We start from the raw sequence: 111745 nt of genomic DNA on the forward strand, positions 1-111745 counted from the left end.
GACGGCCTGCCGGTCACGGAATTGGTCTCCGGTAAAAAGGCGCACCTGTTCCACCGCCTGGTAGAGGAGCATTTCCAGGCCCGGCACAATCCGCCCGCCCCGGTTCTCCCAAACACCGGCGATGCGGCTGGGCCACGGATCGTAGGCGACATCCAGCAGTACCGTGCCGGCAAGATCCGCGGTGCCCGCGGCGACGACGTCGGCCAGGGAATCGGCGGCACGCGGCGGCAGCGTGGAAATAACGACGTCGGCGCCTGCACAGGCTTCCGCTGCTTCCTCCCAGGGATGCCGGGTAAGCGCGGTTCCGGTGCGGATTCCGGCTGCCTCCACGGCAACTGTTCCATCGGCGGATTCCGGGTAGCGGCGGGCATAGACATCCACGGAGGAGGCACCGAGCTTTCCTGCAGCAGCCACCGCCGCGCAGGCCGTGCCGCCGGAACCCAGAACAACGATCCGCGGTGCCGGGCGCGCCCCGGCATGCGTCAGCGCGCGGACGATCCCCTCGACGTCGGTGTTGTGACCCGTGAGGACCACGCCGCTGTCCGTGTACTCAAAGGTCACGGTGTTCAGTACCTGCAGGGCCTGTGCCATGGGCGTCAGCCGGTCCATGGCGGGGAGCAGGGCTGTCTTCAGCGGCATCGTCACGGACAATCCGGCCCAGCGCGGCCGGGCCGGATCCGGTTCCCGGAGGGCCGCCGCGAAGGCGGCGGCGTCCTCTTCGGGAACATCGACGGCGTCGTAAGAACAGCTAAAGCCGAGAAACCCGTAAGCGGCGCGGTGCAGGAGCGGAGATTTCGAGTGGCTGATCGGATGCCCCAGGACTGCTGCCCGTGCGGCGGAACCGTTCAACTACCCGCACCTGCCCGGCTTCTGCGTACCGCACCACTGCTGGTACTGCTCCACGAATTTGGCGTGCTCGGCCAGGGTGGAGGAGAACTCGGTCTGGCCCGTATCCAGGTTCACGGTCACCCAGTAATAGAAGGGAACGTCGGCAGGGTTCGCCGCCGCGTCAACGGCCTCGGTGCTCGGTGAGCCGATGGGTCCTACCGGCAGCCCCGGGTTCGCGTACGTGTTGTACGGGTTGGACGTGTCCGCCTTTTCTTCAGGCGTCAGCTCGTAGCTCTTGCGGCCCAGGCCGTAGGTTACCGTCGCATCGGACTGGATCAGCCCGGACGTTTCCACATTGTCGGCGCGCAGGCGGTTCTCAATGGCTCCGGCCACCTTGGCGTAGTCGGCTTCACCGGCTTCCGCCTGGATGATGCTGGCCTTGGTCAGGGTCCGGTACTGCTCATCCGGGTCCGTGATGCCTGCATCCTCCAGGGTCGTGAAGGTGCTGTTCACCATTTCCGTGACAATCGAGGTTGCGTCCTGGTCCAGCGGGAAGCGGTATTCACCCGGATGCAGGTAGCCTTCAAGGCTCACGGCTGCCGCCGGCAGGCCGAACGACTGGGGGTTCTTTGCCAGGGCTTCGAACTCGGTCAGCGGAATTCCGGTGGAAGTGCTGAGGACTTCAAACACTTCGCCCTGGCGCAGGTCGCGGGCCACGGCGGCGTAGTGAACGCCGGGATCCTCTTCACCCAGCAGTGCCTCGACCGCCGAGGAAGAGGACATCTGCTGCTTCATCTCGTAGGAGCCCGGCTGGATCTCGCGCCCGGCGGACTCCTGCTGGAACGTGTTGATGAACTCCTTGGAAGTGGCAACAATATCCGCCGCTTCCAGGTTGGTGCCGATGACCATGGGACCGTCACCCTCGGCAACGGTAAAGCTCACGCTGCCGGTCCCGGACCCTTCATAGTCCTTGACCTCATTCAGCCCCAGCAGGTCCCGCACGAACACGGTCAGGCCGAACACCACGCCGGCGAAAATCACCGCGACCACCACCATGACAATGGTGCGGCGGCGACGGCGTCGCTGCGTGGCGGGTGACGGACGGCTCTTGCGCGTCTCTGCAGCTTCCTCGAAAAGTTCGGCCACGGGGGCTGTACCGTCAGGGGCATAGTCCGCGTCGTGCTGCGGTGCCGGGTCAGAATCGGGGTCCGTTCCCATCGAAGGGTAGTCCGGATACCTGTGGCTCACAGCGCAGAACCGTTTCCGCGCTTGTTGTCCTGGGAAATGATTGGCTCCTGTGTCGGGGCCGGCAGTGCGTCGTTGGGACGCTGCTGCCGGCGCGTTGTAACCGGTTCCCCCACATCGCGTTTCTGGGAACGCTGCATGTCAATAGCGTGCTGCAGAATCGCCACAGCGGCCGCCTGATCCACCACTCTACGGTGATCTTTGCTGTTCAAGCCAGCCTCGTGCAGAGACCGGTGGGCCGACACAGTGGTCAGGCGCTCATCCACAAGCGAGACCGGAAGCGGATTTCCACTGCGTTCCAGCTCTGCCACCAGAGTGTCTGCGTAGTCGCGGGCCATTTGCGTGGATGCGGTTTCTGTGCCCCGCATGCTGCGCGGCAGACCCACAAAAACCTGTACGGCGCCCCGGGTTTCCGCCTCACGGACGACCACACGAATGTCGCTGTTCTTTTTAGCGTCCCGTTTCAAAGTCTTGACCGGCATGGCCAGCATGCCGTCGGGATCACTGACAGCCAGTCCCACACGGACCTGGCCGACATCTACCCCCAGCTTAACCCCGCGGGGGTAGACCTGCTGTTCCACATTCAGCCCCGGTTGGCTACTGCGGCTTTGACGGCAGTCAGGGCGTCGCCGAGCTTGGCGGCGTCCGAGCCGCCGCCCTGGGCGACGTCGTCCTTGCCGCCTCCGCCGCCGCCGAGGACCCCGGCAGCAACCTTGACCAGCGCGCCGGCCTTGATGCCGGCAGCGCGGGCCTCCTCATTAGTGGCAGCAATCACTACCGGGCGGGAGTTGGAGACGCCCGCAACCGCAACAACGGCTGCACCGCTTCCGAGGCGGGACCGCAGGTCCAGCGCCAGGGTGCGCAGGTCATCCGCACCGGCACCGGTCCCGGCGTCGTGCACCAGGACACGCACACCGTCAACGTCCACGGCCTTGGAAACCAGGGCTGCGGCTGAAGCAGCCAACTGCTCGCGGCGCAGGCGCTCCAGTTCCTTTTCCGTTGCCTTCAGCTTGGCCAGGGTGGCGGCCAGGCGGTCCGGCAGCTGCACGGACGGGACCTTCAGCATTTCGGACAGTTCGTTGACCAGTGCACGCTCGGCGGCAAGATGGCGGAACGCGTCCATGCCCACAAAAGCTTCCACGCGGCGGTTGCCGGATCCGACGGACTGTTCGCCCAGCAGCGTGAGGCTGCCGATGCGGGAGGTGGATTCCACGTGGGTGCCGCCGCACAGCTCGCGGGACCAGTCGCCGTTCATTTCCACGACGCGCACGGTGTCACCGTAGGCCTCGCCGAACAGCGCGGTGGCGCCCAGTGCCTTGGCGTCAGCCAGGGACATGATCTTGGTTTCCACCTGGAAGTTGCTGCGGATTGCCAGGTTGGAGACTTCTTCGATTTCGGACTTGGCGGCGTCGGAGAGACCTTCACCCCAGGAGAAGTCAAAGCGCAGGTAGCCGGCCTTGTTGAAGGAACCGCGCTGCAGGGCCTCCGGGCCCAGAATCTGGTGCAGGGCGGCGTGCACAATGTGGGTGCCGGAGTGCGCCTGCTCCGCCTCGTGGCGGCGCTGGGCGTCCACGGCAGCCAGAACACTGGCACCTTCAGCGATTTCGCCCTCGCGGACAATGGCCTTGTGCACGCTCAGTCCCTTGACCGGGCGCTGGACATCCTGAACTTCCAGGACAAAGCCGTCACCGGTGATCAGGCCGGTGTCTGCGGCCTGGCCGCCGGCTTCTGCGTAGAACGGGGTCTCGTTGAGCACCAGGGAGATTTCAGTGCCCTGGCCGGCGTACGGCACCCGGGATCCGCCGGAAATGATGCCGCGGACCGAAGACTGGCTGGTCAGCTCGTCATAGCCGGTGAAGACGGTCTGTCCGGCGGCAAGGAGCTCGTTGAACACCGAGACGTCGTCGTGGCCGTGCTTCTTGCCCCGGGCATCTGCCTGGGCGCGCTGGCGCTGTTCGAGCATGAGGGCGCGGAATCCGGCCTCATCCACCTTCAGTCCCGCTTCCTCGGCCATTTCGAGCGTGAGGTCGATCGGGAAACCGTAGGTGTCGTGCAGGGTGAAGGCGTCTTCGCCGGACAGCGGCTTGTGGGCGGCCTGGGACTCCTTCACGGCTTCTTCAAGCCGTTCGGTGCCGGAGGCGATGGTGCGCAGGAACGCCTTTTCCTCGGCGTAGGCAATGCGGCTGATGCGGGCGAAGTCGGTCTCCACCTCCGGGTAGACACCCTTCATGGCGTCGCGGGAGACGGGCAGCAGTTCCGGCAGGACGGCGGTCTCCACGCCCAGCAGGCGCATGCTGCGCACTGCACGGCGGATCAGGCGGCGCAGCACGTAGCCGCGGCCTTCGTTGGAGGGGCTCACGCCGTCGGAGATCAGCATCAGCGCGGAGCGGACGTGGTCGGCAACAACGCGCATCTTAACGTCATCGGCGTGGTGCGGATCCGAGGGGTCTTCGGCGGAGGTGTAGGTCTTGCCGGAGAGCTCGGCGGCCTTGTCCAGCACAGGACGGACCTGGTCCGTCTCGTACATGTTTTCCACGCCCTGGAGGATCATGGCCAGACGCTCCAGGCCAAGGCCGGTGTCGATGTTCTTCTGCGGCAGTTCGCCGGCCACGTCAAAGTCGGTCTTGGACCGGACCTCGGAGAGCTGGTACTGCATGAAGACCAGGTTCCAGATTTCGATGTAGCGGGTCTCATCGACGGCGGGGCCGCCTTCGAGTCCGTATGCGGGTCCGCGGTCGTAGTAGATCTCGGAGCAGGGGCCGCCGGGGCCGGCCTGTCCGGTGTTCCAGTAGTTATCTGCCTTGCCGGTGCCGATGATGCGCTCGTCCGGCATGCCGATCTTGTCGCGCCAGATGGCGCGTGCTTCGTCGTCGCGCTCGTCGCCGTCTTCGTAGACGGTGACCCAGAGACGCTCAGGGTCCAGGCCGAAGCCGCCCTTCTCGACGTCGGACGTCAGCAGCTCCCACGCGAAGGTGATGGCTTCTTCCTTGAAGTAGTCCCCAAAGGAGAAGTTTCCTGCCATCTGGAAGAAGGTTCCGTGCCGTGCGGTCTTGCCCACTTCTTCGATGTCCGCGGTGCGGATGCACTTCTGCACGCTGGTGGCCCGGCTGTACGGGGGCTTTTCGCGTGCGGTCAGGTACGGGATGAAGGGCACCATGCCGGCTACGGTGAACAGCAGCGACGGGTCATTGGTGACGAGCGACGCGGAGGGAACCACCGTGTGGCCCTTTTTGCTGAAAAAATCCAGCCAGCGGCGTGCAATCTCGTGGGACATCATGGTGCTTTTTACCCTTCCGGTAATTCAGGTGTTTGCAGCATTTGGCTGCGGGCAGGCAGTGCGCGGCGGTGCGGGCCGGTGGTTCAGCGGCGGGCGGCGGCCATGGTGCCGGCAACCGTGTCGCCGGTTTCCACACCCAGGGCGGTGCGCAGGTCGCCTTCCCGTTCGGTCATGCCTTCACGAAACGCATCGGCAAAGTTCTGCAGGGCGTCGGCGGCGGTGCCAACGGCCTTGTTGAGTCCGGCCGGACCCAGGGTGTTTTTGGCGTCCGAGAGGCGGCGGACGGCGATGACGCCGATCGTGACGCCGATGGACATCCAAAAGACTCGCTTGATCATTCTCTTCGCTCCTGTGCTGGTGGCGGGTTAGCGGCTGCTGCGGCGTCCGCGGCTCTTGCCGCGGGAGGAAATGGCCGAACGGACACCGTAGCTGAAGGCGGAGACCTTGATCAGCGGCGAACCGACGGTGGCGGCCACCAGGGAGGACAGCGCGGAGATGTTCGCCGTGGCGTCCGAGACATTGGAGGAAATGCCGTCCACCTTCTGCAGCTGCAGGTTGGTGGTGGACACGGTGGTGGTGACTTCCTCGATCAGCGGAGTCGTTTCATTGCTGATGGTGCGGATGGCACCGCGCAGCTCGTCAAACACCTTGCCCAGCTTCCAGATCGGGACGGCCAGCAGCACCACCAGCACCGCAAACACACCGGCCGCAATCAGACCGGCAATATCTCCACCCGACATGGTTCTCCTCTTTGGGTTAAAAACTAAAAACTTCCGCTATGTACCTTACCTACTTCAAGGCCAGAGCACTTACTTGCCTCCGCGGCGCGCAGTGCACCGGCAAAGGGGGCCGCTTAAGCGAACAGCCCGCGGCACGGGCCGCGGGCTGTTGCAAAAATCGAGAAGACTCGAGATTAGCGTGCGTAGTATTCCACGACGAGCTGCTCTTCGCAGGTCACGGGAATTTCCGAACGCTTCGGGCGACGCACGAGGCGTGCCTGCAGCTTGTCCAGGGAAACATCCAGGTAACCCGGAACAGCAGGCAGGACGTCGCGGTGGGCGCCGGCAGCGGCAACCTGGAACGGCGTCATGGTCTCGCTGCGCTGGTGCACATGGATGAGCTGGCCTTCGGAAACGCGGAACGACGGGCGGTCCACGCGGGCGCCGTCAACCATGATGTGACGGTGCACAACAAGCTGGCGGGCCTGGGCGATCGTGCGGGCAAAGCCGGCGCGCAGCACGAGGGCGTCAAGACGCATCTCGAGCAGCTCGATCAGGTTTTCACCGGTCAGACCGGCGGTGCGGCGGGCTTCCTCGAAGACACGGGTCATCTGTGCTTCGCGGATACCGTACTGGGCGCGCAGACGCTGCTTTTCACGCAGGCGTACCGCGTAGTCGCTGTCCTGCTTGCGACGTGCGCGGCCGTGCTCACCCGGCGGGTAAGGACGACGCTCGAAGTACTTGGCTGCCTTGGGGGTCAAAGCAATGCCGAGGGCGCGCGAAGCGCGGGCCTGACGGCGTGCACGTGTGTTGTTAGCCACGTTCACCTTTCACTGTTTTGGCGGTTTGGCCACCGCAGTCCTGGCTTTCACCGGGATACCGTGATGACTGATACGTAAGTACTGGCCTCCATTAGGGAGAGCTCGGGCCAACCGCTGCCTTCTGCTACAGAAACGGCGCCGGGCACACCTGACGCTCGTAAAAGCGAAAGGGGGGCTTGGCGTCGCACTTGCCAGTCAACCATCAATGCTAGCACGCACCGGCAGGCGCCCGGGTCCGCCGCGGGGGGCCTGCGCCGCCTGCGCTGCGCCACCTCACTAGCCACCTCACTTCGCGCAGCCTAACTTCGCGCCGGTTGACTCCCCGCCGGTCACTTCCCGCCGCTCACTTCCCGCGGACAATCCCCCGCAGCCGCTCCAGCCGCGCCGCGATGTCGCGTTCCACGCCGTTGGCGGTCGGTTCGTAATAATTGCGGCCCACCAGGTCATCCGGCGGGTACTGCTGCCGGGCGATGCCGTGGGGTGAGTCGTGGGAGTAGATGTACCCCTTCCCGTGCCCCAGCTGTTTCGCCCCGGGATAGTGCGCGTCCCGCAGGTGGGCGGGAATCCCCTGGCCCCGGCCGGCCCGCACGTCAGCAATAGCGGCATTGATGCCGTTGTACGCGGCGTTGGACTTGGGTGCGGTGGCAATGTGGACCACTGCCTCGGCCAGGATGATCCGCCCCTCCGGCATGCCGATCATCTGCACCGCCTGGGCCGCCGCGACGGCGGTCTGCAGCGCGGTGGGATCCGCCATGCCCACATCCTCGGCGGCGGAGATCATCAGGCGGCGGGAAATGAACCGCGGGTCCTCCCCCGCTTCGAGCATCTTGGCCAGGTAATGCAGGGCCGCGTCCACGTCGGAGCCGCGCAGGGATTTGATGAAGGCACTGGTGACGTCGTAGTGCTGGTCTCCGGCCCGGTCATAGCGCAGGGCCGCCACGTCCAGCGCCTTCTCGGCATCGCTGAGGGTGACCTCCGGGATATCCTCGCCCGCGGTGCGTTCGGAGTACGCGACGCCGGCCGCGGCTTCCAGTGCGGTCAGGCCGCGCCGGGCGTCCCCGGCGGCCAGGCGCACCAGGTGTTCCAGGGCTTCGTCGCTGAGGCGGACACGGCCGGCGAGGCCCCGCTCATCTTCCACGGCGCGCTTGAGCAGGGCGGCAATGTCCTCTTCGGTGAGCGGCTTCAGGGTCAGCAGCAGGGAACGCGAGAGCAGCGGGGAGACCACTGAGAAGGACGGATTCTCCGTGGTGGCGGCCACCAGGACCACCCAGCGGTTCTCCACGCCCGGCAGCAGTGCATCCTGCTGTGCCTTGTTGAAGCGGTGGATCTCGTCCAGGAACAGCACGGTGGTGATGCGGTGCAGGTCGCGGTTGGTGAGCGCCTCCTCCATTACCCGGCGGACGTCCTTGACGCCGGCGGTGATCGCGGACAGCTCCACGAATTTCCGTCCGGATCCGCGTGCCACTACATGTGCCAGGGTGGTTTTGCCGGTCCCCGGAGGCCCCCACAGCATGACCGACGAAGGCCCGGCCGGACCCCGGTCATCGGCGGACTCCGCCAGGGTGCGCAGCGGTGATCCCGGCCCGAGCAGGTGCTGCTGGCCCACTACTTCATCGAGGGTGCGCGGACGCATCCGCACCGCCAGCGGGCTGCGCGGACGTTTGGGGGCGCCGTCGTCCGCGCCTGCATCGAAATCCGCGCCGTCGTCGTACCGGTTGTCCGTGCCGGTGGCACTGTCACTGTCGTCGCTGCTGAACAAATCACTCACGTCCCAAGGCTACTCGTGCCGTAGCGTGGGAGTTGGTCCGGCAGGCGCCGGACGCTGCGACACGCTCGGTGGGCAGCATCACCAGGAGAATCGCGATATGCCCGCCACACGCCACACCTTCGTTTCCGCGCAGCGCCTGCCGGGCTGGCTGGACCGCCTGGCCGCCGGGAACGGTGCGCTGGACATCACACCCGAACACGGCGGACTGCACGTCCGCGCGGCCAACGGCACCGAAGCGGATCTGCGGGCGCCCTGGCCCGACGACGGACGCCCGGGACGCGGGACCAACGACGTCGAACGCCTGGTCTCCCTGGCCGGCCAGTCCCGCACCCTCGGGATCGTGCTGCTGCGCCGCGGCGGGTACGCCGCCGGTGTGGCCCGTGAGGGGCTGCTGCTCGCGTCCAAGGCCGGCAACCGGTACGTGCAGTCCCGGACCGCGGCCGGCGGCGGGTCGCAGCAGCGTTTTGCCCGGCGCCGGGCCAACCAGGCGGACGCGCTGGTGGAGACCGCCGCCGAGCAGGCCGCGCGGCTTTTCGCCGACCATCCGCCGGAATACCTCGTATTCGGCGGAGACCGGACGCTGACTGAACTGCTGGCCCGGCAGAAGGTTTTTGCTCGGTGGAGCAGCCTGCCGCGGCTGCAGCCCCTCGATGTCCAGGACCCCAAGCTGGCCGTGCTGGCTCAGGCGGCGAAGGATGCCTGCTCGGTTTCCATCCGGATTACGGTGCCCTGAGGCTTCCGTCCTGCAGTCTCACCCGGGGAACAACCGGCGGACGCTGGCCTGTGCGGGCTCTTCAACCGCGTGCCGGTAGCCTGTTCCCGCCCACAGGCTCACTCCCTCGGGGTCCCCGGAAGCCGCTGCTGCTGCACGGAGCGGCCCGGTGATCTGGTTCAGAAACGGATAGGCGTCCGGGGCATCCGGGTGCGCGCGCATGAAGCCGTTGGTCAGCCCGCGGGCCGGACGGCCGGAGAAGGCACGGGTAACCGAGGTGCGCGGGTCCCTGTGTCCCAGCACGGCATCGCGGAGGGCAGTCCGGTGCACCACTGAGGTGCCCGCCTCATTGGCGAGCAGCAGCAGTGTTCCCACCTGAACCGCCGAGGCCCCGGCGTCGAGGGCCGCAGCGGCACCGTGCCGGGTGGAAATTCCGCCGGCAGCCACCAGCGGCAGCGGGCAGGCATCCCTCACTGCGCTGAGGAGCTCCGGCAGCGCAGTTTGTCCGGGGACTGCGGCGCTGTCCAGGGTTCCGCGGTGCCCGCCGGCCTCCGGACCCTGCACACACAGCAGATGCGCACCCGCTGCGGCGGCGGCACGGGCCTCATGTTCGTCGGTGACCGTCACCACCGTGCAGATGTCCCGTCCGGCAAGCTCCGCGAACACGTCGGGCCCCGGCAGCCCGAAGGTGAAGGACACTACGGGAACCTGTTCCCGCAGGACCAGCTCCAGTTTGGCGTGCCAGCCGTCGTCGTCCTGCGGATCGGGAAACCCGGGTTCGGGAATTACCGTTCCGACCGGTGCTTCCCGGGCTGCGGCCAGGCTTTCGCGGTAGGCCAGCGAGGCCGCGAGCTTTCCGGCCTGCTTCTCCTCCGACGTATCGGCATACGTGTTGGCATGATCAGGCACAAAGATATTCACGCCAAAAGGCCGCCGGGTCAGTTGGCGGGTCCGGGTGATTTGACCGCGGACAGCGGCAGGGCTTTTATAGCCGGCCGCCAGGAAGCCGAGTCCGCCCGCATTGCTGACGGCCGCGGCCAGCTCGGGTGTGGAGGGACCTCCGGCCATCGGCGCGCCGAGGATCGGAAGAGACAGCGAGTCCAGCTTGAACATGGTTCCCGCTTACAGCGTGAGCGTGCCGTCAATGCAGGTGACGGTGGAGCCGCCCACCCAGATTTTGCCGTCGCGCGTGAAGACCCGCACCCGGCCGGACCGCTGGACGGCAGTTCCCTGCGTGACGACGTAGCGTTCCGGCGCAAGTGAGGCTCCGATCAGCCACTGGGCCAGGCCGGCATTGAGGCTTCCGGTCACCGGATCCTCGGCAACGCCAAGTCCCGGCACGAAGGCGCGCACTTCAAAGTCCGTTTCAGCGTCCGCCGGCTGCGCGCCGATCACGCCCACGCGCAGGTTGCCCATGATGGTGGGGTCCGGTAACAGGTCCAGGACAGTCGCGGCATCGGGCAGCAGGAGTCCGAGCCAGCCCGGTCCGTTGTCAATCCAGTTGGAAGCCAGCACCTGCCCCGGCTCCAGGTTCAGGGCCCGCCGCGCCTGGTCCAGGATTTCTTCCTCCAGCGGGCCCGAGCGCTGCAGCGGCGGGGCGGCAAACGCGGCGATGCCGGCATTGGCGTGCAGCGTCACCAGGCCTATGCCGCATTCCTGGACGACGACGTCGGGATAGCGGCGCTTGGCCCCGGTCTCCAGCCAGGCGTGGCATGTTCCCAGGGTGGGGTGTCCGGCGAACGGGAGTTCCCCGCCCGGGGTGAAGATCCGCACCCGGTAGTCGGCGCCGTCCACCGTGGGCGGCAGCACGAACGTTGTTTCGGACAGGTTGGTCCAGCGTGCGAAGGACGCCATTTCCGCGTCGGTGAGTCCCTCCGCTTCCAGCACCACCGCCAGGGGGTTGCCCAAATAAGGTTCGCTGCCGAAAACGTCCACCTGTTTAAACCACCGCTGTCTCATGGTGAAAACTGTATCCCTTTGGCTGCGGGAGTTTTATGAAGCGGAGTTTTACGAACTGTGGCGGGGGTTTGCGCGGCTGTGCTGCCGGACCTACCGTGGAACCAGAATCATGAGTTCCAGCCACAGGCCCTGGCCGGCTGGGCGGCAACCCTCTCGCCGTAGCGGGGTGCTCCAGGTGACGATTCGGCCGCCGGTTGTTCCAACCGGTCCGGCAAGTACTGCGTTTCGCTGCCGTGTTGGTCGCGGCGGCCGGACGCTTGAGGCAGAGGACATTTTCCGCATGACTCTCACAACCGACCTTCAGCCCGCAGCCCTGCGCCGGGCCTTCTCCCGGTTCCCCTCCGGCATTGCCGCTCTGTGCGCCGTGGTGGACGGCGAACCGCAGGGCATTGTTGCTTCATCCTTTACCGTGGGCGTTTCCATGGATCCGCCGCTGGTGCTGTTCGCCGTGCAGAACACCTCCCGGACCTGGCCGCTTCTGCGGGGCGCTGCCAGGATCGGAGTCTCTGTCTTGGGTTCCGGGCACGAGGGCATCTGCCGGCAAATTGCATCCAAATCCGGCGACCGTTTTGCCGGCCTTAACCTGCACACTGACGACTCCGGCTCCCTGTTCCTGGACCGGGCTGCCCTGTGGCTGGAGTGCTCCGTGGAGAACGAAATTCCCGCCGGGGACCATGCGGTGGTGCTGCTGCGGGTGCACGGCCATGCCGCCCATGACAATGCCCATGAGCCGCTGGTCTTCCACGGCTCGGCCTTCCGGCATCTGGGCGTGCCTTCCTTCGCCTGAGTTCACTGGGCAACACCGGCAGGAAATCCCGACCGGTTTGGGAAATTCCGGCCACTTTGGGAAATCCCGGCCACTGCGGACCGTCCGGGTTTTCCCAAACCGCACGAAATCGGGCAAACCCGGCGGTAAATCCCAGACAGCTTCCACGATGCTCGTGCTGCTGCGCGTCCACGGCCATGCCTCACACGACGATGCCCACGAGCCCCTGATATTCCACGGTTCAGCGTTTCCCCGTCCGGGTGTTCCCGAATTCGCCTGACCGGCAGAAATGTGTCGGCACCGGAAATAGTGGGCCGGGAATTGTTCCACGGGTTTATGACAGCGGCCGCCCGTTACCAATCCTTTACATACGGATCCGGGTCCACTATCGTTCTTCGGATTACTTCGGAAGGAAGTAGCGGAGATGACCAGAAACAGAAATGCCAATGGAACATCACGGACTAAGGCAAGGCCGGGCAGAGTGTCGGATTTGCCGTTTATGCATAAGGCCCTGCTTCCCGCAGCGGTGCTGGGCTTGGTGCTGACAGGGTGCAGCGCCCAGGAGGAGCCCGAGGCCGTTTCCTCGACACCTGCCACATCGTCGGCCACTGCTGAGGAGACCGCCACGGCGTCCCCCTCAGCCCGTTCTTCCAGCCGGAGCAGCATCGGCGTGGAACTGCCCCCCGGAAGCACGGAGCCTCCTGTCCCCATTGACCCGGCCATGACGGCACTGTTCCGGGCGGACAATCCCATCAGTCTCGAGAGTTACTTCCAGCAAAGCCCCCAGGGGCGCCCTCTCAACGCCAGCCTCGTGCTCGAGGAACCCGGCACCGGGAGGAGCACCTTCGATCTGCCCGCGATGGAACCGGGGACCAGCTTCAGCGTGTACCTCACCTGCAACCAGCCCGGGGATTACAGCATCGAGGTTCTGGACGCTGAATCAAGCCCAGTTACCGCTGCCAGCAGCAACAACTGCAATTGGCCGGTTCTCACGTCTTTCGAACACATCGTCACACCGGACCAAACCCCGGCATCCATTACAGTGGACGGGCCGGACGGAGATTACTGGCTTGTTGTCTATAATCTGCCGGTCCCCACTATGGCGCCCGAAACTTCCATGGGGCCCGCAACTGCGGCACCCGCACCGGGCTAAAAAAGGCTGTCGGAATAAATCACCGAGAATTACCGGTGCGTCGAAATATGAAGTCGAAATATGAAAGTGCCCGGCCGCATCAGCGGCCGGGCACTTTCATCATTCTGGAATCCTGCGAAAGACCTAGTCCTTCTTGGCGTCGTCCTGCTTGGCCTCAGCCTTCTTCTCCGGCTTGAAGTCCACGCCGGCTTCCTTGCGCTGCTGAGCAGTGATCGGAGCCGGTGCCTGGGTCAGCGGGTCATAGCCGCCGCCGGACTTCGGGAAGGCAATGACGTCGCGGATGGACTCGCTGCCGGACAGCAGGGCAACCACGCGGTCCCAGCCGAAGGCGATGCCTCCGTGGGGCGGTGCGCCGTACTTGAAGCCCTCAAGCAGGAAGCCAAACTTCTCCTGTGCGTCCTCCTGCGAAAGGCCCATGACCTTGAAGACGCGTTCCTGCACGTCGCGCTGGTGGATACGGATGGAGCCTCCGCCGATTTCGTTGCCGTTGCAGACAATGTCGTAGGCGTAGGCCAGCGCCGACGCGGGATCCGTGTCGAAGGTGTCCATGAACTCAGGCTTCGGGGAGGTGAAGGCGTGGTGCACGGCCGTCCAGGCTCCTCCGCCCACTGCCACGTCACCGGCGGCGACGGCGGCGGAAGCCGGCTCGAACATGGGGGCGTCAACAACCCAGACAAAGGCCCAGTCGTTGGGGTTGATCAGGCCGGTGCGGTGGCCGATTTCCACGCGTGCCGCGCCGAGCAGGGCACGGGCTTCGGTTGTCTCGCCGGCACCGAAGAAAATGCAGTCGCCGGGCTTGGCGCCAACCTTTTCCGCGAGGTTTTCGCGCTCAAAGTCGGTGAGGTTCTTGGCGACGGGTCCGGTCAGCGTGCCGTCTTCCTGGATCAGCACGTAGGCGAGTCCCTTGGCGCCGCGCTGCTTGGCCCATTCCTGCCAGGCATCCAGCGTGCGGCGGGGCTGCGAGGCACCGCCGGGCATAACGACGGCGCCCACGTAGGGAGCCTGGAACACGCGGAAGGTCGTGTCCTTGAAGAATTCCGTCAGGTCCGTCAGCTCCAGGCCGAAGCGCAGGTCCGGCTTGTCGGAACCGTAGCGGGCCATGGCGTCCGCGTACGTCATGCGCGGGATCGGAGTGGTGATGTCGACGTCGATCAGCTTCCACAGCGCCTTCACCACGGACTCGCCGAGGGCGATGATGTCATCTTCCTCGACAAAGCTGGCTTCGATGTCCAGCTGGGTGAACTCCGGCTGGCGGTCAGCACGGAAGTCTTCATCGCGGTAGCAGCGGGCAATCTGGTAGTACTTCTCGAACCCGCCCACCTGAAGCAGCTGCTTGAAGAGCTGCGGGGACTGGGGCAGGGCGTACCAGGATCCCGGTGCCAGGCGTGCGGGAACCACGAAGTCGCGGGCACCCTCAGGGGTGGAGCGCGTCAGCGTGGGAGTCTCGATTTCCACGAAGCCTTCGTCGTGCAGCAGGTTGCGGGCCACCCGGTTGGCTTCGGAGCGCAGGCGCATGTTGCGTGCGGGAGTGGGACGGCGCAGGTCCAGGTAACGGTGTTTCAGGCGGGCCTCTTCGCCGACTTCCACGTGCTCGTCAATCTGGAACGGCAGCGGGTCGGACGTATTCAGGACCACAACTTCGTCCGCAATGACTTCCACTTCACCGGAGGCCAGCGAGGGGTTTTCATTTCCCTCAGGGCGCTTCTGCACTGTGCCGGTGATCTGCAGTACATATTCGTTGCGCAGTCCGTGGAAGACGTCTTCTTCCCGAACCACTACCTGGGCGATCCCGGAAGCGTCGCGGAGGTCGAGGAAGGCAACGCCGCCGTGGTCCCGGCGTCGGGCCACCCAGCCAGCGAGAGTGACGGTCTGTCCAATATGCTCGGCCCTCAGGGAACCAAGGGCATGAGTGCGCAGCACAGCAGTCCTTTCAAGATTGCTTGCGGAAAACACTGTTCCCGCTCATTGTGAATACAAGGTCTCTTTAGAAGTTTACCGGTGTTCACTTCCTTTCCCAGCCAAGGACTCCAGCGCGCAGCCGTTGCGGCCGCACTGCCGGCCGGGCCCGACTGATCGGAGGGACGCGTGTCCGGAAGCTCCGACGCGATACTTCCGCTGGGCGGCTTCGACGCCACCACGGTGGGCATCGGCTGCATGGTGGGCGGAGGGATTTTTGTGGTCCTGCCCCCGGTTGCGGAAGCTGCCGGTTTCGCGATGGCCGCGTCCCTCACCCTGGCAGCCCTGGTGGCGTACTGCTCGGCAGCATCGACTTTCCTGCTCGGCGCCGGGCTTCGCGCCAGCGGCCACTCGAATGCCGGGGGCACAACGCGCTCCGCGGCCCGGGTCATTTTTGGTACCCATGCGGGTTTTTTCACCGGCTGGACCATGGTGTGTGCCCTGGTGACGTCCGCCGCCGTCCTCTCCCTGGCTTTTGGCCTGTACGTGCTGCCCGGCCAGGCGCGTCCTGCGGCGGTTGGAGCCGCGGTGGCGGCAACCGCACTGAATCTGTTCGGCCTGCAGCGCAGCACCTGGGTGATCCGTTTTGTGCTGGCGTTCGTGATTGGCGTGCTGGGCTTCGGGGTCGTGGTTGCCTTCAACGAGGCCGGAGGACCTCCTCCGCAGCCGGGCGTTCTGGAGGACACGGAGTCCACCGCCGGCTTGCTGCAGGGAGCGGGTTTCGCGTTCTTTGCCTTCGCGGGGTACGCCCGCCTGGCGTCGGGCGGCTTCCGGGTCCGCGCACCGGACCGGAACCTTCCGCGTGCCATCCCGGCTTCCATCCTGGTGGCCCTCGGGCTGTATCTGTTGGTGAACCAATCCCTGCTGGCCTGGTTCCACGGGCCGGCGGGCCTGGCGGCGTCGCTGGCTCCGCTGCGTGAGCCGGTGGCGGAGGTGGGCCTGGGCATCGGCACCGGGGCCGTGGCCATCGCCGCCGGTGCGGCCAGCCTGTCCGGCGTGTGGCTGCTGACGGAGGGAAGCGCGCACACGGCGGCTGCCATGGCCGACGACGGCGACCTCCCCCGGGTTTTCGCCCGCACGGGCCGCAACCGGCGGGTACCGTGGCCGGCAGCCGCTGCGGCAGGCGCCGTCGTCGTCGTGCTGGTACTGACCGCCAGCCTGGGAACACTCCTGGCCCTGGCCTGCTTTGCGCTGCTGCTGCACGCAGCCATCACCAATCTGTGCGGCTATGCGCTGGAGCAGCGGCGCTGGTACACGCCGCGGGCCGTAAACCTGGCCGGCCTGGCCGGGGCCCTGCTGACGGCGCTGAGCCTGCCGCTGGCGGCGGTCCTGATGATGCTGATCGTGCTGGTGTTCGGGCTGGTGGTGCGGCTGACATTCCACCGGTCCGGCAGCCCGCCGTCGGGTGCAAAGCCACCCGCCCCGCCGCAAAAGTCCTAGCTCAAAGTCCTAGTTCAAAGCCCTGGCTCTAAGTCCTGGTCCGGACTTCAGTCTTGAATCGACCGCCAGGAACGAATCAGCTCCAGCAGCTCGGCCTTCCGGTCCGGCTGCGCAAAGGAGGCCTCCACCGAGTTGGCCGCCAGTTTTGCGAGCTGGTCAGGGGTCAGATCGAAGGTCTGCCGCAGCTGCGCGAAGATGTCGTCCACGTAACCGCCAAAGTAGGCCGGGTCGTCGGAGTTCACCGACACGTTCAATCCGCGGGCCAGCATCTGCGGCAGCGGGTGGTCCGCCAGTGTGTCCACCGAACGCAGCCGAACATTGGAGAACGGGCAGAGGGTCAACGGCACCTGTTCCCGGACGAGGCGTTCCACCAGTTCGGAATCATCCAGGCACCGCAGGCCGTGGTCAATCCGGTCCACCAGCAGCAGGTCCAGCGCCTGCTCGATGTAGTGCGAGGGACCCTCTTCCCCGGCATGCGCAACGCATTTGAGGCCGGCTTCGCGGGCCATGCGGTACAGCTGGATAAATCCTTCCGGCGGGTAGCCCACCTCCGCGGAGTCCAGACCGACGGCGGCGATCGGCGCCTTGGACTCGATCAGCTGGGCCAGGACCTCCTCAGCTTCGGCGGCCGGACGGTCCCGCAGGAACGCGGCGATGAGTTCGGTGGAGATGCCGAACTCCTCAAGGCTGGTGGCCAGCACTCCGGCCACCCCGTTGATGCAGTCCGCCACCGGAACACCGCGGAGCAGGTGTGCCTGGGGATCAACCATCATTTCCACGTGGCGGATCCCGGCCGCTGCGGCCCGGCGCAGATAAGCCCGGGTCATATCGGCGAAGTCCGCCTCGGTACGCAGCACGTCCATGTTGGCGTAGTAGAGGTCAAGGAAGGACTGCAGATCGGTGAACTCGTACCGGCTGCGCAGCTCGTCAAGATCCGCGTAGGGAAGTGAGATTCCGTTCCGGGCCGCCAGTTCAAAAATCAGCTCCGGCTCGAGGGTTCCTTCAATGTGCAGATGGAGTTCAGCGGAGGGCAGCAGGGGTTCGATGGGTGCAGTCGACATCCTTTAAGCCTAGGCGATGCCGGAAGCGCCTTCAGCTCCGGACAGTTGGCCCGGGCTGGGCCGCCGGAGCCTGTCCCGGCCGTTCAAACATCCCGTACACCGGACCGGCAACCAGCCAGATGCCTGCCACCACGCCGGCCCGTTTCACCCAGTCCCACAGTTCGCCCGTCTCGCCGGGGGCAGCCAGGAACGCGATCATGATCAGCAGCACTGCAACCGCAATGGCCATGGCGATCAGGACCCGCCCGTATTCGACCCACAGCGAATGCCGGTAAGCGGCGGTGCCCTTCGCCGGTTTGACCGGGGCCGGGCCGCCGGCGAAGCGGTGCGCAAACCGGACATCGGCCCAGCGGATCAGGGTGTGGCCAAACGCCACGCTAAAGCCCAGATAGAAGGCAGCCAGTCCGTGCACCATTTCCGCGGTGCCGCCCCGTGCGAGGTCCGTTCCGGCGGCTGCCAGCAGCACCGCGTCCAGCAGCGGAACACAGGCCAGCAGCACCAGCCCCAGGCGCTTTTGGTGCAGCAGATAACGGGTGCACAGTCCCGCCGCGAGCAGTACCCAGAAGCCGATTTCGCAGCCGATGATGAGATATACCAAAACATCCATGGCAACAGCTAAGCCCTCCCACGCCGGCGCCGTCGTCGGTACTTGGTGCCATCTCCCGTGTCCGCCGTCATCCCTTTGGAGGACCAAGGACCGGGCGTCCTTCCACAGCCCGCTCCGATGGCTACGCTGTAGGCATGTCCGCCTCTAAAAGCCGCTATTCCCTGGACGGAGTCTGGGAGTCCGGCATCGCCTCCGCCGTGGGATACCTGCTGGCCGGCAGCATCCTGATGCTTGCCGGAGTGAACGGGGCCGATCTGGTGCCGCCGTTGCTGGGGGCGCCGGACTGGGCCTGGCTGCCGCTGCTGCTGCTCGGGTGCGCCGGCCTGGTATTCCGACGGCGGAGCGTGCCGGTGATGCTCGCGGTGACAGGTGCCGCCGTTGGAGGCAGCGTGCTGCTTGGCGGCGGCATCATCACCTATCTGCTGGTGTTCGAACTCTTCTACTCCGGCATCCTTTACGGCTCGGAGCGCCTCAGCCGGGCCGTCCAGAACGCCGCGGTTGCCGGCACCGTGATCCTTCCGCTGGCTGTGGGGCTGAGCTACGGGGGTTGGCCGGCAGCTCTTCTCGGCCTGTTTCAGGCTGTCCTGATCTGCCTCATGCCGCTCTGGTGGGCGAGCTCCGTCCGGCACCAAAGCGACCGCGCGGAACAGGAGCGGCAGCGTGCAGAGACCGAGCGGCTCCGCGCCGAACGCACCGAAGAACTGGCCGAATTGAATCTGCGGATGGCCGTGACCGCTGAGCGCGGCGCCATGGCCCGCGAACTTCACGACGCCATTGCCGGCCACCTTTCGGCCGTGGCGCTGCAGTCGGCAGCCGCCCTGGCCGCCGAAAACCCGGACCTGGACCGACGGGTACTGGCGCAGGTGCGCACTGAGAGCGTGCAGGCCCTGCAGGAAATGCGGTCATTGATCGGCCTGCTTGAAGCCGACGGCGGGCCCGACACAGCGCCTGCGGACACCGCAGCCGGCGGACTGCAGCAGCTGGAAGCGCTGGCAGCATCCGCGAGGCTGGCCGGCAACCCGGTGGAGCTGGAAATGGAGCCCGGCATCGAAGTCCCCGCCCTGGTGGGCAGCAGCGCCTATCGGATTGTGCAGGAATCCCTGACCAATGCAGTGCGGCATGCGCCCGGCAGCCGCATCGCTGTCACAGTCCGGCAGCGTGAAGGCTCCGTGGATCTGAGGATCAGCAACGAGGTGCCCGAGGCAACCGGAGAGGTCTCCGGCGGAAAGACTACCGGCGGGAACGGCACCGGGGGCAACGGCACCGGGCTGCGGAACATGTTCCTGCGGGTCGGACAGCTGCAGGGCAGCTTCAGCGCGGGGATCACCGAACCGGACGGCCGGGCCGCGCGCCACTGGGTGGTGCAGGCGCTCCTGCCGGCAGGACAACCCGGGCCGGCAGTACCCCGGCCGCAGCCTTCGATCCAGGCCCAGGAGATGCAGTGACCACAGGAACAGCAGAAACAACCCTCAGCATCCTGCTTGCGGATGATCACTCAGCCATCCGCGCCGGACTGCGGATGATCCTGGAGTCCGTGGGCGGTTTCACGGTGGTGGGCGAGGCGGCCGACGGGGCCACGGCGGTGCGCATGGCACGCGCCCTGCGCCCCGACGTCGTCCTCATGGATTTGCGCATGCCGGGCATGGACGGCATCGCCGCTACGGCCGAAATCACCGGGGAGAAGCTCTCCGCCGTATTGGTGCTGACCACGTTCGACATCGACGACTACGTCTACGCCGCCCTGCGCGCCGGGGCTGCCGGGTTCCTCCTGAAGTCCGTGGAGCCGGCGGAGCTGGTGCGCGCAGTCTCCAGCGTGGCCGACGGCGACAGCGTCCTCTCCCCCGAAGTCACCGGCACGCTGATCTCGGCATTCGTGCAGGGACAGCACGGCGCAGGGAGCCCCGGCAAGGCCCTGCCGGGGCCCGGCCCGGACAACGGTCCCGCGCTGCCTGCCGGCCTCGCCGATCCGCTGACCGCGGACCCGCTGACTGCCCGGGAAGAAGCGGTCCTGGCCTGTCTCGGCGAAGGGCTGTCCAACCAGCAGATTTGCCGCCGGCTGGGCATCGCCGAAACCACGGTGAAGACCCATGTGTCCCGGGTGCTGGCAAAGCTCGGGGTTGCCTCCCGGGTGCAGGCTGCGCTCGCCTACCGGGCACGCGGGCACCGGGAACAGCCCGGCAGCCGGGCCTGAGTTTTCAGCGCCCGGGTGCGCGGCAGCCGGACCCGGGAGTTACTGCTGGGCGGGGGTCACCTGGACAAACAGGTCCTCGGCCGGCGGCGTCCAGGTCTGCGGATCGGCAGGCACCTGCTCGCCGGAGCGGATGTCCTTAACCTCGTGTGTGCCGTCTTCGGAGGTGAACCAGACAAACGGAATCCCGCGGCGGTCCGCGTACTTGATCTGCTTGCCGAACTTCTCCGCCTTCGCGGCCACTTCCACTGAGATGCCGCGGGAACGCAGGTCCGCGGCGATGTCCTGGGCAGCGGACCAGGAGTCGTCGCTGGTGAGGGCCACCAGAACGGCGGTGGGAACGCTGCGGTTGGCTGCAGCGAACTCCTGGCTCAGGATGCGCATCACCAGCCGGGTCACGCCGATGGAGAGACCGACGCCGGGGAACTTGCGGTTGCCCTTGGAAGCCAGGGAATCGTAGCGGCCGCCGGAGCAGATTGACCCCAGGGACTCGTGTCCCACCAGCACGGTTTCGTACACAGTGCCCGTGTAGTAATCCAGTCCGCGGGCGATGCTCAGGTCCGCAACCACGCGGCCGGGGGCACGCCGAACGGCTTCGGCGATGACCTGGGAGAGCTCGTCCAGTCCTTCTTCGAGCAGTTCGTTGGACACGCCCAGGGCGCGGACCTGATCCACGAAGGACATGTCCTCGGTGCGGATGGAGGCCAGCTTCAGGGCAGCGTCGGCCTGTTCAGCAGTGGCGCCGAGTTCTTCCTGCAGCAGCTCAGCCACCCGTGCGGCACCGATCTTTTCCAGCTTGTCGATGCTGCGCAGCACGCCGGCGGTGTCTTCCAGGCCGATGCCCCGGTAGAAGCCCTCGGCCAGTTTGCGGTTGTTGACCCGGATCTTGAAGTCGGGAATGGGCAGGGCGCCCAGCGCCTCGGCGATAACCAGCGCCAGCTCAACGTCGTACCGGAACGGGAGTTCGCCGTCGCCCACCACGTCAATGTCCGCCTGCGTGAATTCGCGGGCGCGGCCTTCCTGCGGGCGCTCGCCGCGCCAAACCTTCTGGATCTGGTAGCGGCGGAACGGGAACGCCAGGTGTCCGGCGTTCTCCACCACATACCGGGCAAAGGGAACGGTGAGGTCAAAGTGCAAGGCCAGGGCGTTGGGATCCGTCTTGCCGGCGGCTTCGCCTTCTTCAGCCTGCAGCCGGCTCAGCGCGTAGACTTCCTTGTCAATTTCGCCCTTGCGCAGCAGCTGGCCCACGGTTTCCACCGCGCGCGTTTCAATGTTCGTGAAGCCGTGCAGTTCAAAGGTGCGCCGCAGAACGTCCAGGACATGCAGTTCAACCAGGCGTTCCTGCGGCAGCCATTCGGGGAAACCGGACAGTGAGGCCTTGCGTGCCATGAGGGCGAGCTCCTTCTGGGGATTGAGGCGGACTGCTGCAGGGAAATCGCCTGGCGGCATGCCTAAACTAAGTGCGGCACTCATTTTAGGTCGTCCGCGCACGCCAAGGCGAACCGGAAGGACCAGCACTGCTGCGGCCGGTGCTCCCCGCCCGGCCGGCGATGTCCATCCGCTGCATCAGGAGAACCCGTGGCCGCTCCCCGCCAAGACCGCGAAACACGACGGCGCATTGCCCGCATCCAGGCGAAGCGCGCCCTGCAGCAAAGCCAGGCCAAACGCAGGAAACGGGACAATGTTTTCGCCGGTGCGGCTGCCGCCCTGGCACTCGCGCTGGCGCTGGCCCTGCAGGTGGCCTGGTTCTCCTCCAATCCCACCCCCGAAGAATCCCGGCTCATCGAGCAGCAGGCCGCAGCCGCCGAACCCTCGGATCCAGCCACTGCCCCGGCGGTCCCGGACCCGTCGATTGCCGAAGGCAGGGTCTTCACCGGAACACTCGCCACCAGCGCCGGGGATTTGGGCGTGGAGCTGGACGGAAATGCAGCACCGCAGGCAGTGGCCGTGTTCACCTCGCTGGCTGAATCGGGCTTCTTCGAGGGGAAGACCTGCCACCGGCTCACCACGGCGGAGACCATGGGCGTGCTGCAATGCGGTTCCCTCAACGGAGACGGAGCCGCAGATCCGGGCTACCAGTGGGGTCCCGTGGAGAACACGCCCGCCGACGGAAAGTACCCGGCGGGTTCGATTGCCGTGGCCCGCGGCGATACCACGGACAGCAACGGAACGCAGTTCTTCATTGTGTACAAAGACTCCGTTATTCCGCAGGATACGGGCGGCTACTCGATCATGGGTAAGCTAACGTCAGGGCTGGACGTTTTGGAATCCGTCGCTGCACAGGGAGCCGTGAAAGACGGCGCCGCTGTCCAGGACGGCACACCGAAAACGCCGGTGACGATAGACTCGTTTACCCTGAAGTAAATGGCAGCGCGGGCTTCGCGCACTGCCAAACCTCGAGTGAAAGACTTTTAGCGGTGACAGACAGTCAGAAATCCGACGAAACAGTTTCCGGCCCCGGCTCGGAGACTTCCGAAACCCCGCGGCCCGCAGCGCCCACCCCGGCAGCCTTCGCTGCACGGCGTCCGGCGCCCGCAGCAGCTGATGCAGAAGGTTCAGCTCCTGCCGCCGCGCCCAAGCCTGTCATCAGTGCACCCCCGGTGCACTCCACCTCCCTTGAGGACGCAGCCCGCTTTGCGCGTGTTGAGGAGGACGGCCATGTCTTCCTGATCGTGAACGGCGAAGAATTCCCGGTGGGCCAGTACCCCGATGCCAGCCGTGACGAAGCGCTGGCCTACTTTGTCCGCAAGTACGACGACGTCGCCAGCCAGCTTGCGCTGCTGGAGGCCCGGGTGCAGGCCAAGGCTCCCACCACGGACATGCTCAAGACCCTGAAGCACCTCGGCGAGCAGGTTGCCGAACGCAAGATGGTCGGTGATGTGCTGGCTCTTGACGCACAGATCGAAGCCCTGCGCAGCAGCATCAAGGAAGCTGAAGCAGCCGAACGTGCCGAAGCCGAGGCCGTCAAGGCACGCGAGCTTGCCGCCCGTGAAGCCATTGTGGCCGAGGCCGAAGAGATTGCCGCCAAGGATCCCGCCACCATCCAGTGGAAGACCAGCAGCAACCGGATGAATGAGCTCTTCGAGGCCTGGAAGGCGGCCCAGAAGAACGGACCGCGGCTTGGCCGCAGCAATGAGGACAGCCTGTGGAAGCGGTTCCGTTCCGCCCGCACTGTCTTTGACCGCCACCGCCGCGCCTACTTCTCTCAGCTGGACAGCGAAAACACCGCTGCCAAGCAGGCCAAGGAAGCGCTGATTGCCCGCGCCGAGGAACTGGCTACGTCCACGGACTGGGGCAACACTGCTGCAGAGTACCGCCGGCTCATGGACGAGTGGAAAGCGTCCAAGCGCGCCAGCCGCAAGGATGACGACGCCCTGTGGGGACGTTTCCGTGCCGCGCAGGACACCTTCTTTGCCGCCCGCCAGGCAGCCAATGAGGTTATTGACGAAGAGTTTGCCGCCAACCTCGTGGTCAAGGAAGAGCTGTTGAAGGAAGCCCAGGCCATCCTTCCGGTCCGCGACCTCACGGCAGCCCGCAAGGCGCTGAACTCCATCCGGGACCGCTGGGAAGAGGCCGGCAAGGTTCCGCGCGCGGACATGGGCCGGATGGAAGCCGGCATCCGCAAGATCGAGGAGGCCGTCAAGGCTGCCGAGGATGAGCACTGGCAGAAGAGCAACCCGGAAACCAAGGCGCGCACCAACAGCGCCCTGAGCCAGCTCGAGGCCACCATCGCTTCCCTCGAGGAAGATCTGGCCACGGCTGAAAAGGACGGCAACGCGAAGAAGATCGCCGACGCCCGTGAAGCCCTTGAAGCCCGCCAGCAGTGGCTGGCCATGCTGCAGAAGTCTGCGCAGGACTTCTCCTAACGTCCAAAGGCCCGGCATCTTCCCTGTCCACAGGAAAGATGCCGGGCCTTTTGCTTTTTCCGGAAGTGGGTCAGGGTTGGCTCATGCCGGCAACACTGTTTCCTTATCCGGGTGTGCTGCCGGAGTTCACCTCCACCGGCGGGGCGCTGTTTTATGCCGGCGGTGACTTTTCCGGTCCTGAACTGCAGGCAATGGAAGCTGACGGGCTGCTGCGCTGGGTCTATGCGGGGACCTATGTGCGCTGGGACGTCGAGCCTGACCCGGTCTGCCGTGCGCTGGCCGCCCTGCATACGCTTCCGCAGCGGCTGCGTGCAAAGGCCATGCTCGGACGGTTGACGGCGGCCTGGGTGTACGGCTGTGCGCCTCCGCCCCGTCGCCTGCAGCTGCTGGTTGACCACCGCAGCCGGACCACGGCCCTGCCGCCCTTCAGCCCCGCGGTCCTCCACGAGGTCCGGCTGGCGCCCGGGGACGGCATGGACATTGCCGGCATGAAGGTTAGCACTCCCCTGCGCACGGCGGTGGATTTGGCCCTGCACGGTCCGGAGGAAGAATCACGGCAGGCGCTGCTGGCCATCGCCGCCAACCCGGTGCTGGACTGTCCCCTCACACGGGTCCGCAGCGCAGTGGACGCGGGAGCCCGGCAACCGGGACGGTCCGCCGCCCTGCGGCGGCTGGACCTTGCGCTCCGGCAGTCCCAACAGGACCGCCGGAGCGTTTAGGGCACCCGGGCCCTCCTTCGGCAGGCGGCCCGGCATCTGATCAGACGCGCCGCTGGGAACCCGTGGTCCGGTAGACGTCAAACACGCCGTCGATCCGGCGAACGGCGCCCAGGATGTGGTCGAGATACTTGGGATCGCCCATCTCAAACACAAACTTGGACATCGCCACCCGGTCGCTTGAGGTATTCACACTGGCGGAGAGGATGTTGACATGATTCTCCGAGAGCACCCGGGTGACGTCGGAGAGCAGGCTCTTGCGGTCCAGTGCTTCCACCTGGATTTCCACCAGGAAGACCGAAGACTGAGTGGGGGCCCATTCCACCGGCACAATCCGGTCCGGCTGGTCCCGAAGCTCGGAAACGTTGCGGCAGTCGCTGCGGTGCACCGACACCCCCGAACCGCGGGTGACAAAACCGATGATCGGATCCGGCGGCACCGGGGTGCAGCACCGGGCCAGCTTGACCCATACGTCACCCACTCCGCGGACCGTCACTCCCGAATCGGAGAACTTGGGCCGGCGGGCCGCCGTCGAGACCGGTGTTTCGGCCAGATCCTCTTCGGCGCCCTGGTGTCCGCCCATCAGCGAGACCAGATGCTCGATGACATTCTGGGCCGAGGTGTGCCCGTCCCCCACCGCCGCATACAGCGCCGAGATGTCCTGGTGGTGCAGCTCCTGGGCGACGGTTACCAGGGCGTCGTGGGTCATCAGGCGCTGCAGCGGAAGGTTCTGCTTGCGCATCCCCCGCGTCAGCAGTTCCTTGCCCTTGTCGATCGCCTCTTCACGGCGTTCCTTGGTGAACCACTGGCGGATCTTGTTCCGGGCGCGGGGGCTCTTGACGAACCCCTGCCAGTCCTGGCTCGGGCCGGCGCCCTCAGCCTTGGACGTGAAGATCTCCACCCAGTCACCGTGCTGGAGTTCGCTGTTCAGCGGCACCAGTTTTCCGTTGACGCGGGCGCCGATGGTCCGGTGTCCCACCTCGGTGTGAACCGCGTAGGCGAAGTCCACCGGGGTGGACCCGGCGGGCAGCGCCATGACCTCGCCCTTGGGGGTGAAAACAAAGACCTCGCGGGCATTGATTTCAAAGCGCAGCGAATCCAGGAACTCGTCCGGATCCGACGTCTCCTGCTGCCAGTCCACCAGGGACCTCAGCCAGCCCATGTCATTGTTTTCCGGCCCCACGGGAGTGCTGGAGCCGTCCTTGTACTTCCAGTGGGCCGCCACGCCGTACTCGGCACGGCGGTGCATGTCATGGGTGCGGATCTGGATTTCCACCGGCTTGCCGCCGGGGCCGATCACCGTGGTGTGCAGCGACTGGTACATGTTGAACTTCGGCATGGCGATGTAGTCCTTGAACCGCCCCGGCAGCGGGTTCCACCGAGCATGCAAGGCTCCAAGGGTGGCGTAACAGTCGCGCACCGAGTCCACCAGGACGCGCACGCCCATCAGGTCATGGATGTCGTCGAAGTCTTTGCCCCGGACAATCATCTTCTGGTAGATCGAGTAATAGTGCTTGGGCCGGCCGGTGATGGTCGCCTTGATCTTCACCGCATGCAGGTCATCGGCAATCTGGGTGCGCACGGTGGAGAGGTACTTTTCGCGCTCCGGGGTCCGGTCTCCGACCATCCGCACAATCTCGTCATACACCTTCGGATGCAGGGCGGCGAAGGACAGGTCCTCCAGCTCCCATTTGATGGTGTTCATACCCAGCCGGTGGGCCAGCGGAGCGAAAATCTCCAGGGTCTCGCGCGCCTTGCGGGCGGAGGATTCCTGGGACACGAAACGCCAGGTGCGGGCGTTGTGCAGCCGGTCGGCGAGCTTGATGACCAAGACCCGGATGTCCTTGGCCATGGCGACGACCATTTTACGCACCGTCTCCGACTGAGCGGCGTCGCCGAAGGTCACCTTGTCCAGCTTGGTGACGCCGTCCACGAGCATGGCAACTTCGGGGCCGAACTCCCGGCGGAGCTCGTCCAGCGTGTAGCTGGTGTCTTCCACCGTGTCGTGCAGGAGTGCGGCAGCCAGCGTGGTACCGGTCATGCCCAGCTCGGCAAGAATGGTTGCCACGGCAACCGGATGCGTGATGTAGGGATCGCCGCTCTTGCGCTTCTGTCCCTCGTGGCTGCGTTCAGCCACCAGATAGGCCCGCTGGATCAGGTCCAGGTCCTCTTTGGGATTGTTGGCCCGGACGGTGCGCAGCAGCGGCTCAAGCATGGGCGAATAGCCGGTGGAGCCGCGTCCGGCAAGCCGTGCCAGGCGCGCCCTGGTGGAGGTACGGCGGACGGGCGCCGGGCGGACCGGCGCAGCACCGCCCGCGCCTGCCGGCACGGTTGATGCTTTTCCGTCCGAATCGGGCAAAGCCTGCGGCGCACGCGCAGGCTTGCCCGCAGCAGCAGCCTCCGGAGCCTGCACCGGCACGGGAGCCTTGGCGGTTTTCCGGGAATCGGCCAGCTGGGACGCAGCGGAAACCGGAGCTCCCGGATCTGCGGTCGCGGGTGTTCCGGAAGCCCTTTCTGCGCCTGCCTTATCGGCCGGTGTCGCGCTCTCTCCCACTGCTGCCCTCTCTGAGACGTATCCGACCTTTTCCACCTTAGGCGCTGCCATTCCCCCAAGTCACGGAAGCACCCAACGTACCGGTCTTTACTTCAAGTCTATGCCTATGCATCTCTTGCCCTAAACCGCGCAATCCCCGCTCCGTTCCGTTACGCCGAAGAGCTGCGGATTACGCAGAAGGCCTCCGGACGGGGTGTTCGGCAAACGCGAACAACCCCGTCCGGAGGCCTTTTTCAGCCAGGTGCCTGTCCGGATATTCTCCGGGTCAGGTTCCGCGCAGCTAGCTGCCGGATGAGACCGCCGTGGCACCCGCAGGCGATGCCGCGGCTGCTTCCTTGGCTTCCTGCGCCCGGCGGTCCATCACGCGCTTGGCCTGCTTCACAATGTCCGGCTCGTTGCGGCGGAGCACGGCGTACAGCGGTGCGGCAATGAACACGGTGGCCACCGTGCCCAGGATGATGCCGATGAACAGTGCCAGCGACAGGTCCTTCAGCGTGCCGGCCCCGAGCAGGAAAGCGCCAATGAACAGCACTGAGGCCACGGGAAGCACTGCCACCACGGAGGTGTTGATGGACCGGACCAGGGTTTGGTTCACGGCCAGGTTCACCTGCTCCATGAACGTGCGTTTGGTGCTCTTGTCCAGGTTCTTGGTGTTTTCCCGAACCTTGTCAAAGACCACCACCGTGTCATACAGGGAGTAGCTGAGCACGGTCAGGAAGCCAATGATGGCCGACGGCGTGACCTCGAACCCGCTGAGCGAGTACAGTCCGGCGGTGGTCACCATAACCACCAGCAGGGCGGTAATGGCAGCCAGGGACATCTTCCAGGTGCGGAAGTACAGGGCCATCAGCACCGCCGCCAGCGCCACGAACACCACCAGGCCGATCAGGGCCTGCCGGCTGACGTCCTGTCCCCAGGTGGGGCCGATGTACGTGGACGTGATCTGGTCCTCGTTGACCCCATAGGCCTCTGCCAGGTTGGCTTTGACCTCCAGCGTCTGGTCATCGCTGAGCTGCTCGGTCTGCACCCGGATGGTCCCCGGAGCAATGTTGGTCACGCGGGACTCGCTCGCGACGTCGCCCACGGCTTCCTCGCCCGGGCCGACCTGGCTGTTCTCGGTTCCGGAGACGGTGAATTCGGATCCGCCGCGGAAGTCGATGCCCAGGTTGAATCCGCCCTTGGCCACCGGAATGAGGATGGAGATGAGGACGGCGACGGCTGCGATGATGAACCAGAGCTTGGCCTTGGGCACAAACGGGTAGGAACGCTTGCCGGTGTAAAGCTCGTTGCCGAACGTGGCAAACTTTGGGAGCTTACTCATTCCTAGCCCTCCTTTTCAGTGCTGCGGCCGGATCCGGCCAGTGAATCCTGCTTCTCGGCGAGGCGGCGCTCGGCGATGGTCATCCGGCGTTCGGCTTCCTTCGAAGCTGCCTTGTTCTTGACCCGCACCGGAGCCGTCCCGGGTTCGCGGATACGTCCGGCACCGCGGTACAGCGGCACGGCGCCCAGGCGGGTGGTGTCCAGGCCGGACCATTTGTGGCCCTCGCCGAAGAACTTGGTGCGGGCCAGCAGCACCATGGTCGGGTGGGTGAACATGAACACCACAATGAGGTCGGCAACCGCGGTCAGGCCCAGCGTGAAGGCGAAGCCGCGCACGTTACCCACAGCCACGAAGTAGAGCACGACGGCGGCGAGGATGTTCACTGCCTTGGACGCCAGCACCGTGCGCTTGGCACGCTTCCAGCCGTTGTCCACGGCAGCCGCCAGTCCGCGCCCGTCGCGCAGTTCATCACGTATTCGTTCGAAGTAGACGATGAAGGAGTCGGCCGTCTGGCCGATCGCCACAATCAGGCCCGCCACCCCGGCGAGTGAGAGCCGGTAGTTCTGCCCCCAGCCAAGCAGGCAGATGGCGAGGTAGGTCAGCAGACCGGCCACCACCAGCGAGATGATGGTGACGAAGCCCAGGGCGCGGTACTGGAACAGTGAGTAGACAGCTACCAGTGCCAGGCCGATGACACCCGCAATCAGGCCCATCTTGAGCTGGTCTGCGCCGAGGGTTGCCGAGATCTGCTGTTCGCTCTGGATATCAAAGCTGATGGGCAGTGCGCCGTACTTCAACTGCTCGGACATCGCCTTTGCCGATTCCTGCGTGAAGTTGCCCGTGATGCGGGGCTGGCCGTCGGTGATGACGCCCTGAACAGTGGGGGCGGAGATGACCTGGCCGTCCAGCACAATGGCGAACTGGTTGTGCGGGTCTCCCTGCTGGAAGGCGAAGAGACGTTCCGTCACATTCTTGAAGACGTCGGTGCCTTCACCGTTGAACTTAATGTTTACGCCCCACTCGTTGATCGAGGCGCCCTGGCTGCTGGTGGACATGCCAAAGGTGGCATCTTCAATGTCCGAGCCGGGAACCTCGACAGGGCCGAGGATGTACTTGGCGCCGGTGCCGGGTTCGCAGGCGATCATGGGCTTGTCTGCCGGTGACGGCTCCACCGAAGCCTCCAGGGTGGCCGGATCCGTGCAGTCAGTGCTTTCGAATTCGCGGTACAGCTCCGGAGTGATCCAGTTGTCATCGGAGGCGTTGGCCGGCTCAGCGGCCGGCTTCGGCAGCTGGTCATCCGGAACCGGCTCGGCGGCTGGTGCCGCAGCACCAACGGAAAGGACCGGACGGAATTCCATCGCGGCCGATGCCTGGATCAGTTCACGGGTTTCAGCCGACGGAACGCCCGGCAGTGAGACCACTACGTTGCGGCCGGACTGCGTGGTGATTTCCGCTTCGGAAACACCGCTGCCGTCCACGCGCTGGCGGATGATTTCCACGGCTTGGTCCAGCTGTTCCTGCGTTATTTCGGTACCGCCCTGCACCTGCGGCGCAAGGATCATTTCGGTGCCGCCCTCCAGGTCAAGGGCAAGTTTCGGGGTCCAGCTGGCGTTGCTCCACATGGAACCGCCGCCGAGTAAAAGGGCCAAAGCAGCAAAAATGACGCCCAACCAGAGGAGCGTCTTTTTTGCGGCCGAGCCGGGGCCGGTACGAGGCATAGGGGATATTCCTTTTAGCGTGAGACACCGGAGGCCAGGTGACCCCGGGCAGCCTGCGGAGAATCTGGCTCCGCAGGCCCGTGGAGAGTCTAGTTCTCTTTATTGTTTTCGCGGTTCAGGCGCTCGAGTGTTTCCTCGGCCGTCTCACCGGCGCGGGCAGCGGAGTCATCCTGCTGCACGTGATCGGCCGTGCGGGCAGCGTCGCTGCGCTGATCGCCGGCAGTGATCGAGGAGGCATCATCCGGAACCACCGGGGTGTCTTCAGCGGCTGCGGGCTCGGTGGTGACAACCTTCGTCAGCGCCTGCAGGTGCACGGTGGCGGTGTTGCCGGGAGAGAGTTCCAGGACAGCTTTGTTTTCCTCGGAGTTAATCGAGAGGATGGTTCCGAACAGACCGAACTGGGTCATTACCTCAGTGCCGGGAACCATCTGGGTCCGCTGTTCCTGCACCGTCTTCTGCGTCTTCTTCTGCTTGCGGAACATCATGAAGATGAACAGTGCCAGCAGGATTGGCAGCAGCAGGCTGCTGAAGCTGAAACCTCCAGCGGACTGATCGGCGGTGTTTTGGGCCAAGACGTTTAAGAACACAGAGTGGTTCCGTTTCTGTTGTGGAGATGGTGTGCAGGTATGGGGACAGGCGATCCGGCGGGGCCGGCGATGTCCGCAGTCGCTTGCGCTTCAGTCTTTTGTGCGCCACGACACAAGGGTGCGGCACAACAAATGACCAGTCTAAAGGTAAAACGTCCGCAACGGCAGAAAAGTTTCTCCCTGCACTGCATTTTCTCTCCTGCGGCCGGTATCCTCAAGCCGCTCCGAAAGGAGAATCGGGGTGCCGGTTTAGTGGAACCCGGACCCATCCTCGGCGGACGTGTTGGTGCCGGGGCCGGAGAACATGTTCTCCGGCAGACCCGCCGCCACGTTGTCCGGCATGTCCAGGCCGAGGTGTTCCCAGGCGGCCCGGGTGGCAACGCGTCCGCGCGGTGTGCGGCCCAGGAGTCCTTCGCGCACCAGGTAGGGCTCGGCCACCGTTTCCACAGTTTCCGGTTCTTCTCCGACGGCGATGGCCAGGGTGGACAGGCCCACCGGTCCCCCGTTGAATTTGGTGATGAGTGCGCGGAGCACCGAGCGGTCCAGCCGGTCCAGCCCGCGGGCGTCCACTTCATACATGTCCAGGGCGGCTCCGGCGGTGCGGGCGTCAATCTGGTCCACGCCGTGAACCAGCGCCCAGTCGCGCACCCGGCGCAGGAGCCGGTTGGCGATGCGCGGGGTGCCCCGCGAGCGGCCGGCCACCTCGGCGAAACCGGCGGAGTTGACCTTCATGTCCATCAGCATGGCGGAACGGCGCAGCACCAGCTCCAGTTCGGCGGTGGAGTAGAACTCCAGGTGTCCGGTGAATCCGAAACGGTCGCGGAGCGGCCCCGGCAGCAGTCCGGCACGGGTGGTGGCGCCCACGAGGGTGAAGGGCGGCAGGTCCAGCGGAATGGCGGTGGCTCCGGCCCCCTTGCCCACAATGATGTCCACGCGGAAGTCTTCCATGGCCATGTAGAGCATTTCCTCGGCGGGGCGGGACATGCGGTGGATCTCATCAAGGAACAGCACCTCGCCCTCGGTGAGCGAGGACAGGATGGCCGCCAGATCTCCTGCGTGCTGGATGGCGGGGCCGGAGGAAATACGCAGCGGCGCGTTCATTTCAGCCGCGATGATCATGGACAGGGTGGTCTTGCCCAGGCCGGGAGGCCCGGACAGCAGCACGTGGTCCGCGCTGCGGCCGCGGAGCCGGGAGGCTTCCAGGACCAGCGAGAGCTGCTCGCGAACACGCTTCTGGCCGACAAAGTCATCCAGGTTCTTGGGCCGGAGAGCCGCCTCAATCGCCTTGTCATCCGGGTCGCCGGCAGCGGCAACCAGTCCGTCGCCGGGAAGGACCGACACCTCAGCTCACCTGCTGGCGGGGAGCGCGGGCACGGGCGCCGTCGGTGCCCAGCCGGCGGAGCGTCAGTTTCAGGATTTCGCCCACGTTGCCGCCGGCGGCAATCTCGGGAGCTTCGGCAACGGCGGCATCAATGGCGGCGTTGGCGTCCTTCTCGGACCAGCCCAGGCCGGTCATGGCGGCCAGGACCTGGTCCTGCCAGCGCGCTGCAGCGGGGTTGTCCGCGGTGCCCAGCGGCACCAGCTTGTCCGCCAGCTCCAGCACAATCCGCCGGGCACCCTTGGGACCGATGCCGGAGACCTTGCTGAATGCCTTGTCATCGCCGGAAGAAGCGGCAACGCGGATGGCTTCGGGGGTGTGGACGGCCAGGACGGCCAGGGCAATGCGCGGGCCCACTCCGCTGACGCTCAGCAGCGTTTCAAAGACTTCACGCTGATCCGCGTCGGTGAAGCCGAAGAGGGTCATGGAGTCCTCGCGGACAATCAGGGCCGTCTGCACCACGGCCTCGCGGCCCGCGTGCAGGGAGCTCAGTGTCTGCGGCGTGGCCTGGATGAGCATGCCCATGCCGTTGACGTCGATCACCGCCGAGTGCAGGCCAACGTGCGTTACGGTCCCGCGCAGGGATGCGATCATGACAAAACTCCAGGGGCTGTGTAGAACATATCTACGAATACCCTACTGTGTGCCGGCCCGAATCCGCGGTTCCGGCACGCTGCGGTCAACGCCGGGCCCGGGCTTCCGCCTCGGCCCACAGCCGCTGGGCCGGCGTCAGCCCGTTGCTGGGCGGGCGAACTGCCGCCCGCGCTCCGGAAGCCGATCCCGCCGTCGTCTGCCCCGGGCCGGCCACGCCGCGCCGCCAGGCGTGGGTGATGGCCAGCGCCAGGGCGTCGGCGGCGTCCGCGGGCTTGGGCATTTCATCCAGCCGCAGGATCTTGGTGACCATTTTGCCCACCGCGTCTTTGTTGGCCGAGCCGGAACCCGTCACCGCCGCCTTGACCTCGGTGGGCGTGTGCAGGGCCACGGGAATGCCGCGGCGCGCCGCCGCGGCAATGACGACGCCGGACGCCTGGGCGGTGCCCATCACCGTGCTGACGTTGAGCTGGCTGAAGACGCGTTCAACGGCCAGGACATCCGGTTTGTGGGTGTCCAGCCACAGGTCGATGGCGTTGGAGATCACCAGCAGCCTGGCGTCCAGGGCGGTTCCGGCCTCCGTGCCCACCACGCCGACGGCCACCAGGGTGGCACGGCGGTTGCGTTCAACTTCAACGACTCCCAGCCCGCAGCGGGTAAGACCCGGATCAACGCCCAGGACGCGCAGGCTCACCGGCTGCTCAGTCCTCTTCGAGCTGGGCGAAGACCTCGGCGGGGATGTCAGCGTTGGAGTACACGTTCTGGACGTCGTCCAGGTCCTCCACAGCGTCCATGAGCTTCAGGAACTTCCGGGCGTTGTCCGCGTCCAGCTCCACGTGCATGGAGGGCAGGAACTCGGCCTCATCGGTCTCGTACTCAATGCCGGCTTCTTCGAGGGCGGCAACCACGGCGCGCAGGTCCGCAGCTTCCGAAATGATCTCGAAGTTATCACCGGATTCCTTCACCTCGTCGGCGCCTGCATCCAGCACGGCCATCAGCAGGTCATCCTCGGTGAGGTCCTTCTTGGGCAGGGTGACTACGCCCTTGCGGGTGAACATGTAAGCCACGGACCCGGGGTCTCCCATGTTGCCGCCGTTGCGGGTTACCGCAAGGCGAACCTCGGAGGCGGCACGGTTCTTATTGTCCGTGAGGCACTCGATCAGCAGAGCGGTGCCCTGGGGGCCGTAGCCCTCATACATGATGGTCTGATAGTCAACGGCCTCGCCCAGGAGCCCGGCGCCGCGCTTGACGGCGCGGTTGATGTTGTCAATGGGAACAGAGGTCTTCTTGGCCTTGGCGACGGCCAGTTCAAGACCGGGGTTGCCGGCCATGTCGGCGCCGCCTGCGCGGGCCGCAACTTCAATGTTCTTGATCAGCTTGGCGAACGACTTTGCACGCTTGGCGTCAATGACTGCCTTCTTGTGCTTAGTGGTTGCCCATTTAGAGTGGCCCGACATGCTCTACGCTTCTCCTCTGATCATCTGGATAAAAAGTTCGTGGACCCGGCTCTCCCCCGTTACCTCCGGATGAAACGAGGTGGCCAGCAGGTTTCCCGAACGCACTGCCACAATTCTAGCGACCAAATCCTCAGCAGACGCATGACCGCCCCTCTGCGGCGGGACCTCGGCGAGGACCTGGACCGAACTACCCGTCTTTTCCACCCAGGGTGCACGGATAAAAACCGCGTGTACGGGGGCAGTGACTGCGCCGGATTCCCGGGCCGACGGAAGATTTTCGAGGCCCTTGAAATCCAGCAGTGTTTCGAAGGATTCCCGCTGGCGGCCAAAGGCGTTGCGGCGGACCACCATGTCCAACCCGCCCAGGGTCTGCTGCGGCTCTCCGGAGGCGTTGTGCGCCGGATCCGCGATGCGGTCCGCCAGCAGGATCATTCCGGCACAGGAACCGTAGACCGGAAGGCCGTCCCGGATCCGCCCCTGCAGGGGTTCATATACGCCGAAGGTGCGCATCAGCTTGTCAATGGTGGTGGACTCGCCTCCCGGCAGCACCAGGCCGTCCAGCCCGTCGAGTTCTCCCGGCCGCCGAACCGGAACTGCCGTGGCACCTGTGGCCTCCAGCGCTGCTGCGTGTTCGCGGACCCCGCCCTGCAGTGCCAGCACGCCCACCCGCAATTTCCGCTCCTGTGTCATCGGGCCAGTCTACGGACCCGGGAGGAGCAACGCCTGCCGCCGCCCCCGCTGTCCGGTGCCGCCGTCGGGGCCGGAATCAGCCCGGCGGAGCTGCTTGCGATATATTCATACACCATGAGTTCTTTCTCCGTCCTGACAGGCAAGCTGGTCCGCAGTGCCTCCAAACTGCGCGGCGGCGGCTCCGCACTGCCCGGTCTGGTGGTGGAGAAAATTGATCCCGATTTCATCCGCCGCACGCTGGCCGATCTCCCCCTTGGCGTTGCCGTGGTTTCCGGCACCAACGGCAAAACCACCACCACCAAAATGGTGGTCGAGCTCCTCGAAAGCCAGGGCCTGAAGGTCTTCACCAACCGCACGGGCAGCAACTTCACCCGCGGCGTCGCTGCCGCACTGCTCGGCGAGGTGGACTGGCGCGGGCGGCTGGATGCCGACGTCGCCGTCCTGGAGCTGGACGAAGCGCACGCAACGCACTTCGTGAAACTCATCCAGCCGCGTTATTCGCTGCTGCTGAATGTGCTTCGCGACCAGCTGGACCGTTTCGGAGAAATCGACAAGACCACCAGGCTGCTGGAAACCATTGCGAAGGCCACCACCGGCACCGTGGTCCTGAACCGCGAAGACCCCCGCGTGGCCGGCATTGCCGCCTCCCTGGACAAGCAGGACGTGCGCTACTTCGGCCTCGACGCGTCGCTGCGCAGCACCTTCCCGAACGACGACGAGATGCGCGGCTCCTCGGCCGAAGCCGCCGCAGCCGTGCTGCCCGCCGACGTCGTGCTGGAACGCGTTACCGAAACCGACGCCGATTTCCGCGTGGATGAGACCGTGGTGAACACCTCGCTCAAGCTGCGCGGCGTCTACAACATCTTCAACGCCGCCGCCGCGCTCACCCTGGCACGCGTCATCGCCGGGCCGCAGGCCAACGCGGAGGCACTGTTCACGGCGCTGTCCAACGTGGAGCCCGCCTTTGGCCGCGGCGAATCGCTGGTGGTCAACGGGCAGCCGCTGGAGCTGGTGCTGGTGAAGAACCCCAGCGGTTTCCGGCTGGGACTGAAGTCCTTTGCCGCCCACGGCTACGCCACCATGATCGCCATCAACGACAACTACGCCGACGGCCGGGACATGTCCTGGCTGTGGGACGTGGACTTTGAAACCCTCGCCGAAAACGGCGTGAACATGGTCACGGGCGTGCGCGCCTATGACATGGCGCTGCGGCTGAAGTACGACGACGTACCGGTCGCGGATATCGACCCGGACATCACCGACGCGCTGAAGAAGTTCATCGCATCCGCCGGGTCCTCCCCCATGCGCATCTTCTGCACGTACACGGCCATGCTCGCCGTGCGGCGGGAACTTTCCAAGATCACGACAGTAGAGGTGGTCTCATGAGCGAGCCGCTCAACCCGCAGGCCGGCGAAGACCGGACCATCAACATCCTGCAGCTGTATCCGCGGGAAATGAACATTTACGGCGACTGGGGCAACGTCCTGGTCCTGAAGCAGCGCCTGAAATGGCACGGCTACACCGCCAACGTCCTGGAATACAACCCGGGAGACGAGTTCCCGGCGGATGTGGACCTGCTGGTGGGCGGCGGCGGTCAGGACAGCGGCCAGGTGGTCATTCAGGACGATCTGCAGGCAATTGCGCCGACCCTGCGCGCGATGGCCGAAGACGACCTGCCGATGCTGGCCATCTGCGGGCTGTACCAGCTGTTCGGCAACTTCTTCAAGACGCACACCGGGACCGTGATTCCGGGCATCGGACTGCTGGACCTGGAAACCCACGGCGGCACCGAACGGCTGATCGGCAACGTGCTTTCCGTCAGCGAGGAATTCGGCGAAATCCACGGCTACGAGAACCACTCGGGCCAGACGTTCCTCGGCTCGGGTGTTAAGCCGCTCGCCGAGGTGCGCAAGGGTGAGGGCAACAACTCCAAGGACAACTACGAGGGAGCCCGCTACCGCAATGTGGTGGCCAGCTACCTGCACGGATCCCTGCTGCCCAAGAACCCGGCTATTGCGGACTTCCTGCTCCAGCAGGCCGTGATCCGCAAGTTCGGCAGCTTTGAACCGCGGCCGGAATCAGCGAAGGATCTGGCGGAGCTGGCCAAGCTCTCCGAGCTGGCACGGCAGCACGCCTCGCAGCGCCCCCGCTAGGACGTCGCTGCTCTGCCGAATTGCGCTCTGCCGAATTGCGCTCCGGAGCTGATCCTTCGTGCAGATAACGGGCTTTGCTTAAGTCCTTCGTGCAGATCAAGGGCTCAATACAGCCGAATCCGCCTCTTTGGGCCCGTTATGTCCACGAGGGAATCCGGGAGACCGGATTTGGCCCCGTTATCTGCACGAAGGAACCTGGGACAGCACTCTTAGCCCCGTTATCTGCACGAAGGAATCCGGGAGACCGCCTTTAGCCCCGTTATCTGCACGAAGGAACCTGGTCCAGCCCAGCACTTCCGGAATCGGAGTCAGCGCAACGGGTCCTTCGTCACGAGCCATTCATGCGCTCCGGCATCCGCTGCACCCATGGATTCGACCACGCCGATGGTCCGTGCCCGCACTGCCGCCTGCTGTTCGGGCGGCGCACACTGGCCCTGCGGCAGGTCCGCCGCTACTGAGCACCAGCGGTAGGGGTCCCGGACGATGACGGACGGGGCCCAGGCCAGGTCCGTGACGGCCCAGCCGCCGTCGTCGTCCTGGCCAAACTGGGCGCGCAGGATCAGTCCCTCGTTGTTCACGTCGTACCAGGGGGACAGCTCGGTGACAGAGTTGCCCAGACCGTAGGCGATCCAGGTTCCGTTGTAGTGCTCAATCGGCAGCACCGAGTGACTGTGATGGCCGTAAATGAAGTCGAATTCCCCGCTGTCCGCCAGGGCATGTGCCGTTTCCACCTGCTGCGAGTTGGGAACCGAGGCGTATTCCTCACCGGCGTGGACCGCGCCCACGACGACGTCGGCGCCGGCAGCCCGGGCGGCCTTCGCCTTGGCGATCATCACTGCGGGATCGAGCAGGTCCACCTGCCAGCCGAACTCGGCGCTCATCCCGTTCAGCCCGTAGGTCGCCTCGATCACCGACACCTTCGCGGCCGGTGTGGACAGGATCAGGGGCTTCGCGGCGTCGGCCTCGGTGGCGTAGGACCCGGTGTGGGGCAGTCCCAGGGCGTCCAGTACGGCCAGGGTCCGGTTCAGTCCTTCAGTTCCGGCGTCCACGGTGTGGTTGCTGGCCGTGGTGCAGGCGTCGTAGCCCACGTCCTTCGCCGCGGTCAGGATCTGCGGCGGAACGTTGAACATCGGATAGCCCGTGTAGGGACCCTCGGCCTCCGCAACCGGCGTTTCCATGTGGCAGACGCCCAGGTCCGCGGAATCGAGGTAGGCCCGCTTGCCCTCAAGCAGCGGTTCGAAGTCCAGCGGCATCTTTCCGCTCACCGCGGCGTCGGCTCCGGCCTGGGTCCACAGCTGCGGATGCACCAGAAGGTCTCCTGCAACCATCATCGAGAAGCACCGCTCAGCGGCGCATTCCGCTCCCACGCCGGGGGTCGCGGTGGGAGCCGGAGCCGGAGATGCCTGCGGTGCAGTCCCGCTGCTTCCGGAATCGGGAGCGGAGGCGGAACCGGAGGAGGCCGAGGCGGAACCGGAGGAGGCCGACGGCGTTGCCTGCGGATCCGGGTCCGATGCCGGCGCGCATCCCGCCACGGCCAGCAGCAGCACAGCAGCGGCTGCCTTCGCCGTCGAACCCGTCCCGGGCAGAAATCCGAACCTGCGTCTGGTCATTGGCGCTCCCGCTCGTCATATTCGGCACAAAGGAGGCCCCTCGCAGCCCCCGGCCAGCCTACGACGGCGTTTCTGTTGTTCGGCTCAACAGCCGTGTGCGAGTCTTGACAATTATGAGTAACCCTTTCGGAAGTATCAGCTCCCTGCCCTATCAGCTCCCGCCCTTTGAGCACATCACCCCGGATGATTTCCGCCCCGCCTTCAAAGCCGGCTTCGAGGAGCACCTCGCAGAAATCGATGCGATTACCGGCAATTCGGCGGCACCTGATTTTGAGAACACGATCGCCGCGATGGAGCGGGCAGGCCAGATGCTCGAACGCACGGCCCTGGTGTTCTTCACGCTTACGGCAGCGGATGCAACTGACGAGGTTCAGGCCATTCAGCAGGAAGTGGGCCCGCAGCTGGCCGCCCACGAAGACGCCATCTACCTCAACAAGGACCTCTTCGAGCGGGTTAATGCCGTCTCCACCGAGGGTTTGGATGAGGAATCCGCGCGGCTGGTCTCGGAATACCGCCGCAGCTTCATCCGGGCCGGGGCCCAGCTGGATGAAGACGGCCAGACACGCATGCGGAAACTGAACTCGCGCCTGTCCGTGCTGGGCACCGAATACGCCCAGAAGCTCCTCAAGGACACCAATGAGTCGGCGCTGCTGGTCACCGATGCTGCTGAACTGGACGGCCTTTCCGACGACGACGTCGCCTCGGCAGCCGCCGCTGCCGCCGAGGCAGGCAAGGAGGGCTATCTGCTGTCCCTGGTCCTGCCCACTTCGCAGCCTGCGCTGGCCTCGCTGACCAACCGGGAAACCCGCCGCCGCCTCCTCGAAGCCTCACTGAACCGCGGTTTCCGGGACAACCAGGAAAACACCCTGGGCCTCGCCGCGGAAATGGCCGCGCTGCGAGCCGACCGGGCTGCCCTGCTGGGCTTCGCCAATCATGCGGAGTTCGCCACGGACAACCAGACCGCTCCGTCGCTGGAAGCCATCCATTCCATGCTCGGCAAGCTCGCGCCGCCCGCTGTCCGCAACGCGCAGGCCGAAGCCGAGCTGCTGCGCGAAGCCGCCGCCCGGGACGGGATCGAGGAACTGCAGGCCTGGGACTGGTCCTACTACTCGGAGCAGGTGCGCCGCGAAAAGTTCAGCGTGGACCGGGCGGCCCTGCGGCCCTACTTCGAGTTGGAGCGGGTTCTGCATGACGGCGTTTTCTACGCCGCCAACCGGCTGTACGGATTGACCTTCACCGAACGCCCGGATCTGGCCGGTTACCACCCGGATGTCCGGATCTGGGAAGTGAAGAATGAGGACGGCTCCGGGCTGGGGCTGTTCCTGGGCGACTACTACACCCGCGACACCAAGGCCGGCGGTGCCTGGATGAACTCGCTGGTGCACCAGTCCACTCTGCTGGGCACGCAGTCGGTGGTCATCAACAACCTCAACATCCCCAAGCCGCCCGAGTCAGAGCCCACCCTGCTGTCCTTCGATGAAGTGGTCACGGCCTTCCACGAGTTCGGACACGCACTTCACGGCCTGTTCTCCTCGGTCACCTACCCCCAGTTTTCCGGTACGGCCGTTCCGCGTGACTTTGTCGAGTACCCCTCTCAGGTCAACGAGATGTGGATGCTGTGGCCGGAGGTTGTTGCCAACTTCGCCAAGCACCACGTCACCGGAGAGCCGCTCCCCCAGGATGTGATCGACAAGATCGAAGCCGCCTCCACCTGGGGCGAGGGCTTCGGCACCACGGAATACCTCGGTGCCACCCTGCTGGACCTGGCCTGGCACGAACTGGCTCCCGGAGAAACCGTGCAGGACCCGGAGGCCTTCGAGGCTGAGGCCCTGCAGCGCGCCGGCGTGGCACTTGATCTGGTGCCGCCGCGCTACCGTTCGGGCTATTTCAAGCACATCTTCGCCGGCGGATACGCAGCCGCTTACTACGCCTACATCTGGAGCGAGGTCCTGGATGCTGACACCGTGGAGTGGTTCAGGGAGAACGGCGGCCTGACCAGGGAGAACGGAGACCGGTTCCGCCGCGAACTGCTCGCCCGGGGCAACAGCATTGACCCGCTGCAGGCATTCCGTAACTTCCGGGACCGTGATGCAGCCATTGAACCGTTGCTGCACCGCCGCGGATTAGACTAATTTAAATGGTTACCATCGCAGCTTGTCAGGACCTTCACCGGAATTGGTTGACGAAACTCGCCGGAGTCACTGGCGGCAATACCTTTTCCACCCATGAGTCGGAGTGGTTGTGGCTGCCAGCGCGGCGTCAGCTGGTCCTGCTGTACCCGCAGCGGATTGCGCCCGCCGGCATCCGGCCCGGCCTGACCGAAGCCACCCGGCTCGGCGCGCAGAGCGTGTCCGTCTGGATGAACAACGCAGTGAACTACGCGCCGCTGGAGGCCTTCGGGTTCCGCCGCGGCCCGCAGCCGCAGTGGATGAGCGCTCCCGTGAGCGTGCCGGAGCGTTACGACGCCGGGACCGCCGGCGTCGATCCGGAGCCCGCTGAGGTTACCGGGCCCGACGCCGATGAACTCGCCGCCGGGCGCAGCCACCCGCGCACCGCCTGGCACCTCACCACCCGGGGCGACGGAAAGCTGACGGGCCGGGCGTGGGTTTATGTCCCCGCCGCCGTCGATCAGCAGCCCCCGCCCATGGATCCGATCACCGGCAAGCCGCAGGTTCCCGACGAGCCGTCACGCAAACCCCGCAAGGGGTCGCTCGCCGGGGTTTTCGGGCTGGCGGTTGGTCCTTCCAGCAGGCGCAAAGGGTACGGAACGGCGCTGCTGAGCCGCGCGGCGACGGTGGCGGAAGCCGCCGGTGCGGACCGCCTGGCGGTCAACGCTGCTCCTGCCGGCGCCGAATTCCTGGCGGCACGGGGCTTCGAGCTCATCGGCCGCGGGCAGTACCTCAGCTTGGACCTGCGCTAACGCAAAGTCCGTCCCGGGCGAGCTAGACCCGGGACGGACTGCACGGCGCGCTGCAGAGGCCGGCAGCACCGGCCCCCCGCAGGGACGCCCGGTGTTACCAGCCGCGCTCGGCCAGCCGGTGCGGCTGCGGAATTTCATCCACGTTGATGCCCACCATGGCCTCGCCCAGGCCGCGTGAGGCCTTGGCAACTTCATCGGCGTCATCAAAGAAGGTGGTGGCCTTCACGATGGCTGCCGCGCGCTGGGCGGGGTTGCCGGACTTAAAGATGCCCGAACCCACAAACACGCCGTCCGCGCCCAGCTGCATCATCATGGCTGCGTCCGCGGGTGTGGCGATACCGCCGGCGGTGAACAGCACCACGGGAAGCTTCCCGGCGGCAGCCACCTCCTTCACGAGTTCGTAAGGGGCCTGCAGTTCCTTCGCCGCCACGTACAGCTCATCCTCGGGCAGTGAGGACAGCCGGGCCACCTCGGAGCGGATGGCGCGCATGTGCATGGTGGCGTTGGAGACGTCTCCCGTGCCGGCTTCACCCTTGGAACGGATCATGGCGGCGCCCTCATTGATGCGGCGCAGGGCCTCGCCCAGGTTGGTGGCCCCGCAGACAAAGGGGACGGTGAACTTCCACTTGTCGATGTGGTTCGTGTAATCGGCCGGGGTCAGGACTTCGGATTCGTCAATGTAGTCCACCCCGAGCGACTGCAGGACCTGGGCCTCCACAAAGTGGCCGATCCGGGCCTTGGCCATAACCGGGATGGAGACCGAATTGATAATGCTGTCGATCATGTCGGGGTCGCTCATGCGCGAAACTCCGCCCTGAGCGCGGATGTCGGCCGGAACGCGCTCCAGCGCCATGACGGCCACGGCCCCGGCGTCTTCGGCAATGCGGGCCTGCTCGGCGGTGACCACGTCCATGATCACCCCGCCCTTGAGCATCTCGGCAATACCGCGCTTGACCCGGCTGCTGCCGGTGACCGGAGAGAGGGATCCGGACGCGGAAACGGGCGCAGCCGCGCCCGGGAACTGTGGGTTGTGCATGGAACTCACCTTCATGGGAAACCGAATCAGCAAATGCTGCTGGACCCAGCCTAGGGCTTCCCTCCGCTTTAAAGAGCGATGCGCGTCACCGGGTTGCTTCCGGTGACGCGCAGCTGTGAGTTGTCCTTCAGTTATTGGCCGCCTGGGCCTAGATGGCCTGCCGGCGCACCGCGAGCATCCGTTGCCCGATGGTCACGCAGCTGGCTGCGCACAGCACCAGCAGGACCACCAGGAGCAGCACCTCGGGGACGCTCAGTCCCACCAGGCCGGTAGCCACCAGCAGTGAGACCAGACGCTCGGCACGCTCGGCAATGCCAACGTTGGCGTTAAAGCCCAGGGACTCGGCCTTGGCCCTGATGTAGGACACCAGCATTCCCAGCACCAGCGCGATGATGGCGGCGATGCCAATGGCGTCATTGTGTCCGCCGGTGAAATACCAGATGCTCACCCCGGCAAACAGGGCGCCGTCGGCGAAGCGGTCCAGGGTGGAATCCAGGAAACCGCCCCATTTTCCGGTGCGTTCCTGCTGGCGGGCCATGATTCCGTCAATGACGTCGGAGAAGATGAACGCCGTGATGAACAGCGTGCCCCAGAACAGGTGGCCCAGCGGATAGAACACCAGGCCGCCCACCATGACGCCCAGGGTCCCCAGGATGGTCACGGCGTCCGGTGAGACACCGCGCTTCAGCAGCCAGGCCGCCAGCGGCGTAAAGACGCTGGTGAAAAAGCCTCTTGCATATTTGTTCAGCACTGCTCAGTCCTCGCTGGCCTGGGGCCACGCGTCTGCCACTTGTTGGCGGACATCCCCCAGGGTTTGGGTAATTGCCTTGGTCTGGGCGATGATCGGCAGGAAATTTCCGTCCCCGCCCCAGCGCGGCACAATGTGCTGGTGCAGGTGCGCGGCGATTCCCGCTCCCCCGGTCACGCCCTGGTTCATGCCCAGGTTGAAGCCGCTGGGATTGGAGACCTTCCGCAGCACGCGCATGGCGGTCTGCGTCAGGGAAGCTATCTCCGCTGTCTCCTGCTCGTCAATGTCCGTATAGTCCGGCACATGCCGGTACGGGCAGACCAGCAGGTGTCCCGCGTTGTACGGAAACAGATTCAGGATGACAAAGGCATGCTTGCCGCGGTGGACAATCAGCGACTCTTCGTCGCTGCGGCCCGGGGCGGCGCAGAACGGGCAGTTGTGCTCCGAAGAGACCTGTTCCTGCCCGCCCTTGATGTATGCCAGGCGGTGCGGTGTCCACAGGCGTGCAAAGGAATCCGGCACGCCGGGGAGTTCAAATGAGTCGGTGACTTCAGCGTCCCCGGGGTAGGGACTGCCGCTGCCGTCCCGGCCGCCGTTTTCCATCTGCATTCCTGCCTCCGCCGCCGTCTACTTGTCCCGGTTGCGGACGGCTTCGACGATCCGCTTGACGGCCTCTTCAACGGGCACGCCGTTGTCCTGGCTGCCGTCGCGGAAGCGGAAGGAAACGGCCCCTGCATCGGCGTCGTCGCCGCCGGCAATCAGGACAAACGGGATCTTGTCCTTGGAGGCGGTGCGGATCTTCTTCGGGAAGCGGTCGGTGCCGGTGTCCACCTGGGCGCGGATGCCCTGGGCCTTGAGCTTGTCCACGACGTCGAACATGTAGTCGTTGAAGGCTTCGGCCACGGGGATGCCCACCACCTGCACCGGTGCCAGCCAGGCCGGGAACGCACCCGCGTAGTGCTCGGTGAGCACGGCCATGAAGCGTTCCACGGAGCCGAACAGTGCGCGGTGGATCATGACCGGGCGCTGGCGGGTGCCGTCGGCGGCCTGGTATTCGAGCTCAAAGCGCTCGGGCAGGTTGAAGTCCAGCTGGATGGTGGACATCTGCCAGGTGCGCCCGATGGCGTCACGGGCCTGGACGGAGATCTTCGGGCCGTAGAAGGCAGCTCCGCCCGGATCCGGTACCAGGTCCAGTCCGGATGCTTCGGCAACCTCGGCCAGGGTGCGGGTGGCTTCTTCCCACACGTCGTCGGAGCCGACGTACTTTTCCGGGTCCTTGGTGGACAGTTCCAGGTAGAAGTCATCCAGGCCGTAGTCCTTGAGCAGGTCCAGCACAAACTGCAGCGTGGTGGTCAGCTCGTCCTTCATCTGCTCGCGGGTGCAGTAGATGTGGGCGTCGTCCTGGGTCATGCCGCGCACGCGCGTCAGGCCGTGGATCACGCCGGACTTCTCATACCGGTACACGGAACCGAATTCGAAGAGCCGCAGCGGCAGTTCACGGTAGGACCGTCCGCGGGAGCGGAAGATCAGGTTGTGCATGGGGCAGTTCATCGGCTTCAGGTAGTAGTCCTGGCCGGGCTTGGTGATCTCGCCGGTCTCCGGATCGGTGACCTCGTCCACGTGCATGGGAGGGAACATGCCGTCGCGGTACCAGTCCAGGTGGCCGGAGACCTCGTACAGGTGCCCCTTGGTGATGTGCGGGGTGTAAACGAACTCGTAGCCGGCCTCGGTGTGGCGCTGGCGGGAGTAGTCCTCCATGGCCTTGCGGATGATGCCGCCCTTGGGGTGGAACACCGGCAGGCCCGAACCCAGCTCATCGGGGAAGGAGAACAGGTCCAGTTCGGTGCCCAGCTTGCGGTGGTCGCGGCGCTCGGCCTCGGCCAGGCGTTCCTGATAGGCCTTCAGGGCATCCTTGGTGGGCCAGGCGGTGCCGTAGATGCGCTGCAGCTGCTGGTTCTTCTGATTGCCGAGCCAGTAGGCGGCGGCGGAGCGGGTCAGCGCGAAGGCGTTGGAGATCAGCTTGGTGTTGGGCAGGTGCGGGCCGCGGCACAGATCGCACCAGATGACGTCGCCGGACTTGCGGTCCACGTTGTCGTAAATGGTGATTTCACCGGCGCCGACCTCGATGTTCGCGCCCTCGCCGGCTTCGTCCGCGCCGTCCTTCTTGCCGAGCAGCTCCAGCTTGTACGGCTCGTTGGCCATGGCTTCGCGGGCTTCTTCTTCGGTGACCACGCGGCGGGCAAATTTCTGGTTCGAGTTGATGATCTTCTGCATCATCTTCTCAAGGGTCTTCAGGTCCTCGGGCGTGAAGGGCTCGGCCACGTCAAAGTCGAAGTAGAAGCCGTCCTTGATGTACGGGCCGATGCCCAGCTTGGCGTCCGGGCGCAGCTGCTGAACGGCCTGGGCCATGACGTGGGCGGTGGAGTGGCGCAGGACGTTGAGTCCGTCTTCGGAGTCAATGGTCACGGCTTCGACGGCGGAGCCGGGGGCCAGTTCGGTGTCCAGGTCCTTCAGGACGCCGTCCACGCGCATGACGACGACGTCGCGGCGGTCGAAGAAGAGCTGCGCACCTGTGGTGCCAGTATCCACCGTGGTCTCTTCGCCGTCGACGATGAGGGTGAACTTCTCTGGCACTGACACGGTTGTCTCCTAGATTTCGTTGTACGGCGTTTTTTGGGCCGGCCAGGACGTGGCCGGCTGCTTCTGCGCCCCTTCGATGTTATCCGCTGGAGTTCGGCCCCACCAACCTGCCGCGCTGGGGACGGGGCAGGGAGGCGGTGTCGCTCAGGTCCCAGGCCTCCAGCGCCTGCATGCTGATGCCGCGCGGACCGGTGCGGCGGGTGAGTCCGCGGATGAGCATCAGCTCGGTGCCAAAGAGCAGGGGCCCGGTTTTTTCCTGGGCCTCGGTGAAGAATGTGCAGTCCACGCAGCCGGTCCCGTCGTCGAGGCTGATGAACACCACGCGCCGCCCGCCGCGCATGGGCGGAGTTTGGGTGGCCACGCGGATGCCGGCCACCCAGACCTCGGAATTGTTGCGCAGTCCAATCAGGTCCCGGGCCTTGGTGACGCCGAATTCCGCCAGCAGCGGGGCGTAGCTGTCGATCAGGTGGGCGCTGACATCCACGGCCAGCAGGTCCAGTTCCGTGCGCACCTTCTCCCGCAAAGTGGGTTCGGGCAGTTCGGGGTGCAGGTTTTCCAGTTCGGTGTCTCCCAGCGGCAGGGCAAGCTGCCCGGGAATGGGATCGTATTTCCGCGGCGCCGGGCGGGGCGGTGCCGCGTCCAGGTGGCGCAAAAGATCAGCGCGGGAAGCGGCTGTTCCGGTGTCCCGGGCCAGCGAATCGAAGGCACCCAGCGAGGCCAGCCGCATCAGGGTGGCCCGCCCCACCTTGGCCCGGGCCCGCAGGTCGGCCAGGGAATCGTAGGGCTGGCCGGCGGTGATGCGCCGCAGTTCCGCTGCCGAGAGACCGTAGATCCCGGCCAGGCTCAACCGGATGCCCAGCTTTTCCGGACGCGCCGGGTGCCCGGGCGAGGCCGGAACCGCCGGCACCGGCTCCACCCGGTACTGCGCGCCGCTGCGGTTGATGTCCAGGGGCAGGATGGGAATGCCCATCCGCCGGGCCTCGGCCACCAGCAGCCGGCGCGGATACATGCCCGGATCGTGTTCAAAGATCCCGGCCAGGAAAGCTTCGGGATGGTGTGTTTTCAGCCAGGCGGACTGATAAGTGGGTACGGCAAATGCAGCGCCGTGCGCCTTGCAGAATCCGAAGCTGCCGAACGCCTTCAGCGTGCCCCAGACCTTATCGATGACGTCTGCGGTGTAGCCGCGCTTGGCCGCCTCGGTGCGGAAGAAATCCTCCACGGATTTTTCGGCGTCTTCATTGCCCAGCAGCCGGCGCAGTTCATCGGCCTTGGCCAGCCCGCAGCCGGTGAAGACGTCAAAGGTGCGCAGGACCTGTTCGTGGAACACGGTCACCCCGTGCGTTTCCGCCAGGACCGGCCGCAGGGCCTCGTGCGGATACACCTCCGGAGCCCAGCCGTGCCGGTGTTCCAGGAACGGACGGACCATGTCGGATTTCATGGGTCCGGGCCGGAACAGGGAAATGTCGATGATCAGGTCATTGAACTCCCGGGGCTCCATCTTGCCGATCAGCTCGCGCTGTCCCGGGGATTCAATCTGGAAGCAGCCCAGCGTGTAGGTGCTGCAGATCAGGTCATAGGTGGGCGCGTCATCCAGCGGCACTGCGTCAAGGTTGATGGAACCGTCCGCCAGCACATAGTCCGGACCGTTCCCGTCGGGACCGGCCGGATGCGCTCCGGCACGCACCGTGTCCGCTTTGGTGGGATGCAGCCGCCGCACTTCCTTCAGGGCGTAGGCCATGGCACTTTGCATCCGCACGCCCAGCACATCGAGCTTGAGCATGCCCATGGGATCCATGTCGTGCTTGTCGAACTGGGACATGGGAAGCCCCAGACCGGAGGGCTGCACCGGGGTGCGGTCCAGCAGGGAGGTGTCCCCCAGAATCACGCCGCACGGGTGCATGGAGATATGCCGGGGCAGCCGGTCCAGGCGCTCGGTCAGGTCCACCAGCAAATCCAGCTGCCGGTTTCCCTCCACCCGTCCGGCAATGTCCCGCAGCTCCGGTTTTTCCGCGAGCGCCTCACGGAACTTCCGGGCGGAGAAACGCCACAGCTGTTTGGCCACTGCCCCGATGTCTTCTTCGGCCAGGCCCAGGGCCATGCCGGCGTCGCGCACCGCACCGCGGGCACGGTAACCGTTCTGCATGCTCATCAGAGTGACGCGTTCGGCCCCGAAGCGTTCAAAAATACGGTGATAGACGTTGTGCCGTTGTGCACTTTCCACATCTATGTCGATGTCCGGCAGGGTGGAGCGGTCACGGGAGAGGAAGCGCTCAAAGATCAGGTCATGGGCCAGCGGATTGACGTGGCTGATGCCCAGCAGATAGTTCACCAGGGAGGACGCCCCTGATCCGCGGGCCGCCGCACGCACCCCCATGTCGGTGATCATCGCGGAGACTTCCGCCACGGTCAGGAAGTAGGAGGCGAACCCCAGCCGTTCAATGATGCCCAGTTCATGGGACAGCCGGTTGCGCAGGCGCGCCTCACCGCCCGCGTCCAATGCCGGAAACCTGCGGCCGATGCCCGCTTCGCAGCGGCTCACCAGCTCGGCCATGGGTTCGGCGGCAATACCGATCACCGAGGCTTCCGGAACCACCGGCTGCTTCCAGCCCATGTCCCGGACCGGATCCATCCGGCAGGCGTCGGCGAGCGCTTCGGTGTCGCGGAGCATCCGGGAGGCGCCCGCCGCTCCGTAGCCCGCCTCGGTGCTGATCTCCCGGGCCAGTGACTTCATCTGCGCGGCGCTCTTGAGCCACCCCTGCCCGTTGGGCTGCAGGTCGGGCAGCCGTGCCAGGGAGGTCAGCGCCCGGGCGGCATCCAAAACATCGGCGGTGGCGGCGCCGTCGGCATCCACGTAGCGCACCGCATTGGTGAGGATGGCCGGCAGCCGCATTTCATCGGCCAGCCGGAACATGCGTACGGCGTGGGCCAGGCTGAGGTTGGTTCCGGGGGCGCTGAGGTGGGCCACCACCTCCACGGCGAGCGCTTTCCGCGGAAGGACTGCCTGCCAGCGGGCAAAAAGCGTGCGGGCGACGGCGTAGCTGCGGCTGCGCATGGCCTGCCCGACGTCGGACCAGGGGCCCACCAGTACGGTCAGCACCGGTTCATCACCGGGGCCGGATGCAGCCCGCGAGGCCAGCTGCGCCGCCGTCACTCCCACCGGTTTGCTGCCCTTGCGCGCCGCCGACGCCGAGGTGCCGGCGTGGGCGTCGGAGATCAGCCGGCACAGCGCCCGGTAGCCCGCGCCCCTGTTTCCGCCGCGGGCCAGAACCACCACGCGGCCGGTAACGGGCGGGGCACCGCCGGCATCCGGCTCGCCCAGCACTGCAAGGTCCACTCCCACGATTGGATCAATTCCGGCGTCCATACAGGCACGCAGGTGCTTCACCGTTCCGTACAGTCCGTCCCGGTCGGTGCAGGCCAGTGCGCCGGCGCCGTCTGCTGCGGCGGCCTGCGCCATTTCCTCCGGCCAGGACACCCCGTAGTGGGCACTGAAGGCGGTGGCGGCATGCAGATGGGTGAAGCTCATGGCAGGCGGTTCCTAAGCACTTTCCCGCAGGGCGTCATGAATGCGGATCAGCCGCCAGCGGCCGGAACGGATGTCATGGGAGATGTCCAAGGTCCGCAGCGGCGAGCGCGGGGTTCGCCGGGCCTGGACCCGCCAGATCTCAGAGTCCACCAGCCCGGGGCCGCGTCCGCGTTCTGCCCGGGATTCTTCCTCCCACCAGTTCCGGCGCTCGTACCAGCGCACCGGATCCGCTGCCACCTTGTAGGTATGGCCGCTCCAGACGAGCCGGAGGGGCTGGCCCGCGGGCGAGCACACCACCTCTATTGCCTCGCTGAAGACACCCATTTCCGATTCCTTCCCGCCGGCAGGCGTGCACCCGCGGTTACGCCGGCCCCGCGCTTGGACTGATCACCAGAACGGCAATCCATTAGAACGTATGTTCGAACAGAATCCAGTGTACGGCCAGCAGCTGACAATCGGCACCTCCCCCGGGCACCTGTCTTTCTAGACCTCCTCCTTCGCCTCAGTGCGCACTGAAGTGGAGAGCGGAGTCTCCTTGATGAACAGGCACAGCACCAAGCCCGCCGCCACGATGGGCACGCTCAGCAGGAAGATCGGCGGCAGCGCGTGGCCGAAGGCCGCGGCAACAAAATCCTGCACCGGAGCGGGCAACCCGCGCAGCATGGCAGGACTCAGGGAATTGATGTTGCCGCCAAGGGCCGCCCCTGCCCCTGGCGCACCGGTCGGAGCGGAAGAAATTTCGTTGCCCAGCCGGTGGATGAAAATTGAGCCAAACAATGCGATGCCAAAAGAGGCCCCGATCTGCCGGAAATAGTTGGCCGCGGAAATCGCCGCCCCCATCGACCGGCCCGGCACGCTGTTCTGCACAATCAGCACCAGGTTCTGCATCAGCATCCCGATCCCCAGGCCCATCACCAGCATGCCGGCGGCAGTGAAGCTGTACGGCGTCGTATCCGAAATCCGCGACAGCAGCACCAGCCCGGCCATGATCACGGCGCAACCCAGGATCGGATAGATCTTGTACTTCCCGGTCCGGGAGATCAGCTGCCCGGTGCCGATCGAGGTCAGCAGCAGCCCGCCCATCATCGGCAGCATCATCAGCCCCGACTGGGTGGCGGTGGCCCGGTTGACCATCTGCAGGAAGGTTGGCAGGTAGGAAATCGTGGAGAACATGGCTATGCCCACAGAGATGCCCACCAGCACCGGCAGCAGGAAGTTCCGGTTGCGGAATAAATCCAGCGGCATGATCGGCTCCTCAGCCCGTTTCTCCACCCGGACAAACACCGTACCGGCAACCAGTGTCACCACGGCCAAACCGAGGATCTGCGGACTTGACCAGCCGTAGGTGGTGCCGCCCCAGCTGGTCAGCATGATCAGGGCGGCGCTCGCGACAGCCAGGAGCGCGGCGCCGGCGTAGTCCAGCTTGGGGCGGATCCCCTGCGGCTTGGCCAGGTGCAGGGACGTAATGACGACGGCGAGCGCCACTGCCCCGATGGGCAGGTTGATGTAGAACACCCACCGCCAGGACCAGGCGTCCGTGATCCAGCCGCCCAGCAGCGGTCCGCCCACGGAGGCCAGCCCAAAAGCTGCTCCGATCAGGCCCATGTACTTCCCGCGCTCCCGGGGAGAGACGAGGTCCCCGAGGATGGCCTGGGCACCGATCATCAGACCGCCGCCGCCAAGGCCCTGCAGGGCGCGGAAGCCGATCAGCTCCCCCATGTTCTGTGCCAGTCCGGAGAGGACGGACCCCAGCAGGAACACCGCGATGGCAAAGACAAAAATGCTCTTGCGGCCAAAAAGGTCACCGAGCTTCCCGTAAACCGGCAACCCGATGGTGGCTGCCAGAATGTAGGCGGTCACCACCCAGGACAGATGCTCCAGTCCGTTAAGGTCCCCCACAATGGTGGGCAGTGCAGTGGCAACAATGGTTTGGTCCAGGGCGGCCAGCAGCACCGAGAGCACCAGTCCGGTGAAGACCAGCGGCAGGTTTCGTTTCGGCGCTTCCGCCTGGAGGTCCTCCCAGCGGTGTCTGGGCAGTGCGGGCACGGAACGGCGCGGGGCTGCCGCAATGCGCGGGGTAAAAGCTTTGTGGGACATGGGAATTACTTCTCCTCGCTGGAGTGCGTTCTACTCTGTCGCCGCCTCCACTCGGGAGGTTTTGGACAGCGGTTGCTGCACGATGAAGAGCGTGAGAACGAACGCCACAGCCAGGATGGGCACTCCCAGCAGGAAGATGGGCGGCAGTGCCTCACCGAAAGCAGACTTAATGAAGTCCTGCGCGCCGGGCGGCAGGGATTTGATCATTTCGGGACTGATCGAGTTGGCCCCGCCGGACGCAGGGTCTCCTGCTCCGGCGGGCGCCGAGTCCAACCGGTCATTGAGCCGGTGGATGAACAGCGAACCAAACACGGCAATACCCAGCGAGGCGCCAAGCTGCCGGAAATAGTTGGCTGTCGACACCCCGGTACCCATGTCATTGGGCGGGACGCTGTTCTGCACGATCAACACCACGTTCTGCAGCAGCGCCCCAATGCCCAGTCCCAGCACGAGCATGCCAAGGGCAGTGAATGAATACGGGGTCGTACTGGAAATCCGCGATAGCAGGATCAGCCCAAGAATCATGACTGCCGAGCCCAGGATGGGATAGATCTTGTATTTGCCGGTGCGGGAGATCAGCTGGCCGGTTCCTATGGAGCTGATCAGCATGCCGGCCACCATGGGCAGCATCATCAGCCCGGACATGGTGGGAGACGCCCCGTTGACAATCTGCAGGAAGGTGGGCAGATAGCCGATGGAGCCGAACATTGCCAGTCCTACGGCCAGGCCCACCAACGTGCAGATCAGGAAATTCCGGATGGAAAACAACCGCAGCGGCAGCAGCGGTTCCTTTGCCCGCAGTTCCACGGGGATGAACACCGCAATGGCTGCGACTGCCACGGCAGCCAGCGTCAGGATGGTCGGAGATGTCCAGGCGTAGTTGTTGCCGCCCCAGCTTGTCAGCAGCACCAGGGCGGCGGTGCCGATGGCGAGCAGTCCGGCCCCGGCATAGTCCAGCCGGACACCCGTTGCGCTGTTCCGAGGCAGGTGGAGGGCTCCGATGATGAGAGCCAGGGCAATGATGCCGATGGGCAGGTTGATGTAGAACACCCACCGCCAGGACCATGTATCCGTGAGGTACCCGCCGAGCAGCGGGCCGCCGACCGAGGCGATGCCGTAGGCAGCTCCGATCAGGCCCATGTATTTACCGCGGTCCCGGGCGGAAACTATGTCACCGATGATGGCCTGCGCGCCGATCATGAGCCCGCCGCCGCCAACCCCCTGGATGGCCCGATAGGTGATCAGTTCGGCCATGCTGTGCGACTGACCGGAGAGTGCGGAACCGGCAAGGAACACCACAATGGCGAAGATAAAGAAATTCTTGCGTCCAAACAGGTCACCGAGCTTGCCGTACATGGGCAGCCCGATGGTGGAGGTCAGCAGATATGCGGTGATCACCCAGGACAGGTGATCCAGCCCGTGCAGGTCCCCCACGATGGTGGGCAGGGCGGTGGAAACGATGGTCTGGTCCAGGGCTGCAACGAGCACCGAGAGTATGAGGCCGGTGAAAATGACGGCGACGCGCCGGTTGGAATGTTCCGGTGCCGGCTGCCGGCCCGAGGGGAGGTCCGGAGCGGAGGCAACCGTTGCCGCTGCACCCGGCTGCACCGGAGCCGCACTGGATCGGGCCGCCAGCGACACGGTGTTGACAGGGGCACCCATGGCCCCTGCCATGGCGGCTGCAGGATGGGTTGCATGTGTTCCTCGGGCGGTGAACTTGGCGGCCATTGACGCTCCTTGGGAGCTCGTCTTGAATAGTGCCGGACCAGACAGCACTTTCCATTCGACGCCCCGCCCGCGGCCGAGTCAACGGCCCGCGGTCACCTCCGGGCTGCCCAACAGGTTCTGCTCAGGCAGGGAAGCTCCTCCTGCCCGCCGTCTGCGGGCCTCCGGCATTGTTCCCCGGGTGAGACGGGCACAAACTGGGCACTAAACGCGGACCGACTCTGATGTCGAAGCCGCACGGGATCCACGACGTCTCTCGGGGTGGGCCATGAACCAGACAATCAGTGTCATTTTTCGCGCCATACCGCTGTTGATGGGAGCTGTCTGCCTGTCGTACGGCCTCTACATCCTGGCCGGGCCGGACGATGCCAATCATTTTGTGGCCGGACACGTCAACGTTGGGCTGACCGCCATCTGTTATGCCCTGTTCACTACGGCGGCCACCATCATCAGGCAGCTCATCAGCCGCTACGGGCGCGTGTGGGGGATCATCCTGCCGCTCTCCGGCTACGCGGCTGCTGCAGCCGCCATCATCTGGGGCATCGTCCTGGCCAACCGGGACAACACCGCGGAGAACCTCACGGCAGGTTTCGTTGTGATCGGCGTCGGCCTCGTCGCCGCGTGTGTCAGCACCGTCGCGGCCGCGTCCACAAAATTCACGCTGATCCAGTCAGCCCAGCTGCTCGAGCCCCTGGGCGGCCCGCCGGAAGGTGCCCACTCCCGCACCGCCGGGCTCATGCTGGTCGCAGTTCCGGTGATGGCCGCCGTCGTCGGCTTCTCCCTCGCGGCCGGGCTGTTGATGCGTTCAGACACTCCCGGATTCATTGCCGGCCATGTCATGACCGGCCTGTCGGTGATCTGCACGGCCCTGATCGCTCTGGTCGCGAGCATCGTTCGCCAGATACGCAACGCATTCAGCGACAGCGAGCGTTTCGCCTGGGCGTGGCTCGTCGCTGCCGCGGGCACCGTCAACCTGGTGCTGGGACTATTCGTGCTGTTCAGCTCAGACGAGTCCTATCGGCTAGCCCCCGGATGTGTGCTGATCGGCCTCGGACTGATCTGCTTCAGCATCCTGTCGAAAGTGCTGTTGCTCGCCCTCGTGTGGCGCCGGACGTTTGCCCTGGCCAACCGCATCCCGCTCATGCCCATCGGAACAGCGCTCACTTGTCTGTTCTTCGCCGCGTTCCTCTTTGAAGCCGCAGGCACGGAGCCGGCGTTCTTCGTCGGCGCTCACGTGCTGGTTGGACTCGGGGCCATCTGCTTTACGCTCTTTTCAATCGTGTCGATCCTCGAAGAGGGAACGTCGTAGCTACGCGAATTCCATTCCGTCCGCAGGACGCGGAGACGTCAGCCAGTACCGGGACCCATCGGTGCTGCGGGCTACGATTCCTTCATCCACCAGATAGCGCCGAACGGCTGCCGGGTCCGTGGAATAGCTGCCGAGGCGGCCGGTAATCTCGCGCTCGGTCAGCACCGGCACCTCTCCGGCAGGTGCCGGGACCGTTTCAAAAACGTGCCCGGCTACGTAGTGGAGCAGTTCCAGGCGGTCGGCGGAGCGCCGGGGGTAGGCCGAGATTTTCCCGTTGACCAGGAACCTCTGTGCCGACGTATCCGGCGGCTGCTTACCGCTGGCCAGCAGGCGGGCAAAAACACCGCTGACCGGCTGGACATCGCATACCCCCGAGGAGACCAGTCCGGCCTTTTGCAGGGCAGCCAGCGATTTGCGTTCCTTGGGCTCCATGTTCTGCCCGTCCAGGGGCGTTCCGCGCTCCGCCGCCGTGATGATGCGGGCGTAGAGCCGCAGCCTGCGCTCATCTGCGAGCGCAGCAGCGACGGCCCGCCACTGCTCCGATGCCGCTTGTTCCGATGCCGCTTGTTCCGGCGCAGTCATATCAGGTGCCGGCTGCTCCTGGTCCATTCCTGCCTCTTCCCCCTGAGTGCGTACTGTTCCGGTGCGCGCACCGCTGACGTGTGAGTACCGTACCCCACGCCCGCGGCCTTCCACCCGATAGCCGCGAAATTGCCCGGGGAACCGGAGATGGTCCGCTAGCTGCGCGAAAAGGCGTCCAGCTTGGCCTGGGCCTCGGCCTCATGCCGCACCTTCAGCTCATAGTCGATGAAGGCGTCAATCATCGCGCGGTACGTTGCTTCCACCACGGTGGGGTCCCCGTCCTGGGCCTCTGCAGTGGCGCGGACATGTTCAAGGACCTCCTCGACACGCGCGGGAGCCTTCACCTCGGCGTCGTTGTCCTTCAGCGGACCGGCGAGGCGGACCAGCCGCTCCCGGCGCCAGATCAGCGCCACGATCTCTTCATCGATTTCGTCAATGGCGGTGCGGACATCGTCCAGCTGACAGGAGATGGATCGGTGATGATCAGAGGTTTCCATGACTTTAGACTAGCCGTCCGCAGATCCCGCGTTGCTCCGCGAGAGCTTCGAAGGCCACCAGATCCTGCGGCCGATGTCATAAGACAGGGCCGGCACCAGCAGCGAGCGCACCACCAAGGTGTCCAGGAGGACGCCGAAGGCAACAATAAAGGCCAGCTGCGCCAGGAAGAGCACCGGGATGACACCCAGGGCGGCGAAGGTTGCCGCCAGCACAATGCCGGCGCTGGTAATGACGCTGCCGGTGATCATCAGCCCGCGGACCACTCCCTCGCGGGTGCCGTGCCGGATGCTTTCCTCCCGGACGCGGGTCATCAGGAAGATGTTGTAGTCCACGCCCAGGGCCACCAGGAAGATAAAACCGAACAGCGGAACGGCCGGGTCCGCGCCCGGGAAGCGGAAAACATGGTTGAAGACCAGGGCGGAAACGCCCATGGTGGCCCCGAAGGACAGCAGCACCGTCAGGATCAGCAGGAACGGGGCCAGCAGCGCGCGCAGCAGCAGCATCAGCAGGAACAGGATCACCACCAGAACCACCGGAATGATCAGGTCCCGGTCGTGGGCGGCCGCAGCGTTGGTGTCGATGGTCGTGGCCGTTACCCCGCCGATCAGCACATCCCCGATCCCGGCCACCTTCTCCCGCATGGTGGAGACCGTCTGCTCCGCGGCGTCGGACTCCGCAGCCTCCTTGAGCGTGGCTTCCAGCAGGACCTTTCCGTCCACTACCTTCGGCGCGCCTGAGGTCCCGGGGACAGGAGAGGACTGCACGCCGTCGGCCGTCACCGGCAGCTCCCCGGCCGGTGTGCCGGTGGCGTCCACGGCCAGGGCATCCACGCCGGGCACGGCCAGCACTGCGCGGGCGACGGCGTCGATCTCGCCTTCCGGGGCGACAATCAGTGCCGGGCTGCCGGAACCGGAGGGGAAATGCTCGCCCAGGACCTGCTGGCCTTCCTTGGTGGCGGTCTGCCCCAGCACAAAGTCGCTCTGCGGCACTCCGGAGGCCCGCAGCTGCAGCAGGCCTGTTGCCGCAACCAGGAGCACCAGTGTGGGAATCACCCAGGTGCGGCGCGGATGCGCCTTGACGGTCCGGGCCACGCGGGGCCAGAACCCCTTGGGGGAGTTCCCGTCCCGGTCCGGATGCTCGGACCCGAACGCCGGCCGGCGCGGCCAGAAGGCCGCCCTCCCGAAGAGGAAGAGCAGCGCCGGGAGCAGGGTCATTGCGGCCAGAAAAGCGAATCCGATGCCGATCGCCGCCACCGGACCCAGGGCCTTATTGGAATTGAGGTCGCTGAGCAGCAGGCAGAGCAGCCCGGCGGTCACCGTGGCAGCCGAAGCCAGGACCGGTTCAAAGGTTCCCTTCAGCGCCGCCCAGGTGGCATCCCACCGTCCCTCGTGGTCCCGCAGCGACTCCCGGTACCGGGAAACATAGAGCAGCGAGTAGTCCGTTGCAGCGCCGATGCCCAGGATGAACAGGATGCCCTGGACCTGGCCGTTCAGGGTCAGCGTTCCGGTCTTGGCCAGGTAGTAAACCACCAGAATGGCGGCGGACAGGGCGAAGATCGAGGTCAGCAGGACCAGGAACGGCAGCAGGGGTGACCGGTAGACCACCACCAGGATCACCAGCACCGCCAGTGCCGCCACCAGGACCAGCGAGGTGTCGATGCCGCCGAACGCTTCGGTGATGTCCGCCAGCTGCCCGGCCGGTCCGGTGACGTAGCTGTCCAGCCCCTGGGGGATCCCGTCCCGCACCTCGTTGCCCAGATCTTCCACGGTGGCCGTGGCGCTGTCATTGTCCTGCACCGGCACAAAGATCTCCGCGGCCTTGCCGTCGGTGGAGAACTGAGGCGGGGAAACCTCGCCCGCAACGCCGCTGACCTTCGACAACTCGGACGCCCGGCCGGTGACGAAGGTCCGGTCCGCCTCGGTCAGGCCGTCATTGTTCACGTAGACGACGACGGCGGGGATCGCGTCGCTGTCCGTGAATTTTTGCTGCAGGTCGGCCACCTGTGTGGACGCCGAGCTGGCGGGAAGATACGAGGTCTGGTTGTTGTCCGCCACTTCACTGATCTTGCCGAAGTACGGTCCGCCAATGCCGCCCACACCGAACCAGACGATGATCAGCACCACCGGAATCAGGAAGCGGGCCCAGCCGCTGCGCCCGCCGGGCCTGCCGGCGGCGGGGCTCTGCCCTGATTCGGTGCTGGCGGCCCGGTGACTTCCGTCCGGGTTACGGGGTGCTGGAACATTCCGGGGCATAGGTCTATGACAGCCCCGCCCGGGAGCACGGTCAACGGTCCAGCCGCGTCCATGCTGTTTCGCCGGCGAGTTCAACCGCATCAGAACGCGTCGAAGAGGGGTTTACCCGCCCCGCAGTGGCAGGATCATGACTGTGAAACCTTCTCTATCCGTAATCACCGCAGGCGTGCGGGATCTCGAGGTAACTTACGCGTTCTATTCCTCCCGGCTTGGCTGGGAAGCCGTTCAGCACGTCCCGGAAGAAGTGATCTTCTACCAGGTGGGTCCGGGCCTGCTGCTGGCCTTCTTCCGGCGCGATCATCTGGCGGCCGAAGCCGGCGCCATGGGTGAGGCCGCAGCTGCTCCCATAACCCTGGGCCACAACGTGGGCTCAGCGGCTGAAGTGGAGGCCGTGCTGGCGGAAGCAGCCTCAGCGGGAGGGTCAGTTACGGCGCCGGGAACCCAGATGAGCTGGGGCGGCTACTCCGGGTACTTCACCGATCCGGACGGTTACCGCTGGGAGGTCTGCCACAACCCGGGACTGTCCATGGACGCGAACGGCAACGTCACCCTTGAGGTCATTGAGCCCATCGCATCTGACCCGGCCCAGGCCGCACTCACCGAGCTGTCCTCCCGGAACAGCGGCTAAAACAGCGGGCAAAAACAGTGCACTGGAACAGGACGCAAAAACAGTGCGCTAAAACAGTGCGGGCTCAGAATCCGGTTCAGCGGCGGGGGCTGCCAGCAGTTCCGGACCGTCGTTGCGGACATTGCCCACGGCAGGATCCACTGCCGCAAGAGTCCACTGAGCCGCTGCGGTGCGGGCTTCGCCGACCGCCCGGTGCACCAGCTCCCCGGCGTTGCGTGCTGCGGGGTCCAGCCACGCGTCCATCCCCTGGCGTGTGAGCGGCACCGGCATCCGGTGGTGCAGCTCCCCCAGTTCCGCCAGCACCTCCGGCTGTCCGGCATTGCGGATTTCCTCCGGGTCCGGCGCTGCCGCGGTCAGGATCGACGTCGAGAGCAGCCAGCTGCCCGGCTCCCCCGGCGCTTTCGCCGGGTCCCGCCACCACTCATAGAGGCCGGCGAAAAACGTCAGGGCCCCGTCGGCGCGGTGGACATAGAAGGGCTGCTTGGTTTTTCCCGGCCCGGATTTCCACTCGTAGTATCCCTGCACCGGCACTGCGCAGCGCCGGGAGAACACTGCGTCGCGGAAGGTCGGCTTCTCCAGCACCGTTTCGCTGCGCGCGTTGAAGGCCCGGACCCCCACCGACTCATCTGCTGCCCATCCCGGCACAAGTCCCCAGCGGGCCACATGAATTTCCCGCACCGGACCCCGGCCTGCCGCAGGCCCGCCGACGTAGCGTTCCAGCACCACCGGCACGTCCGACGTCGGCGCCACGTTCCAGGACTGCCGCAGCTCGAGATTAGCGTCTGCTTCCGCCTCGGCCTCCGCGACCAGGTCCGCCGTCGTCCTGGCCATCACGTAACGTCCGCACATGCTTCCAGTTTGCCAGTCCGCCGACCGGGGAATTGAACCGGCAGCCCGGCGGTTGTACCCGGCAGTCCCTGTTTCCCGTACGCAGAAGGAGCCTTCCATGGCCGCCACAGCAGAAACTTTCACCCCCGACGCCGGTTCCATCACCATGTTCTCCACCTCCTGGTGCGGCTACTGCCGCCGCCTGAAGTCCCAGCTGGAGGCCGCCGGCATCGGCTACAACGAGGTCAACATCGAAAACGTGGAGGGCACCGCAGAGCTGGTGGCCGAGATCAACGGCGGAAACCAGACCGTGCCCACCGTCATTTTCCCGGACGGCTCGTCGGCCACGAACCCGTCCGCAGCCGAGGTCAAGGCCCGCCTGGGCCTCTAGCCGCCCGGGCCTTGCCGCTTCCCGATCATGGGCAAACCCCCTGGGCCTCCAGGCTCAGCCCACGTCAACTTCGCGCGAATCCGTCCCGCTTCATAGGATGGAAGGCGGGATGCCGGATATCGGTGTCCCGCCCGGACACCCCCGAGAGGCAGCACAACGCATATGGTTCACAAGGTTCAGGCAGTAGTCGTCAAGGAAAAGAACGCCCCGGTCTCGCTGGAGACCATCCTGGTTCCGGATCCCGGTCCCGGAGAAGCACTGGTGGACATCCTTACCTGCGGTGTCTGCCACACGGACCTGCACTACAAGCAGGGTGCCATCAATGATGACTATCCCTTCCTGCTCGGCCACGAAGCGACCGGCGTGGTTTCCGCCGTCGGCCCCGACGTCACCGAAGTTGCCCCCGGCGACCGCGTGGTCCTGAACTGGCGCGCCGTCTGCGGCGAGTGCCGTGCGTGCCGCAAGGGCCAGCCGCAGTACTGCTTCAACACTGCCAACGCCACGCAGAAGATGACCCTGGAGGACGGCACCGAGCTGACCGCAGCCCTGGGCATCGGAGCTTTCGCTGAGAAGACCCTCGTGGCCGCCGGCCAGTGCACCAAGGTGGACGACGACGTCGACGCCGCCGCAGTGGGCCTGCTCGGCTGCGGCGTGATGGCCGGCATCGGTGCCGCCATCAACACCGGCGAGGTCCAGCGCGGCGAATCCGTAGCCGTCATCGGCTGCGGCGGCGTGGGCATTGCCGCTGTTGCCGGCGCGCAGCTGGCCGGAGCCACCACCATCATCGCCGTGGACATTGACGCGAAGAAGCTGGAACTGGCGAAGGCACAGGGCGCCACCCACGTCATCAACTCCAAGGAAGAAGATCCGGTCGAGGCCATCCGTGCCCTCACCGAAGGCAACGGCGCAGACGTGGTGATTGACGCCGTCGGCCGCCCCGAAACCTACAAGCAGGCCTTCTACGCGCGTGACCTTGCCGGCCGCGTGGTCCTGGTGGGCGTGCCCAACCCGGAGATGAAGATCGAACTGCCGCTGGCCGATGTCTTTGGCCGCGGCGGCTCGCTGAAATCCTCCTGGTACGGCGACTGCCTGCCGTCGCGTGACTTCCCGATGCTGGTGGAACAGTACAAGCTGGGCCGCCTGGACCTGGATGCCTTCGTGTCCGAGCGCATCGGCCTGGGCGACATTGAAGAAGCCTTCACCAAAATGCATGACGGTTTAGTCCTGCGCTCCGTGGTGGTCCTCTAAATGGCCGTGAACATCGACAACGTCATCACCTCCGGCACGTTCTCCCTGGACGGCGGCACCTGGGAGGTGGACAACAACGTGTGGATCGTCGGTGACGACTCGCAGGTGATCATTATTGATCCCGCGCACGACGTCGACTCCGTGGCTGCCGCTGTCGGTGACCGGGAAGTCATGGCCATCCTGCTCACGCACGGCCACGACGACCACATCCGCGCCGTGGGCGAAGCCCGGGAACGCTTCAGCGCCCCGGTGTTCCTGCACGCCGCGGACCGGATGCTCTGGGATGCGGTGTTCCCGGAGGAAACGCCCGACGACGAAATCCAGGACGGCGACATCTACGAGGTGGCCGGGATTACGCTGCAGGCCCTGCACACCCCCGGCCACTCCCCCGGATCAGTGTCCTTCCTGCTGGCCGCCGGCGCGCCCGGCGACGGTTCCCCGGTGGTCTTCAGCGGGGACACGCTCTTTCACGGCGGTCCCGGCGCCACCGGCCGGTCCTACAGTGACTTCCCCACCATCATCAAGTCCATCCGGGAACGGCTGCTGACGCTGCCGTCGGAGACCAGGGTGCTGACCGGCCACGGTGACGCCACCACAGTCGGTGCCGAGGCGCCGCAGCTGGAGGAATGGATCGCCCGGGGCCACTGATCCGCTGCCCTGCGCTGCCGGTTCCTACAGGAGCAGGTACTGGCCGCTGTGGGCGGGCGAGCCTGGCACCAGCAGAAATGAAAGCAGTGCCGAGGCGGATCAGGGCGCGGGAGGTGAATCCCGCATGCGCGGAGACGGGCTGGGAGTACCCGAGGACTGTGGAACTCATGCGGGCTCCTGTAGGTCGATGACTGGAAATGCATTGAAGTGCACCTGAACGGGGCGTGCCCCGGGTGTTCCCGGATCCTTCCGGTAGGTCTCGAGTTTCTCGCGCAGGACCGCTTCCATCTCGAGGGTGAGCGCCTTGAGCTGGTCAGCGGTGAAGTAGGCATTGAGCGTGCTGATCGTCGCAGCCTGGGACCACTCCTCCGGCAGCGCCGTTGCGCCGCTCGCCATGAAGGCAGCCAGTGACTCCGCGCGTCCGCGCTCAAAGTAGCTGCTAACCTGCCGGGCCGCTTCCCGCACAGCTGGGTCCTGTTCCGCGCCGGGCGTGCTGATACTCAGTGCGCCCGGCGTGCGTTCCCACCACCGCTCGCGTACCGAACCGCGGTCCGGAACTTCACGGACAAGACCGTGCCGGGCCAACTGCCGCAGGTGGTAGCTCGTTGCGCCGCTGGATTCCCCGAGCCGTTTGCCGATGCTGCTTCGGCCTTAGCTGTGAGATGCTCAGTTCCATGACCGCGCCAACACGCCTTCGGCCCGCCGACGTAACTGATTTGCCCTTCATCTTCCGCAAGGAGCTCGAGTACATGGAGACCGTCGAGCCGGATGCGCACCAGGGGTGGCTGGCGGCCCTGGACCTGAACCTTGAGTTCTGGATAGATTCCCTTCCCCGGACGCTGTTCTGTGTCGACGACGACGGGCGGCAGCTCGGGTATGCAATGTGGACTCTCGAGGGTGACAGCGCAACCCTGGCCTCGATCCATATCCTTGACAGCCATCGCCGCCGGGGACTCGGGCAGCTTCTGCTGGAGGCATTCGAGCAAAGTGTCCGCCCAACCGGAGCACGCGTTGCGAAGCTCGGTGTTCATCGGAACAATCAAGCCCGCCTGCTCTACGAGGCCGCGGGCTACGAAACCACGGGCCAGGACGGCGACTACGTGCTGTTCAGCAAGGCGCTTGGAGAATGGAGCGGACTGCGCAACTAGCCGCGAGCCCAGTGACAGATGCCGGGAGCTTCATTCGGAGCACCAGAGTACCCCCGGCCGCCTGGCGCGTTTTCGCATAGCTCCTCCGCCATTGCCTTGCCGAAGCTGTAAGCAGGTGGAAAGGCCGCGACGAGGAGCAGCGCAACCGTACACACGGACATCGCCCACGCCCTCCGGTTCGTCTCAGCTCGCCTTAGCAGAACGCCGGTCACAACCGCGGCGAGAACTGCTGCCAGGAAAGGCAACGACGTCATTACTTGGTCCCCGGTGGCACCAGTGCCCCTCGCAAAAGAACCAATGGTGGCCAATGAGAGCACTACCAGGAGCAGTATGGGGAGGAAGGTAAAAAACAGTGTCACCAATACCAGGAAGCCCGGGCCGCCTGACCTGACCGGCTTGTAAAGGTTCGCAGCGCTCCGTTCGGTATTCAACGCAGCTCGTCAATAGCGGCGTTCTGCTGAGTTGCCCGGCACAGCTGCTCATGGCGTTCTTCCGGACGAGCGGGCATCCTTATTTCACCTCAGTGAAACGGGTGCCGAGCGGCTCGGAAAGGGCTGAGAGGTCCATGGGTTCAGGATCTGCGGCACCGATCCCCACCTCGGAGTAATCAACGACAAACCAGTTTTTACCCTCTGCAAAATAGACGGATCCAGCACTGCCCGCAGCGTCAGCCATCACCGTGTAGGCCGCGTCCCGTGCGCCTGATGAGTCAAAGTAAAAGATCTCCACGGTTTGAGTGCACTTCACCGATTCTGCCGGTATTTGTCCGTCCGCGGCCATTACAGCAGTGGGCGAGGGCGGGTCTGCCTGGCAGTCGAGCTGACCGGACACAGCCTGCCGGGCCTCTTCCAAGGAGCTGACGGAGGGCAAACCGTCAGGGGAAGCCTCCCCGACGCTGCAGGCCGAACATGTTCCCATCACCAGCATGAGAAAAGCGGCGGTTACAGCACCTCGTTTCTTTAGCGTCATTGCATTCCCCGTTTGTTTTTGCTGGTCATCATGGCATACCCGGTATCAGCTGAGAAGGACCCAGTCCCCGGGGCTCAGAAGCGGCAGTACGCTCCTGTCATGACAACTCCGGATTGGGGACACCCGCCGACCGTACGCATGTTCCCGGACTACGTCGGGACCGTGCTCTGGTTCGACGGCCCCGTCAGATATGAAGACTCGGGACTGACACAGAAACTCATCAATGCTCTCCGGTCATGGGAAGAGTCCTATTACCATTCCATGATTCATGACGTGGAGTGGGTGTCCGCTGAAGCAGCCCGCCGGTTTACGGTTGAGGGCAACCGGTTGGCCGAGTGGCTGGCGGACGAGCTGGGCCATAGGTACGAGATTGCGTTCCAGTCATACGAAGGGGATGTGCCCCTCCGAGTATTCCGCTCATCCGCGCCTGCCCGGAATGCCAATGCCGTTGCCGCGTTCGACGTCTTAACCGTCGCGCTGCAAAGAGAAGTGGACGATGGCGACCGCGCCCGCACCGCGCTGCTGCGCGGAAAAGAACCAGGATGGTACGCACGCGCTCCGCTGTCAGGCAGCACTTTCAAACCGGAAGGCGGCTGAAGCCCCTCGGGTGAGACCTATGGGCGCCGGTATCGTGTTGCCAGAACATCCTGCATGAGGGCGTCGAACATCCCGGTCATAGAGACAGCGATACCCGCATATTCCGCAATGAGGTCAGCACCGGCTCCAAGTGCGGCTCGAACCGGATGCAAAGCCGGCGTGGTTGCGTCGGCGGCGGCAGCACGCAACAAGTCCAGTCGCTCCAGACCGGAGGTATAGCCAAGTTCAAACAAGGTCCAGTGGAACAGGTGCATCAAGCCCGAATCACGGTCGAAGCCGTCATGGGTGGGCATGGATGCTGCTTCCTCCGCAGTGAGGTCGAACTCGCGGTGGAGGGCCAATCCGAAGTCAGTGAAGAGCAGTCTGCCATCCCGGACGAGGATATTACCCGGGTGAACGTCAAAGTGCTGGAACCCCTGACTGTTCATCCAGGCTGTAGCTTTCAGGAGCTGGTCGACAACTTCAGGAAAGACAGTTGCCCCGGTGCCCTCGGCCAGACTCCTCCGAATCCAGGCCCCCAGTGTCTCGGGCACGTACTCAAGGAATAACACCATGCTTTTGGGGGCGTTCTTCATCGCGGTGAGCTTGCTTTCGACCTGAAGCCAATGGAGTCCCCATCGGCGGGGAACAGCATCGCCGTCGAATTCGCTAAGGTCAGCCTCGCATTTTGAGTCAATGACTCGCCAGCCGAGCAGGAGCGGAAAGAAATCCACGACGCCGAACCGAACCCACTCGGACGTCACCTGATGTGCTGCCAGCTCCCGCCCAACCGCATGGGCAGGGCTTCCTATCCCGTAGTGGGACACGAAGGGAAGCTGGAGCCGGCTCATGGTGGCTGTCGGATCCGCTTCTTCAATGCCTGTCAGTGGCAGCTGCTTCACGAAGACGGTGGTTTCACCAATGCGCAATGTCTTGGTTGTTCCGCCAATGCCGATGCCTGCCTTCCCAGCATTATCAATCAGCATCCGCACACTGGCCTCGTCCAACCCGTCGAGGATGGAAGAGCTTGCTCGAGCTTCATCTACACGGACCGTCATGGCTACACCCTAAGGCTCTCGATATTCGTCTTCTGCCGGCGGGAACGCTGGAACTGCAGGACACACGAGGCAGTCAGCACAAGGTTGGTCTGCTCGGGCAGCATGCGAGCGAGGAACTGCCCATGGGCCTTTGCTGTCCGGCTGGACGTCTCTGGGCCGCTAAGTACGCGGCCATTCCCGAAGCATCGAAACCGATAGAGTGCCCTATATGCCATTGGGGGATGCCGGGCCCGCCGGGAAGCTTCCGCCGCTGCGTCAGGCCGTGGCATTCCTGCTTCCCTGCGCACTGCTCCTGGTCCTGGCACTACTGGATCTGGGCCTATGGGCCGGCGGCTGGCTTCTCGGGCTCCCGGCCTGGGGTCTGCTGGTCTGATTGCATTCTGTGCCCGGGGAATTCACAGGCGTTCCCGGCACCTGCAGCTAAATGACGGGGCCCTCAGCCAGTCCTGGCCGGGTTCGGTGACGGGCTTCCGCCCTCAGCCCCAAATACGTGCCGGCGATGATGAGCGCTGCCCCGATCAAGCCCAGCAGCGCAAGGGACTCCCGGCCAATGGTGATGCCGATGAGGACGGCCCAGATGGGTTCGGTTCCCATGAGGAGGCTGGCCCTGGATCCCGATGTTTGCTGGATGGCCCACGTCTGGACCAGGAACGCGAAGACACTGCACGCCAGCCCGAGGTAGAGCACGCCCATCCATTCACGTGAGTCGAAGCCCTGCACTGCCCGAAGCACACCTTGATAATCGGCAACGGTATAGACGAAGGCACAGACCGCACTTTGAGCTACGGTCAGATTCAGCGCACTGTAACTGCGCCCCCGGGTGAGAGCTGAGACTGCGGTGACGTGGATGGAGCGCACGACAGCTGCAGCGAGTACGAGCACGTCCCCAAGACCGGGTGCAGCGAACCCGCTGCCGGAGACGAGTAGGCAGACCCCTACCACCGCGATAACGCCGGCAACGAAGACCGTGCGCGGCACCTTCACCCGAAAGGCAATGCTTTCGGTAACGGGAGTGAAAACGATGACGAGGCTGATGATCAGTCCGGCGTTGGTAGCGCTGGTGCCCGCAATCCCGTGAGTTTCGAGGATGAGCACTGCCGCCTGGGTAAAGCCAAAAACGACGCCGACTGCAGCTTCGCGGCGCGTCATCCGGCGGCGGTTCCAGATCAGCCAGATCACCACCAGTGCCAGGGTGGTGATCAGGAAACGCAGCGAGAGGAGGACAGTCACGCCAACCGTGTCGGTGAGGGTTTTTGCCGCCAAATAGCTGCTGCCCCACACGATAGCGACCAGGAGCAGCAACAGGTCTACTTTGCGCGCAGCAAAAAGGGAGAATATCCGGCGTCGTCGTTCACCGCGTACGCTCGCTGCTGGATTCAGTATGAAAGAAGGCACCACTCGAGTCTCATATCAGTAGATTCGTAAGACTAGAGGGCACATTCTGAAATATTGGTTTAGCTTTACCTTATGGATCTACATCAGCTGCGATTACTGAGGGAGTTGGGTGAGCGAGGCAGTCTCGCCGCCGTCGCCCGCGCGTTCCAAGTCTCTGCGTCGGCTGTATCCCAGCAGCTCACAGCGTTGCAGCGTCGGGTCGAGGTTCCCCTGACCGAACGGCGGGGACGGAATCTGGTCCTCACGGAGGCCGGTCAGGCCTTGGCTCGGGCGGCGGTGGAAATCAGCGTTGCCATGAGCTCCGCCGAGCAGGCCGTAGCCCGTTATCTGCAGGACCCCCGTGCAACCGTCAGCATCTCCGCGTTCAACAGCGCGGGTCTCACCTACTTCCGCCCCCTGCTTCAGGCCTTGTCCGAAGAAGGAAATCCGCGGCTGATCTGCTATGACCGCGACGTGGGGCAGGAGGGCTTCCCCGCCCTGGCTGCCGACTACGACCTGGTCATCGCGCACCGCCTTCAGCACAGCGAACCCTGGCCCGAATCAATCAGCGTCCTCCCGCTGCTGCGGGAGCCCCTGGACGTCGCCATGTCGGACCGGCACCGGCTCGCCGGGGCACCGAGCGTCAGTGTCGCTGACCTTGTCGATGAAGACTGGGTGTCAGTCCAGGACGGATTTCCGCTCATGCCGGCTTTGGAGGCTATTGCCGTTCACGCGGGGCAGCCCCTCAACATCACGCACCGGATCAATGAATTCTTCATCGCAGCCGCGATCGTCGCCGCCGGCCCTGCCATCGCGCTGATGCCCCGCCGGACCGCAGCCCCACCTCCGGGCAGCGGCGTGCTTCTCAAGCCGATCCACGATCTGCCGCTCGCCAGACACGTAGACCTCCTCTGTCGCCCGGAAGCCCTCCACAGGACTGCGGTCCAGCAGGTTGTCACCGCTCTGCGGCAAATTGTGACCTCCACCTGAGCCTGCGTACCAGAGGCGCACAGTTCTGTGAGAAGACGAAAAACGCCTGATCCCGGCGAGCACCTCAGGGCTGCCCGCCGCTTTGGGGCCCGATGGCATCAGCAGGAACACCCTGGCCTACCAGCTCTCCACGGCCATTCCGGCCTGCTGGGTTGAACACCACTGAATCACTCCCGCAATCGAACATTCGCCAGGCGCGGCGGCGGATTCTTGAAACCGGAATGGCGGGAAGCTCCGCCGATCCACAAACCTTAACTTGTGTGGGATATATGGGAAAGTCCGTGTCGCTCAAGGACAGTATGACGTCACGAATCCGGAAACAGTGTGACAAGAATGGCCCAGAATGACAGACTCTCGGCTAGCCGCTCGCTGAAAATGCGGACATCTGAGCAGTTGCTCGATGAATACCAGGAGTAAAACATGTCACCTACACCGAGCGATGCAGCGCTTGAAGAAATCACCAAAATGATCAACTTTGAAACAGTCAGCCGCGACAGCAATCTCCCGCTGATCGACTACGTGGGTGAACGCCTCAATGCGCTGGGCATCGAGTCAAAGCTCATCCACGATGCAACCGGGCAGAAGGCAAATCTGCTGGCCACCATTCCCGCGGGCGATGGCACGCGGACCGGCGGCATTGTGCTCTCCGGACACACTGATGTTGTTCCGGTCGACGGACAGGACTGGAGCTCCGATCCGTTCACCCCTCAGATCCGTGACGGCAAGCTTTATGCCCGGGGCGCCTGTGACATGAAAGCCTTTATTGGCGTGGTGATGACCAGGCTCGACTCCATGGTCGCGGCCAAACTCAGTGAACCCATCCACCTGGCCTTCTCCTACGATGAGGAAGTCGGCTGCATTGGAGCGGTTGATTTGGTAGCGGCCATCACCGCCGATGGCCTGAAGCCGCGCGGTGCCATCGTCGGAGAGCCCACATCCATGCGTGTGGTCCGGGGGCACAAATCAGTCAATGTCATCAAGGTGGATTTCCACGGTATTGCAGCACATTCCTCACTGACCACTCAGGGCGTCAACGCGATTTCCGCCGCCGCCGACTTTGCGGCATTTGTTGATGCCAAGGCCAAGGAATTCGCCAGCGCCGGTGCCTCTGATGAAGCCTTCATCGTCCCTTACACCACCACCACGGTAAACCAGATTCAGGGCGGTATCGCGGTAAACACGATCCCGGCATTATGCACACTTCACTTTGAATTCCGTTCCATCGGTGCCGATGACCCGGTAGCGCTCATTGAAAACTTCCGTGCCGAAGCACTGCGCATTGAAGCGCTCATGAAGGCCCAGAACCCCGAAGCTCGCGTTGAATTCGCAGTGCTGGCCCAGACCCCCGGGCTCGATACCCCCGCCGAGGCCGCGATTGTCTCGATGGCGGCCGAACTTGGAGGAACGCCGAGCCCGGACAAGGCAACGTACGGCACCGAGGCGGGACTGTTCTTCAACGCGGGCATTCCCACGGTTGTCTGCGGCCCCGGCGACATTGCCCAGGCACATGCACCTAATGAATTTATCGATCTGGAACAGATCGCCGCGTGCGAATCATTCATCGACAACCTTGTGGCATCACTCACCGCCTAGTCTGCAGCCCTTACGCCCGCCAGGAGCACCTTATGAGCGCAACAGCAACGATTACCCCGAAGCAATTTCAAGACGCGAAGAAGGCGGTGATCAGCAGCTCGATTGGTGCCGCCCTTGAGTGGTTCGACATCATCGTTTACGCAACCTTCGCAACCGTCATTGCCAAAAATTTCTACCCGGATTCGGACCCCGCGTTCGCACTGATCCTCACCTTTGCCACCTTTGCCATTTCCTACCTCGTCCGCCCGCTGGGCGGCATGGTGCTGGGCAGCTACGCGGACCGCAAGGGACGCAAGAGCGCGCTGACACTGACCTTGATGCTGATGATGGTCGGCACGCTGATCATGGCCGTGGCACCCACCTACGCAATGGTTGGCATGTGGGGCGGGGTCATTATCCTGCTCTCACGCCTCATCCAGGGCTTCTCCGCCGGTGGCGAATTTGGCACGGCAACTGCATTTCTGATTGAGACGGCACCGCATAAGAAAGCGTTTTATTCCTCCTGGCAGGTGGCAAGCCAGGGCGCCTCGATGGTGCTGGCCTCAGGCTTTGGCTTCGCGCTGACCGAAGGGCTCTCCGAAGAGGCGCTGAACAGCTGGGGCTGGCGTGTGCCGTTCTTCGTCGGCCTGCTCATTGGCCCGGTGGGACTCTACATCCGCGCCAGGCTCTCGGAAACCGAGGATTTCATACACAGTGAAAAGGTTTCCTCTCCGGTGAAGACACTGATCGTCGATCATTATGGGCGCCTGCTTGCCGGTGCTGCGGTCATCGGTGTTGCGACGATTTCCGTTTACATGATTCTCTACATGCCGACGTTTGCCGTGACGAACTTGGAAATCCCCGCAACCGCGGCATTCCTCGGCGGCGTGGTTGCCGGTCTTGTCACCCTCGTGGGCGTGCCCTTTGTCGGCCATCTGGCGGACCGGGTGGGACCCGCAAAGGTGATGACCTATGCGGCCGTCGGTGCGCTGCTCCTTGCTTGGCCGCTGTTCCAGCTCCTGGTCACCAACCCAACAGTTCCAACACTCGTGATCGTCATCGGCCTGCTTGGCGTGATTATGGCGTTCTACTTTGGACCGCTTCCTGCTTTGCTCTCCTCGCTGTTCCCGGCAGCAATCCGAGGAACCGGGCTGGCAATCACCTACAACGTTGGAGTGACGCTGCTGGGTGGTATTGCGCCGCTGGTGCTGACCTGGCTGTTGAATGTCACCGGGTCCCTGAGCGCACCGGGTTTGTACTATATGGCCATCGCCGTGATTTCCCTGGTTGGCTTGTTCTTTGTGCGAACGCGTTACCACCAGCCCTAAGGACCGAGCATCAACGATTGGTTCACATCCAATCCCACGAAGGCCCCGCTTCGCTGTCAATTCGCAGCGAAGCGGGGCATTCGCCGTTGCGGGGCCAGCTCAGTGAGGAACAATGGTCGCAATTCCCACCAGGAGGCAGAAGTTGCAAAGATTCTATGTTGCGTCGAGTTTCAGGAATATCGTCAACGTCCGGTACATCGCGCAAACCCTGGAAAGCAAGGGCTACGTCAACACGTACGACTGGACCCAGAACGCGTCCGCGCTCGATGGGAGTACCGTCACCCTCGATGATCTGCGCTCCATCGGTCAGCATGAGCGGGATGCAGTGATTGGCGCCGACGTCGTCGTGGTCCTCCTTCCGGGCGGAAAGGGCACGCATGTCGAGCTTGGCATCGCGATCGCTCAAGGCAGAAGGATAATCCTGCATTCCCCGGCCGAAGTCATCGACAATCCCGGGGCCACCAGCACGTTTTACCACCTCCCTGAAGTGGAAAAGTGCCACGGAACATTAGAGGATCTGATCACCATGATCCTCGGCCGAGAAGTGAGCATAACCGCCAATTAACGCGGTTCGTGTCACGGGAGGTTTCCTCAACCGCACCAGGGTTTTCACCCGCTTGTTGTTTCCGGCGGACGATAAGAGTCAGCTTCGGTTTATTCGTGGTCCGCCTCGGCGGCGGTGATGGCTTTGTCCGTGAGGAGCGGCATCATCACCAACAGCGCGAGGGTGAGTAGTCCCATGATGCCGAACATGGCATGAAGGCCAAACCATTGGAACAGCACTCCCCCGGCTGCCGCTCCAAGAGGCATGGTTCCCCAAGCTAAAAGACGGTAAGCACTGTTGACTCTGCCGAGTAGTCGGTTTGGGGTGATACGTTGACGCAGCGAGACTGTGATGACGTTCCACAGCACAACCATTATGCCGCCCACAAAGAGAATGGGCCCCAAGACATAGGGGTGACTGGTTAGTGCCGGCGCTCCGACGAACAGTGCGCAACCAAGGATACTGAGCGCTAAAGATTTGGATCGGCCCAGTTTCGCTTCCACTGATTCCGCGAGGAACGAACCCGCGAAGGCACCGGCAGCTGACGTGGTCAGAAGTGCGCCGAATCCAACTTCGGACAGCCCCATTTCTGAACCGGGTCCCACGGCGAACAGAACGAGGACGGCGAAGGCCGCGCTGGACGCAAAGTTGAGGACACCGGTCATCACTGCCAACGTGCGCAGAACTTTCTGATTCCAGAGAAACCGCAGACCCTCCCTGATGTCGAACCGCAGCGTCGTCTTTTGCTCCCGGTCTACCCGGAAGCTGCCTGGCAGCAGGAGCAAACCGCCCACCGCTGCAAGCCACAGCGCTGCCGGAACGGCGAAGCCCGCCGCCACACCAATGCCCACCAGCAGCCCGCCCAATGGGGGTCCAATGAACTGATTAGCGGTGAGTTCGACGGCGTAAAGCCGTCCGTTGGCGCGTGAAAGCTGACCTTTGTGCACCACTTGGGGCAGGATCGACTGCGCCGAGGTGTCGTACAAGGTTTCCGCCACCCCCACCATCAATGCGATGACGTACAGAGCCCAGATGGATCCGAGGTCAAGAAGGATCACCGCTATCAGCAAAGCGGGCAGGACAGCGCGGCTAAAGTTGGCCCACAGCATCAGCTTCCGCCGGTCCAACCGGTCTGCCAGTGCTCCGGCGGTCAACGCGAAGAGAAGCCACGGAAGCGTCGCGGCGACAGTGAGTCCAGCGATCAGGGTCGGAGACTGCGTGAGCTGAATCGCCATCAGCGGCAGAGCGATTTTGAAGACCCCGTCCGCCAGGTTGGACAGCCCCGATGAGGTCCATAGCTTCCAAAAGGAAGCACCGAGGGGCACCTCATCCATGGTTCTCGCCTGCTGGGCGCTATTCGTCATGTGCTGAACGATGGCACAGTGATTTAGAAAGTTCAAGGGGGTTGATTTTAGTAAACAACACCTAGGATGAACTTATGACCGACTCGAAACGGCCGGACTCGAAACTAGAGAATCCCACTGCCAACGCTCAGGAAGTCAAGGCGCTGGCCCATCCGCTGCGCCTGAGGATACTTCGCCTGTGCGGGCTCCACGAGCTAACGAACAAACAGCTTGCCGACCGCTTGGGACACGATCCGGGCACCGTTCTTTATCACGTACGGCAACTGCTCGCCGCGGGATTCCTTGAACCCGCCGAGGTCCGTACAGGCGTCAGCGGTGCACTGGAGAAGCCATACCGCTCGACAGGGCGATCATGGAACCTGGATACTGCGCTGCATGATGCCGGCCCGGAAGGACCCTTCACCCCGTTGGACGCGCTGCGAGAGGAATTGACCGAAGCCGGTCCGGGCGCACTCGCGAGCCTTTCACGCTTCGTGCTGCACCTCTCCCCGCAAGACGCCGAGGAACTCGTCACCCGGGTCTACGCGGTGCTCAGCGAATACACGGACACCGACCAGCAGCGTTCCGATCAGCCCTCTTACGGAGGCCTGTTCATTCTTCACAAAACAGCGGATCGGGTTGACGGCCAAGGCGAAGCAGGGCCCAAACCGGTGCACTGAGTTTCTGCACCTACGAGTGACGGGATGACGCCGGGTCGGCTGGAGCGTTGGTCACGCGTCTGGTCCTTTTGCGGAGGCGGCGGGTGGATCTGGTTCAGACGATCCGGATGCCGCTGCCCGGAGCCGCGCCCAGTGGGCCAGCCGTTCAGCAATGGCCCGTTCGTATCCGCGCGCGGTGGGCTGATAGAAGGTTTCCCTGGACATGCCGTCGGGGAAATAATTCGCGCCGGAGAATCCGGTGTCGGTGTCGGGGTCATACTGGTAGCCGTCGCCGTAGCCGAGGTCTTTCATCAGCCGGGTCGGGGCATTCAGGATGTGCGCCGGCGGCATCAGTGACCCGGTTCGTTTCGCTGCGGCACGCGCCTTGTTGAATGCGCGGTGCACCCCAATGGACTTCGGCGCGGTTGCGAGGTAGACGACGGCCTGCGCGACGGCGAGTTCACCTTCGGGCGAGCCGAGGCGTTCGTACACGTCCCAGGCCGCGAGGGCCTGTTGCACGGCCTGGGGGTCGGCCATGCCGATATCTTCGTTTGCGAACCGGGTGATGCGGCGGGCGATGAACAGGGGATCCTCCCCGCCGTCGAGCATCCGCGCCAGCCAGTACAGTGCCGCGTCCGGGTCCGAGCCACGCATGGCCTTGTGCAGCGCGGAGATCAGGTTGTAGTGACCTTCCTGCCCCTTGTCATATAGCGGTGCCCGTTTCTGCACCGCCGCAGCAAGCGCTGCAGCGTCCACAGGCGCCGGAAGGGCATGGACCTGCTCGATCATGTTCAGCAGATACCGGCCGTCACCGTCCGCCATCGCAACCAGTGCCTGCCGTGCATCATCTGTCAGCGGCAGCCGCGCGCCGAGGAGGTCCTCGGCGCGGGCGATGAGGGTCTCCAGCGCGCCGTCGTCGAGGCGTTTCAGCACGAAGACCTGGGTTCGGGAAAGGAGCGCCCCGTTGAGCTCAAAGCTCGGGTTCTCCGTCGTCGCGCCGACGAGGATAATGGTGCCGTCCTCGACGTAAGGCAGGAACGAGTCCTGCTGGGCGCGGTTGAACCGGTGGATCTCATCAACGAACAGCATCGTGCCCTGACCGACCTCACGGCGGCGCTGCGCCGCGGAGAACACCTTCCGGAGGTCAGCAACACCGGAGAAGGTAGCGGAGAGCGGTTCGAACGCGAGATCGGTCTGCTCTGCGAGGAGCCTGGCGATCGTGGTCTTCCCACACCCCGGCGGACCCCACAACACCATCGATGCCAACCGGTGCGCCTCCACCATCCGGCCAATCGGTGCATCCGGTGCGAGCAGATGGTCCTGCCCGACGACGTCGCGCAGAGTGCGGGGCCGAAGCCGGTCGGCCAGGGGCCGTGAGACGTCATCAACGTCGAACAGGGATGGCGTGTCGTTCACGAGTGCCTCGGGTTACGGCCGCCGGCGATGATGAGGAAGACCCTGTCCCGCACTTTCCACACGTCCAGATGCGGGGTGAACGGACGTCCGTGGCTCACATCGTCTAGCGAGGCCGCTGTTTGGCGGGCAATCTGCTGCAGCCGTACCCCGGAGAGCGTCATCGCTTGTCCTGCACGTTGAAGACCTCCTTGTCAGGCCTGACCGGCTGCTGCGGACTGGCACCGGGAAGCTACCCTGGTACGTACGAGTCTACGCAGTGTCCGACATCGGTAAAGCCCGGGTTGACGGCAGGATTTGGTGCTGAATTCGCCCACGAGGCGTTCAGGCTGCACTAGGGTTCGCTCCATGATCATTTGGCTCAACGGCACCCACGGAGCGGGAAAGACAACAACGAGCGTGTTCCTGCAGCAAATGCTGCCTCACTCCCGTGTCCTCGACGCTGAGAAGGTCGGTGAGGTGCTTATGGACATCAAACCGGGACTTCCTGCCACGGACAACTTCCAGCACTGGGATCCGTGGCGGGCCCTCGTCGTCGAAACCGCTCGGCGCGTGCTCGACTACACCGGAGGAACGCTTGTGATGCCGATGACCGTCCTGGTCGAACGCTACTGGCGGGAGATCAGCGGTGGCCTGGCTGAGCACGGCATACCGATCCGGCACTTTGTGCTCCACGCCGACCAGGCAACGCTCCGCGACCGCATACAGAATGACAAAGTCCTCGGCCCCTCGACATTCCGTTTCGCGTACGTAGAGCCATACGCCGAGGCGGCTAGTACCTGGCTGCACGATGCAGCCGAGGTCATCGACAACACGCACATCACAGCGAACCAAGCCGCACGGCAGATCGCGGATTCCGTCCTGGCCGCTGAGACCGCTGCTCGTCACGGATGAAGGATTCCAGAGTTTCCATCCATTGACCGAAACCATCAGGATGAGCGCTATGCGGCGCCATGCCGCGTTGGGAGATCCATCGCCGGACAAGCAGATATCCCCAGCAGTCGCTTCTATGCGTGAGAACATCACTGAGTGACCGACGACACTTTGCTTGAATTGCCGCCCCTGTATGAGTCCCTGACCTGGCTCACCCCGCTTTCCGAGGAACGTGCCGCTCACCTTGTGGCGTTCTTGTCCGACCCGGCGCCGGCGGAGGTTCTGGACATGGGGTGTGGATGGGGCGAACTGCTGCTTCGGGTATTGACCTCGGCCCCGCAGGCACGCGGACGCGGAGTGGACAATGCTTCCGCGTCCATCGACCGGGCAAGGCAACAGGCATTGGCTCGTGGGTTGCTCAGCAGAGTGACGTTTGATTCGACGCCTGGGACAGAAGCCCAAAATCGCCCCGCAGACGCTGTCATCTGCATCGGCGCGAGCCAGATCTGGGGGCCGCCGGTAGAGGACGCGCAGCCGCTCGACTACGCCGCAGCTCTGCGCGCCCTTCGAGCTCTGGTGCTCCCCGGCGGCCGACTCGTCTACGGCGAGGCAATCTGGTCAGCAACACCTCATCCGGCTGCTACCGCCCCTCTGGCTGGACGTGATGACGAGTACCTGACAGCAAATGCACTACGCGAGCAGATCCGCGCCGCTGGATTCGAGGTGGTGGAGGACGACCTTGCAAGCATTCAGGAGTGGGACGTCTTCGAGGCCGGATATCGCGACAGGTTTACCCGTTGGCTGGAAGCACATGATGCCGACCATCCCGACGCAGGGCAGGTCCGCCGGCAATATGAGGAACAGCGCGCTGCATATGAAGAAGGCTACCGAGGCGTACTCGGCATGGCGTATTTCTGCCTAAGGGGGTAAGAGTCCACAGCTACTCACCTTCACTTGGCGCGCATACATTGTCGTATTTGTAGGGGTGCTGACCACTGCCCGATCCGTCAGCATGACGGCGCTCGTAATCATGCCAATGGAAGCAAGATTGGATGGGCTGCAACACTAGGGAGATGGCTGTCTATTTCGAGTGCACCACTCAAGCATGCATATCCCAGTTAGAGCTGTTTGACCGTGCCCGAAGTATCGATACGCACGTAAGTTCCATGGCCCAATCACGGGAAAAAGCTGTTGCGGGTGCCACTACAGGCCTGATTTCCCTGGGAGAGCAGGTGACGAAAGCGAGCGTGGCACTTCGGCATCCCCCTGCGCATGACAAGCCAAATCACCGAGATGGAAGCGCCGAACTACTTCGTGGATCAGCAAATCAAGGGTCCGTTTCGGCGATTTCGGCACGTTCACGAATTCAGTCAGGTCGGCGGAATCGCAACGATGACCGACCGGATCGAGTTCGAGGCACCTTTGGGTGCGCTGGGCCGAGTCGTTGAGAAGCTTGTGCTCGCCCGATATCTGAAAAAGCTCATCGAAACGAGGAACCGGTACCTCGTGGAAGACCATGCTCATCAGTAATTTCCGTCCCGGCAGCAATATGCCCCTACCCCGCCCTCGAGATCGGGGATGAGGACCTCCGAAACGTCTCCCTGACCGATCTCCGAGAATGGCACAATGACGCGATGAGCATCGACGACGAGTGGTGGGACATCTTAGACACCGAGGGAACGCGAACCGGCGAGATCTTTCGCAGGGGTGCTGAGGGGTGGCCGTCCGGATACTTTCACCTGGTTGTCGCGGTCTGTGTACAGCGTGAGGACGGGGCAGTTCTGCTGACCCAGCGTGCAGCCAATAAGGAGTTCCCATTTAGTTGGGAGTTCCCGGGCGGAAGTGCTCTGGCTGGTGAATCGGGTGCGGACGCAGCGAGCCGGGAACTGCGGGAGGAATCGGGTCTGCATGTGGAGCCATCCGCGCTGACACCAATTGGTCGGTTCGCCGAGACATCAGCTCTTCTCGACTTCTACGTCGCGCGTGTGAGGTCGAATCCGCGGCTGGCTCTGCAGCGCAGCGAAGTCACAGCCGCCGAGTGGGTGATACCGGAGGTGGTCGAACGACGGCTGGCTGCGGGCCTAATGGCAGATCCCTGGATTGCCAGGCTGGACACGCTTTGGCCTTCCATCAAGCGCGCGCTGCGCGTTTCGCTCTGAGGGATCGGCTTACCTATGCATCGAAGACCTAGACCGCCCCGGTTTCATTAAACTGTCGGTTCATGTTCGTGGTGCCGCCAATTCTCTAAGGATCAAAAACGTAGCCCAAAACACCACTCGTGATGAGAAAGAGCATAACGAGGAACAGGGCAGCAACTCCCCCACAAAGGAACCACATAAACCGCTTTTCCGGAGGCGTCATGTTCAGCATGATGCCACGACTCGACGACATCCGAACTCGTCGACGCAGCCCGAGAAAGACTCCTCATGGGGCATCCGGCAAGCCGGTCCTCGTGCGGACGCGTTGTCGGATCCCTCAACGTTCGGATCCCTTGGCTGAGAGCCTGCACGCTGCTTCTGACTATTCCCTCTACGTCCGTGGTCTCCTTCTCCTTAGCCGCAGAGTCAGGCTGACGAAAGACGCAGCGGCGAACGCTAAGACGAGCAGGGTTAGGAACGCCACCGCCGGGTTTATCCAGAACGGAATTAGGTCGTAGTCAGCGTTGCATTTATTGTGCAATGGAAAATACCGTCCCGCATCCTCCCAGTTCGAACGCCTATATTCTCTGTCCCACGTTTGGCCACGGGCCGTACATGTCTCCGCATTGTTCAACCCACCAGAAAAGGCCCCGTACAGCCAGAAAGCTGCGGCAAAGACAAGTGCAACGATCATGTTGGCGAACCAAAACAATGGGTTAATTCCCCTCAATTCGCGCACAGCCCCCCCCTCAGTCGATTCCCATGCTAGCCAATGCCCACTCAAGAACCCTCTTGCAGGTGCCGCCAGCTGCTCCTTGTTCCCGTCGTCGACACAACTTAGTGCTGCAGTGCTTGAAGGAACGTCCTCGGCCGGTGCCCGCAAGCCGGTGGGTCATCGGAAACTGGGTCTGTCAGCAAAGGGATCTGTTAGTAAGAGTAGAACTGTGATGATTGCGGATATGAGCAGAATCGTGATCCGTCCCTTCAACCCAGGTGATCCACCCAGACTGCATGCAGCGTTCACGGCTGTTGGCTGGGGAAAGCCGATCACGTTGTTCGAGCGGTACCTCCAGGAACATGTTTCACAGACCCGTTACGCCGTGCTCGCAGAGGTGAGTGGTGACGTTGCCGGTTATGTGACCCTCGCGTGGCAGTCGGAGTATCCACCGTTTACCGAGCAGTGCATACCAGAGGTCTCCGATCTCAACGTGCTCCCGCGCTACCGCAGGTTAGGGATCGCGACGAACTTACTCGATTTTCTCGAGCGCATAGCGGCGCGACGCTCGCCCACGGTCGGCCTCGGCGTCGGGCTGTATGCGGACTACGGAGCGGCCCAGCGAATCTATGTACGCCGCGGCTACCTGCCGGACGGGCGAGGTGTGATGCATGCAAACCAGCCGGTCTCAGCCGGTCAAACCGTGGCTCTGGACGACAACACGACCCTGATGTTCACCAAACAGCTCGATTTTGATCGGCAATGAAGAGCTGCCCCTCGGTGTCTTGGGTCGAATGAGGATCCGCTTATAAGAAGGATCGAAGAATGGTGCGGGGCCTATGTCAGCGCTCAGGTGTGCTCGGCGACGTCGAACTCGTTGCCTTGAGGGTCAGCGAGCGTGACCCAGCGAAAGTCCTTCTCGCCCCGGCGCTCGACGAGGGTCGCCCCCGCGGTGAGCAAGCGATCAACCTCGGCGTCGAGGTCGGGAGCAGCCAGATCGAGATGGATACTGTTCTTTGCGACGGACTGGTCGTCAACCTTCTGGAAAGCCAGCGTGACTGGCAGCCCACCGCCCTCGAGGACCACGAACCAACCCCCGTTGGTCTGGGTGATCTCCGCATTGGTCTGCTCAGCCCACCAGCGAGCGAGCGGTTCGGCGTCTGTGGTGTTGATCGTGACCATGCCTAATGTGAGTGTCATGGTGTCACCCTATTGGCGCCAGAGTTCAAAGGGAACGAGACCGCGTGAGTGCAAGAGCGTCTCCAAGCATTCCAATAGATCTCCACCCCGACACGGAGCGGGTTCGTCCGCACGTTATGGATTGGGACAACTGGTCGACGCACAGCCCCTCGGGTAGGATTTCGAAGCATCGACCACCCCGAAGCGCGCGTGCTTGTCGACACTGGCCTGAATCAGCTTCATCCGCGGCGGTCGCCGACATGGATCCCCGCCTTTACCCGTTGGACCAGCAGCAGGACTTCGACATCCAGAGTGTGGACATAGTCATTAACACCCACCTTCATTTCGATCACTGTGGAGGTAACTACCTCTTCGCGGCAAGCCCATCTACGTCCAGCGCCAGGAACTCGACGACGCCCGCAATGAAAACGAGTACACCATCACGGAATGGGTGGATCCCCCGGGAGCGCACTACGTTCCCGTCGACAACGGACTCGAACTGCTTCCCGGGCTTCGACTCCTTCCCGCACCAGGTCACACGCGCCGGTCACAGATCGTTGTCATTGATGGCCACGCCAGATCCGGCAAGGAGGAAGGCTCCGACCCGGCGTTGTCTGTTCCCCAGGCCCTGGCCGCAGCAGCATCACCTGGTTCCACGATCCTCCTTCATAATTGTTCGTAGATTCCCGGCTCAAGTGGGACAGAGGCGCCAGGGACGGACACATAATTTTGGCCAGCTTAGGCCGAACTGACATTCAGATAACGCACGATCGAAGAGCGGCTTACGAGACGAGTTGGCCACAAAGCGCTGCAAAGCTGCGCCATTTACCGCTGCGTTTGGCAAGTTATCCGTGTCTGGTTGCGACGGGAGTGACAGATCCAAATCGGTCGCTGTCAGCGATCGCTGGTCGTGCATTCTTACCCCAGTCGGCGGAGCCTCCTGAGCGGCCTGATTAGACTGCACTTCACAGCCCCAACAACAAGGAGACGTCATCAGTAGCAACGAGCTGAGCCCGATCCGGCGGTGGCAGATCTTTATGGTTCGCAGGTCAGTGAAGATCTGGATGTTCTCTCTCTGTTTTCTGGCCTATGTAACTTTGCCGCAAGTGTTCCCAGACATCTGGTGGGTAGGTGCCATTCCCGCTGGTGTTGCTCTGAGCTACTTTGCGATCAGTAATCTGATTGAAGCCCGTGAGGTTCGCCGTGAGATCTTCGCTCGCATGGAGAACCAAGAATCGACCGACCCTCCTGAAGCAGGCAAGGCCGAGAGGCAGTAACCGAGGTCGGTCCGTAGTATTCCGGCAAGGGACCGACTTACGGGCAAGACCCCGCGAAGGAATTCAGCAGTGGACACCCTCGCCCTCCTCGAAGTCTGCACTGGCGTATTCTGTGGACATGGCCACGGGGGCAGGCAAGAGCGACAACAGATACGAGTGGCAGTCATGGCCACAGGATTCCCTAGTGGGCATGCCGCCCAAGCAGAGGCGCTTGGCTGGCTGGGCAATTTTTTGGTTCATTATCCTGGGATCGCTGCTGGCGTCGGCCCTTGAGGCATTCGGCGTTCGGGAACCGTGGCGCTCCACGCTTGTCGCCGCCGTTTTGGCTGCCGTGTTTATTTCCTTGATCCGGGCAGCAGCTTCGGAGGCCCGACAGCTCCGCGCCGAAGGGATTGAACTGCCTTCCTACCCGGTTACCCGCAAGTCATTGATCTCTGTAGGCGTTCTCACTGGTGTTCTTTGGATCGCCTTTGCCGTAGTTGCGTTTAGCGGGAGGCCCGTCTTCCCGCTAGTACCAATTGCCGGCACCGCATGGTTAGTCTTTCAGGGCCGGCGGTGGAAGAATCCATCAGCTGACGAAACGCCAACTGATGGATTCCATCCACCTGAATCGCCGAGCTGACTACCAAACGGCTACCGGTGAAGGATGCCTCAACGGACGGGAACTCTGCGGTGTTACAGCGTGGTGTGGTGGCGTGCTGTTTGGGCGTTGAAGAGGGCTGCTGCTGTTGTGGCGTCGGTGGTGGTGACGGTCAGGCTGTAGCTCTTCGGCCCGTGAACGCGGAGGGCTTCTCCGTTCCGGAATATCAGACCGATCGAGCTGGATCCTCCTACTCGGATACCCCAGCCGAGGAACTCGGACAGTCCCCGGACAGTGACTACTTCGGCAGTCGCTCCCGGTGTGGCCGGTGCTGTGAAACGGCCAAGGCCCAGGAGGGTAGTGCAGGTTAGGCCCCTGCAATCGACGGTGACGGTCCACCGGCCGGTGACGATGCCAAGTGCCAGCAGAATCCCGCCGGCTATGGCAAGGCCCCAGAGCGGCGTCGTAATGCCGAGGATGATGAGGACCAGCCCTGCTACACCTCCGCCGAGCAGACAGACCCAGGCGGTGGTGGTGGTCGTCCAGACAGCAAGTTCGTTCGGCCCCAGTTCAAGGGGCGGAGTCGGCGTAGCCTCTGCGGTCGGCGTGGCAAGGGGACGTGCGCCGGCGATGAGCGCTGCGAGAATGCCGTAGGCGAGGCTAAGGGCTGCGACGACGCCCATCATGGTCCGCGGGTCAGGGGCAAGAAGCGGATCCGTGAGCCCAACTTGACCGCTGAGCATGACGGGCAGCGACGAGGAGGTGAAAACGGCGATGCCCGTGAGCGCGGCGATGGACAGGCGGCGTCCCCATCCGGTGAGTTTTCCAGACCACTTCAGGAACGCCAGGAAGATCAGTGCCGCAGCAGAAGGACCGGCGAGGGAGAGAATCCCCGTCCAGAGTGGTGCGATGGTGATGACTTCCTGCGTAGACCAGTCCCACTTTTGGGCGACGGAGGACGGCAGTTGGCGGCTCCATCCGAGGGAAAGAGCGAAGGAACCGAAGAGAACTCCGGCTGTCGGGAGGAACGCTCCGAGCCAGAAACGGGGGTCGGGTTCGGTCGCCGGACTGCGTAGGGTGTCCATCGTCATCAGGCTCTTCCTTTATCCAGTCGTTGGCGAAATAGCGCGAGTGTCGTCTCGCTCGACAGCCCCAGCTCTGCGAGTTGTCGGGCTGCCTCGTCGAGGATCCGGGTGGCTTGCTCACGGGTAGCCGTTTCCGGCGCGATTACAACGGCTCCGCGTCCCCGGCGTAACTCGACCAAGCCTTGGTCACGCAAGACCTGGTAGGCATGCAGGACAGTATGCAGGCTCACGCCCAACGATTCACCGAGCGCTTTCGCTGCCGGCAGCCGCTCCCCGTCAACGAGAGAGCCCTCGATTATTCCCTGACGGATCGCGTCGGCAATTTGCGCGTGGAGGGGAGACGCTTTGTCGGGCGTCAGGCGGATCAGCATGAGTCAGTTGTATTATTATGTTTGAACTATAACAATAGCTATAAACTCAGTTTAACTGCCCTCATCCGCTGCCCGTGCCCCCTGCGCGGCACTCTTTGAGTGAATGCTCGTGCGATCTTAGGGCTGCGAGTTCCATCAAGCCGACAGTGCAGGCCCGTGCCATCATCACCCATTAGACGAGGCCATCGGTTTCTTCATGGAACCTCTCTCCAGTATTGAGCACGAGGACGAGGATGCCTGGTGGCCGGCTCACTAGTTCCCCGGCCCCCTAGCGGGTACCCCGCAAGAAGCCCTCCATGGCGTAGCCACCATTTTGCTCCAGTACATCTCCAGCAATCCCGGCCAGCTTCTGGGGGTCATAGTCCGTCGAAGCCGCCCAAGCCAATAGACCCAATGCGGCCTCATCGTTGGGCAACTGTTCCAGGCGCCGAACCACCCATTTGCCGTTGCCCAACCATTTGTGGTGCCGGAGCAACAGCAGTTCGGCGGATTGGAGGAACACATTCGAGGCGATGGCGAACGTTTCAGCGGGAGAACTGGAACCCAGCAGGTCATCCATTGAACAGCTAAGGTCGTACCTGCGGAGGTCGCGTTCGGCATCAGTTAATGGCTTGGGGCCCTGCCGCATGTAAAGTCGCGCCTCATCCTGCCATTGCCTGCCGGGCCCGTGGTCGGTTAGCAAGAGTCCACGGGCACATATGTCTCCGAGGATGGCACAGCGCATTGACCTTTCCTTCTCGTACCAGAAGGCCAGGCTCTCGGGGGTATGAATGAAGGCTTCTACGATCCATCCCCGATACCGGACGGTCTCCGCGTAGTTCGCGCCACCAGCTCGATAGAGGATAGCTATGTCAAGATCCGATGTCGGAGTCGAACAACCCAATGCTGCGCTGCCACCCAGGATTGATGCTTCCGCTCCGGCATGCATTTCCTCGACATAACAGCGTGCAATCGTGATCGGATCCATTAGCCCATGATGCCCTACGACTACAGACCTTCTTCGGCACGGTGTGGGGACACAGGCTCCGAAGGCGATCGGCTTGCGGACGCACGCGGGTTGCTTCTCTGTGGTGGGTCTGGATTAGCTATGTTCGCCAATACGGCTGCGCGGGAGTGAAACGCGACGGGTCAAGCGAGTACGTCGACCTTGAGGTCGCCTCCGCTGTTGCCGCCTTGTGTGTTGACAGCTGCAAGCCCGGTAAAAAAACCGTGGTGTCCATAAGCTGATCATTACCTCGAAGTAAAAGAATATTCGTGATTGTCCTAGTAACAGGCAAGCGGTTGAGGTTCCGGCGGTGAGATATTTGAGGTTGCACCTTACGCGTAGCTTTATGTGGTCCTATGGACTCACGCCCGTTAGGAAGGCCCGCCCATGCATCCGTCCCTTACTCCGCCGCGTCAGGTCAAAGTCGGTGACGCGGCATCCTTCGTAGGCACCACAGTGCAGGCGATTCGTCAGTACCACGAGACTGGCCTGCTGCCAGAGCTCGAACGGGGTGGTGACGACCGCCGCCGGTACGGCTACGAAGACATGATCCGGCTGCTGTGGATCCAGAAGATGTCCGACGCCCGGATCACCCTGGACGACATCCAGGACGCCTTCGCTGACACGGCTCCTGCCGGTTCCTCCAGCGGCCACGACGACGCGATCGTGCAGCGCATGCGCACCCCGGATGGCAGGATGAGTCTACTCTCCGACTTCGTCACCGGCCGCTTCAAGGGCCTGCCCGAGGGCTCGCTGCGCCAGGCGGACCTGGACAACCTGCTGGTCATGGAGCGGATCTTCGGACCGCTCGGTGCGGCCGTCAATGCCGGCCGTTACATCGCCTTGGCCACACACCCGGGTCTGCGGGAGGAATCCGACCGCGTTGATGCCGCCGAACAGGCACTCGATGACACGGTCGCCGTCGATGATCCCCGCGTGGCACAGGTGGCTGCCAAACGGCATGCCTTCGAACTGCTGCTGGACGCCGTCGTTGAGGACTCCGGCCTGGCGCAGAGCGACGAAGCGCTCTTCGACTCTTGGGAGGCATTACACCCCGTTACCGCTGATGAAGGTGAGGACGGGGCGGGCCAGAACGCTGGCAGAGGAGAAAAGCGCGTGAGTCTCATCGAGGCCGTTGGAATGATGCCCTACGACTACTCCCCGGCCCGCCTGCGGTGCATGGAATTGGTCCAAGAACTCGCCGCCCACGAGCCACCCGCGCCCTAAGTAAGGTCTGTGTCCTGAGCCAGGAAGCCGTTGGCCGGCGAGTCCTTCGAGGATCGGTTAGCGGGACGGCGGTTCGAGCCCGTTGAGGTATCGGTCGATGAGGCGCTGAGCCCGCTCGGATGTCATTCGGTCTGTCTCGGTTACCCTGGCGATGGCTAGGCCATCGAGCAGTGCCATGAGCATGGCGGCATCGTCCCGGCCGAGGTCCGGGTTCCATCGCCGGAGCAAAGTTGTCAGGCCTTCTTCCATAAGGCGCCAAGATGCCTGATGGGCGCTGGCAACTGCACTGCTGGTTGTCGCCTTCGAGGCGTAGGACAACCAAATGACCGAAGCGGTGCGGGATTCGTCGTCCACCCCTCCGAGGATCCTGCACACCGCGCCCAGATTCTGCCGCGCTGATGCCTCCGGATGCACTGCGGAGCCCACCCGCTCGATGAAATTCCTGGAGACCTCGTTCATGGCCGCCATGATCAAATCGTCTTTCGTCTTATGGTGATGCTGGACGGCACCTATCGAGAGACCGGCAGCTGCAGCAACGTTGCGGATCGTCACATCCTCAAGGCCCCGCTCCACCAGAATGTCCTGCACAGCCGTAAGAATGCGCTGCGCGCCCAACGAGGTCATGATTCGAGATTACTCCGAACAAAACCATACGTTCGTATTGTATGCTCAGGGCATGACACGACTGCGCTTGGGTGCCGCACTATGGACTCTGTGCCTGCTGACCTTTCCGGCTCAGGTAATTGCGGCCGCGCAGTGGCCAAACCCGTACTCCTGGTCCTCAAATTTCATCAGCGATCTCGGCGTGACCACCTGCAGGACATTCGACGCCGGCACGCGCGTTGAGCGTTACATCTGCTCCCCCGGCCATCTGCTGGCCAACGGTTCCACGATTGCCAACGGGGCCCTTGTGGCTGTCGGAGCCGCCCTTCTGTGGTCGGCTTGGCCTCGGCAGCGGACAGGGAAAACCGCGATGTCATTCCTTGCAGCAGGCGGTGTACTTGTGATGCTGGTCGGCTTCCTAGCCTGGGATGTTTACCCGGGGGCTCATGACGCTGTGGCCCTTGCCCAGGCCCTGATGCAGTGGATCGGAATGGCCTTCCTCGCCTACGCACTCAAAGGCAGCACGGCAGCACGATGGGCGTCAGCCCTGACCTTGACGAGCCTCGCACTCTCAATCGCCGGCTTTGCTCTCTTCATCGATGCGATCAGCGGTGGGCCATCGATTTCACTGGGCCTCGGCATTACCGAGCGCCTCGCCTTCGATACCCTCACCGTATGGGGTGCCGCGCTGGGCGTGATCCTACTGATGACGGCACTCGGCAACCGGAGCACCACCTCAGACCAAGAAGCGATTCTTGGTTCCGCGCCGACGACGTCCCAGGTGCGTAGGCCGGTGATGAACCGTCCCCGATGACGATCGCTTAAGGCGTGGGTCTGCGTGGATTTCTGGGATCACATTCCCAACAAGTCTTCAGCCGGAGCACCGGTTCGTTATTCGGGATCCACACCTTGACTGCGTCGAAGATCTGCATTGGGTTCGACATGGGATGTTGTGGCGGTTGGCCCGCTGGAGTGTTCAACCATTGAGCCTCCCGGGGTGAAGCCGAAGGTTCTTGATTGAACGGACGCCGAACTGATAATTGGAGCGGCAATCCTAGAACGCCAAGAACGGATACCGGTTAGTACGCGAATCAGGACAAGTACCCCAAGGGCTGCTGCGAGCGACCTGATCCACCGCCCCAGCTCCGACTCAGTCGCTTGATCCAGTATCGAGATCAGCAGCAGTGCCCCCAGTAGAACGACTGTGGCGGCCGTCAAAACGCGCGAGAGTCCTGTTGTCATCAACTCACCCTACTCAGAAGTTGGTACCTTTCCACCCACCCACGTCCATACGGTGAGGGGCCGTAGCGTGTCGCTTTTGCCATAGAGATAGAGACTCCGGGATTAGCTGCGAGTGTCTGGTAACCGATCCTACAAAGAAAGTTCTGGACGTGTGGTTGGAACGCCAACAGCACTGCCTCCGCACGGGAAAACTAGCGCGGCCTAGGCTAAGCCAGCTGAACGCAGCTGCACCGGATTGGCCGACGTCCGACGTTGCTAGGGGAAGACCGGGTTCCCCGTACCCAGTAGGAGTCCTAGTACAGCGCCCAGTTTGCGAAAGCCAGCACTCCACCCATTCCGATTGCAACAAAAGCCGACCAGCCAGGTTCTCTTTTTATCAACGCAAAGATTCCCACCACAACACATGACACGCAGAGCGCATTCGCCGCAACAACTGATAAGGCCGATGCCAGCATCAATCCCTCAAGTTCCCGGCAATAAGCTGTGTCGCCGTAGGACGGGGGGCACTTAATCCAGAAGTTAGAGGCCAGATAGCCTACCGTTCCAATCGCTAAAGAACACAAGCTGCCCCACATCGCAGTAGTCCCGTATTTCGTCTGACCAACGCTCTCTCGGTTCTTCCCCACTGAAGGAACCTACCTTTAGAACGCGGCACATCGCGTCATGGCGGTAGGGGTGATCAGTCGATTCAGCCGGTCCGTCCCTCCCACAGGCTGTACTGCTACCGATGACTCAGAGGATTTCATGGCCAGTTCATGAACGAAAACGATGGAAGTAGGGACACCGGGGACTGAGATGGGACACGCCAAGAGAACCTGTCTCGTTATCCGTGTCCGATTGCCAAGGGAAGTTCGGAAGGCGTCGCGTTCAGGCTCCTTCAGCGGACAGTGGCTGTTACCGCAGCATGGGCGCGCTTCCCTGCGTCTTGGCGCGTCTCAACGTCTAAGACGTCGAAACCAGCGTTGCCTAGCAGATGCCCCATCTCTTTAACGGACCAGTAATACGCGGTTGTGACGGCGTGTTGGAAGGGTGTACCCGGCGAACCTTCGAAGAATCCGATGAGCAGTCGCCCTCCTGGGACAAGAACTCGGGCGAATTCCCTCAAAGCCTGGGGAACTTCATCTGGAGGAATGTGGATCAGTGAATACCACGCCAGCACGCCCTGCAAGGTCTTATCTGAGAAGTCCATCTGCCTGAAGGATGCCACTCGAAAGGGAACGTCCGGGAAGCGCGCACGAGCGTTATCGATGAATTCAGGGACAAGGTCGATGCCTTCTATCGCTGCACCTCCTTCGTGCAGATAATTTGTCCAATGGCCCGGACCACACCCGGCGTCGATTATTTGCCCGTCAATGCTTGAACCCCAACGTCCGATGCACTGGCGGTCAAGCTCGTGCATGTCGTCGACAGAACCAAGAAGGCGCGTGTACTCGGCAGCGCGGGATCGGTACGCGGCCCGAGTACTTTCATTCGTCATGTCGACGAGCGTATCTCCACGTGCTCTTCGTGGGCCTGCCCCCCCAAGGACCAATAACCGAACGCATGAGCAACCGATGCAGCAAAGGTTTTGGAAAGGCACCACCCGGCTCGCACAGCGGCAGCCGGATAGTGTTGTCGGCATCAGTGCGGTTGTGCGGTCACCCGGGGAAAATAGAGCCGAACCTTCCTGGCTAATAGCGCTTCTCGTGCAAAGATGCAGCACATGGGACCGGATCACAAATTCGTCAGGTATCAGGCAGTTGACCCAAATCACCGCGGAGCCAAGATAGGAATATTCGGCTTAGCCAACGGCCTAGCAAGGGAGGGCGCGCTTACAAAGCAGGACTATCAGTGGTGGACCAGGGCTAACGCCTGGTACGACGATGCCTATCCCGACCCGAGCACAATCGATCCCTCTGTGTACGACCGTGGGGTAAATCCTCAGGCTCAGGCCTGGTTCAAAACTACCGCCGGTCATCTGCTGGACAGAGTCCCCCAGTATCTCGCTATCCTTGATCGATACGGGGTCAACTGGGAGGAATCCCGCTCGAGCGACCCGGGCATAATTCTCTACGAAGACGACGTTCAAGTGGTGGTCAATCCTTACCAATGAATAGCGTCTGGTACGTCGTTTTCGTTGTGCCGACGGCATAAACCAGTGCTTTCCCGTTCCAGAACTGTGATTGTCGTCGCATGAGAATTCTTGTACTGGGTGGAACAGCTTGGCTCGGTTTCGCCGTCGCAAAGGTCGCGCTGGCCATGGGTCACGAGGTTACGTGTGTGGCTCGCGGGGACAGCGTACCGCCAGGCGTCCGTCTCGTTCGTGCGGATCGTGAAGACGCCCATGCTCTGCAGGAACTGGCGAAGACCCGATGGCATGCGGTAATCGATGTAGCCCGGCAGCCGGTATTTGTGCGACGGTCTGTCCGGGATCTTGAGAAGGCCACTGACCGATACATTTTTGTGTCCACGGGAAATGTCTACGCATCACAAAAGGAGGTAGGCGCGGACGAAGATTCCCTCCTTCTGTCTCCCCTCCAATCCGACAGAATAGCCACACCTGATGACTATGGGCCCGCCAAAGTGGCTTGCGAGAATGAAGTGCTAGCAGCATTTGGCCCGGACCGGAGTGTAATTGCCCGGGTAGGACTGATTGGCGGCCCGGGCGATCCCACAGGGCGCACAACTTACTGGGTCCGCAGATTCGCCAGCCCCTCGAACGAGGCCAGTGCCGTCCTTGTACCAGATTTGCCGGAGCTGCCCACGGCGATGATCGACGTCCGCGACCTGGCCGCATGGCTGGTACGTATGGCAACAAACCGCGCCGGAGGCATCTTTAATGCCGTCGGCAACCCTCTGCCGTTCCACGAACACACGAAAATCGCCCGTTCTGTTGCCGGGCATCTGGGGCCGGTCGTCGCAGCCCCGGAACAATGGCTCCTGCAACAAGGCGTGAATGAATGGTCAGGCGAAGGGTCGTTGCCCCTCTGGCTCGTCGATCCCGAGTGGCATGGCATGAATGCGAGATCAAACAAGCGTGCAATCGATGCCGGACTTGAACTGCGTCCGCTGCAGGACACGCTTAGCGACATTCTGGCTGAAGAACCGGCCCTGGGACCTGACGAGACTCCCCGATCGGGACTCGCCAATACGAAAGAAACCCAGTTGCTGAACGCCCTGACCAAAGCTGGGCTAGTCCGCTAAAGCAGCAACTCCAACGCTCAGCCCTTTCCCGCCCCCCCTTTGGTGGGGCCCCCGCCGCGACGTCTAAATGCCACTCCTCGGCTCCATCGGCGACGGATGGCTACCCATCGAGGTCCCGACGGCGAAAACCAGTGAACCCGATCAACAGGAACGCAGCGGTGACGGCGGTGATTCCCGCCAACCCGGCCCACCCGGCGTCGTCGGCGGAAACGTTGGGAACGTGCCAGAACGGACTGATCGCCAGTACCCAGTCCCAGAGCCTGAACGTGGGGCCCAGCAACGTGAGCACGAAGGAAATAAACACACCGGCCCAGGACGCGATTACCACCTGCGGCCGCGCACCGACGACCGCCACCGAGACGGCCGTGGCCGTCCATACGGCCGGAACCGTCACGACGGCCTGCAGCAGAACCTTACCGGCGTCGATGCCAAGGTCCCCGGAGGCCAGCGCCGTGATGATGGCTCCAGCGAGAAGCAGGTAGATGGTTGGTGCGGCCAATGCGAGCATGACGTTTGCCGTGAAGTATCGGGAGCGCGAAACGGCGGCGGCCAGAACGGGCTCCAGCCGGTCCGCCAGCTCCTCGGTCCGCACCTTCTGCAGGATCTGCACGCCGGGAACGGCCGCAATGATCCCGGCCAGGCTCAGAATCGTCACCAGGAAGGCCGGCGCGAGGCCATCGGGTGTAGCTGCACCGGATGCGAGAACCGAGGCGGCTGCACTGTCACCGCTCAGGATGTCCTTAAAGGAGCGGGCAAAAAACCCGAAGACCACCCCAATTATCACGAATGCAACGGTCCACGTCAGGAGCGGGGCGCGGTTCAGCCGGACCGCCAGACTCCACGGAGTTCCAACCCTGCCCCGGGCGGGGCCGGGTCCGGGGACGATTGCCCCCTGCCCGAAGTCGCGACGCGACTGCAGCAGGAAGGCTATACCGAGCAGGACCAGGGTGAGGGCCATTGCGGGGAGCAGCGGCCACCAGTGGTTGCCGCTGGCCGGCCGGGTTTCCGTCATCCAACTCAACGGATTTGCCCAGGACGTCCAGTCCGGTGCCTCCACCGAATACAGGAAGCCGCGCAGCAGGAACAGCGCGCCGAAGGTACCCACAGCCAGCGAGTTCGCCGTCCGCGCATCGGATCCCAGCTGCGCGGTCACGGCGGCGACCGCAGCGAACATCCAACCGGTGGCAGTGAACGTTGCTCCCAGCAGCAGGGAGGCATTCCAGCCGCCGCCGCACCAGGCGGTGACGACTCCGGCGACGGCTCCCAGAACCACCGAGCCGGTCAGTGCCAGGCTCACTCCCGCCAGCAGGCGGCTGCCCCGGCCCAGCACACCGGAGGCCAGCAGCTCGGCCTGTCCGGAGTCCTCCTGGCCCCGGCTGGACCGGGTGACGGTGAAAATCGATCCGAGTGCGGCGAGGAAACCGCCCAGGGCGAGGCTGCGCCAGGCGTTGAAACCGTCGTCGGTGCTCAGATCGTAGGCCGGCCCGAAGATCAGGCCCAGTGCCGGGTTGGAGCCAATGGCAAGGGCTAGTCCGAGGCGGTCCTGCTGAGTGGGAAAGACCCAGGGGTAGACGAGCACGGAGGACGCAGAGAGTGCCGTCGCGATCAGGATCCACGGCACAAAGCTACGTCCGTCGAACCGGAAAACAGCCCTCAGCAGGGGCCCGGTACCCGTCAGAGCGTTACTCACGGGCGCCCCCAGCGGAGGGGGCGTCGTCGTACAGCCGCAGAAAGAGGCTCTCCAGCGAGGGCGGTTCAACGGTCAGCGACGTGATGCCGAACGGGATGAGTGCTGCCATTGCCTCACCCACCCGTGCGCTCTCCACCACAGCCGTGAGTTTGCCGCCGTCCAGGTGCACGTCCCCGAATGCGGTCAGCTGGCCGGGCTGCGGGTCACGTTCCAGAGTGGCGTGGACGGCGGCGGTGGTATGGCCGCGAAGCTGGGCCAGCGTGCCTTCCTCCACGATCCGTCCGTCCCGGATAATGCTCACCCGGTCCGCAAGGGTTTCGACTTCGGCGAGGATATGGCTGCTGAGCAGCACCGTGGTGCCGCGTTGCTTCGCCTCACCGATCACTTCCTGGAAGACGTTCTCCATCAGCGGGTCCAGACCGCTGGTTGGCTCGTCGAGGATCAGGAGCTCGACGTCGGAGGCCAGGGCGGCGACGATGGCTACCTTTTGCCGGTTGCCCTTGGAGTACTGGCGGCCCCGCTTCGCGGGATCCAGCTCAAACCGCTGGATCAGTTCCGCCCGCCGGCCCTCGTCCAGCCCGCCGCGGAGTGATCCCAGCAGGTCGATCGCCTCGCCGCCGGTCATGCCCGGCCACAACGCGACATCGCCCGGCACATAGGCAAGGCGCCGATGCAGCGGCACGGCCTCCCGCCACGGATCCTTTCCCAGGACATGCAGGTCTCCGTCGTCGGCCTTCAACAACCCCAAGAGCACGCGGATAGTTGTTGACTTCCCTGCACCGTTTGGCCCCAGAAAACCGTGCACCTGCCCGCGCTGAACCTGTAGGTCCAGCCCGTTCAGAGCCTGGAATCTTCCGAAAGTCTTCTCCAGCCCCTGAACACTGATGACCAACTCCGCGCTCATAGCCTCCCCGTTCTCTAGGCATCCCTACAGCTAGTGTGCTGGCAAATCCACCATGGTGGCGACGGCAGCAAGTCGTTCCAGAGGATCAATGCCGGGATCACGGCGGAATATTCTTGACCAGGTCGAGGGATACGCCCAACCGGGGCGGCGTGCAATCGACCATGAACGGGTACTGCTGCCGCGGGACCACAGCGATGCGGACTCCCCATACCCGTTCAGCCAAGCCGAGCAGCAACTATTCCTCGCCCGAAGATGCAAATAGTGGACCTCAGCGTTTCCTCAGATCTGGACGAAGACGGGTAATGAACCTCGGACGAGCGGACGCGGCCCCTAGGACAGGGCTGACGAGCTGCTCCAAATCATGGGGAAAGCAGCCTGCGAGTAGTGCCGGACCGATACGGTCGGTCCGCTCCCTCCTCACGCCCCACCTCTATGCGGACCAGGACGGTATCAGGTCCCGGTCGATGTAGCGAGTCGGAGTTGCAATCCAGTGGGCATCACGCCCACGAGGCGGCGCATCATCCGGTTCGGGGCACCGGAAACGATGCTGACCGGTACGCGTCGCCGGTCAAGAGCCGACATCGCCTCGGCTACCACCTGTGCTGGGGTCTGGAAGCGGACGCCCGTGGTACTTGTACCGCTGCGCGCGAAGAACTCCGAGCTGGTCGGCCCTGGCGATACGACCATCACCCGCAACGACGAGTCGCGGAGCTCGTGCGAGAGCGCTTCGGTAAAGCGGATAACGAACGACTTCGCGGCTGCGTAAACGGCCATCATCGGCACGGGCGTGTACCCGGTCAGGCTCCCCACGTTGACAAGCGCACCACGACCCGAGGCGACAAGGCGTGGGAGGAAAGCCTGCGATATCTCGACCACGGCTCCAATATCAAGCTGTATTTGCATGGTGAGTTCTTCCGACGTCGTCTCAATGAACGACTTCGTCAGCCCCGCCCCCGCGCAATTGACGAGTGTGTCCACAGTCCACCCTGCGGCGTCGATCTCAGCCACAAGGCGAGCCGCAGCGCCCGGACGTGAGAGATCAAGTGTGATCGGCAAAGTGTTCCGGCCGGTTTCGGCCGTGATCTTCTTCCCGAGATCTTTGAGCACACCAGCTCGGCGCCCCACGAGGACGACGTCCGCTCCCCGTTGGCTCAAGTGCCGCGCGAACTCAGCGCCGATCCCGGAACTGGCACCCGTCACGACAGCGACTGTCCCCATGTAATCCATCTGCTTACCCTTCGTCCAATGTAAAAGGCTCTTACATTGGATGACAGTACAGCATGTGTGAGAGCCACTAACATAGGGTGGTGAGCGAACGGAACGAGTACCACCACGGCAACCTGCGGAACGCCCTCCTGCAAGCGACCAAGGATCTCATCCGCGAACGCGGCGCCCGGGGGTTCTCCGTCTCCGAAGCAGCCCGCCGCGCGGGAGTATCAGTGAGTGCGCCGTACCGACACTTCGCTGATCGTGATGCGATGCTCGCCGCGGTCGCTGCCTCGTCGTTCGCATCGCTGCAGGCAGCGTTCGCCAACATGCGGCTCGGTTCGAACCTTGAAGAGCGTGCCATTCAGGTGGTCGTGGCGTACAGGGAGTTCGCCAGAGCCGACCCCGCGAGATTCGAAGCCATGTTCGCCAACGGAGTGGACAAAAACGCGCACCCAGAACTGCTCCGCGAGGCCGCACGGGTCCAGGGGCAACTCGAGGAAGCACTCGCGCCCTTCCTCCCAGTGAACTGTGTAACCTCACGTGCTGCCGAGCTTTGGACACTTGCGCACGGGATTGCCGCGCTCTCTTCGTCAGGGAACCTCGGTCACGTCGTCGCAGTCGATCAGCAGCCCGCTCTCGCCTCGTCGGCAGCACGCGCTTGGGCGATCGGTGTCCTCTCGATAGAGAGGTGACGGGGAGCTCCCGAAATCGCCGCCAGCCGTCTCTTAACCCTCGAGATTCGAGACCTCTCACTCGGTCATGCTCGTATCTCGCTGCTCGACCCGGAGGTTCGAATTCCAAGATGCAAGACAACAGAATGAGACAGCAGGGGGCTGCTGTCATTTTCACAGCGGTTAGTGGCCGATTAGGAGTGCTTCGCGGGCGGCGTCGACAGCTTCGGGGATGACGTTGCTGAGGTTGTTGAGGCCCGGGACGCGTGCTATCTGGGTGAGGAGCCGGCCAACCGGACGGAAGTTGCCGCCGGCAATGCGAACGATGGTGGCTACGGCGTCGCGTGAGCAGTGCCGCCGTCGGTCGAGTCCGCCGCTGTGGCAAAGCTATCGGGGCAGGGGTATGAGGACGCCGTCGTGCACCAGCGAGCTAAACGGCCATCAGGAGTATGTCAGCACTGGTCGAATAAGGAGCCAGACCCGTCTGACCCTGTCAGCTTCGCACCGTCAGTGTGGCCTCGAGAGGGCGGTGGCGGTACCGGTCAGGTGCCGGGTGAGCAAGTCGGCTGCCTTCTCCGCCTCCCGCGCCAGTGCTGCCTCTTCGAGCGCGCGGTGTTCGCCGGCCGCGTCGCGGTGCGGTTCGATTGCGGCTGACCAGCGTCGGGCGAGCTCAGTGGCGGTCCACATACGATCGAATGTCTCGATTAACGCCTCGTTGCCGCAGGCGTCCAGCAGCGTGCGGTGGAAATCATGGTGAACAGCCGCCCAGGCATCCGAGAAATAAGCATCGCTCTCGTGCTCGTACGGAGGCGTTCCCGAGAGTCGATGATGTGCCGCCCGCACCCGGGCCTCCCAATCCAGATCGCCTCGCTCGATAGACATGCGAAGCATCGTGGGCTCGAAGATCGCCCTGGCCTGCGCCAGTTGCTGCCACCGGTCATCGGCGACGGTGGGGACCGCGAAACCGCGATTCGGCAGCCGCTCGGCTAGACCCTCGCCAACAAGCCGCAATAGCGACTCCCGAGCGACGGCGAGGCTCACGCCGTGCTGGTCTGCCAATTCCTGGGGGCGGAGTGGCTGCCCAGGCCGAACGGCTCCGTGCAGCACCGCTGCCCGTAAGAGCGAGTAGACGCGTTCTGAGGGCGCTTGGCGCCCGGCGCTGACAGTAGGGGTCATTCGTCCATCATAGGGCCACTTGTAAATAATCGATTATTAACGCAATAATCGATAAATTAGCTCGCCCACCACGGACAGGAACACCATGACCGAAAACAACCCATTCTCCCGACTGCCGGAAGTTCCAACCTTCACACTTACCAGCGAGAACCTCAGCGACGGGCGGCCTCTGGCTCTCTCACAGTGGTCGGGCATGTCCGGAGTACCAGGGGGCCTTGATGCATCTCCGCAACTTTCTTGGTCGGGGGCACCTGCAGAAACCAGGAGCTACGCGGTCACTGTCTATGACCCGGACGCGCCCACTGGGTCCGGCTTCTGGCACTGGGCAGTGGCTAACATCCCTGCCAATTCCACAAGCATCCCGGAAGGAGCCGGCGACGACGACGGATCGCGCCTGCCTGAAGTCGCCGTGCAGCTTCCCAATGATGCGCGCGCAGCTCGGTTCATCGGGGCCGCACCGCCCGCCGGCCACGGGCGGCACCGCTACTTCATCACCGTAACGGCCCTCGACATCGACGAAATCGAGGTCTCAGCCGAAGCCACCCCGGCAACCTTGGGCTTCATGATGGCCGAACACACGATCGGCCGCGCCTGGCTTGTGGGAACCGCCGAGACGCCGGCGGTCTGATCGCGATGCCGATAAACGGAGTACACCTGCCTACGAATGATCGGGGAGGTACGCCCACAATCCTTATCACTGGCGCCACAGACGGACTCGGCAAGGCGCTGGTATTCGAACTCTCCGGCCACAGCGGGATTCGATTGGTCCTTCACGGTCGAAGCCAGGAGCGGCTGGAAAAGCTCGAAAAGGAGCTGGCCGGCGGTCCGGCGGACATCATCACGGTGCAGGCCGATTTCGCGGAGCTGGCACAGGTGGCTCGGCTCGCCGAAAGGATCCGCGGCCTGACCGATGACATATCCGTTTTAGTAAACAATGCCGGCGTGAGCTCCGGCCACGCCCGCCAGCTCAGCGCGGACGGCCACGAACTGTGTTTCGCGGTCAACCACCTCGCACCCTTCCTGCTGACAAAGCGCCTGCTGCCCCTATTGCGGGCGGGTGCGCCGGCCCGGGTGGTCAACGTGGCGTCTCTCAGCCAGACCTCTATTGACTTCGATGACCTGGCGATGGCTCACGGATACACCCGCCAGCGCGCGTACTCAGTGTCGAAACTGGCCCTGGTTATGGCGGGAATGGAACTGGGGGAACGTTTTGACCCCGGAGTCCTCACCGTTAACAGCCTCCATCCCGGCACCTACATGCCGACGAAGATGCTCGACTCCCCGGAACTGAGTATCGACAGCCTGGACACGGGTGTGCGATCCACACTGCGGCTGGCCTTTGACTCCGAGCTCGCATACATGACAGGACGGTTTTTTGACCGCGGAACCGAAACGCACGCCCACCCCGACGCGTACCGATCAGAGCTCCGCACAGAGCTATGGGAAATCAGCAACCAATTTACGGCAGACTCTTGACCTTTCTCGCGGCGAGGATGGAGCGCCGTGGGAAGTACAGCTTTCGATACATTGACTCGTTTTATAGTGACGGTCCACCTCGGTGCGTGACAGGAGTCCACCACAGCGCCGGCAGTAACGGCGGGCCGTTGGATGCGCGTGAGCGGTTGCCGGTCGCGGACCTAAGCACGCCGCTCTTTTCTCCTCCGGTCGTTAGACCAGATGCTCGGCGGTGGTGATAGCCAGGTAACGGCCGGTTAGGCGGGCGGAACCAGCAACACGGTTCACCAGCCACTGGTCAATCTGCTTTTATCACCGAGGGCAACCGGTGAATCTGCATCGGCCAGAAGGGTCGTGAGCCCGCAGTTGATCGTCCAGGAAGGACTCAACTCCTTTCACCTCGGTTGCTCCAACCCAGTAAGGGTTGAAGTCCGACAGTCCGGCGTTGAGCGTCACGGTGAAAAAGAGTTGCGGAGATGAGGGGGTCCATGACAACGACTACGGGTCCTGTTCCTCGGAAATCTTCATCCCCTACCTGGACAGTCTGCCTAACGCCGTCGTGAACAAAGTCGATCTTTTGAAGCAGATGATCCGGGAGCTGGTCATCGGTTATGCCCGTTCTTAGCTTGTTATAGAAGTCCTCAGCCTGGGTAGGGCTCAGTCGGCTGCCGGGGAGCAGCACGATACCGCCATTCGGAGCCATCCTTCTGTGGTCGGCTTGGCCTCGGCTGCGGCCAGGGAAAGCCGCGATGTCATTCCTCGCCTCCGCGCTTAAAGGCAGCACGGCAGCACGATGGGCGTTAGTCCTGACCTTGGCGAGCATCGCACTCTCGATCGTCGGCTTTGTTCTCTTCATCGATGCGATCAGCGGTGGGCCATCGATTTCACTGGGCCTCGGCATTACCGAGCGCCTCGCCTTCGATACCCTCACCGTATGGGGTGCCGCGCTGGGCGTGATCCTGCTGATGACGGCACTCGGCCATCGGCATCTCAAACCCAAAAGCGATTCTTGGTTTGAGGTGCCGACGACGTCCCCGTTTGGTACGCCGGCGATAAATCCTCCCCTATGACGATCCCTGGCCGGACACGTCACCTGTCCGCCTCGGCACTCCCCGCCTTCCATGGCCCGGCCTTATGCTCGCCGGTCTTCGCGCCACCATGCGTAGATGAGCCACACCGCCAGACCCCAAAGGACTCCCGCCAAGATGATGGTGGACGGCGACGCTCCAAAACTGCATTCACCCCCGACGGCAACATAGCCCGTCCAGCTTCCCGCCCGCATCCGGCAAAAGAATATGACCAGCAATTGCGACACACGGACCCTGCAGCCCGCGGTACAGAGACGCCGGTCAGCAGTTGATCTCGTGCAAAGCCGGCCAGACTGGATCACCGTTGCTGTGAAGGATGAGCGAACCGCCGTCGTCGTACCACTTAAGCTCATAATTTCCACTGCTAAACGGCTCGTACCCGTCATCAGCTGTCCAGGAACTGACTTCCCGGCCGACGCCGGCTGCGCCGACGACGTAAACGGTACCCCTGCCGGCAAACAGGAACGAAAACTCGCGCACAGCTACGCGACAACCATCGCTGTTGGCCGGTGGCAGGACGTAGTATGCGCCGGAAAGATCATCCAGAGCACTCAGGCCACTGAAGGCAACCGAGACAACGGCCAGCAGAGTCACGAACCAGGGCCGCGGACTGCGCCGGGTTCGATCGGTAAAGGTGATGGATCGCTGCCTGAACGCATCCACCTTCAGCAACACCATAGAGACCACGAACAGAACACCGCCGATGGCCCACCCGGGGACGGCGTGCTGACCGACAACGAACAAAACCCCGCTCCAGCCCAAGACACTACATAGTGGGGCGAGCACCAGCAGAATAACTGAGGCCCGGAAGAGCCTGGAGGAAGGCTCCGACCCGGAGCTGTCTGTTCCTGAAGCCCTGGCCGCAGCGGCATCAACTGGGTCCACGATCCTCCTTCATCATTGTTCACAGATTCCCGGCTCAAGTGTGACAGAGACGCCAGCAACGGACACTCAATTTGGGCCAACTTAAACACAACTGGCGTATGGCTAGCGCACGTTCGAAGACCGGCTTACGGACACCATCATGAGATGGTCGTGCCGGTAGCTGCGACCTAAGCTGTTCTACAACATGACAGATAACGAGGAGCGGCCCATACAGAGCCCGTCCAGCGCCTGCCGTTCGACATTTCCAGCCTTTCGGTCACCGGCCTGGTCATCATCTGCGAACTTGATGATCCGACTCCAGGAAACTCCAGACCATCAATGAACATGAAAATGACCCAGTATCTGCGCCTATCGGACGAATCGATGATTCGTCTAGATATGGATCGTGGAGTATCCACGTTCAAGCTTGGGCGGATCGAGGCCGTCTCCTGGAAACGCTCCGCAGCTGACGTGATCTCAGAAGTTCTCACGCTGGTGCAAGCGGATGCGAGCGAGCCCGGTTCATTTCCGTGGGGACACTACGCGCAGGCCGCACGACTGCGAGGAATTTCAATTGACGCCGAGGCACTGCGCGATCTCCCGAACACGGTGCTGCTGTCGGATGACCTGGCCATAATCTATGAATTCTGATCGACCTGCGCCTCACGACTTTCCAGCTCGGCTTGGTCTTCAACTGGTCATCCTTGAGTGGACAACTCAGAGCGCCCGCTGAGGGATCCCTCAGGGGGCCAGTTCCTACTGGTGTCAGGTGGGCTCCGGCCCAGCGCCCTTTCCTGGAACGGCTTGACCGCCCTGTCACGTTCGGACATGGCGACCCTCGACGGCACCAGATATGTTCGGATTGCAGGCCGGTCCGGACTATTGGACCGGCACGGCGAAGTAGGTCGGCAGGTCCTCGTATTTGAACATCCCGAGACCCTGATCCGTGACAGCCGTCGGCAGGCCTTGCTCCAGCTCGCCTAATTGCGGTTCCATCTGCTCCGGGAATTTCAGGTATCCAGTCGCATCGCCGGCGGAGTTCCGGCCATAGACGTCCCCTCGCTGCGTTGCGCAGCGACGCGGCCGCGAACCTGGGTTTCGCTGGCACCGGCTCCGCCGCCACACCGGAAAGGGTCTCCAACGCAGATGGGACGAGCACCACAGCCCGCCGTGACGCACGAGCCTTTCCCCACTGTGACCAAGAAAATAAAATTAAGTTGCAGCGAGACGAGGAAGGAGACCCTGGCTATGTCACCAGCACCAAACAAGCCACTGCATCACCACCCATCATTCGGCGAAACGACGGAGACACCGAAGAAGAAGCGCAAAAAGTGGCCGTGGATTGTCGGCATCGCCGTGGTGCTCGCCGGAGCTGCAGGACTCAACGACGCAGAAGACACCAACACCGCCCAGCCGCCGACTGCTGACACAAAGATCGAGTCCTCTACCGAGGTCGGAGAAATCCAGACCCCCGATCTGGATCAGGAGAACTCCGCTGGAGGACAGCAGACAGAAGCCCAGCCAGCGCCGGCTGACTCGAAGCCGTCGGCTGCGGCTGAAAGCAGTGTTCCTACGGAGTACAGGTCCGCACTCCGCCAGGCGGACAGCTACGCGAACAAATTGCACATGTCCAAAAAGGGACTGTATGACCAGCTCGTGTCCGAGTACGGGGGCCAGTTCTCACCCGAAGCCGCCCAGTACGCAGTGGACAATGTCGAGACTGATTGGAACCAGAACGCATTGGCGAAAGCAAAGGATTACCAGGACACAATGTCCCTCTCGCCAAACCAAATCTATGACCAGCTCGTGTCCGAGTACGGAGAACAGTTCACTCCCGCCGAGGCTGATTACGCCATCCAGCACCTGAACTCCGCTGGAGGACAGCAGGCAGAAGCCGAGCCAGCGCCGGCTGACTCGAAGCCGTCGGCTGCGGCTGAAAGCAGTGTTCCTACGGAGTACAGGTCCGCACTCCGCCAGGCGGACAGCTACGCGAACAAATTGCACATGTCCAAAAAGGGACTGTATGACCAGCTCGTGTCCGAGTACGGGGGCCAGTTCTCACCCGAAGCCGCCCAGTACGCAGTGGACAATGTCGAGACTGATTGGAACCAGAACGCATTGGCGAAAGCAAAGGATTACCAGGACACAATGTCCCTCTCGCCAAACCAAATCTATGACCAGCTCGTGTCCGAGTACGGAGAACAGTTCACTCCCGCCGAGGCTGACTACGCCATCCAGCACCTGAACTAGTTTTCTAGCTCCACGAAAACTGAGCGAGCCGGATTGCTGCCGACAGGCGTGCCTGCCGGCAGCGCGCTTCCACTAAAAAGATGGCGCATCATTCGCCAAGGAAATCAGAACCCCGAGGTTGCCAGTAGTCCAGGCAAAGGAATCCCCTGGCTCAGCGCGTTTTGGTGCGTCGTGCGTCGTCGTACCAGGCGTTAGCCTTGGTCCCCCACTGATAGTCCTGCCATGTGAGCGCGCTCTCCCTTGCTAGGCCGTTGGCCAACCCGAATATTCCTATCTTGGCTCCGCGGTGATTTGGCTCAACTGCCTGATACCGGACGAATCTGTGAACTGGTCCCATGTGCTGCATCTTTGCACGAGAAGAGCTATCAGCCAGGAAGGATCGGCTCTATCTTTCACCGGGGTGAACGCACAACCGCACTGATGCCGGCAGTGATTTCCGGCTGCGGCTGTACGAGATTGGTGGTGCCTTTCCAAAACCTTTGTTGCATCGGTTGCTCATGCGTTCGGTTATTGCTCCTTAGACGGGTAGGACCCCCAAGAGGACGTGGAGCGGAGTGTCCGGCTGAAGTGTCCTTAACCGTTCATCTGGAGACTAGACGTTCAGGAGCAAAGTCGTTTGGGTTCCAGCATGCGTGAATCCCGCGCGGAGGGCCGTGCGGATGGAAGCGGTGTTGTCCGTCCTGGCACGCGACTGCGGGACGAGGCCCAATTCCATGGCATGAACCAGGGCAATCGAAACGGCCGTGGCAGCATGTCCCTGCCGCCGCTGACCATGTGCGGTGAGAACACCCATATGCGCCAAGCTGGCTCCCCAGGTGTCGTATCCACATCCTGCCAAAGGACGTGGTGTCGGCCCATCATCGTCCAACAGGACGAACGTATTCTTCATCTCGCTCAGGCCAACTTCTGCCGCGTCGTCCTGCGAGCAGGCGCGCTCCAAAGCAAAAGCATGCTCTGGATCGCTGCTCACGGTCGGCCCGGGGTCTGGGACGGATGGCACAGTGTCACAAAAATATAGTCCTGCCTCGCGCAGCGGCTGTCCGCCATGCGGAACGCTGATTTCCAGAAGTTTTGCATGACTTGCGAGTTCTTGGTCGGGAAGGTCTCGAGCTACCTCAATGGCCCACTTGGCTCCAAATACAACGCCTACCCCGAACAACGAAACAAACATGAGAACAGAATTATCGCTTTTCTCGCGGTAGATCCTCGTGCCATTCTCTGCCAAGGATTCCTCGGGTAGACCGAGGATCCGCGCCCAAGTTGCTTGAATCCTCAGGACGGTTCCGGGACTCAGTTGCATGCACCGAATCTATCGGAGTCAGCCGGCGCCGTCGGGTAGCCTCCCCGCGGTGGATTTTAGGGAGGATCGCAGTCTTATGCGATGTGCGGCCCGCCCGTAAGCCGATCGGCTTACGGAGACTTGGATGACGCATGAGCATGTGAAACTTCACCAGGTACCGCTGCGATTCGTACGCTAGGGTCACAGCAAGAACGGGGGTTTCCGCACACGTGCCCGTGGGGATCAGTCCTACTAGAGCAGTGGAGAGAGTGGAAAACGGTGAAATCAAACGGAATTGACATGAAGCTGCGGTTTTCTTTCATGTTGCCGGCGCTGGTGATTGTTGTTGCCCTTGGTATTACTGGTCTGATTTTTCCCGACCTCATACATGTGGTTACGGGGCTCATGCCCGTCGTAGTTTTTGCTGCGCTCATCAGCATGGTGCTGACGGAGCGGAAGCGGGGACCTCGTAACCGGGACGGCTGAGGCCGCGCCTGCAACCTACGGTTACCAACTACTTGAGCGGTACCGGGGAGTGTTGCGTTTCGCGATTGGCTTACGGGTCGATCGAGACCCCCGATTGGTAAAGGGGTCACGTGATGATGCGGCGCCGGTCCAGACAGCCGAGGCCGAGAAAGGGGAAGTCACCAACTTTTGGGCCGGTGGGACGAAGCTGTGGGCTACGAGGTGGCAGCATTATTTGATGTCAGAGCAGGGTTAGGAGGGTGCATCAAAGTGCATGATGGGTCAGATGAAGCTGAGGGAACTGTCCGTCTCTTTGTGGGGTATGGTGATTCCCCTATCTGGGTCCCAGGGGGGCCAATGGAGTATCCAGATACAAATCTGAGTGTGGAACTCAAGTCAGATTTGGCTGCTTGGGAGGCAGACTATTACGCAGGCAGAGCCAGCGAGAAGAGCGATCGCCCTGCCAGCCATACCGGCAGAGGACGCGAGCTGGCCGAAAGACTGTCAGCGGAGCTGGGGTGGCGCTTTTCTGTCTCAGTCGACAGCGGAGATCAGGGGGAACAGGTCCTTATCCGCAGCAGCAGGCCTGCAGCGAACCCGAAAGCTGAACAGGCCTTTGCAGCGAGATTCTCTGAGGAGGCGGCAGAAGCTGAGCGGCTACGCCACGAGGATCTGGAGGCCTATGCGCCGAACTCCAAGCAGGTGCTTGCCAGACGAGGCAGGAATAAAGGCCTCTAGGTGTACTCAGACAACACGTTAGTTACACCGGCTGTTGGGTGCTTTGCCTCCGAGGCTGCCGTGGGGCCGGTGGTTGTTGTAGAAGTCTAACCACGGTTCCAAGGCATCTGTGCGGGCCTGGTTGGAAGTGAAGACGTGCCGGTAGGCCCAGCCTTCCTGCAGGGTCCGGTTGAACCGTTCGGCTTTGCCGTTCTGCCACGGATGGGTCCAAAGGTGTTCTGCTGACCGGGATCGTCGGCCCGAGCAGAGTCACGGGAGGGCCGCTGTCGCGGTTGGGTATCCCTTGGGAAACTCGAGATCAGCGCTAGGTTGGAGATGGCGTCCGTATCACGCGGGCCCAAACAAAGGGGGACTGTAGTGCTGGTATGGGCAGCAGCTGAAGGTGCAAATCCGATCGTGCCCACTCAGTGGGAGTTCACCGTTGTAGGGATTGGGGTGCTTGCACTGCTCCTCTTTGTAGCGGCTGTCATCGGTATTGCGCGCTCTCACCATTTCACCGGCACCGCACGGGCGCTCTGGGTTCTCGTGGTGTTTGCCTTCCCCGTGATCGGTTCGCTTCTTTGGTTCCTCATCGGTCGCCGGGCTAATACCTCCCCAAGCCGCGACGCCGGTCGCAACCCGGCGAAAAGTGCCAGGTAAGGTCTTGCTACCCCCGCTTTTCCAAGGGATCGGCGGTGGGCACCTAGGTCTGCCCGAACTGCATCATGTCACTTGGTAGCCTGCATGTATGACTTCCCTCTCGGCCGCCCACATAAGAATTGCACGCCCGACCACGGATATGGATGCCGCAATACGCTTCTGGGTAGAAGGATTCGGCATGACCCTGGAAGGGCGGAAGCCTAGCGAAACTGGCACGCTGGAAGAGATAGCTTTTATTGGCTGGCCGGGCGGCAATTGGCATCTCGAGTTAGTTCTGGACCGGCAGATTGTGCCCGCGCCGAGTGAGGAGGACCTTCTTGTTTTATATCTTGAAGGTCCAGTTGAGGACAATCTTCTGGAAAGCATTCAGAATGCAGGCGGACGACGGGTGAGCGCACGTAATCCGTACTGGGACGAGCATGGGGTCACCATCACTGATCCCGACGGCTATTTCGTTGTCCTGTCCACACGTTCCTGGAGCTGAAGCCCAGCCGATGGCTCCGACTTTTGTCGTATTCGCAGGGGCGCTGACCGTCGCCTGCTCAGCCAACTGACTTTTGAACCAGCAAAGTACGTGTTCTTGTTGGCGGATCCGGCACCCACCATGGATGCAAGCAAGAATCCCATCCCAGCAAACTTCCGCGCAGTTTCCTGATCGCGACGTATGGTTCGTCCGGTTGCGCTGGGGGACCGGCTTATACGGGCGGAAAGATCGGGTCCCGAAGGGCCTAACCCGTCTCACCTTCCTCCTCATGGGCTTCCTCGGCCGTATCTCAGCACTGCACCTTGTTGCTTGAGTGCGGGCAGTCCTATGCGGATGTGACAGCACACCTACGATTGACCTAACCGATTGGCGGAATGATTGACGTGCTGCCGCCGATCCTTATTTTTAGGGGAAACTCATCAAAACGATTCGGATGATCAAGCGGTTTGGAAGAGAGATGCCGCAACCCGTACGAGCCCTTGGGTGGGCCATACCGCCAATATTTCTTCTGGGTATCCTCCTTGTCTCGCTGACCGGCGCAGCGTGGACTCTACGCAGTGCTCTTGCGGCGGCGGGAGTCATGGTTGTCATTCTCGGCGTTTGTGTCTTTCGAGATATCAACGACGCCGCTACAACATGGTCTCGCCTATATAAAGAAGGCCGTGGAATCTCTCCTGAAAACTTTACCTTCGCAGATGTCGGCACCATCAAAGGCATGGGTTTCTTCTACATCATCGTAGGTATTTTCTGGATTGGCCTCGCTCTCTTTGGACAGTGAAAGCTGGTTGTACTCCCACCAGGTCCCCAGAGTGATCCTTATGCGCGCATCGCCGGGTGAGCTGCACCGCGTACGCATGACCACCGGCTTACGAACACGATCAATTCTGGGTTCGCTGAAAGGAAAGAGGACGTGGAACGGGTTGGTACCTTTGAGCGATGGTTGCCATCCGTTACCCCAAGCCGCTTCAGAGCGGAGATCGAATTGAGATACCCGCCCCATCCATGGGTGTCCCAAAGGAGTTGCACGAGCGGTTGTACTCCGCTACCAACGCGCTGAAGCGCGATGGCTTCGACCCTCATTTGCGTCCCCACGCCACTGTCGGCGGCCTTATGCCTGCTACGGCACAGGAGCGGGCGGAAGATCTAGCAGCAGCTTTCGTAGGAGCTGGTGCAGTGCTACCGCCGTGGGGTGGAGAACTCGCAATCGAGCTCGTGGAACACCTCGATTGGGATGCAATCGCCGAGGAAGGAACCTGGTTTGTCGGCTGGTCGGACATCTCAACCCTGCTGATGCCGCTCACCATCCTCACCGGAGTAGCCACGCTTCACGGGGCGAACTTGATGGATGAGCCCTGGGAGTTACCAACGGAGTTCCAACGCTGGACGGAAGTCGCCGGTCTGACGGAGGGCGATTCATTCATACAGCATTCGGCTCCCCACCGCCGCTCACGCCCTTGGGTTGACTGGAACGATGAACCTCTTGATCGCGACTCCGCCTACGAAACCCCAACTCAGTGACGATCTCTGGATGATGGGCCAGTTAGCATGCGAGGGCGACTCATCGGTGGCTGTCTGGAGACTGTCTCCCTCCTAGCCGGCTCGCGGTTTGGAGACGTTCCCGGATTCGCTCAGCGCCACGCACCGGAGGGCGTGATTGTTTATCTTGAGTCGGCTGGCTCCGATGCACCATCCGTACTCCGGATGCTTTGGTCCTTACGTCTGGCAGGCTGGTTCCGTCATGCGTCCGGCATTCTCATCGGTCGCAGTAGCGCGGCCGAAACCGGTGGCTTGAACCACGCACAAGCCTTGGGCCGCGCACTCGGAGACCTCGAGATACCGGTCATTTTTGACTTCGACATAGGACACCAACCCCCACAGATGCCGCTGATTAATGGTGCTCTTGCGGACATCAAGCTTAGCGACGGCCACGGCATCATCGTCCAGCACCTAGCAAGCTAACTCAGCCCCATTAGTCGATTCATTACTGGGCACTAATCCGTCAGGTGGTGCGTGTACCGGCAGACCGACATCGCTGCGAAACACTCCGTTGCGACACATTTTTTTCTCGATGATCGAGCTAATCGTGTTCCGGCCGGTGTCGTAGTGCAATGTCGGACGCAAGCTCAAAGAAACGCCGGCGCGCATCCGGTGGCGAGACAATCTCAATATGGTTTGCGAACTGCAGCAGCTGCCGCACCGATTCGATATCGGGATACCTGATCTCGGCAGAACACCACCCCTCACTTATGGGTCGGATGCTTACGAGACGTGACCCTAGGATTCGGGCTGCCAGATCGCGCCGGTCTTCTCGTAAACGTGTGTAAATGATGACTGATCCGAGGTTCTCTGTCCTTTGCTTTAGGACAGCCCACACTCCGTGCAGGTTCTGGCCCGCACGGGTTTCTGCGGCGTCGGGCAATATCTCGTAACCTTCGAGTCGATCAAGGTTGAACAGACTGGGTTCCTGTTCATGGTCGGCCACCAGGTACCAACGGCCTGCTTTGGACGCCAGTCCGTACGGGTCCACTATCATCGCGGTAGCCTGCGGCGTTGCGCTATGTCGGTAACGAACCCGAAGGCGGTTCCGGCCCCGCAAGTCAAGGGCCAGGGATGCTACATCGGTGGACTGCCCAGCGGCTGTTAGCCAGCTTGCGTTCTCGACAATGACGAGATCCGCCAGCCCAGGATTTGGGGCGGCGACTGAAGCCCTTCGAGCAGCTATCTTGGCAATTGCCATTTTATGGGCCGCTGCCATGCCGAGCTGTTCTCGGTGCATCCTGTCGAGACCCGCAATTGATAGGGCCTCCATCTCGGCGGGCTCCAGGTGGGAGGCATTCAATCGGCTGCCGGGGAGCAGCACGATACCCCCATTCCGGCCGCGCTCTGCGTAGACGGGAACTCCAGCGGCTGACAGCGCTTCCACGTCGCGCAACACCGTTCGTCGGGACACTTCCAGCCGGTGGGCCAACTCGCCGGTTGTCATGCGTTCGCGAGTCTGCAGAACGAGAAGCAGGGCAAGTAGTCGGGAGGCTCTCATAGTTCACCATCATGGCGTACAAACATGACACCTTCTGGCGCGATTAACTGGTTGAGTCGCTCCTGACCGTATACACGCCGACTTAGGAGACTCCATGCCTGCCCCTAACTTGTTCCTGATTTATGTTCGTGAAGCTGAAGCGGCGACGCAGTTCTATCGTTCCCTGTTCGACATTGAGCCTGTTTTCACCAGTCCCCGCTACGTCGCTTTCGAAGTCGCACCAGGGGTGCTCTTTGCTTTGTGGACAGGACGCAACGACCACGCGAGGGCCGGAACGCCACGAACCTCTGAAGTCGGACTGATGGTTCCAGGATCTGCAGCGGCGGTAGATGAGCTCTTCGCGCAGTGGAAAGCCAAGGGAGTTACAGTCCTGGAACCACCTTCCGATGATGTTTTCGGGCGTACTTTTGTGGTCGCAGATCCTGACGGCAATCTCATTCGGGTTTCGCCTGTGGACTGATGCCAAGGACTTATCCAACCCTGCGGTCAAGGCAGGCCAGCACGAACCAGATCGTATCCGTGCTGGCCAGGACCATAGATAGACTGTGGACCACAGACTTTCCCGACAAATCAGCCTGGCGAGAGTGTTCCGGTGAGGGATCGGCTTACAGGCAGTCCGATCAACACCGGAAGGCCGGCATTAGGATGCCCGCTTGGGGCTAGTATTTGGTCATGCCAGACGACCCCGCCCGTCGAGTCATCCGCCTGTTTCCTGACTACGGGCACCGGTGGCCATTTTGGGAGAACAGTACCCCCGGCCACCCGAGCAAATACACAATGGAGCCGGCAGACTTCGGGCTGTCAGAAACCCTAACTGACCGACTTCGCGCTTGGTACGACGCCTGGGATGCCGAGAACCTTTATGAAAACGGTTGGAGTTCACGCGCCAAGGAACGGGCATGGAAGGCTGAGGGTGCCAGTATCGCCGAGCAACTTCGATCAGAGGTCAAAGCCTTCGCTGACGTGGAATACGACGAGTAGCGGCCCCGACACCACAGATATCCCGCAGAAGGATCCTCCAGCGAGGCATCGTCTCTTGCTCGTCGGTTCTATCCTCTAGTGATAAAAGGGCAGTTTTTGATTCGTCTCGACCGGAACGACGTCGAGACTTGGTTCGGTCAGTAGGTGGTCGATCAGCGCCTGCTCAGCTCCGATGCCGGCCCAATGAGGATCAACATCTTTGGTGATGCACCAGGCCCGATCGGAGGGCCACATGAATGATCGACGGAGTTGATCAGTATCTGATGGGACGTCGCTCTGGCCTGCAATCTCGTTACCTGCCACAGGGATCTTGCGGTTGGTCAAGACCTAGCACCTGGCGCCGACGGGTTTCCCAGTGGTCACTCGCTCCTGCTCTTCGTCAAGAATGTTGCACCTTTATGCTGCAGGAGCTGGAGTCTGAAGTGGCCACACTGCTCGCATTCGCCGGCAATAGTTAGAGTGTGACGTCGCTCCGAATGTCCATCGTTAGTCAGGGATACAGTCAGTCGGCTTTTGTCGTCCTCACCTTCTGCCAAGGCAGTGAGCTTTTGGCCAGCAGCATTTTCCAGCCACACCTCATCGAAGTGCAAACCTGAGCTGCTGTCTCCGCAGTAGGGACATCTCACACCCATCTGATCCTGGGGTCCGTGGTGTTCGGTATCAACTGATAGCACTACTGAGTCCTCCCGGACGTAGCGAACGCCATCTACCTCAATGTGGTCCTGCATGGTATTTTCTCCTCCGAGAACGGGTGCTGTCCTTGCCTGCATGTAGTCAACCACTTTCGAGGAGCCCGCGGGAGTAACGAGTGACCGAAATCGGTCCTTTCCGTGCGCGCACGCTGGACTGGGCTGTGAGCATGCCCCGTGAGCCGCGGCGGTAAGTGGCCTGATTTTACAGCAGATTGTGGCCGTTCTCTGAGGCAATAATCCAGCCGACGATGCTGCCATGATGAGCATCGAGTAACTGCAGGCTGCATTGCGTTCCATGACGGCCCCGACATCAGACATCAGCCCCTTCCCCTCCATCGATTCCCCAGGCGGCAATCCCCCGACCTTCGGCTCTAATGCGGGAAGTGCCGGCTGAGACCTCTTGGGGCGGATTGAGCTGCCGATCTCACGTTTGGCTCGGCATTCGGCTGGTGCCTGCTCGGGATCTCGAACTAGTTTCTTCTTGGTCGTGAAACCACCTGTACAGCGCGGTCTCCCCTTTTGACAAACGAACCCTCTGGGTCGAGTTCATTGACCACAAAGGACTCGTCACTACGAAGCGTCTGATAACGCTCAGAGTCGGGGGTTCCAGTGTCTCCGAAAATACTGTCACTCAGAGACGCAAAGGGAGACGCTGCCCCCAAGCGCTTGGGTCTTCCCGGCACTACGATCTTCTTGAATGTCCTACAAACAGACAGGTTGTCCTGCACGGACACCACCTCAACCTCAACCTTCGAGATGTCGACTGTCCCCAGCAACTCATCTGTGTCCGGGTCGCGAACCTCTGATGGTTCCGAACTGAGTATCTTGAACCGCATCCCGACCTGTACTCCAGCCGAGCTTCCTCGGTTGATGGCAATATCACGCTCCGATATAACCTGAGCGACCTTGCCCTCAATCGGTTCCATTTATACTCTCCTCGTCAAATACTTCGATTTGCCCGCGCTGTTGGCGAGCGTTCTGGTTTAGCTCGTTCGCCTTCCGCTCAGCGGCGCTGTTGAACGAGGTCCAATCCTCAACGCTGGCAAGAGTATCCTCAGCGATGTAATTGAGCCTCGCGCTCAGGTCCATCAGGCTGCTCCGCATCGTCGCTGTGTCCATGCTCTTTGCTTCCTGGGCACTCACGCTCAGGGCTTGGGTCCGATAGGTCAAGTTGACTAGCCGTCTTACAGAGGCCTCCGCGTGAGTATCGTCCGGCCTGCCGCTGCGTGAAAAGAGGGCAATGCTTCCGAGCTGAAAGGCGACAGCCAGCAGTACGAGAAGAACACTCAACTCGCTTGAGGGTGGATCTACTCTAGATGCAGTGGCCGCAGTAAAGACTGTCGTTCCAAGGGCAAGCAGGAAGAGAAGAGCACCGCCGACGCGTTGAGCCCAGCGTCTCCATAAGCTTCGAGCCTTTTGAACCATCCCACGAATCTACCGTCTTTTAATTCGTAGTCTCGACAGGAGGTTCGGG

The 111745-nt window shown here is 63.3% G+C and carries 113 protein-coding genes, 1 pseudogene and 1 riboswitch (1 of these 115 cut by a window edge); of the genes and pseudogenes, 53 read left to right on the forward strand and 61 right to left on the reverse strand.

All coding sequences use genetic code 11. The features are described from left to right. The 8 genes from AC4D2W_RS04440 to AC4D2W_RS04475 form a co-directional block, all read right to left on the reverse strand. Positions 1 to 849, reverse strand: partial view of a shikimate dehydrogenase family protein gene (locus tag AC4D2W_RS04440; RefSeq protein WP_490925679.1) — the 5' portion only. 42 nt of this gene lie to the left of the window's left edge; 849 of the gene's 891 nt are visible here — the first part of the coding sequence; the start codon lies at positions 847 to 849; its stop codon lies off the left edge, out of view. After that, positions 850 to 2046, reverse strand: a complete 1197-nt coding sequence (gene mltG, locus AC4D2W_RS04445) for an endolytic transglycosylase MltG (RefSeq protein WP_490925680.1) — start codon at positions 2044 to 2046, stop codon at positions 850 to 852. 26 nt (positions 2047 to 2072) lie between these two features. Continuing rightward, a complete protein-coding gene (gene ruvX / locus AC4D2W_RS04450; protein WP_490925681.1) occupies positions 2073 to 2654 on the reverse strand; it encodes a Holliday junction resolvase RuvX in 582 nt (193 codons plus the stop codon). 2 nt (positions 2655 to 2656) lie between these two features. Further along, complete coding sequence (gene alaS, locus AC4D2W_RS04455; RefSeq protein WP_490925682.1) at positions 2657 to 5350, reverse strand: alanine--tRNA ligase; 2694 nt, start codon at positions 5348 to 5350, stop codon at positions 2657 to 2659. An 83-nt stretch (positions 5351 to 5433) separates the two neighbouring features. Continuing rightward, positions 5434 to 5688: a hypothetical protein gene (locus tag AC4D2W_RS04460; RefSeq protein WP_400928589.1), complete on the reverse strand. Its 255-nt coding sequence runs from the start codon at positions 5686 to 5688 to the stop codon at positions 5434 to 5436. 27 nt (positions 5689 to 5715) lie between these two features. Continuing rightward, entirely contained in the window at positions 5716 to 6090 is a 375-nt protein-coding gene (locus AC4D2W_RS04465; protein WP_490925683.1) for a DUF948 domain-containing protein, read from the reverse strand. A 173-nt stretch (positions 6091 to 6263) separates the two neighbouring features. Then, positions 6264 to 6890 (reverse strand): 30S ribosomal protein S4, encoded by a 627-nt coding sequence (gene rpsD / locus AC4D2W_RS04470; protein WP_152227785.1) that lies wholly within the window; start codon positions 6888 to 6890, stop codon positions 6264 to 6266. A 343-nt stretch (positions 6891 to 7233) separates the two neighbouring features. Next, positions 7234 to 8658, reverse strand: a complete 1425-nt coding sequence (locus tag AC4D2W_RS04475) for a replication-associated recombination protein A (RefSeq protein WP_490925684.1) — start codon at positions 8656 to 8658, stop codon at positions 7234 to 7236. 97 nt (positions 8659 to 8755) lie between these two features. On the opposite strand from AC4D2W_RS04475, the gene AC4D2W_RS04480 reads away from it, so the two are divergent. Further along, positions 8756 to 9391, forward strand: coding sequence for an acVLRF1 family peptidyl-tRNA hydrolase (locus AC4D2W_RS04480; RefSeq protein WP_490925685.1), 636 nt, complete (start codon positions 8756 to 8758; stop codon positions 9389 to 9391). A gap of 18 nt (positions 9392 to 9409) precedes the next feature. On the opposite strand, the gene AC4D2W_RS04485 is transcribed toward AC4D2W_RS04480, so the two are convergent. Further along, positions 9410 to 10483, reverse strand: a complete 1074-nt coding sequence (locus AC4D2W_RS04485; RefSeq protein ID WP_490925686.1) for a nitronate monooxygenase — start codon at positions 10481 to 10483, stop codon at positions 9410 to 9412. A gap of 9 nt (positions 10484 to 10492) precedes the next feature. Then, positions 10493 to 11329, reverse strand: a complete 837-nt coding sequence (locus AC4D2W_RS04490; RefSeq protein ID WP_490925687.1) for a PhzF family phenazine biosynthesis protein — start codon at positions 11327 to 11329, stop codon at positions 10493 to 10495. A gap of 105 nt (positions 11330 to 11434) precedes the next feature. Further along, positions 11435 to 11553: riboswitch (SAM riboswitch) on the forward strand. 56 nt (positions 11554 to 11609) lie between these two features. Between AC4D2W_RS04490 and AC4D2W_RS04495 the strand changes: the two genes are divergently transcribed. Further along, on the forward strand, positions 11610 to 12116 hold the full coding sequence (locus AC4D2W_RS04495) for a flavin reductase family protein (RefSeq protein ID WP_490925688.1): 507 nt from the start codon (positions 11610 to 11612) through the stop codon (positions 12114 to 12116). A 478-nt stretch (positions 12117 to 12594) separates the two neighbouring features. Further along, positions 12595 to 13248 carry a hypothetical protein gene (locus tag AC4D2W_RS04500; protein ID WP_490925689.1) on the forward strand — a complete coding sequence of 218 codons (654 nt, stop codon included), beginning with the start codon at positions 12595 to 12597 and terminating at the stop codon, positions 13246 to 13248. Positions 13249 to 13371: 123 nt separating this feature from the next. Here the strand turns inward: AC4D2W_RS04500 and aspS are convergent, their stop codons facing one another. Beyond that, positions 13372 to 15168: an aspartate--tRNA ligase gene (gene aspS / locus AC4D2W_RS04505; protein ID WP_490925690.1), complete on the reverse strand. Its 1797-nt coding sequence runs from the start codon at positions 15166 to 15168 to the stop codon at positions 13372 to 13374. Between the two features lie 165 nt (positions 15169 to 15333). Here aspS and AC4D2W_RS04510 point away from each other — a divergent pair, with 165 nt between their 5' ends. Then, positions 15334 to 16644 carry an APC family permease gene (locus tag AC4D2W_RS04510; RefSeq protein ID WP_490925691.1) on the forward strand — a complete coding sequence of 437 codons (1311 nt, stop codon included), beginning with the start codon at positions 15334 to 15336 and terminating at the stop codon, positions 16642 to 16644. Positions 16645 to 16691: 47 nt separating this feature from the next. Here AC4D2W_RS04510 and AC4D2W_RS04515 read toward each other — a convergent pair whose 3' ends face one another. Both AC4D2W_RS04515 and AC4D2W_RS04520 read right to left on the reverse strand, forming a co-directional pair. After that, positions 16692 to 17705, reverse strand: coding sequence for an adenosine deaminase (locus tag AC4D2W_RS04515; RefSeq protein ID WP_490925692.1), 1014 nt, complete (start codon positions 17703 to 17705; stop codon positions 16692 to 16694). 31 nt (positions 17706 to 17736) lie between these two features. Beyond that, positions 17737 to 18312, reverse strand: coding sequence for a hypothetical protein (locus AC4D2W_RS04520; RefSeq protein ID WP_490925693.1), 576 nt, complete (start codon positions 18310 to 18312; stop codon positions 17737 to 17739). Between the two features lie 134 nt (positions 18313 to 18446). On the opposite strand from AC4D2W_RS04520, the gene AC4D2W_RS04525 reads away from it, so the two are divergent. Together AC4D2W_RS04525 and AC4D2W_RS04530 are read left to right on the forward strand one after the other, a co-directional pair. Next, positions 18447 to 19757 carry a sensor histidine kinase gene (locus AC4D2W_RS04525; RefSeq protein WP_490925694.1) on the forward strand — a complete coding sequence of 437 codons (1311 nt, stop codon included), beginning with the start codon at positions 18447 to 18449 and terminating at the stop codon, positions 19755 to 19757. Next, positions 19754 to 20503 carry a response regulator gene (locus AC4D2W_RS04530; protein ID WP_490925695.1) on the forward strand — a complete coding sequence of 250 codons (750 nt, stop codon included), beginning with the start codon at positions 19754 to 19756 and terminating at the stop codon, positions 20501 to 20503. The genes AC4D2W_RS04525 and AC4D2W_RS04530 overlap by 4 nt, the downstream gene beginning before the upstream one ends. Before the next feature lie 39 nt (positions 20504 to 20542). Here the strand turns inward: AC4D2W_RS04530 and hisS are convergent, their stop codons facing one another. Then, positions 20543 to 21889, reverse strand: a complete 1347-nt coding sequence (gene hisS, locus AC4D2W_RS04535) for a histidine--tRNA ligase (protein WP_490925696.1) — start codon at positions 21887 to 21889, stop codon at positions 20543 to 20545. Between the two features lie 189 nt (positions 21890 to 22078). Between hisS and AC4D2W_RS04540 the strand changes: the two genes are divergently transcribed. The 3 genes from AC4D2W_RS04540 to AC4D2W_RS04550 all read left to right on the forward strand — a co-directional run bounded on the left by AC4D2W_RS04540 (position 22079) and on the right by AC4D2W_RS04550 (position 25085). Next, positions 22079 to 22864 (forward strand): peptidylprolyl isomerase, encoded by a 786-nt coding sequence (locus AC4D2W_RS04540; protein ID WP_490925697.1) that lies wholly within the window; start codon positions 22079 to 22081, stop codon positions 22862 to 22864. 53 nt (positions 22865 to 22917) lie between these two features. Further along, positions 22918 to 24366, forward strand: coding sequence for a DUF349 domain-containing protein (locus AC4D2W_RS04545; protein ID WP_490925698.1), 1449 nt, complete (start codon positions 22918 to 22920; stop codon positions 24364 to 24366). An 83-nt stretch (positions 24367 to 24449) separates the two neighbouring features. Continuing rightward, a complete protein-coding gene (locus tag AC4D2W_RS04550; RefSeq protein ID WP_490925699.1) occupies positions 24450 to 25085 on the forward strand; it encodes a hypothetical protein in 636 nt (211 codons plus the stop codon). Positions 25086 to 25125: 40 nt separating this feature from the next. Here AC4D2W_RS04550 and AC4D2W_RS04555 read toward each other — a convergent pair whose 3' ends face one another. The 9 genes from AC4D2W_RS04555 to pdxT form a co-directional block, all read right to left on the reverse strand. Continuing rightward, positions 25126 to 27687 (reverse strand): RelA/SpoT family protein, encoded by a 2562-nt coding sequence (locus AC4D2W_RS04555; protein WP_490925700.1) that lies wholly within the window; start codon positions 27685 to 27687, stop codon positions 25126 to 25128. A 229-nt stretch (positions 27688 to 27916) separates the two neighbouring features. Continuing rightward, positions 27917 to 28957, reverse strand: a complete 1041-nt coding sequence (gene secF, locus AC4D2W_RS04560) for a protein translocase subunit SecF (protein ID WP_490925701.1) — start codon at positions 28955 to 28957, stop codon at positions 27917 to 27919. Between the two features lie 2 nt (positions 28958 to 28959). Then, the gene (gene secD, locus AC4D2W_RS04565; RefSeq protein ID WP_490925702.1) at positions 28960 to 30675 is read right to left on the reverse strand and encodes a protein translocase subunit SecD; all 1716 of its coding nucleotides are present in this window, start codon (positions 30673 to 30675) and stop codon (positions 28960 to 28962) included. Between the two features lie 89 nt (positions 30676 to 30764). Next, positions 30765 to 31262, reverse strand: coding sequence for a preprotein translocase subunit YajC (yajC, locus tag AC4D2W_RS04570; RefSeq protein WP_490925703.1), 498 nt, complete (start codon positions 31260 to 31262; stop codon positions 30765 to 30767). Positions 31263 to 31511: 249 nt separating this feature from the next. Next, the gene (gene ruvB, locus AC4D2W_RS04575) at positions 31512 to 32603 is read right to left on the reverse strand and encodes a Holliday junction branch migration DNA helicase RuvB (RefSeq protein ID WP_490925704.1); all 1092 of its coding nucleotides are present in this window, start codon (positions 32601 to 32603) and stop codon (positions 31512 to 31514) included. A gap of 1 nt (position 32604) precedes the next feature. Beyond that, on the reverse strand, positions 32605 to 33234 hold the full coding sequence (gene ruvA / locus AC4D2W_RS04580; protein WP_490925705.1) for a Holliday junction branch migration protein RuvA: 630 nt from the start codon (positions 33232 to 33234) through the stop codon (positions 32605 to 32607). Between the two features lie 85 nt (positions 33235 to 33319). Continuing rightward, positions 33320 to 33925, reverse strand: a complete 606-nt coding sequence (gene ruvC / locus AC4D2W_RS04585) for a crossover junction endodeoxyribonuclease RuvC (RefSeq protein WP_490925707.1) — start codon at positions 33923 to 33925, stop codon at positions 33320 to 33322. Between the two features lie 7 nt (positions 33926 to 33932). Continuing rightward, the gene (locus tag AC4D2W_RS04590; RefSeq protein WP_490925708.1) at positions 33933 to 34688 is read right to left on the reverse strand and encodes a YebC/PmpR family DNA-binding transcriptional regulator; all 756 of its coding nucleotides are present in this window, start codon (positions 34686 to 34688) and stop codon (positions 33933 to 33935) included. A gap of 3 nt (positions 34689 to 34691) precedes the next feature. Beyond that, entirely contained in the window at positions 34692 to 35378 is a 687-nt protein-coding gene (gene pdxT, locus AC4D2W_RS04595) for a pyridoxal 5'-phosphate synthase glutaminase subunit PdxT (RefSeq protein ID WP_490925709.1), read from the reverse strand. 114 nt (positions 35379 to 35492) lie between these two features. Between pdxT and AC4D2W_RS04600 the strand changes: the two genes are divergently transcribed. Next, positions 35493 to 36764: a MurT ligase domain-containing protein gene (locus AC4D2W_RS04600; RefSeq protein WP_490925710.1), complete on the forward strand. Its 1272-nt coding sequence runs from the start codon at positions 35493 to 35495 to the stop codon at positions 36762 to 36764. After that, positions 36761 to 37531 carry a type 1 glutamine amidotransferase gene (locus tag AC4D2W_RS04605; RefSeq protein ID WP_490925711.1) on the forward strand — a complete coding sequence of 257 codons (771 nt, stop codon included), beginning with the start codon at positions 36761 to 36763 and terminating at the stop codon, positions 37529 to 37531. Before AC4D2W_RS04600 ends, AC4D2W_RS04605 begins: the two co-directional genes overlap by 4 nt. A 308-nt stretch (positions 37532 to 37839) precedes the next feature. On the opposite strand, the gene AC4D2W_RS04610 is transcribed toward AC4D2W_RS04605, so the two are convergent. Beyond that, entirely contained in the window at positions 37840 to 39141 is a 1302-nt protein-coding gene (locus tag AC4D2W_RS04610) for a CapA family protein (RefSeq protein ID WP_490925712.1), read from the reverse strand. A 113-nt stretch (positions 39142 to 39254) separates the two neighbouring features. Here AC4D2W_RS04610 and AC4D2W_RS04615 point away from each other — a divergent pair, with 113 nt between their 5' ends. Both AC4D2W_RS04615 and AC4D2W_RS04620 read left to right on the forward strand, forming a co-directional pair. Beyond that, positions 39255 to 41273, forward strand: a complete 2019-nt coding sequence (locus tag AC4D2W_RS04615; RefSeq protein WP_490925713.1) for a M3 family metallopeptidase — start codon at positions 39255 to 39257, stop codon at positions 41271 to 41273. A 47-nt stretch (positions 41274 to 41320) separates the two neighbouring features. Continuing rightward, positions 41321 to 42061: a GNAT family N-acetyltransferase gene (locus AC4D2W_RS04620; RefSeq protein WP_490925714.1), complete on the forward strand. Its 741-nt coding sequence runs from the start codon at positions 41321 to 41323 to the stop codon at positions 42059 to 42061. Between the two features lie 94 nt (positions 42062 to 42155). Here AC4D2W_RS04620 and pdxS read toward each other — a convergent pair whose 3' ends face one another. The 8 genes from pdxS to AC4D2W_RS04660 all read right to left on the reverse strand — a co-directional run bounded on the left by pdxS (position 42156) and on the right by AC4D2W_RS04660 (position 53836). Beyond that, positions 42156 to 43097 (reverse strand): pyridoxal 5'-phosphate synthase lyase subunit PdxS, encoded by a 942-nt coding sequence (pdxS, locus tag AC4D2W_RS04625; protein WP_490925715.1) that lies wholly within the window; start codon positions 43095 to 43097, stop codon positions 42156 to 42158. Between the two features lie 148 nt (positions 43098 to 43245). Then, complete coding sequence (gene pgsA / locus AC4D2W_RS04630; RefSeq protein WP_490925716.1) at positions 43246 to 43848, reverse strand: phosphatidylinositol phosphate synthase; 603 nt, start codon at positions 43846 to 43848, stop codon at positions 43246 to 43248. 3 nt (positions 43849 to 43851) lie between these two features. Continuing rightward, on the reverse strand, positions 43852 to 44448 hold the full coding sequence (locus tag AC4D2W_RS04635) for an HIT family protein (RefSeq protein WP_490926024.1): 597 nt from the start codon (positions 44446 to 44448) through the stop codon (positions 43852 to 43854). Positions 44449 to 44472: 24 nt separating this feature from the next. Beyond that, on the reverse strand, positions 44473 to 46485 hold the full coding sequence (gene thrS, locus AC4D2W_RS04640) for a threonine--tRNA ligase (protein ID WP_490925717.1): 2013 nt from the start codon (positions 46483 to 46485) through the stop codon (positions 44473 to 44475). Positions 46486 to 46564: 79 nt separating this feature from the next. Continuing rightward, positions 46565 to 50011, reverse strand: a complete 3447-nt coding sequence (locus AC4D2W_RS04645; protein ID WP_490925718.1) for a DNA polymerase III subunit alpha — start codon at positions 50009 to 50011, stop codon at positions 46565 to 46567. Positions 50012 to 50023: 12 nt separating this feature from the next. Then, positions 50024 to 50335, reverse strand: a complete 312-nt coding sequence (locus AC4D2W_RS04650) for a DUF6504 family protein (protein ID WP_400928491.1) — start codon at positions 50333 to 50335, stop codon at positions 50024 to 50026. A gap of 159 nt (positions 50336 to 50494) precedes the next feature. Beyond that, on the reverse strand, positions 50495 to 52108 hold the full coding sequence (locus AC4D2W_RS04655) for an MDR family MFS transporter (RefSeq protein ID WP_490925720.1): 1614 nt from the start codon (positions 52106 to 52108) through the stop codon (positions 50495 to 50497). Between the two features lie 30 nt (positions 52109 to 52138). Continuing rightward, entirely contained in the window at positions 52139 to 53836 is a 1698-nt protein-coding gene (locus AC4D2W_RS04660; RefSeq protein WP_490925721.1) for an MDR family MFS transporter, read from the reverse strand. A 265-nt stretch (positions 53837 to 54101) separates the two neighbouring features. Here AC4D2W_RS04660 and AC4D2W_RS04665 point away from each other — a divergent pair, with 265 nt between their 5' ends. Continuing rightward, positions 54102 to 55142, forward strand: a complete 1041-nt coding sequence (locus AC4D2W_RS04665; RefSeq protein WP_490925722.1) for a DUF2776 family protein — start codon at positions 54102 to 54104, stop codon at positions 55140 to 55142. Here the strand turns inward: AC4D2W_RS04665 and AC4D2W_RS04670 are convergent, their stop codons facing one another. From AC4D2W_RS04670 to AC4D2W_RS04680, 3 genes are all read right to left on the reverse strand, one after another. Next, positions 55143 to 55751 (reverse strand): DUF2087 domain-containing protein, encoded by a 609-nt coding sequence (locus AC4D2W_RS04670; protein ID WP_490925723.1) that lies wholly within the window; start codon positions 55749 to 55751, stop codon positions 55143 to 55145. 128 nt (positions 55752 to 55879) lie between these two features. Continuing rightward, positions 55880 to 56221, reverse strand: coding sequence for a chorismate mutase (locus AC4D2W_RS04675; RefSeq protein ID WP_490925724.1), 342 nt, complete (start codon positions 56219 to 56221; stop codon positions 55880 to 55882). A 9-nt stretch (positions 56222 to 56230) separates the two neighbouring features. After that, complete coding sequence (locus AC4D2W_RS04680; protein ID WP_490925725.1) at positions 56231 to 58474, reverse strand: MMPL family transporter; 2244 nt, start codon at positions 58472 to 58474, stop codon at positions 56231 to 56233. A gap of 127 nt (positions 58475 to 58601) precedes the next feature. Between AC4D2W_RS04680 and AC4D2W_RS04685 the strand changes: the two genes are divergently transcribed. Next, a complete protein-coding gene (locus AC4D2W_RS04685; protein WP_490925726.1) occupies positions 58602 to 59102 on the forward strand; it encodes a VOC family protein in 501 nt (166 codons plus the stop codon). Between the two features lie 48 nt (positions 59103 to 59150). Here AC4D2W_RS04685 and AC4D2W_RS04690 read toward each other — a convergent pair whose 3' ends face one another. Further along, positions 59151 to 59951, reverse strand: a complete 801-nt coding sequence (locus AC4D2W_RS04690; protein ID WP_490925727.1) for an SOS response-associated peptidase — start codon at positions 59949 to 59951, stop codon at positions 59151 to 59153. A 97-nt stretch (positions 59952 to 60048) separates the two neighbouring features. Between AC4D2W_RS04690 and AC4D2W_RS04695 the strand changes: the two genes are divergently transcribed. The 3 genes from AC4D2W_RS04695 to AC4D2W_RS04705 all read left to right on the forward strand — a co-directional run bounded on the left by AC4D2W_RS04695 (position 60049) and on the right by AC4D2W_RS04705 (position 62217). Next, complete coding sequence (locus AC4D2W_RS04695; protein ID WP_490925728.1) at positions 60049 to 60321, forward strand: mycoredoxin; 273 nt, start codon at positions 60049 to 60051, stop codon at positions 60319 to 60321. Between the two features lie 162 nt (positions 60322 to 60483). Beyond that, positions 60484 to 61569 (forward strand): S-(hydroxymethyl)mycothiol dehydrogenase, encoded by a 1086-nt coding sequence (locus AC4D2W_RS04700; protein WP_490925729.1) that lies wholly within the window; start codon positions 60484 to 60486, stop codon positions 61567 to 61569. Next, positions 61570 to 62217 carry an MBL fold metallo-hydrolase gene (locus tag AC4D2W_RS04705; protein ID WP_490925730.1) on the forward strand — a complete coding sequence of 216 codons (648 nt, stop codon included), beginning with the start codon at positions 61570 to 61572 and terminating at the stop codon, positions 62215 to 62217. It begins immediately after the preceding gene. Positions 62218 to 62382: 165 nt separating this feature from the next. Here AC4D2W_RS04705 and AC4D2W_RS04710 read toward each other — a convergent pair whose 3' ends face one another. After that, the gene (locus AC4D2W_RS04710; protein WP_490925731.1) at positions 62383 to 62802 is read right to left on the reverse strand and encodes a hypothetical protein; all 420 of its coding nucleotides are present in this window, start codon (positions 62800 to 62802) and stop codon (positions 62383 to 62385) included. An 89-nt stretch (positions 62803 to 62891) separates the two neighbouring features. Here AC4D2W_RS04710 and AC4D2W_RS04715 point away from each other — a divergent pair, with 89 nt between their 5' ends. After that, positions 62892 to 63365: a GNAT family N-acetyltransferase gene (locus AC4D2W_RS04715; RefSeq protein WP_490925732.1), complete on the forward strand. Its 474-nt coding sequence runs from the start codon at positions 62892 to 62894 to the stop codon at positions 63363 to 63365. A 510-nt stretch (positions 63366 to 63875) separates the two neighbouring features. On the opposite strand, the gene AC4D2W_RS04720 is transcribed toward AC4D2W_RS04715, so the two are convergent. Next, positions 63876 to 64145 carry a hypothetical protein gene (locus tag AC4D2W_RS04720; RefSeq protein ID WP_490925733.1) on the reverse strand — a complete coding sequence of 90 codons (270 nt, stop codon included), beginning with the start codon at positions 64143 to 64145 and terminating at the stop codon, positions 63876 to 63878. A gap of 288 nt (positions 64146 to 64433) precedes the next feature. Here AC4D2W_RS04720 and AC4D2W_RS04725 point away from each other — a divergent pair, with 288 nt between their 5' ends. Continuing rightward, positions 64434 to 64931, forward strand: a complete 498-nt coding sequence (locus tag AC4D2W_RS04725; RefSeq protein WP_490925734.1) for an immunity protein CdiI family protein — start codon at positions 64434 to 64436, stop codon at positions 64929 to 64931. Positions 64932 to 64948: 17 nt separating this feature from the next. Here AC4D2W_RS04725 and AC4D2W_RS04730 read toward each other — a convergent pair whose 3' ends face one another. Next, on the reverse strand, positions 64949 to 65968 hold the full coding sequence (locus tag AC4D2W_RS04730) for a protein kinase domain-containing protein (RefSeq protein WP_490925735.1): 1020 nt from the start codon (positions 65966 to 65968) through the stop codon (positions 64949 to 64951). Positions 65969 to 66176: 208 nt separating this feature from the next. Here AC4D2W_RS04730 and AC4D2W_RS04735 point away from each other — a divergent pair, with 208 nt between their 5' ends. Beyond that, a complete protein-coding gene (locus tag AC4D2W_RS04735; RefSeq protein WP_490925736.1) occupies positions 66177 to 66341 on the forward strand; it encodes a hypothetical protein in 165 nt (54 codons plus the stop codon). A 47-nt stretch (positions 66342 to 66388) separates the two neighbouring features. Here the strand turns inward: AC4D2W_RS04735 and AC4D2W_RS04740 are convergent, their stop codons facing one another. Further along, positions 66389 to 67363 (reverse strand): DMT family transporter, encoded by a 975-nt coding sequence (locus AC4D2W_RS04740; RefSeq protein ID WP_490925737.1) that lies wholly within the window; start codon positions 67361 to 67363, stop codon positions 66389 to 66391. 72 nt (positions 67364 to 67435) lie between these two features. Between AC4D2W_RS04740 and AC4D2W_RS04745 the strand changes: the two genes are divergently transcribed. The 4 genes from AC4D2W_RS04745 (at position 67436) to AC4D2W_RS04760 (ending at position 71797) form a co-directional block, all read left to right on the forward strand. Beyond that, positions 67436 to 68332, forward strand: a complete 897-nt coding sequence (locus tag AC4D2W_RS04745; protein WP_490925738.1) for a LysR family transcriptional regulator — start codon at positions 67436 to 67438, stop codon at positions 68330 to 68332. A gap of 420 nt (positions 68333 to 68752) precedes the next feature. Continuing rightward, complete coding sequence (gene argE, locus AC4D2W_RS04750) at positions 68753 to 69925, forward strand: acetylornithine deacetylase (RefSeq protein WP_490925739.1); 1173 nt, start codon at positions 68753 to 68755, stop codon at positions 69923 to 69925. Positions 69926 to 69957: 32 nt separating this feature from the next. Further along, positions 69958 to 71232 carry an MFS transporter gene (locus AC4D2W_RS04755; RefSeq protein ID WP_490925740.1) on the forward strand — a complete coding sequence of 425 codons (1275 nt, stop codon included), beginning with the start codon at positions 69958 to 69960 and terminating at the stop codon, positions 71230 to 71232. Positions 71233 to 71344: 112 nt separating this feature from the next. Continuing rightward, entirely contained in the window at positions 71345 to 71797 is a 453-nt protein-coding gene (locus AC4D2W_RS04760; protein WP_490925741.1) for a hypothetical protein, read from the forward strand. Between the two features lie 89 nt (positions 71798 to 71886). On the opposite strand, the gene AC4D2W_RS04765 is transcribed toward AC4D2W_RS04760, so the two are convergent. Continuing rightward, positions 71887 to 73110 carry an MFS transporter gene (locus AC4D2W_RS04765; protein ID WP_490925742.1) on the reverse strand — a complete coding sequence of 408 codons (1224 nt, stop codon included), beginning with the start codon at positions 73108 to 73110 and terminating at the stop codon, positions 71887 to 71889. A gap of 104 nt (positions 73111 to 73214) precedes the next feature. Between AC4D2W_RS04765 and AC4D2W_RS04770 the strand changes: the two genes are divergently transcribed. Then, entirely contained in the window at positions 73215 to 73799 is a 585-nt protein-coding gene (locus tag AC4D2W_RS04770) for an ArsR/SmtB family transcription factor (RefSeq protein ID WP_490925743.1), read from the forward strand. 51 nt (positions 73800 to 73850) lie between these two features. Here the strand turns inward: AC4D2W_RS04770 and AC4D2W_RS04775 are convergent, their stop codons facing one another. Continuing rightward, on the reverse strand, positions 73851 to 75194 hold the full coding sequence (locus AC4D2W_RS04775) for a replication-associated recombination protein A (RefSeq protein ID WP_490925744.1): 1344 nt from the start codon (positions 75192 to 75194) through the stop codon (positions 73851 to 73853). Next, on the reverse strand, positions 75191 to 75355 hold the full coding sequence (locus AC4D2W_RS04780; protein WP_490925745.1) for a hypothetical protein: 165 nt from the start codon (positions 75353 to 75355) through the stop codon (positions 75191 to 75193). The genes AC4D2W_RS04775 and AC4D2W_RS04780 overlap by 4 nt, the downstream gene beginning before the upstream one ends. Before the next feature lie 184 nt (positions 75356 to 75539). Between AC4D2W_RS04780 and AC4D2W_RS04785 the strand changes: the two genes are divergently transcribed. Both AC4D2W_RS04785 and AC4D2W_RS04790 read left to right on the forward strand, forming a co-directional pair. Beyond that, positions 75540 to 76085, forward strand: coding sequence for an AAA family ATPase (locus tag AC4D2W_RS04785; protein WP_490925746.1), 546 nt, complete (start codon positions 75540 to 75542; stop codon positions 76083 to 76085). Positions 76086 to 76220: 135 nt separating this feature from the next. Then, complete coding sequence (locus AC4D2W_RS04790) at positions 76221 to 76994, forward strand: SAM-dependent methyltransferase (RefSeq protein WP_490925747.1); 774 nt, start codon at positions 76221 to 76223, stop codon at positions 76992 to 76994. A 273-nt stretch (positions 76995 to 77267) separates the two neighbouring features. Here the strand turns inward: AC4D2W_RS04790 and AC4D2W_RS04795 are convergent, their stop codons facing one another. After that, complete coding sequence (locus AC4D2W_RS04795; RefSeq protein WP_490925748.1) at positions 77268 to 77588, reverse strand: hypothetical protein; 321 nt, start codon at positions 77586 to 77588, stop codon at positions 77268 to 77270. 110 nt (positions 77589 to 77698) lie between these two features. Here AC4D2W_RS04795 and AC4D2W_RS04800 point away from each other — a divergent pair, with 110 nt between their 5' ends. Both AC4D2W_RS04800 and AC4D2W_RS04805 read left to right on the forward strand, forming a co-directional pair. Further along, positions 77699 to 78223: an NUDIX hydrolase gene (locus tag AC4D2W_RS04800; RefSeq protein ID WP_490925749.1), complete on the forward strand. Its 525-nt coding sequence runs from the start codon at positions 77699 to 77701 to the stop codon at positions 78221 to 78223. A gap of 926 nt (positions 78224 to 79149) precedes the next feature. After that, positions 79150 to 79683, forward strand: coding sequence for a GNAT family N-acetyltransferase (locus AC4D2W_RS04805; protein WP_490926025.1), 534 nt, complete (start codon positions 79150 to 79152; stop codon positions 79681 to 79683). Between the two features lie 83 nt (positions 79684 to 79766). Here AC4D2W_RS04805 and AC4D2W_RS04810 read toward each other — a convergent pair whose 3' ends face one another. After that, positions 79767 to 80117 carry a VOC family protein gene (locus AC4D2W_RS04810; protein ID WP_490925750.1) on the reverse strand — a complete coding sequence of 117 codons (351 nt, stop codon included), beginning with the start codon at positions 80115 to 80117 and terminating at the stop codon, positions 79767 to 79769. Positions 80118 to 80410: 293 nt separating this feature from the next. On the opposite strand from AC4D2W_RS04810, the gene AC4D2W_RS04815 reads away from it, so the two are divergent. From AC4D2W_RS04815 to AC4D2W_RS04825, 3 genes are all read left to right on the forward strand, one after another. After that, positions 80411 to 80848 (forward strand): MBL fold metallo-hydrolase, encoded by a 438-nt coding sequence (locus tag AC4D2W_RS04815; RefSeq protein ID WP_490926026.1) that lies wholly within the window; start codon positions 80411 to 80413, stop codon positions 80846 to 80848. Positions 80849 to 81148: 300 nt separating this feature from the next. Beyond that, complete coding sequence (locus AC4D2W_RS04820) at positions 81149 to 81373, forward strand: hypothetical protein (protein WP_490925751.1); 225 nt, start codon at positions 81149 to 81151, stop codon at positions 81371 to 81373. A 184-nt stretch (positions 81374 to 81557) separates the two neighbouring features. Beyond that, positions 81558 to 81995 (forward strand): hypothetical protein, encoded by a 438-nt coding sequence (locus AC4D2W_RS04825; protein WP_490925752.1) that lies wholly within the window; start codon positions 81558 to 81560, stop codon positions 81993 to 81995. A 53-nt stretch (positions 81996 to 82048) separates the two neighbouring features. Here the strand turns inward: AC4D2W_RS04825 and AC4D2W_RS04830 are convergent, their stop codons facing one another. The 3 genes from AC4D2W_RS04830 to AC4D2W_RS04840 form a co-directional block, all read right to left on the reverse strand. Next, complete coding sequence (locus tag AC4D2W_RS04830; RefSeq protein ID WP_490925753.1) at positions 82049 to 83044, reverse strand: hypothetical protein; 996 nt, start codon at positions 83042 to 83044, stop codon at positions 82049 to 82051. Next, positions 83044 to 83409, reverse strand: coding sequence for a GntR family transcriptional regulator (locus tag AC4D2W_RS04835; protein ID WP_490925754.1), 366 nt, complete (start codon positions 83407 to 83409; stop codon positions 83044 to 83046). The genes AC4D2W_RS04830 and AC4D2W_RS04835 overlap by 1 nt, the downstream gene beginning before the upstream one ends. Before the next feature lie 268 nt (positions 83410 to 83677). Beyond that, positions 83678 to 84376: a nucleotidyltransferase domain-containing protein gene (locus tag AC4D2W_RS04840; RefSeq protein ID WP_490925755.1), complete on the reverse strand. Its 699-nt coding sequence runs from the start codon at positions 84374 to 84376 to the stop codon at positions 83678 to 83680. A 405-nt stretch (positions 84377 to 84781) separates the two neighbouring features. Here AC4D2W_RS04840 and AC4D2W_RS04845 point away from each other — a divergent pair, with 405 nt between their 5' ends. Next, the gene (locus tag AC4D2W_RS04845; protein ID WP_490925756.1) at positions 84782 to 85621 is read left to right on the forward strand and encodes a MerR family transcriptional regulator; all 840 of its coding nucleotides are present in this window, start codon (positions 84782 to 84784) and stop codon (positions 85619 to 85621) included. 57 nt (positions 85622 to 85678) lie between these two features. Here the strand turns inward: AC4D2W_RS04845 and AC4D2W_RS04850 are convergent, their stop codons facing one another. Next, positions 85679 to 86245 (reverse strand): TetR/AcrR family transcriptional regulator, encoded by a 567-nt coding sequence (locus AC4D2W_RS04850; RefSeq protein ID WP_490925757.1) that lies wholly within the window; start codon positions 86243 to 86245, stop codon positions 85679 to 85681. Between the two features lie 52 nt (positions 86246 to 86297). On the opposite strand from AC4D2W_RS04850, the gene AC4D2W_RS04855 reads away from it, so the two are divergent. After that, positions 86298 to 87038, forward strand: coding sequence for a DUF998 domain-containing protein (locus tag AC4D2W_RS04855; RefSeq protein WP_490925758.1), 741 nt, complete (start codon positions 86298 to 86300; stop codon positions 87036 to 87038). 1305 nt (positions 87039 to 88343) lie between these two features. On the opposite strand, the gene AC4D2W_RS04860 is transcribed toward AC4D2W_RS04855, so the two are convergent. Continuing rightward, positions 88344 to 88943: a class I SAM-dependent methyltransferase gene (locus tag AC4D2W_RS04860; protein WP_490925759.1), complete on the reverse strand. Its 600-nt coding sequence runs from the start codon at positions 88941 to 88943 to the stop codon at positions 88344 to 88346. A 225-nt stretch (positions 88944 to 89168) separates the two neighbouring features. Here AC4D2W_RS04860 and AC4D2W_RS04865 point away from each other — a divergent pair, with 225 nt between their 5' ends. Both AC4D2W_RS04865 and AC4D2W_RS04870 read left to right on the forward strand, forming a co-directional pair. Continuing rightward, a complete protein-coding gene (locus tag AC4D2W_RS04865; RefSeq protein ID WP_490925760.1) occupies positions 89169 to 89558 on the forward strand; it encodes a hypothetical protein in 390 nt (129 codons plus the stop codon). A gap of 80 nt (positions 89559 to 89638) precedes the next feature. Beyond that, entirely contained in the window at positions 89639 to 90649 is a 1011-nt protein-coding gene (locus AC4D2W_RS04870; RefSeq protein WP_490925761.1) for an NAD-dependent epimerase/dehydratase family protein, read from the forward strand. Between the two features lie 100 nt (positions 90650 to 90749). On the opposite strand, the gene AC4D2W_RS04875 is transcribed toward AC4D2W_RS04870, so the two are convergent. The 3 genes from AC4D2W_RS04875 to AC4D2W_RS04885 all read right to left on the reverse strand — a co-directional run bounded on the left by AC4D2W_RS04875 (position 90750) and on the right by AC4D2W_RS04885 (position 94470). After that, on the reverse strand, positions 90750 to 92339 hold the full coding sequence (locus tag AC4D2W_RS04875) for an ABC transporter permease (RefSeq protein ID WP_490925762.1): 1590 nt from the start codon (positions 92337 to 92339) through the stop codon (positions 90750 to 90752). Then, positions 92332 to 93243 (reverse strand): ABC transporter ATP-binding protein, encoded by a 912-nt coding sequence (locus tag AC4D2W_RS04880; RefSeq protein ID WP_490925763.1) that lies wholly within the window; start codon positions 93241 to 93243, stop codon positions 92332 to 92334. Before AC4D2W_RS04880 ends, AC4D2W_RS04875 begins: the two co-directional genes overlap by 8 nt. Positions 93244 to 93693: 450 nt before the next feature. Next, positions 93694 to 94470: an SDR family NAD(P)-dependent oxidoreductase gene (locus AC4D2W_RS04885; RefSeq protein WP_490925764.1), complete on the reverse strand. Its 777-nt coding sequence runs from the start codon at positions 94468 to 94470 to the stop codon at positions 93694 to 93696. An 80-nt stretch (positions 94471 to 94550) separates the two neighbouring features. Between AC4D2W_RS04885 and AC4D2W_RS04890 the strand changes: the two genes are divergently transcribed. Then, positions 94551 to 95144: a TetR/AcrR family transcriptional regulator gene (locus tag AC4D2W_RS04890; RefSeq protein WP_490925765.1), complete on the forward strand. Its 594-nt coding sequence runs from the start codon at positions 94551 to 94553 to the stop codon at positions 95142 to 95144. A gap of 486 nt (positions 95145 to 95630) precedes the next feature. Here the strand turns inward: AC4D2W_RS04890 and AC4D2W_RS04895 are convergent, their stop codons facing one another. After that, the gene (locus tag AC4D2W_RS04895) at positions 95631 to 96299 is read right to left on the reverse strand and encodes a GntR family transcriptional regulator (RefSeq protein ID WP_490925766.1); all 669 of its coding nucleotides are present in this window, start codon (positions 96297 to 96299) and stop codon (positions 95631 to 95633) included. 85 nt (positions 96300 to 96384) lie between these two features. Here AC4D2W_RS04895 and AC4D2W_RS04900 point away from each other — a divergent pair, with 85 nt between their 5' ends. The 4 genes from AC4D2W_RS04900 to AC4D2W_RS04915 all read left to right on the forward strand — a co-directional run bounded on the left by AC4D2W_RS04900 (position 96385) and on the right by AC4D2W_RS04915 (position 98824). Next, positions 96385 to 96927, forward strand: a complete 543-nt coding sequence (locus AC4D2W_RS04900; RefSeq protein WP_490925767.1) for a YbhB/YbcL family Raf kinase inhibitor-like protein — start codon at positions 96385 to 96387, stop codon at positions 96925 to 96927. Positions 96928 to 96932: 5 nt separating this feature from the next. After that, positions 96933 to 97775, forward strand: a complete 843-nt coding sequence (locus AC4D2W_RS04905; RefSeq protein ID WP_490925768.1) for an SDR family NAD(P)-dependent oxidoreductase — start codon at positions 96933 to 96935, stop codon at positions 97773 to 97775. 403 nt (positions 97776 to 98178) lie between these two features. Then, the gene (locus tag AC4D2W_RS04910) at positions 98179 to 98379 is read left to right on the forward strand and encodes a hypothetical protein (RefSeq protein ID WP_490925769.1); all 201 of its coding nucleotides are present in this window, start codon (positions 98179 to 98181) and stop codon (positions 98377 to 98379) included. 124 nt (positions 98380 to 98503) lie between these two features. Further along, positions 98504 to 98824 (forward strand): hypothetical protein, encoded by a 321-nt coding sequence (locus AC4D2W_RS04915; protein WP_490925770.1) that lies wholly within the window; start codon positions 98504 to 98506, stop codon positions 98822 to 98824. 279 nt (positions 98825 to 99103) lie between these two features. Here the strand turns inward: AC4D2W_RS04915 and AC4D2W_RS04920 are convergent, their stop codons facing one another. Continuing rightward, complete coding sequence (locus AC4D2W_RS04920) at positions 99104 to 99604, reverse strand: hypothetical protein (protein ID WP_490925771.1); 501 nt, start codon at positions 99602 to 99604, stop codon at positions 99104 to 99106. Between the two features lie 441 nt (positions 99605 to 100045). On the opposite strand from AC4D2W_RS04920, the gene AC4D2W_RS04925 reads away from it, so the two are divergent. Both AC4D2W_RS04925 and AC4D2W_RS04930 read left to right on the forward strand, forming a co-directional pair. Further along, positions 100046 to 100357 carry a hypothetical protein gene (locus tag AC4D2W_RS04925; protein ID WP_490925772.1) on the forward strand — a complete coding sequence of 104 codons (312 nt, stop codon included), beginning with the start codon at positions 100046 to 100048 and terminating at the stop codon, positions 100355 to 100357. 597 nt (positions 100358 to 100954) lie between these two features. Then, positions 100955 to 101956 carry an Ltp family lipoprotein gene (locus AC4D2W_RS04930; protein ID WP_490925773.1) on the forward strand — a complete coding sequence of 334 codons (1002 nt, stop codon included), beginning with the start codon at positions 100955 to 100957 and terminating at the stop codon, positions 101954 to 101956. Between the two features lie 592 nt (positions 101957 to 102548). Here AC4D2W_RS04930 and AC4D2W_RS04935 read toward each other — a convergent pair. Continuing rightward, positions 102549 to 103256 carry a GNAT family N-acetyltransferase gene (locus AC4D2W_RS04935; RefSeq protein ID WP_490925774.1) on the reverse strand — a complete coding sequence of 236 codons (708 nt, stop codon included), beginning with the start codon at positions 103254 to 103256 and terminating at the stop codon, positions 102549 to 102551. Positions 103257 to 103514: 258 nt separating this feature from the next. Here AC4D2W_RS04935 and AC4D2W_RS04940 point away from each other — a divergent pair, with 258 nt between their 5' ends. Beyond that, entirely contained in the window at positions 103515 to 103721 is a 207-nt protein-coding gene (locus AC4D2W_RS04940) for a hypothetical protein (RefSeq protein WP_490925775.1), read from the forward strand. A gap of 294 nt (positions 103722 to 104015) precedes the next feature. Further along, positions 104016 to 104438, forward strand: a complete 423-nt coding sequence (locus AC4D2W_RS04945) for a hypothetical protein (RefSeq protein WP_490926027.1) — start codon at positions 104016 to 104018, stop codon at positions 104436 to 104438. 18 nt (positions 104439 to 104456) lie between these two features. Here the strand turns inward: AC4D2W_RS04945 and AC4D2W_RS04950 are convergent. Then, a pseudogene (locus tag AC4D2W_RS04950) lies at positions 104457 to 104639 on the reverse strand (integrase core domain-containing protein); the annotation flags it as partial. 156 nt (positions 104640 to 104795) lie between these two features. Here AC4D2W_RS04950 and AC4D2W_RS04955 point away from each other — a divergent pair. From AC4D2W_RS04955 to AC4D2W_RS04975, 5 genes are all read left to right on the forward strand, one after another. Beyond that, positions 104796 to 105077 carry a PLD nuclease N-terminal domain-containing protein gene (locus AC4D2W_RS04955; protein WP_490925776.1) on the forward strand — a complete coding sequence of 94 codons (282 nt, stop codon included), beginning with the start codon at positions 104796 to 104798 and terminating at the stop codon, positions 105075 to 105077. A gap of 88 nt (positions 105078 to 105165) precedes the next feature. Then, positions 105166 to 105561 carry a VOC family protein gene (locus AC4D2W_RS04960; protein WP_490925777.1) on the forward strand — a complete coding sequence of 132 codons (396 nt, stop codon included), beginning with the start codon at positions 105166 to 105168 and terminating at the stop codon, positions 105559 to 105561. Between the two features lie 433 nt (positions 105562 to 105994). Then, positions 105995 to 106339 (forward strand): hypothetical protein, encoded by a 345-nt coding sequence (locus AC4D2W_RS04965; protein WP_490925778.1) that lies wholly within the window; start codon positions 105995 to 105997, stop codon positions 106337 to 106339. A 158-nt stretch (positions 106340 to 106497) separates the two neighbouring features. Beyond that, the gene (locus AC4D2W_RS04970; RefSeq protein ID WP_490925779.1) at positions 106498 to 107079 is read left to right on the forward strand and encodes an LD-carboxypeptidase; all 582 of its coding nucleotides are present in this window, start codon (positions 106498 to 106500) and stop codon (positions 107077 to 107079) included. A 27-nt stretch (positions 107080 to 107106) separates the two neighbouring features. After that, positions 107107 to 107520 carry a S66 peptidase family protein gene (locus tag AC4D2W_RS04975; RefSeq protein ID WP_490925780.1) on the forward strand — a complete coding sequence of 138 codons (414 nt, stop codon included), beginning with the start codon at positions 107107 to 107109 and terminating at the stop codon, positions 107518 to 107520. 118 nt (positions 107521 to 107638) lie between these two features. Here the strand turns inward: AC4D2W_RS04975 and AC4D2W_RS04980 are convergent, their stop codons facing one another. Next, positions 107639 to 108544 carry a helix-turn-helix transcriptional regulator gene (locus AC4D2W_RS04980; protein WP_490925781.1) on the reverse strand — a complete coding sequence of 302 codons (906 nt, stop codon included), beginning with the start codon at positions 108542 to 108544 and terminating at the stop codon, positions 107639 to 107641. 148 nt (positions 108545 to 108692) lie between these two features. Between AC4D2W_RS04980 and AC4D2W_RS04985 the strand changes: the two genes are divergently transcribed. Further along, positions 108693 to 109058, forward strand: coding sequence for a VOC family protein (locus AC4D2W_RS04985; protein ID WP_490925782.1), 366 nt, complete (start codon positions 108693 to 108695; stop codon positions 109056 to 109058). A gap of 212 nt (positions 109059 to 109270) precedes the next feature. Then, positions 109271 to 109579 (forward strand): immunity protein CdiI family protein, encoded by a 309-nt coding sequence (locus tag AC4D2W_RS04990; protein ID WP_490925783.1) that lies wholly within the window; start codon positions 109271 to 109273, stop codon positions 109577 to 109579. Between the two features lie 75 nt (positions 109580 to 109654). Here AC4D2W_RS04990 and AC4D2W_RS04995 read toward each other — a convergent pair whose 3' ends face one another. The 3 genes from AC4D2W_RS04995 to AC4D2W_RS05005 form a co-directional block, all read right to left on the reverse strand. Continuing rightward, complete coding sequence (locus AC4D2W_RS04995; protein WP_490925784.1) at positions 109655 to 109903, reverse strand: hypothetical protein; 249 nt, start codon at positions 109901 to 109903, stop codon at positions 109655 to 109657. Between the two features lie 838 nt (positions 109904 to 110741). Then, positions 110742 to 111197 carry a hypothetical protein gene (locus AC4D2W_RS05000; RefSeq protein WP_490925785.1) on the reverse strand — a complete coding sequence of 152 codons (456 nt, stop codon included), beginning with the start codon at positions 111195 to 111197 and terminating at the stop codon, positions 110742 to 110744. After that, positions 111184 to 111696 carry a hypothetical protein gene (locus AC4D2W_RS05005; protein ID WP_490925786.1) on the reverse strand — a complete coding sequence of 171 codons (513 nt, stop codon included), beginning with the start codon at positions 111694 to 111696 and terminating at the stop codon, positions 111184 to 111186. Before AC4D2W_RS05005 ends, AC4D2W_RS05000 begins: the two co-directional genes overlap by 14 nt. Positions 111697 to 111745: the final 49 nt, after the last annotated feature.

It is taken from the genome of Arthrobacter sp. TJ-58, assembly GCF_058269295.1.

Bases quoted from the DNA above. Each gene is read 5' to 3' on its own strand.
- AC4D2W_RS04645 (WP_490925718.1), bottom strand. From the start codon at position 50,011: ATGAGCTTCACCCATCTGCATGCCGCCACCGCCTTCAGTGCCCACTAC.
- AC4D2W_RS04735 (WP_490925736.1), top strand. From the start codon at position 66,177: ATGCCATTGGGGGATGCCGGGCCCGCCGGGAAGCTTCCGCCGCTGCGT.
- secD (WP_490925702.1), bottom strand. From the start codon at position 30,675: ATGCCTCGTACCGGCCCCGGCTCGGCCGCAAAAAAGACGCTCCTCTGG.
- AC4D2W_RS04990 (WP_490925783.1), top strand. From the start codon at position 109,271: ATGCCAGACGACCCCGCCCGTCGAGTCATCCGCCTGTTTCCTGACTAC.
- AC4D2W_RS04635 (WP_490926024.1), bottom strand. From the start codon at position 44,448: ATGGAAAACGGCGGCCGGGACGGCAGCGGCAGTCCCTACCCCGGGGAC.
- AC4D2W_RS04665 (WP_490925722.1), top strand. From the start codon at position 54,102: ATGAACCAGACAATCAGTGTCATTTTTCGCGCCATACCGCTGTTGATG.
- AC4D2W_RS04670 (WP_490925723.1), bottom strand. From the start codon at position 55,751: ATGGACCAGGAGCAGCCGGCACCTGATATGACTGCGCCGGAACAAGCG.
- AC4D2W_RS04695 (WP_490925728.1), top strand. From the start codon at position 60,049: ATGGCCGCCACAGCAGAAACTTTCACCCCCGACGCCGGTTCCATCACC.
- AC4D2W_RS04965 (WP_490925778.1), top strand. From the start codon at position 105,995: ATGATCAAGCGGTTTGGAAGAGAGATGCCGCAACCCGTACGAGCCCTT.
- hisS (WP_490925696.1), bottom strand. From the start codon at position 21,889: ATGGCACGCAAGGCCTCACTGTCCGGTTTCCCCGAATGGCTGCCGCAG.
- AC4D2W_RS05000 (WP_490925785.1), bottom strand. From the start codon at position 111,197: ATGGAACCGATTGAGGGCAAGGTCGCTCAGGTTATATCGGAGCGTGAT.
- AC4D2W_RS04830 (WP_490925753.1), bottom strand. From the start codon at position 83,044: ATGACGATGGACACCCTACGCAGTCCGGCGACCGAACCCGACCCCCGT.
- AC4D2W_RS04795 (WP_490925748.1), bottom strand. From the start codon at position 77,588: ATGAGCATGGTCTTCCACGAGGTACCGGTTCCTCGTTTCGATGAGCTT.
- AC4D2W_RS04715 (WP_490925732.1), top strand. From the start codon at position 62,892: ATGACCGCGCCAACACGCCTTCGGCCCGCCGACGTAACTGATTTGCCC.
- AC4D2W_RS04745 (WP_490925738.1), top strand. From the start codon at position 67,436: ATGGATCTACATCAGCTGCGATTACTGAGGGAGTTGGGTGAGCGAGGC.
- argE (WP_490925739.1), top strand. From the start codon at position 68,753: ATGTCACCTACACCGAGCGATGCAGCGCTTGAAGAAATCACCAAAATG.
- AC4D2W_RS04700 (WP_490925729.1), top strand. From the start codon at position 60,484: ATGGTTCACAAGGTTCAGGCAGTAGTCGTCAAGGAAAAGAACGCCCCG.
- AC4D2W_RS04755 (WP_490925740.1), top strand. From the start codon at position 69,958: ATGAGCGCAACAGCAACGATTACCCCGAAGCAATTTCAAGACGCGAAG.
- AC4D2W_RS04770 (WP_490925743.1), top strand. From the start codon at position 73,215: ATGACCGACTCGAAACGGCCGGACTCGAAACTAGAGAATCCCACTGCC.
- AC4D2W_RS04805 (WP_490926025.1), top strand. From the start codon at position 79,150: ATGATTGCGGATATGAGCAGAATCGTGATCCGTCCCTTCAACCCAGGT.
- AC4D2W_RS04615 (WP_490925713.1), top strand. From the start codon at position 39,255: ATGAGTAACCCTTTCGGAAGTATCAGCTCCCTGCCCTATCAGCTCCCG.
- AC4D2W_RS04810 (WP_490925750.1), bottom strand. From the start codon at position 80,117: ATGACACTCACATTAGGCATGGTCACGATCAACACCACAGACGCCGAA.
- AC4D2W_RS04840 (WP_490925755.1), bottom strand. From the start codon at position 84,376: ATGGATCCGATCACGATTGCACGCTGTTATGTCGAGGAAATGCATGCC.
- AC4D2W_RS04785 (WP_490925746.1), top strand. From the start codon at position 75,540: ATGATCATTTGGCTCAACGGCACCCACGGAGCGGGAAAGACAACAACG.
- AC4D2W_RS04600 (WP_490925710.1), top strand. From the start codon at position 35,493: ATGAGTTCTTTCTCCGTCCTGACAGGCAAGCTGGTCCGCAGTGCCTCC.
- AC4D2W_RS04675 (WP_490925724.1), bottom strand. From the start codon at position 56,221: ATGGAAACCTCTGATCATCACCGATCCATCTCCTGTCAGCTGGACGAT.
- AC4D2W_RS04885 (WP_490925764.1), bottom strand. From the start codon at position 94,470: ATGGATTACATGGGGACAGTCGCTGTCGTGACGGGTGCCAGTTCCGGG.
- AC4D2W_RS04780 (WP_490925745.1), bottom strand. From the start codon at position 75,355: ATGACGCTCTCCGGGGTACGGCTGCAGCAGATTGCCCGCCAAACAGCG.
- AC4D2W_RS04865 (WP_490925760.1), top strand. From the start codon at position 89,169: ATGGGACCGGATCACAAATTCGTCAGGTATCAGGCAGTTGACCCAAAT.
- AC4D2W_RS04970 (WP_490925779.1), top strand. From the start codon at position 106,498: ATGGTTGCCATCCGTTACCCCAAGCCGCTTCAGAGCGGAGATCGAATT.
- AC4D2W_RS04960 (WP_490925777.1), top strand. From the start codon at position 105,166: ATGACTTCCCTCTCGGCCGCCCACATAAGAATTGCACGCCCGACCACG.
- AC4D2W_RS04500 (WP_490925689.1), top strand. From the start codon at position 12,595: ATGCATAAGGCCCTGCTTCCCGCAGCGGTGCTGGGCTTGGTGCTGACA.
- AC4D2W_RS04835 (WP_490925754.1), bottom strand. From the start codon at position 83,409: ATGCTGATCCGCCTGACGCCCGACAAAGCGTCTCCCCTCCACGCGCAA.
- AC4D2W_RS04855 (WP_490925758.1), top strand. From the start codon at position 86,298: ATGACACGACTGCGCTTGGGTGCCGCACTATGGACTCTGTGCCTGCTG.
- AC4D2W_RS04845 (WP_490925756.1), top strand. From the start codon at position 84,782: ATGCATCCGTCCCTTACTCCGCCGCGTCAGGTCAAAGTCGGTGACGCG.
- AC4D2W_RS04680 (WP_490925725.1), bottom strand. From the start codon at position 58,474: ATGCCCCGGAATGTTCCAGCACCCCGTAACCCGGACGGAAGTCACCGG.
- AC4D2W_RS04725 (WP_490925734.1), top strand. From the start codon at position 64,434: ATGACAACTCCGGATTGGGGACACCCGCCGACCGTACGCATGTTCCCG.
- AC4D2W_RS04975 (WP_490925780.1), top strand. From the start codon at position 107,107: ATGCGAGGGCGACTCATCGGTGGCTGTCTGGAGACTGTCTCCCTCCTA.
- AC4D2W_RS05005 (WP_490925786.1), bottom strand. From the start codon at position 111,696: ATGGTTCAAAAGGCTCGAAGCTTATGGAGACGCTGGGCTCAACGCGTC.
- AC4D2W_RS04690 (WP_490925727.1), bottom strand. From the start codon at position 59,951: ATGTGCGGACGTTACGTGATGGCCAGGACGACGGCGGACCTGGTCGCG.
- AC4D2W_RS04800 (WP_490925749.1), top strand. From the start codon at position 77,699: ATGAGCATCGACGACGAGTGGTGGGACATCTTAGACACCGAGGGAACG.
- AC4D2W_RS04520 (WP_490925693.1), bottom strand. From the start codon at position 18,312: ATGGATGTTTTGGTATATCTCATCATCGGCTGCGAAATCGGCTTCTGG.
- alaS (WP_490925682.1), bottom strand. From the start codon at position 5,350: ATGATGTCCCACGAGATTGCACGCCGCTGGCTGGATTTTTTCAGCAAA.
- pdxT (WP_490925709.1), bottom strand. From the start codon at position 35,378: ATGACACAGGAGCGGAAATTGCGGGTGGGCGTGCTGGCACTGCAGGGC.
- AC4D2W_RS04860 (WP_490925759.1), bottom strand. From the start codon at position 88,943: ATGACGAATGAAAGTACTCGGGCCGCGTACCGATCCCGCGCTGCCGAG.
- AC4D2W_RS04915 (WP_490925770.1), top strand. From the start codon at position 98,504: ATGTCATTCCTCGCCTCCGCGCTTAAAGGCAGCACGGCAGCACGATGG.
- AC4D2W_RS04705 (WP_490925730.1), top strand. From the start codon at position 61,570: ATGGCCGTGAACATCGACAACGTCATCACCTCCGGCACGTTCTCCCTG.
- AC4D2W_RS04485 (WP_490925686.1), bottom strand. From the start codon at position 10,483: ATGTTCAAGCTGGACTCGCTGTCTCTTCCGATCCTCGGCGCGCCGATG.
- AC4D2W_RS04555 (WP_490925700.1), bottom strand. From the start codon at position 27,687: ATGGCAGCGCCTAAGGTGGAAAAGGTCGGATACGTCTCAGAGAGGGCA.
- AC4D2W_RS04720 (WP_490925733.1), bottom strand. From the start codon at position 64,145: ATGGCCGCGGACGGACAAATACCGGCAGAATCGGTGAAGTGCACTCAA.
- AC4D2W_RS04590 (WP_490925708.1), bottom strand. From the start codon at position 34,688: ATGTCGGGCCACTCTAAATGGGCAACCACTAAGCACAAGAAGGCAGTC.
- AC4D2W_RS04660 (WP_490925721.1), bottom strand. From the start codon at position 53,836: ATGGCCGCCAAGTTCACCGCCCGAGGAACACATGCAACCCATCCTGCA.
- AC4D2W_RS04850 (WP_490925757.1), bottom strand. From the start codon at position 86,245: ATGACCTCGTTGGGCGCGCAGCGCATTCTTACGGCTGTGCAGGACATT.
- mltG (WP_490925680.1), bottom strand. From the start codon at position 2,046: ATGGGAACGGACCCCGATTCTGACCCGGCACCGCAGCACGACGCGGAC.
- AC4D2W_RS04760 (WP_490925741.1), top strand. From the start codon at position 71,345: ATGGTCGCAATTCCCACCAGGAGGCAGAAGTTGCAAAGATTCTATGTT.
- AC4D2W_RS04905 (WP_490925768.1), top strand. From the start codon at position 96,933: ATGCCGATAAACGGAGTACACCTGCCTACGAATGATCGGGGAGGTACG.
- AC4D2W_RS04985 (WP_490925782.1), top strand. From the start codon at position 108,693: ATGCCTGCCCCTAACTTGTTCCTGATTTATGTTCGTGAAGCTGAAGCG.
- AC4D2W_RS04900 (WP_490925767.1), top strand. From the start codon at position 96,385: ATGACCGAAAACAACCCATTCTCCCGACTGCCGGAAGTTCCAACCTTC.
- AC4D2W_RS04650 (WP_400928491.1), bottom strand. From the start codon at position 50,335: ATGGGTGTCTTCAGCGAGGCAATAGAGGTGGTGTGCTCGCCCGCGGGC.
- AC4D2W_RS04460 (WP_400928589.1), bottom strand. From the start codon at position 5,688: ATGATCAAGCGAGTCTTTTGGATGTCCATCGGCGTCACGATCGGCGTC.
- AC4D2W_RS04895 (WP_490925766.1), bottom strand. From the start codon at position 96,299: ATGACCCCTACTGTCAGCGCCGGGCGCCAAGCGCCCTCAGAACGCGTC.
- AC4D2W_RS04495 (WP_490925688.1), top strand. From the start codon at position 11,610: ATGACTCTCACAACCGACCTTCAGCCCGCAGCCCTGCGCCGGGCCTTC.
- AC4D2W_RS04515 (WP_490925692.1), bottom strand. From the start codon at position 17,705: ATGTCGACTGCACCCATCGAACCCCTGCTGCCCTCCGCTGAACTCCAT.
- AC4D2W_RS04935 (WP_490925774.1), bottom strand. From the start codon at position 103,256: ATGCAACTGAGTCCCGGAACCGTCCTGAGGATTCAAGCAACTTGGGCG.
- ruvA (WP_490925705.1), bottom strand. From the start codon at position 33,234: ATGATCGCATCCCTGCGCGGGACCGTAACGCACGTTGGCCTGCACTCG.
- AC4D2W_RS04550 (WP_490925699.1), top strand. From the start codon at position 24,450: ATGCCGGCAACACTGTTTCCTTATCCGGGTGTGCTGCCGGAGTTCACC.
- secF (WP_490925701.1), bottom strand. From the start codon at position 28,957: ATGAGTAAGCTCCCAAAGTTTGCCACGTTCGGCAACGAGCTTTACACC.
- AC4D2W_RS04980 (WP_490925781.1), bottom strand. From the start codon at position 108,544: ATGACAACCGGCGAGTTGGCCCACCGGCTGGAAGTGTCCCGACGAACG.
- AC4D2W_RS04930 (WP_490925773.1), top strand. From the start codon at position 100,955: ATGTCACCAGCACCAAACAAGCCACTGCATCACCACCCATCATTCGGC.
- AC4D2W_RS04685 (WP_490925726.1), top strand. From the start codon at position 58,602: ATGACTGTGAAACCTTCTCTATCCGTAATCACCGCAGGCGTGCGGGAT.
- AC4D2W_RS04730 (WP_490925735.1), bottom strand. From the start codon at position 65,968: ATGACGGTCCGTGTAGATGAAGCTCGAGCAAGCTCTTCCATCCTCGAC.
- AC4D2W_RS04525 (WP_490925694.1), top strand. From the start codon at position 18,447: ATGTCCGCCTCTAAAAGCCGCTATTCCCTGGACGGAGTCTGGGAGTCC.
- AC4D2W_RS04610 (WP_490925712.1), bottom strand. From the start codon at position 39,141: ATGACCAGACGCAGGTTCGGATTTCTGCCCGGGACGGGTTCGACGGCG.
- AC4D2W_RS04605 (WP_490925711.1), top strand. From the start codon at position 36,761: ATGAGCGAGCCGCTCAACCCGCAGGCCGGCGAAGACCGGACCATCAAC.
- AC4D2W_RS04880 (WP_490925763.1), bottom strand. From the start codon at position 93,243: ATGAGCGCGGAGTTGGTCATCAGTGTTCAGGGGCTGGAGAAGACTTTC.
- AC4D2W_RS04490 (WP_490925687.1), bottom strand. From the start codon at position 11,329: ATGAGACAGCGGTGGTTTAAACAGGTGGACGTTTTCGGCAGCGAACCT.
- AC4D2W_RS04925 (WP_490925772.1), top strand. From the start codon at position 100,046: ATGAACATGAAAATGACCCAGTATCTGCGCCTATCGGACGAATCGATG.
- AC4D2W_RS04655 (WP_490925720.1), bottom strand. From the start codon at position 52,108: ATGTCCCACAAAGCTTTTACCCCGCGCATTGCGGCAGCCCCGCGCCGT.
- AC4D2W_RS04480 (WP_490925685.1), top strand. From the start codon at position 8,756: ATGCCCGCCACACGCCACACCTTCGTTTCCGCGCAGCGCCTGCCGGGC.
- AC4D2W_RS04765 (WP_490925742.1), bottom strand. From the start codon at position 73,110: ATGGATGAGGTGCCCCTCGGTGCTTCCTTTTGGAAGCTATGGACCTCA.
- AC4D2W_RS04870 (WP_490925761.1), top strand. From the start codon at position 89,639: ATGAGAATTCTTGTACTGGGTGGAACAGCTTGGCTCGGTTTCGCCGTC.
- pdxS (WP_490925715.1), bottom strand. From the start codon at position 43,097: ATGCACAACCCACAGTTCCCGGGCGCGGCTGCGCCCGTTTCCGCGTCC.
- AC4D2W_RS04465 (WP_490925683.1), bottom strand. From the start codon at position 6,090: ATGTCGGGTGGAGATATTGCCGGTCTGATTGCGGCCGGTGTGTTTGCG.